General features: G+C 66.2%; 98 protein-coding genes, 1 pseudogene and 1 riboswitch (1 of these 100 cut by a window edge). Of the genes and pseudogenes, 65 read left to right on the top strand and 34 right to left on the bottom strand.

Features of this window, described 5'->3' with window-relative positions:
• Both cmoB and cmoA read right to left on the bottom strand, forming a co-directional pair.
• On the bottom strand, positions 1-185 hold the beginning of the coding sequence (cmoB, locus tag ABE960_RS00495) for a tRNA 5-methoxyuridine(34)/uridine 5-oxyacetic acid(34) synthase CmoB (protein WP_349760259.1). The gene continues 808 nt to the left of window position 1, outside the view; only the first 185 of its 993 coding nucleotides appear in the window; its start codon is at positions 183-185; the stop codon falls past the left edge of the window.
• Position 186: 1 nt separating this feature from the next.
• Entirely contained in the window at positions 187-954 is a 768-nt protein-coding gene (cmoA, locus tag ABE960_RS00490; RefSeq protein WP_349760258.1) for a carboxy-S-adenosyl-L-methionine synthase CmoA, read from the bottom strand.
• A gap of 86 nt (positions 955-1,040) precedes the next feature.
• Here cmoA and pgi point away from each other — a divergent pair, with 86 nt between their 5' ends.
• From pgi to leuA, 7 genes are all read left to right on the top strand, one after another.
• Complete coding sequence (gene pgi / locus ABE960_RS00485; protein ID WP_349760257.1) at positions 1,041-2,720, top strand: glucose-6-phosphate isomerase; 1,680 nt, start codon at positions 1,041-1,043, stop codon at positions 2,718-2,720.
• Between the two features lie 31 nt (positions 2,721-2,751).
• The gene (locus tag ABE960_RS00480) at positions 2,752-3,408 is read left to right on the top strand and encodes a YqiA/YcfP family alpha/beta fold hydrolase (protein ID WP_349760256.1); all 657 of its coding nucleotides are present in this window, start codon (positions 2,752-2,754) and stop codon (positions 3,406-3,408) included.
• Positions 3,409-3,411: 3 nt separating this feature from the next.
• On the top strand, positions 3,412-5,292 hold the full coding sequence (parE, locus tag ABE960_RS00475; protein WP_349760255.1) for a DNA topoisomerase IV subunit B: 1,881 nt from the start codon (positions 3,412-3,414) through the stop codon (positions 5,290-5,292).
• Between the two features lie 122 nt (positions 5,293-5,414).
• Positions 5,415-7,667, top strand: a complete 2,253-nt coding sequence (parC, locus tag ABE960_RS00470; RefSeq protein WP_349760254.1) for a DNA topoisomerase IV subunit A — start codon at positions 5,415-5,417, stop codon at positions 7,665-7,667.
• Position 7,668: 1 nt separating this feature from the next.
• Positions 7,669-8,898, top strand: a complete 1,230-nt coding sequence (gene serB / locus ABE960_RS00465; RefSeq protein ID WP_349760253.1) for a phosphoserine phosphatase SerB — start codon at positions 7,669-7,671, stop codon at positions 8,896-8,898.
• The gene (locus ABE960_RS00460; protein ID WP_349760252.1) at positions 8,895-9,752 is read left to right on the top strand and encodes an ion transporter; all 858 of its coding nucleotides are present in this window, start codon (positions 8,895-8,897) and stop codon (positions 9,750-9,752) included. The genes serB and ABE960_RS00460 overlap by 4 nt, the downstream gene beginning before the upstream one ends.
• 362 nt (positions 9,753-10,114) lie before the next feature.
• On the top strand, positions 10,115-11,830 hold the full coding sequence (leuA, locus tag ABE960_RS00455) for a 2-isopropylmalate synthase (RefSeq protein ID WP_349760251.1): 1,716 nt from the start codon (positions 10,115-10,117) through the stop codon (positions 11,828-11,830).
• Positions 11,831-11,929: 99 nt separating this feature from the next.
• Here leuA and atzF read toward each other — a convergent pair whose 3' ends face one another.
• The 8 genes from atzF to epmB form a co-directional block, all read right to left on the bottom strand.
• Positions 11,930-13,759 (bottom strand): allophanate hydrolase, encoded by a 1,830-nt coding sequence (atzF, locus tag ABE960_RS00450; RefSeq protein ID WP_349760250.1) that lies wholly within the window; start codon positions 13,757-13,759, stop codon positions 11,930-11,932.
• Positions 13,756-17,394, bottom strand: coding sequence for an urea carboxylase (gene uca, locus ABE960_RS00445; protein WP_349760249.1), 3,639 nt, complete (start codon positions 17,392-17,394; stop codon positions 13,756-13,758). Before uca ends, atzF begins: the two co-directional genes overlap by 4 nt.
• A 138-nt stretch (positions 17,395-17,532) precedes the next feature.
• Entirely contained in the window at positions 17,533-18,171 is a 639-nt protein-coding gene (locus ABE960_RS00440) for an urea amidolyase associated protein UAAP2 (protein ID WP_349760248.1), read from the bottom strand.
• A 17-nt stretch (positions 18,172-18,188) separates the two neighbouring features.
• Positions 18,189-18,917 (bottom strand): urea amidolyase associated protein UAAP1, encoded by a 729-nt coding sequence (locus ABE960_RS00435; protein WP_349760247.1) that lies wholly within the window; start codon positions 18,915-18,917, stop codon positions 18,189-18,191.
• A complete protein-coding gene (locus tag ABE960_RS00430) occupies positions 18,914-19,708 on the bottom strand; it encodes an ABC transporter ATP-binding protein (protein ID WP_349760246.1) in 795 nt (264 codons plus the stop codon). Before ABE960_RS00430 ends, ABE960_RS00435 begins: the two co-directional genes overlap by 4 nt.
• Positions 19,705-20,532, bottom strand: a complete 828-nt coding sequence (locus ABE960_RS00425; RefSeq protein ID WP_349760245.1) for an ABC transporter permease — start codon at positions 20,530-20,532, stop codon at positions 19,705-19,707. Before ABE960_RS00425 ends, ABE960_RS00430 begins: the two co-directional genes overlap by 4 nt.
• 72 nt (positions 20,533-20,604) lie before the next feature.
• On the bottom strand, positions 20,605-21,705 hold the full coding sequence (locus ABE960_RS00420) for a putative urea ABC transporter substrate-binding protein (protein ID WP_349760244.1): 1,101 nt from the start codon (positions 21,703-21,705) through the stop codon (positions 20,605-20,607).
• 57 nt (positions 21,706-21,762) lie between these two features.
• Positions 21,763-21,915, bottom strand: a riboswitch (guanidine-I (ykkC/yxkD leader).
• Positions 21,916-22,130: 215 nt separating this feature from the next.
• Positions 22,131-23,168, bottom strand: coding sequence for an EF-P beta-lysylation protein EpmB (gene epmB / locus ABE960_RS00415; RefSeq protein ID WP_349760243.1), 1,038 nt, complete (start codon positions 23,166-23,168; stop codon positions 22,131-22,133).
• 108 nt (positions 23,169-23,276) lie between these two features.
• On the opposite strand from epmB, the gene efp reads away from it, so the two are divergent.
• Positions 23,277-23,843 carry an elongation factor P gene (efp, locus tag ABE960_RS00410; RefSeq protein WP_071942041.1) on the top strand — a complete coding sequence of 189 codons (567 nt, stop codon included), beginning with the start codon at positions 23,277-23,279 and terminating at the stop codon, positions 23,841-23,843.
• A gap of 103 nt (positions 23,844-23,946) precedes the next feature.
• Positions 23,947-24,921, top strand: coding sequence for an EF-P lysine aminoacylase EpmA (gene epmA / locus ABE960_RS00405; RefSeq protein WP_349760242.1), 975 nt, complete (start codon positions 23,947-23,949; stop codon positions 24,919-24,921).
• Between the two features lie 70 nt (positions 24,922-24,991).
• On the opposite strand, the gene asd is transcribed toward epmA, so the two are convergent.
• From asd to rsgA, 3 genes are all read right to left on the bottom strand, one after another.
• The gene (gene asd, locus ABE960_RS00400) at positions 24,992-25,843 is read right to left on the bottom strand and encodes an archaetidylserine decarboxylase (protein WP_349760241.1); all 852 of its coding nucleotides are present in this window, start codon (positions 25,841-25,843) and stop codon (positions 24,992-24,994) included.
• 70 nt (positions 25,844-25,913) lie between these two features.
• Positions 25,914-26,744 carry a sulfurtransferase gene (locus ABE960_RS00395; protein ID WP_349760240.1) on the bottom strand — a complete coding sequence of 277 codons (831 nt, stop codon included), beginning with the start codon at positions 26,742-26,744 and terminating at the stop codon, positions 25,914-25,916.
• A 43-nt stretch (positions 26,745-26,787) separates the two neighbouring features.
• Positions 26,788-27,834, bottom strand: coding sequence for a small ribosomal subunit biogenesis GTPase RsgA (rsgA, locus tag ABE960_RS00390; RefSeq protein WP_349760239.1), 1,047 nt, complete (start codon positions 27,832-27,834; stop codon positions 26,788-26,790).
• An 87-nt stretch (positions 27,835-27,921) separates the two neighbouring features.
• Here rsgA and orn point away from each other — a divergent pair, with 87 nt between their 5' ends.
• The gene (orn, locus tag ABE960_RS00385; protein ID WP_349760238.1) at positions 27,922-28,527 is read left to right on the top strand and encodes an oligoribonuclease; all 606 of its coding nucleotides are present in this window, start codon (positions 27,922-27,924) and stop codon (positions 28,525-28,527) included.
• 104 nt (positions 28,528-28,631) lie between these two features.
• Here the strand turns inward: orn and queG are convergent, their stop codons facing one another.
• A complete protein-coding gene (queG, locus tag ABE960_RS00380; protein ID WP_349760237.1) occupies positions 28,632-29,735 on the bottom strand; it encodes a tRNA epoxyqueuosine(34) reductase QueG in 1,104 nt (367 codons plus the stop codon).
• Between the two features lie 108 nt (positions 29,736-29,843).
• Here queG and ABE960_RS00375 point away from each other — a divergent pair, with 108 nt between their 5' ends.
• The 11 genes from ABE960_RS00375 to ABE960_RS00325 all read left to right on the top strand — a co-directional run bounded on the left by ABE960_RS00375 (position 29,844) and on the right by ABE960_RS00325 (position 42,993).
• Positions 29,844-31,370 carry an NAD(P)H-hydrate dehydratase gene (locus ABE960_RS00375; protein WP_432765320.1) on the top strand — a complete coding sequence of 509 codons (1,527 nt, stop codon included), beginning with the start codon at positions 29,844-29,846 and terminating at the stop codon, positions 31,368-31,370.
• A complete protein-coding gene (tsaE, locus tag ABE960_RS00370) occupies positions 31,351-31,854 on the top strand; it encodes a tRNA (adenosine(37)-N6)-threonylcarbamoyltransferase complex ATPase subunit type 1 TsaE (protein ID WP_349760235.1) in 504 nt (167 codons plus the stop codon). The genes ABE960_RS00375 and tsaE overlap by 20 nt, the downstream gene beginning before the upstream one ends.
• Positions 31,851-33,311, top strand: a complete 1,461-nt coding sequence (locus tag ABE960_RS00365) for an N-acetylmuramoyl-L-alanine amidase (protein ID WP_432765319.1) — start codon at positions 31,851-31,853, stop codon at positions 33,309-33,311. The genes tsaE and ABE960_RS00365 overlap by 4 nt, the downstream gene beginning before the upstream one ends.
• A 41-nt stretch (positions 33,312-33,352) precedes the next feature.
• A complete protein-coding gene (mutL, locus tag ABE960_RS00360; RefSeq protein WP_349760234.1) occupies positions 33,353-35,329 on the top strand; it encodes a DNA mismatch repair endonuclease MutL in 1,977 nt (658 codons plus the stop codon).
• 16 nt (positions 35,330-35,345) lie between these two features.
• Entirely contained in the window at positions 35,346-36,284 is a 939-nt protein-coding gene (miaA, locus tag ABE960_RS00355) for a tRNA (adenosine(37)-N6)-dimethylallyltransferase MiaA (RefSeq protein WP_349760233.1), read from the top strand.
• Between the two features lie 122 nt (positions 36,285-36,406).
• The gene (gene hfq / locus ABE960_RS00350; RefSeq protein WP_349760232.1) at positions 36,407-36,658 is read left to right on the top strand and encodes an RNA chaperone Hfq; all 252 of its coding nucleotides are present in this window, start codon (positions 36,407-36,409) and stop codon (positions 36,656-36,658) included.
• An 8-nt stretch (positions 36,659-36,666) separates the two neighbouring features.
• Positions 36,667-37,983 (top strand): ribosome rescue GTPase HflX, encoded by a 1,317-nt coding sequence (gene hflX, locus ABE960_RS00345; protein ID WP_349760231.1) that lies wholly within the window; start codon positions 36,667-36,669, stop codon positions 37,981-37,983.
• Between the two features lie 159 nt (positions 37,984-38,142).
• The gene (hflK, locus tag ABE960_RS00340; protein ID WP_349760230.1) at positions 38,143-39,357 is read left to right on the top strand and encodes an FtsH protease activity modulator HflK; all 1,215 of its coding nucleotides are present in this window, start codon (positions 38,143-38,145) and stop codon (positions 39,355-39,357) included.
• 2 nt (positions 39,358-39,359) lie between these two features.
• Positions 39,360-40,241 (top strand): protease modulator HflC, encoded by an 882-nt coding sequence (gene hflC, locus ABE960_RS00335; protein WP_349760229.1) that lies wholly within the window; start codon positions 39,360-39,362, stop codon positions 40,239-40,241.
• Positions 40,242-40,428: 187 nt separating this feature from the next.
• Positions 40,429-41,625 carry an ATP phosphoribosyltransferase regulatory subunit gene (locus ABE960_RS00330; RefSeq protein ID WP_349760228.1) on the top strand — a complete coding sequence of 399 codons (1,197 nt, stop codon included), beginning with the start codon at positions 40,429-40,431 and terminating at the stop codon, positions 41,623-41,625.
• A 72-nt stretch (positions 41,626-41,697) separates the two neighbouring features.
• The gene (locus tag ABE960_RS00325; protein WP_349760227.1) at positions 41,698-42,993 is read left to right on the top strand and encodes an adenylosuccinate synthase; all 1,296 of its coding nucleotides are present in this window, start codon (positions 41,698-41,700) and stop codon (positions 42,991-42,993) included.
• 70 nt (positions 42,994-43,063) lie between these two features.
• Here the strand turns inward: ABE960_RS00325 and cobO are convergent, their stop codons facing one another.
• Both cobO and ABE960_RS00315 read right to left on the bottom strand, forming a co-directional pair.
• Positions 43,064-43,663 carry a cob(I)yrinic acid a,c-diamide adenosyltransferase gene (gene cobO / locus ABE960_RS00320; RefSeq protein WP_349760226.1) on the bottom strand — a complete coding sequence of 200 codons (600 nt, stop codon included), beginning with the start codon at positions 43,661-43,663 and terminating at the stop codon, positions 43,064-43,066.
• A gap of 81 nt (positions 43,664-43,744) precedes the next feature.
• Complete coding sequence (locus tag ABE960_RS00315) at positions 43,745-45,241, bottom strand: RimK family ATP-grasp domain-containing protein (RefSeq protein WP_349760225.1); 1,497 nt, start codon at positions 45,239-45,241, stop codon at positions 43,745-43,747.
• A gap of 101 nt (positions 45,242-45,342) precedes the next feature.
• On the opposite strand from ABE960_RS00315, the gene ABE960_RS00310 reads away from it, so the two are divergent.
• The 4 genes from ABE960_RS00310 to pepN all read left to right on the top strand — a co-directional run bounded on the left by ABE960_RS00310 (position 45,343) and on the right by pepN (position 49,683).
• Entirely contained in the window at positions 45,343-45,912 is a 570-nt protein-coding gene (locus ABE960_RS00310; protein ID WP_349760224.1) for a GNAT family N-acetyltransferase, read from the top strand.
• A 50-nt stretch (positions 45,913-45,962) separates the two neighbouring features.
• A complete protein-coding gene (locus tag ABE960_RS00305; RefSeq protein ID WP_349760223.1) occupies positions 45,963-46,448 on the top strand; it encodes a YajQ family cyclic di-GMP-binding protein in 486 nt (161 codons plus the stop codon).
• 138 nt (positions 46,449-46,586) lie between these two features.
• The gene (locus tag ABE960_RS00300) at positions 46,587-46,964 is read left to right on the top strand and encodes a YbaN family protein (protein ID WP_349760222.1); all 378 of its coding nucleotides are present in this window, start codon (positions 46,587-46,589) and stop codon (positions 46,962-46,964) included.
• Positions 46,965-47,049: 85 nt separating this feature from the next.
• A complete protein-coding gene (gene pepN / locus ABE960_RS00295; RefSeq protein ID WP_349760221.1) occupies positions 47,050-49,683 on the top strand; it encodes an aminopeptidase N in 2,634 nt (877 codons plus the stop codon).
• Positions 49,684-49,767: 84 nt separating this feature from the next.
• Here pepN and ABE960_RS00290 read toward each other — a convergent pair whose 3' ends face one another.
• On the bottom strand, positions 49,768-50,055 hold the full coding sequence (locus ABE960_RS00290; protein ID WP_349760220.1) for a hypothetical protein: 288 nt from the start codon (positions 50,053-50,055) through the stop codon (positions 49,768-49,770).
• A gap of 150 nt (positions 50,056-50,205) precedes the next feature.
• Positions 50,206-51,804 (bottom strand): cation:proton antiporter domain-containing protein, encoded by a 1,599-nt coding sequence (locus ABE960_RS00285; protein WP_349760219.1) that lies wholly within the window; start codon positions 51,802-51,804, stop codon positions 50,206-50,208.
• Between the two features lie 224 nt (positions 51,805-52,028).
• Here ABE960_RS00285 and ABE960_RS00280 point away from each other — a divergent pair, with 224 nt between their 5' ends.
• The 4 genes from ABE960_RS00280 to ABE960_RS00265 all read left to right on the top strand — a co-directional run bounded on the left by ABE960_RS00280 (position 52,029) and on the right by ABE960_RS00265 (position 55,826).
• Entirely contained in the window at positions 52,029-52,625 is a 597-nt protein-coding gene (locus tag ABE960_RS00280) for a LemA family protein (protein WP_349760218.1), read from the top strand.
• Positions 52,626-52,635: 10 nt separating this feature from the next.
• Positions 52,636-54,618, top strand: a complete 1,983-nt coding sequence (locus ABE960_RS00275) for a M48 family metallopeptidase (protein WP_349760217.1) — start codon at positions 52,636-52,638, stop codon at positions 54,616-54,618.
• A 46-nt stretch (positions 54,619-54,664) separates the two neighbouring features.
• Positions 54,665-55,093 (top strand): VOC family protein, encoded by a 429-nt coding sequence (locus ABE960_RS00270; protein ID WP_349760216.1) that lies wholly within the window; start codon positions 54,665-54,667, stop codon positions 55,091-55,093.
• 70 nt (positions 55,094-55,163) lie between these two features.
• Positions 55,164-55,826, top strand: coding sequence for a hypothetical protein (locus tag ABE960_RS00265; protein ID WP_349760215.1), 663 nt, complete (start codon positions 55,164-55,166; stop codon positions 55,824-55,826).
• A 161-nt stretch (positions 55,827-55,987) separates the two neighbouring features.
• Here ABE960_RS00265 and ABE960_RS00260 read toward each other — a convergent pair whose 3' ends face one another.
• Positions 55,988-56,194, bottom strand: a complete 207-nt coding sequence (locus ABE960_RS00260; RefSeq protein ID WP_023005630.1) for a cold-shock protein — start codon at positions 56,192-56,194, stop codon at positions 55,988-55,990.
• A gap of 306 nt (positions 56,195-56,500) precedes the next feature.
• Between ABE960_RS00260 and ABE960_RS00255 the strand changes: the two are divergent.
• Positions 56,501-56,924 (top strand): annotated as a pseudogene (locus tag ABE960_RS00255) (TM2 domain-containing protein).
• Positions 56,925-56,990: 66 nt separating this feature from the next.
• Positions 56,991-57,647 carry a LysE family translocator gene (locus tag ABE960_RS00250; RefSeq protein ID WP_349760214.1) on the top strand — a complete coding sequence of 219 codons (657 nt, stop codon included), beginning with the start codon at positions 56,991-56,993 and terminating at the stop codon, positions 57,645-57,647.
• 71 nt (positions 57,648-57,718) lie between these two features.
• Here the strand turns inward: ABE960_RS00250 and ABE960_RS00245 are convergent, their stop codons facing one another.
• A complete protein-coding gene (locus ABE960_RS00245; RefSeq protein WP_349760213.1) occupies positions 57,719-59,659 on the bottom strand; it encodes a transglycosylase SLT domain-containing protein in 1,941 nt (646 codons plus the stop codon).
• Between the two features lie 161 nt (positions 59,660-59,820).
• On the opposite strand from ABE960_RS00245, the gene ABE960_RS00240 reads away from it, so the two are divergent.
• The 7 genes from ABE960_RS00240 to ABE960_RS00210 all read left to right on the top strand — a co-directional run bounded on the left by ABE960_RS00240 (position 59,821) and on the right by ABE960_RS00210 (position 67,585).
• Entirely contained in the window at positions 59,821-60,189 is a 369-nt protein-coding gene (locus ABE960_RS00240; RefSeq protein WP_349760212.1) for a YkvA family protein, read from the top strand.
• Positions 60,190-60,381: 192 nt separating this feature from the next.
• The gene (htpG, locus tag ABE960_RS00235) at positions 60,382-62,286 is read left to right on the top strand and encodes a molecular chaperone HtpG (protein ID WP_349760211.1); all 1,905 of its coding nucleotides are present in this window, start codon (positions 60,382-60,384) and stop codon (positions 62,284-62,286) included.
• 266 nt (positions 62,287-62,552) lie between these two features.
• A complete protein-coding gene (locus tag ABE960_RS00230; RefSeq protein ID WP_349760210.1) occupies positions 62,553-64,124 on the top strand; it encodes a Re/Si-specific NAD(P)(+) transhydrogenase subunit alpha in 1,572 nt (523 codons plus the stop codon).
• A gap of 16 nt (positions 64,125-64,140) precedes the next feature.
• Positions 64,141-65,583: an NAD(P)(+) transhydrogenase (Re/Si-specific) subunit beta gene (locus tag ABE960_RS00225; protein ID WP_349760209.1), complete on the top strand. Its 1,443-nt coding sequence runs from the start codon at positions 64,141-64,143 to the stop codon at positions 65,581-65,583.
• Positions 65,584-65,697: 114 nt separating this feature from the next.
• Positions 65,698-66,762 (top strand): NAD(P)H-dependent glycerol-3-phosphate dehydrogenase, encoded by a 1,065-nt coding sequence (locus ABE960_RS00220; protein WP_349760208.1) that lies wholly within the window; start codon positions 65,698-65,700, stop codon positions 66,760-66,762.
• Positions 66,759-67,268, top strand: a complete 510-nt coding sequence (sixA, locus tag ABE960_RS00215) for a phosphohistidine phosphatase SixA (RefSeq protein WP_349760207.1) — start codon at positions 66,759-66,761, stop codon at positions 67,266-67,268. Before ABE960_RS00220 ends, sixA begins: the two co-directional genes overlap by 4 nt.
• The gene (locus tag ABE960_RS00210; RefSeq protein ID WP_349760206.1) at positions 67,265-67,585 is read left to right on the top strand and encodes an antibiotic biosynthesis monooxygenase family protein; all 321 of its coding nucleotides are present in this window, start codon (positions 67,265-67,267) and stop codon (positions 67,583-67,585) included. Before sixA ends, ABE960_RS00210 begins: the two co-directional genes overlap by 4 nt.
• 5 nt (positions 67,586-67,590) lie before the next feature.
• On the opposite strand, the gene ABE960_RS00205 is transcribed toward ABE960_RS00210, so the two are convergent.
• Entirely contained in the window at positions 67,591-68,538 is a 948-nt protein-coding gene (locus ABE960_RS00205; RefSeq protein ID WP_349760780.1) for an AEC family transporter, read from the bottom strand.
• A 234-nt stretch (positions 68,539-68,772) separates the two neighbouring features.
• Here ABE960_RS00205 and ABE960_RS00200 point away from each other — a divergent pair, with 234 nt between their 5' ends.
• The 3 genes from ABE960_RS00200 to ABE960_RS00190 are packed head-to-tail and all read left to right on the top strand — an operon-like array spanning position 68,773 to position 71,576.
• A complete protein-coding gene (locus tag ABE960_RS00200) occupies positions 68,773-69,588 on the top strand; it encodes an alpha/beta fold hydrolase (protein WP_349760205.1) in 816 nt (271 codons plus the stop codon).
• Complete coding sequence (locus ABE960_RS00195) at positions 69,585-70,466, top strand: alpha/beta fold hydrolase (RefSeq protein WP_349760204.1); 882 nt, start codon at positions 69,585-69,587, stop codon at positions 70,464-70,466. Before ABE960_RS00200 ends, ABE960_RS00195 begins: the two co-directional genes overlap by 4 nt.
• A gap of 21 nt (positions 70,467-70,487) precedes the next feature.
• On the top strand, positions 70,488-71,576 hold the full coding sequence (locus tag ABE960_RS00190) for a patatin-like phospholipase family protein (RefSeq protein ID WP_349760779.1): 1,089 nt from the start codon (positions 70,488-70,490) through the stop codon (positions 71,574-71,576).
• 24 nt (positions 71,577-71,600) lie between these two features.
• Here ABE960_RS00190 and ABE960_RS00185 read toward each other — a convergent pair whose 3' ends face one another.
• A complete protein-coding gene (locus tag ABE960_RS00185) occupies positions 71,601-72,179 on the bottom strand; it encodes a Smr/MutS family protein (protein WP_349760203.1) in 579 nt (192 codons plus the stop codon).
• Between the two features lie 119 nt (positions 72,180-72,298).
• On the opposite strand from ABE960_RS00185, the gene prmB reads away from it, so the two are divergent.
• From prmB to phaC, 5 genes are all read left to right on the top strand, one after another.
• On the top strand, positions 72,299-73,255 hold the full coding sequence (gene prmB / locus ABE960_RS00180) for a 50S ribosomal protein L3 N(5)-glutamine methyltransferase (RefSeq protein ID WP_349760202.1): 957 nt from the start codon (positions 72,299-72,301) through the stop codon (positions 73,253-73,255).
• A gap of 45 nt (positions 73,256-73,300) precedes the next feature.
• Positions 73,301-74,386 (top strand): chorismate synthase, encoded by a 1,086-nt coding sequence (gene aroC / locus ABE960_RS00175; protein WP_349760201.1) that lies wholly within the window; start codon positions 73,301-73,303, stop codon positions 74,384-74,386.
• Positions 74,387-74,443: 57 nt separating this feature from the next.
• On the top strand, positions 74,444-74,911 hold the full coding sequence (locus ABE960_RS00170; protein WP_349760200.1) for a hypothetical protein: 468 nt from the start codon (positions 74,444-74,446) through the stop codon (positions 74,909-74,911).
• 133 nt (positions 74,912-75,044) lie between these two features.
• Positions 75,045-75,485, top strand: coding sequence for a phasin family protein (locus tag ABE960_RS00165; RefSeq protein WP_349760199.1), 441 nt, complete (start codon positions 75,045-75,047; stop codon positions 75,483-75,485).
• 163 nt (positions 75,486-75,648) lie between these two features.
• Entirely contained in the window at positions 75,649-77,478 is a 1,830-nt protein-coding gene (gene phaC / locus ABE960_RS00160) for a class I poly(R)-hydroxyalkanoic acid synthase (RefSeq protein WP_349760198.1), read from the top strand.
• Positions 77,479-77,569: 91 nt separating this feature from the next.
• On the opposite strand, the gene lnt is transcribed toward phaC, so the two are convergent.
• The 5 genes from lnt to miaB all read right to left on the bottom strand — a co-directional run bounded on the left by lnt (position 77,570) and on the right by miaB (position 83,001).
• Complete coding sequence (gene lnt, locus ABE960_RS00155) at positions 77,570-79,030, bottom strand: apolipoprotein N-acyltransferase (RefSeq protein WP_349760197.1); 1,461 nt, start codon at positions 79,028-79,030, stop codon at positions 77,570-77,572.
• 63 nt (positions 79,031-79,093) lie between these two features.
• Positions 79,094-79,963, bottom strand: a complete 870-nt coding sequence (locus ABE960_RS00150; RefSeq protein ID WP_349760196.1) for a CorC family transporter — start codon at positions 79,961-79,963, stop codon at positions 79,094-79,096.
• Positions 79,960-80,481 carry an rRNA maturation RNase YbeY gene (gene ybeY, locus ABE960_RS00145; RefSeq protein WP_349760195.1) on the bottom strand — a complete coding sequence of 174 codons (522 nt, stop codon included), beginning with the start codon at positions 80,479-80,481 and terminating at the stop codon, positions 79,960-79,962. The genes ABE960_RS00150 and ybeY overlap by 4 nt, the downstream gene beginning before the upstream one ends.
• On the bottom strand, positions 80,481-81,584 hold the full coding sequence (locus ABE960_RS00140) for a PhoH family protein (RefSeq protein WP_349760194.1): 1,104 nt from the start codon (positions 81,582-81,584) through the stop codon (positions 80,481-80,483). Before ABE960_RS00140 ends, ybeY begins: the two co-directional genes overlap by 1 nt.
• 73 nt (positions 81,585-81,657) lie before the next feature.
• Positions 81,658-83,001 (bottom strand): tRNA (N6-isopentenyl adenosine(37)-C2)-methylthiotransferase MiaB, encoded by a 1,344-nt coding sequence (gene miaB, locus ABE960_RS00135; RefSeq protein WP_349760193.1) that lies wholly within the window; start codon positions 82,999-83,001, stop codon positions 81,658-81,660.
• A 484-nt stretch (positions 83,002-83,485) separates the two neighbouring features.
• Between miaB and ABE960_RS00130 the strand changes: the two genes are divergently transcribed.
• Positions 83,486-84,055 carry a TIGR04211 family SH3 domain-containing protein gene (locus tag ABE960_RS00130; RefSeq protein ID WP_349760777.1) on the top strand — a complete coding sequence of 190 codons (570 nt, stop codon included), beginning with the start codon at positions 83,486-83,488 and terminating at the stop codon, positions 84,053-84,055.
• A 2-nt stretch (positions 84,056-84,057) separates the two neighbouring features.
• Complete coding sequence (locus tag ABE960_RS00125; protein ID WP_349760192.1) at positions 84,058-84,690, top strand: class I SAM-dependent methyltransferase; 633 nt, start codon at positions 84,058-84,060, stop codon at positions 84,688-84,690.
• A gap of 12 nt (positions 84,691-84,702) precedes the next feature.
• Here ABE960_RS00125 and ABE960_RS00120 read toward each other — a convergent pair whose 3' ends face one another.
• The gene (locus tag ABE960_RS00120) at positions 84,703-85,293 is read right to left on the bottom strand and encodes a YajG family lipoprotein (protein ID WP_349760191.1); all 591 of its coding nucleotides are present in this window, start codon (positions 85,291-85,293) and stop codon (positions 84,703-84,705) included.
• A 224-nt stretch (positions 85,294-85,517) separates the two neighbouring features.
• On the opposite strand from ABE960_RS00120, the gene rpe reads away from it, so the two are divergent.
• Positions 85,518-86,216, top strand: coding sequence for a ribulose-phosphate 3-epimerase (rpe, locus tag ABE960_RS00115; RefSeq protein ID WP_349760190.1), 699 nt, complete (start codon positions 85,518-85,520; stop codon positions 86,214-86,216).
• A gap of 4 nt (positions 86,217-86,220) precedes the next feature.
• Positions 86,221-86,508 (top strand): GIY-YIG nuclease family protein, encoded by a 288-nt coding sequence (locus ABE960_RS00110; protein ID WP_349760189.1) that lies wholly within the window; start codon positions 86,221-86,223, stop codon positions 86,506-86,508.
• 95 nt (positions 86,509-86,603) lie between these two features.
• Here ABE960_RS00110 and ABE960_RS00105 read toward each other — a convergent pair whose 3' ends face one another.
• The gene (locus tag ABE960_RS00105) at positions 86,604-87,902 is read right to left on the bottom strand and encodes an NAD(P)/FAD-dependent oxidoreductase (protein ID WP_349760188.1); all 1,299 of its coding nucleotides are present in this window, start codon (positions 87,900-87,902) and stop codon (positions 86,604-86,606) included.
• 418 nt (positions 87,903-88,320) lie between these two features.
• On the opposite strand from ABE960_RS00105, the gene ABE960_RS00100 reads away from it, so the two are divergent.
• From ABE960_RS00100 to trpC, 6 genes are all read left to right on the top strand, one after another.
• Positions 88,321-89,604 carry a PQQ-dependent sugar dehydrogenase gene (locus ABE960_RS00100; protein WP_349760187.1) on the top strand — a complete coding sequence of 428 codons (1,284 nt, stop codon included), beginning with the start codon at positions 88,321-88,323 and terminating at the stop codon, positions 89,602-89,604.
• A gap of 150 nt (positions 89,605-89,754) precedes the next feature.
• Positions 89,755-90,420: a phosphoglycolate phosphatase gene (locus tag ABE960_RS00095; protein WP_349760186.1), complete on the top strand. Its 666-nt coding sequence runs from the start codon at positions 89,755-89,757 to the stop codon at positions 90,418-90,420.
• 249 nt (positions 90,421-90,669) lie between these two features.
• Positions 90,670-92,166, top strand: a complete 1,497-nt coding sequence (gene trpE, locus ABE960_RS00090; protein ID WP_349760776.1) for an anthranilate synthase component I — start codon at positions 90,670-90,672, stop codon at positions 92,164-92,166.
• A gap of 52 nt (positions 92,167-92,218) precedes the next feature.
• Complete coding sequence (locus ABE960_RS00085; protein ID WP_349760185.1) at positions 92,219-92,827, top strand: anthranilate synthase component II; 609 nt, start codon at positions 92,219-92,221, stop codon at positions 92,825-92,827.
• Positions 92,828-92,843: 16 nt separating this feature from the next.
• A complete protein-coding gene (trpD, locus tag ABE960_RS00080) occupies positions 92,844-93,863 on the top strand; it encodes an anthranilate phosphoribosyltransferase (protein ID WP_349760775.1) in 1,020 nt (339 codons plus the stop codon).
• 8 nt (positions 93,864-93,871) lie between these two features.
• The gene (trpC, locus tag ABE960_RS00075; protein WP_349760184.1) at positions 93,872-94,678 is read left to right on the top strand and encodes an indole-3-glycerol phosphate synthase TrpC; all 807 of its coding nucleotides are present in this window, start codon (positions 93,872-93,874) and stop codon (positions 94,676-94,678) included.
• 98 nt (positions 94,679-94,776) lie between these two features.
• Here trpC and ydiJ read toward each other — a convergent pair whose 3' ends face one another.
• Complete coding sequence (gene ydiJ / locus ABE960_RS00070; protein ID WP_349760183.1) at positions 94,777-97,977, bottom strand: D-2-hydroxyglutarate dehydrogenase YdiJ; 3,201 nt, start codon at positions 97,975-97,977, stop codon at positions 94,777-94,779.
• Between the two features lie 207 nt (positions 97,978-98,184).
• Here ydiJ and serS point away from each other — a divergent pair, with 207 nt between their 5' ends.
• On the top strand, positions 98,185-99,462 hold the full coding sequence (gene serS / locus ABE960_RS00065) for a serine--tRNA ligase (protein WP_349760182.1): 1,278 nt from the start codon (positions 98,185-98,187) through the stop codon (positions 99,460-99,462).
• 16 nt (positions 99,463-99,478) lie between these two features.
• Here serS and ABE960_RS00060 read toward each other — a convergent pair whose 3' ends face one another.
• Positions 99,479-100,258, bottom strand: coding sequence for an SIMPL domain-containing protein (locus ABE960_RS00060; RefSeq protein WP_349760181.1), 780 nt, complete (start codon positions 100,256-100,258; stop codon positions 99,479-99,481).
• Between the two features lie 126 nt (positions 100,259-100,384).
• On the opposite strand from ABE960_RS00060, the gene ABE960_RS00055 reads away from it, so the two are divergent.
• Positions 100,385-101,482 carry an AI-2E family transporter gene (locus ABE960_RS00055; RefSeq protein ID WP_349760180.1) on the top strand — a complete coding sequence of 366 codons (1,098 nt, stop codon included), beginning with the start codon at positions 100,385-100,387 and terminating at the stop codon, positions 101,480-101,482.
• Positions 101,483-101,543: 61 nt separating this feature from the next.
• Here ABE960_RS00055 and trxA read toward each other — a convergent pair whose 3' ends face one another.
• Positions 101,544-101,867, bottom strand: coding sequence for a thioredoxin (gene trxA / locus ABE960_RS00050; RefSeq protein WP_349760179.1), 324 nt, complete (start codon positions 101,865-101,867; stop codon positions 101,544-101,546).
• Positions 101,868-102,101: 234 nt separating this feature from the next.
• Between trxA and cysB the strand changes: the two genes are divergently transcribed.
• Positions 102,102-103,073 (top strand): HTH-type transcriptional regulator CysB, encoded by a 972-nt coding sequence (cysB, locus tag ABE960_RS00045; RefSeq protein ID WP_349760178.1) that lies wholly within the window; start codon positions 102,102-102,104, stop codon positions 103,071-103,073.
• A 123-nt stretch (positions 103,074-103,196) separates the two neighbouring features.
• Here the strand turns inward: cysB and ABE960_RS00040 are convergent, their stop codons facing one another.
• Together ABE960_RS00040 and pabB are read right to left on the bottom strand one after the other, a co-directional pair.
• Positions 103,197-103,943, bottom strand: coding sequence for a phosphoadenylyl-sulfate reductase (locus ABE960_RS00040; protein WP_349760177.1), 747 nt, complete (start codon positions 103,941-103,943; stop codon positions 103,197-103,199).
• A 66-nt stretch (positions 103,944-104,009) separates the two neighbouring features.
• A complete protein-coding gene (gene pabB, locus ABE960_RS00035) occupies positions 104,010-105,419 on the bottom strand; it encodes an aminodeoxychorismate synthase component I (protein WP_349760176.1) in 1,410 nt (469 codons plus the stop codon).
• A 225-nt stretch (positions 105,420-105,644) separates the two neighbouring features.
• Here pabB and ABE960_RS00030 point away from each other — a divergent pair, with 225 nt between their 5' ends.
• The 6 genes from ABE960_RS00030 to ABE960_RS00005 all read left to right on the top strand — a co-directional run bounded on the left by ABE960_RS00030 (position 105,645) and on the right by ABE960_RS00005 (position 113,909).
• The gene (locus ABE960_RS00030; protein WP_349760175.1) at positions 105,645-106,361 is read left to right on the top strand and encodes a GntR family transcriptional regulator; all 717 of its coding nucleotides are present in this window, start codon (positions 105,645-105,647) and stop codon (positions 106,359-106,361) included.
• A 29-nt stretch (positions 106,362-106,390) separates the two neighbouring features.
• On the top strand, positions 106,391-107,281 hold the full coding sequence (gene prpB / locus ABE960_RS00025) for a methylisocitrate lyase (RefSeq protein WP_349760174.1): 891 nt from the start codon (positions 106,391-106,393) through the stop codon (positions 107,279-107,281).
• A gap of 51 nt (positions 107,282-107,332) precedes the next feature.
• Complete coding sequence (gene prpC / locus ABE960_RS00020) at positions 107,333-108,460, top strand: bifunctional 2-methylcitrate synthase/citrate synthase (RefSeq protein WP_349760173.1); 1,128 nt, start codon at positions 107,333-107,335, stop codon at positions 108,458-108,460.
• 74 nt (positions 108,461-108,534) lie between these two features.
• Positions 108,535-111,138, top strand: coding sequence for a Fe/S-dependent 2-methylisocitrate dehydratase AcnD (acnD, locus tag ABE960_RS00015; RefSeq protein ID WP_349760172.1), 2,604 nt, complete (start codon positions 108,535-108,537; stop codon positions 111,136-111,138).
• Complete coding sequence (gene prpF / locus ABE960_RS00010) at positions 111,135-112,316, top strand: 2-methylaconitate cis-trans isomerase PrpF (RefSeq protein WP_349760171.1); 1,182 nt, start codon at positions 111,135-111,137, stop codon at positions 112,314-112,316. The genes acnD and prpF overlap by 4 nt, the downstream gene beginning before the upstream one ends.
• A gap of 108 nt (positions 112,317-112,424) precedes the next feature.
• Positions 112,425-113,909: a 2-methylcitrate dehydratase gene (locus ABE960_RS00005; protein ID WP_349760170.1), complete on the top strand. Its 1,485-nt coding sequence runs from the start codon at positions 112,425-112,427 to the stop codon at positions 113,907-113,909.
• Positions 113,910-114,337: the final 428 nt, after the last annotated feature.

The following is a 114,337-nucleotide window of genomic DNA, read 5'->3' as shown; positions in this document are numbered from 1 at the left end:
TGGACGCGGCGCGTCTCGGGCAGCTTGGGCAACTTGGCCACGGCCTTCTCCCAGGCGGGCAGGTCACCAAAACGCCGGCGGTCCAGCCCTCGGGCCAGCTGGTCGGGCAGCCGGGCCAGCCAGATATCCAGCCCCTGGTCGAGAAAGGCGCGGTAGAGGTCGCGGTGTTCGGGCGCGATCGGCACCTTACTCCCCCCTGGGCGCCGGGGCGACGGCGTCCTTGAAGGCGATCAGCGAGGCGAAGTTGAGGAACTGGAACCAGGTCTGCGATCGGGGGAAGCCGGCCCGGGCCAGTCGCTCGTGATGGCCCTCCAGGGTGTCTGGCATCAGCACGTTTTCCAGCGCCGTGCGCTTCTGGCTGATCTCCATCTCGCTATAGCCGTTGGCCCGTTTGAAGTCGTGGTAGCGTTCCACCAGCCAGGCGTTTTCCTGCTCGTCGGCGGCCCTGATCTTCTCCGAGAGCACCAACACTCCGCCGGGCTCCAGCGCCTCGAACAGGCGCGCGACCACCGCGTCGCGGTCCTGTGGGGCCAGGAACTGCAGGGTGAAGTTGAGCACGACCATGCCCGAAGGCCGGTAGTCGAGCCGGCGGATGTCCTCCTCGATCACCTCGATGGCATGCGCCGGACACTCGGCCGCCAGGGTCTCCCGGGCCCGCGCGACCATGGCCGGGGAGAGGTCCACGCCCGTATAGCGGAAGGCGTCCGGCGGGAGGGTGCCGGCCAGCGCCAGGCCGGCCGCCCCCAGCGAACAGCCCAGGTCATAGACGTGGGCGCCGTGGCGCAGGTGGCGGGAGGCAATCAGGCCCAGCATGCCCAGTATCTGGCCGTACCCCGGCACCGAGCGTCGGATCATGTCGGGAAAGCAGGCGACGACCTTCTCGTCGAACGAGAAGCGCGCCACCCGGTCGAGGGGTGTCGAAAAGATCGCGTCACGGTAAGATGCGTCACTCATGGAACAGGCCGGATAGCATGGAGTAAGGGGCGCCATTCTACGCCTCGACCACATCGGCTGCACGACAGGAGGTCCAGAACTAACCCATGACACAGCCCACCATCGACCAGCGTAGTGCCTGGCAGGCCCTGGCCGAACACGCCGATGGGATGCGTGCCGCCCACCTCGGCGAGCTCTTCGCCGGCGAGCCCGGTCGCCACGCGGCCTTTACCCGCCAGGCGGCGGGCCTGACCCTGGATCTCTCCAAGCAGCGCTGGAACGAGGTGACCCTGGGGCGCCTGCTCGACCTGGCCCGTGAGGCCGAGGTGCCCGAGGCCATCCGCGCCCTGCTCGCCGGCGAGCGGGTCAACCGAAGCGAGGATCGGCCGGCCCTGCACACCGCCCTGAGGCTGCCGCCGGAGGCCAGCCTGGTGGTGGAAGGTGAGGATCTGGTGCCCTCGGTGCACGCGACGCTGGATCGCATGGCGACCATGGTCGAGCGCTTCCACGAGGGACAATGGCGCGGCGCCACCGGCCGCGCGATTCGTGATGTGGTCAACCTGGGCGTCGGCGGTTCCGACCTGGGACCGCTGATGGTGACCCACGCCCTGGCCGACTATCGCCCGGAGGGGATACACGCCATCGATGTGCACTTCGCCTCCACCATGGACGGCTCCCAACTGGCCGACTACCTGTCCCGGCTCAACCCCGAGACCACCCTCTTCGTGCTCTCGTCGAAGTCCTTCACCACCATCGATACCCTCACCAACGCCCGCACAGCGCGTGACTGGCTGATGGCTCGCCTGATGGGCGAGAGCCGCGAGGAGGGCGTCGACGCCGAACTGGTGATGCGCCAGCACTTCATCGGGATATCGGCGAGCACCGACAAGATGAGCGAGTGGGGCATCGCCGAGGCCCACCAGCTGGAGTTCTGGGAGTGGGTCGGCGGGCGCTACTCCCTGTGGGGGGGCATCGGCCTGCCCATCGCCCTGGTGGTCGGCATGGCGAACTTCCGCGAGCTGCTGGCCGGCGCCCATGCCATGGATAGCCACTTCCGCGAGGCGCCCCTGGAGGACAACCTGCCGGTAATGCTGGCCCTGGCGGGGATCTGGAACGTCAACTTCCTCGACATCCGGGCACACTCGATCCTGCCCTACGACGGCCGTCTGGAGTACTTCGCCGCCTATCTCGAGCAGCTGGAAATGGAGTCCAACGGCAAGTCGGTGACCCATGATGGGCAGGCCGTGGGATACTCCACCTGTCCGGTGCTCTGGGGACAGCTGGGCCCCAATGCCCAGCATGCCTTCTACCAGCTGCTTCACCAGGGCACCCAGTCGGTGGAATGTGACTTCATCGCTTCCCTGGTGCGCTATGACGATGTGGAGGATCCGGCCACGCGTGATCACCTGATGGGCCAGCATCGCCTGTCGCTCGCCAACTGCTTCGCCCAGTCGCGTGTGCTGATGCTCGGCGACGAGGCCATAGACGATGAGGGTCCGCGACCGGTTCACAAGCGCTATCGCGGCAACCAGCCCTCCAGCACCCTGCTGCTCGACCGGCTCACGCCGGCGAGCCTGGGGGCGCTGATTGCCCTCTACGAGCACAAGGTGTTCGTCCAGGCGACCATCTGGGACATCAATCCCTTCGACCAGTGGGGCGTGGAGCTGGGCAAGAAGATCGCCGGCGAGACGCAGCGGATCCTCGAGCATCAGGGGGACATCGCCAGCATGGATGACTCCACCCGCGGCCTGATCGAGGCCGTCTGGGCGGCGGAGGACGGCCCGTGATGAAACTGGCTGTTTGTACAGGGGTTGCGGTATGCTGAGTGCTGCCCCGAGGATGCCGTCCGCCAGCGGCGTGCTCTACCTGCATGGTTTCAACAGCGGCAGCGGTTCGCCCAAGGCGGCCCTGATGCGTGGCGCCTGCGAGCGACTCGGTCTGCCCTGTGCGACCCCGCAGTTGCCGCACCGGCCACATGCCTCCCTGGTGCTTGCCGAGTCAAGGCTCCGGGAGCTTGGGCCGGCGCCTATGGTGGTGGGCAGTTCCATGGGCGGCTTCCTGGCGACCCTGCTCGCCGAGCGCCATGATCTGCCGGGGGTGCTGATCAACCCGGCGGTGGCCCCGGCGGAGCTGGTGTCGGACTGGGTCGGCGAGCGCTTCGACAACGACTACACCGGCGAGCGCTTCGCCATCGAGGAGGCGCATCTCGAGGAGCTCGAGGCGTTGACCCCCGAACGGGTCACGGCCGGGCGCTACCTGCTGCTGCTGGGCACGGCCGACGAGACCCTGGACCCCCGGCGGGCCTTCGCCCTCTACCGTGGCGCCAGGGCCATCCTGCAGCCGCAGGGGGATCATGGCTTCTCGGCCCTGGCGACATACCTGCCGGCGATCCTCGCCCACGGCGGCTATCACCTGCCGCCGGAGCGGCTAGCCGGTATCCCGGGCGAAACGAATGATCGCAACCACTTTGGGTGATGCATGACGCAATACAGTGCCAGCTCCATCGAGGTCCTCTCCGGCCTCGAGCCGGTCCGCAAGCGCCCCGGCATGTATACCGATACCTCGCGACCCAACCATCTGGTCCAGGAGGTCATCGACAACAGCGTCGATGAGGCGCTGGCCGGTCACGCCGGTGAGATCACCGTCCGGCTCTTCGAGGACGGCGGCGTCGAGGTGAGTGACGATGGCCGCGGCATGCCCATCGACATCCACCCGGAGCATGGCGTCTCCGGGGTCGAGCTGATCATGACCCGCTTGCATGCCGGCGGTAAGTTCTCCCAGTCGAGCTACCGGTTCTCCGGCGGCCTGCATGGCGTCGGGGTCTCGGTGGTCAACGCCCTGTCCAAGCGCCTGGAGATCGAGGTGCTGCACGACGGCAACCGCCATGGCATGGCCTTCGAGCACGGCGACAAGGCCTCTCCCCTGCAGGTGATCGGCAGTGCCCCCAAGCGTGCCCGCGGCACGGTGGTGCGTTTCTGGCCCGAGGAGAGCTACTTCGACAGCCCCAGGCTTTCGCTCTCCCGCCTCAAGCACCTGATGCGCGCCAAGGCGGTGCTCTGCTCGGGCCTCAAGGTCACCCTGATCGAGCCCGACGGCAACGAGAGCGTCTGGCAGTACGCGGATGGCCTTCGCGACTATCTGGCCCAGGCCACCGACGGCTACGAGGTTCTGCCGGCCTCACCCTTCATCGGCCACTTCGCCGATGACGAACACGGGGTGGACTGGGCGATCCAGTGGCTCCCCGAGGGTGGCGAGCCGCTGCTGGAAAGCTACGTCAACCTGATCCCCACGACCCAGGGCGGCACCCATGTCAATGGCCTGCGGGCCGGCCTGCTCGAGGCGCTGCGTGAGTTCTGCGAGTACCGCAGCCTGCTGCCGCGAGGCGTCAAGCTCACCGCCGAAGACCTCTGGGAGCGGGTCGCCTACGTGCTCTCGGTGAAGATGCTCGACCCCCAGTTCGCCGGCCAGACCAAGGAGCGGCTCTCCTCACGCACGGTGGCGGGCTTCGTCTCCGGGGTGGTGAAGGACGCCTTCTCGCTATGGCTCAACCATCACGTCGACCAGGCCGAGGCGCTGGCGGAGCTCGTCATCAGCGCTGCCCAGCGTCGCCAGAAGAGCTCGAAGAAGGTGGCGCGCAAGAAGGTCACCTCGGGGCCAGCATTGCCCGGTAAGCTGGCCGACTGCTCGGGTCAGGACCCGGCCACCAGCGAGCTCTTCCTGGTGGAGGGCGACAGCGCCGGTGGCAGTGCCAAGCAGGCGCGCAACCGCGAGAGCCAGGCGATCCTGCCTCTGCGCGGCAAGATCCTGAATACCTGGGAGGTGGAGTCCCATGACATCTACGGGTCCCAGGAAGTGCACGACATCGCCGTGGCCGTCGGCATGGACCCGGTCAGTGATGACCTCTCCAAGCTGCGCTACCACAAGATCTGCATCCTCGCCGATGCCGACTCCGATGGCCTGCATATCGCCACTCTGCTGTGTGCGCTCTTCGTGCGCCACTTCCCGGCGCTGGTGGACTCCGGCCACGTATACGTGGCCATGCCGCCGCTTTACCGCATTGACCTGGGCAAGGAGGTGCACTACGCCCTGGACGAGAGTGAGAAGGCGGCGATCCTGCGCAAGCTCGAGGGCAAGCGCGGGACCGTGAATGTGCAGCGTTTCAAGGGCCTGGGCGAGATGAGCCCGCTTCAGCTTCGCGAGACCACCATGGCGGTGGAGACCCGACGCCTGGTGCAGCTCACCCGTGAGGTCGGCGACGGCACCATGGAGATGATGGACATGCTGCTGGCCAAGAAGCGCGCCTCCGACCGCAAGAGCTGGCTCGAAGACTACGGCAACCTGGCGGACATCGAAGTATAGCGCCACGCCACAAGCGCCAAGGGCGAGCGGCCCCCGGAGCCGCGATTCGACGCCACTGGCAACTAGTTGCGGAGGGGTGATCCCCTAGACGATTCCACGATCGCGAATAAGGTCAACGTGCTATGACCATGGATATTCAGGTGGCGGAGGGCGACGTCGAACGTCTCTCTCTGCGCGAGTATACCGAGAAGGCGTACCTCGACTATTCGATGTACGTCATCCTCGACCGGGCACTGCCCCATATCGGCGACGGCATGAAGCCGGTGCAGCGGCGCATCGTCTACGCCATGCGCGAGCTGGCGCTCGGTGCCAACGCCAAGTACAAGAAATCGGCGCGCACCGTCGGTGACGTGCTGGGCAAGTTCCATCCCCATGGCGACAGCGCCTGCTACGAGGCCATGGTGCTGATGGCCCAGCCGTTCAGCTACCGCTACCCGCTGGTCGACGGCCAGGGCAACTGGGGCAGTCCCGACGATCCCAAGTCCTTCGCGGCCATGCGCTACACCGAGGCGCGGCTGTCGAAGTTCGCCGAGGTTCTGCTCGCCGAACTCGGCCAGGGCACCGTGGACTGGACGCCCAATTTCGACGGCACCATGAACGAGCCGGTGGTGCTGCCTGCACGGCTGCCTCACGTGCTGCTCAACGGCGGCACCGGCATCGCCGTGGGCATGGCCACCGACATCCCGCCCCACAACGTGGGCGAAGTAGTCGAGGCCACCTGCCACTTGTTGAGGCATCCCGAGGCGACGACCAGCGATCTGCTCGACTACCTCCCGGCGCCGGACTTCCCCACCGAGGCGGAGATCATCACCCCTCGGGCCGATCTGCGAAAGCTCTACGAGTGCGGGCGCGGCTCGGTGAAGCTGCGTGGGCGCTACATGCGCGAGGAGGGCAACGTGGTGGTCACCGCACTGCCCTACCAGGTCAGCGGGGCCAAGGTGCTCGAGCAGATCGCCGCCCAGATGCAGGCCAAGAAGCTGCCCATGGTGGCCGACCTGCGTGACGAGTCGACCCACGAGGAGCCGACCCGCCTGGTGATCGAGCCACGCTCCAACCGGGTCGATGTCGAGGCGCTGATGGCGCACCTCTTCGCCACCACCGATCTCGAGAAGAACATCCGCGTCAACATGAACGTGATCGGCCTGGACGGCCGGCCGCGGGTGATGCCGCTTCCCGACCTGCTCGGCGAGTGGCTGCGCTTTCGTCGCGCCACGGTACGTCGGCGCCTCGAACACCGCCTGGGCAAGGTCGAGGATCGCCTGCATATCCTCGAGGGCCTGCTGGCCGCCTACCTCAATCTTGACGAGGTGATCCGCATCATCCGCGAGGAGGACGAGCCCAAGGCCGCCTTGATGGAGGCCTTCGGTCTCAGCGACCGCCAGGCCGAGGCGATCCTCGAGCTGCGCCTGCGTCACCTCGCCAAGCTCGAGGAGATGAAGATCCGCGGGGAGCAGGATGACCTGGAGGCCGAGCGCAAGCGGCTTCAGGATCTGCTCGGCAACGAGGCCAGGCTCACCGATCTTATCGAGGAGGAACTGCGTGAGGCCGGCAAGGCGCATGGCGACGACCGTCGCTCGCCGCTGGTCGAGCGCGAGGAGGCCCGGGCGCTGTCCGAGGTGGAACTGGTGGGGGCGGATCCCGTCACCGTGGTGCTCTCCGAGAAGGGCTGGATCCGCAGTGCCAAGGGCCACGAGATCGACCCCGCGGGGCTCTCCTACAAGGCCGGTGACCGCTTTCATCTCGCCGCCCGGGGCAAGACGAACCAGCCCCTGGTGCTGCTGGATGATACCGGGCGAACCTACACCCTGTCGGCCCACAACCTGCCAAGTGCCCGCGGACAGGGCGAGCCGGTCACCGGTCGGGTCAACGTGGTGGCCGGGGCCCACATGGCGGGATTGATGCTGGCGCCGCCCGAGACCCGTTTCCTGCTTGCCTCGGATGGTGGCTATGGTTTCATCGCCAGGCTCGAGGAGCTCACCGGCAAGAACAAGTCTGGCAAGGCGATCCTCAGCGTGCCCAAGGGCTGCAACGTGCTGTCTCCGCTGGAGGTGCCGGCGCAGGAGGGCGCAAGCGTAGCGGCGATCTCCAACGAGGGCCGGCTCCTGGTCTTCCCCCTCGCGCAGCTGCCCGAGATGGCCAAGGGCAAGGGCAACAAGATGATCGACATTCCCGGTGCCCGGGCCGCCCGTCGCGAGGAGTTCCTCCGCGACCTGTTGGTGCTGCCGGCCGGAGCCGCCCTGGTGGTGCATGCCGGCAAGCGCAAGCTGACCCTCAAGGCGGCCGATCTGGATTACTACCGCGGCGAGCGTGGCCGGCGGGGCAGCAAGCTGCCCCGCGGGCTGCAGAAGGTCGACCGCCTGGACCTGGAAGAGTGACATGACGAGACGACTGCTGATCCGTGCCACCGGGGAGGCGCGCCCAGGCCAGCTCGCCGGCCTGGGCAAGGCGCTGGCGACCAGCGGCGCCCGCCTGCTGGACATCAACCAGAGCGTGACCTTCGGCATCCTGTCGCTGGAGGCGCTGGTGGGGCTCGCCCAGGAGAGCGATCTGGAGGGGGCGCTCGCCATGCTCGGCGATACCCTGGGGCTGGACATCCAGGCGATTCAGGTCAGTGCTGCGGACTACCAGCGCTGGAGTGCGGCGGCCAGCCAGCCTCGGCTGATCCTGACCCTGCTGGCGCCTCATCTGCCAGCGGGGATACTGGCCGAAGTGGGGGCGCTCACCGCCGAACACGACCTGACCGTCGAGCTTATCCATCGTCTCTCCGGCCGTGAGCCCCTGGACGGTGGCATGCCCGGTGAACATGATGCCATCCAGGGCGCCTGTGTGGAGTGCTGGCTGCGCGGAGAGGAGGTCGACCTCGACGCCCTGCGCGAGAAGGCGCTGGCGCTGGGCGCCATGCATGGGGTGGACATCGCGCTGCAGGAGGACTCCATCTGGCGCCGCCATCGCCGCCTGGTCTGTTTCGACATGGACTCCACCCTGATCCAGGCCGAGGTGATCGATGAGCTGGCCCGGCGGCATGGCGTGGGCGACGAGGTGGCGGCCATCACCGAGCGGGCCATGCGCGGTGAGCTGGACTTCCAGCAGAGTTTTCGCGAGCGCATGGCCAAGCTCAAGGGGCTCGACGAGTCGGTGCTCGCACAGATCGCCGAGGAGCTGCCGCTGATGGATGGCGTCGAGCGGCTGATGCGTCAGCTCAAGCGCCTGGGCTATCGCACCGCGATCCTTTCCGGCGGTTTCACCTACTTCGCCCGCCACCTGCAGGAGAGGCTCGGCTTCGACGAGGTGCATGCCAACGAGCTGATCATCGAGGCAGGCAAGGTCACCGGCGAGGTGCGCGAGCCGATACTCGACGCCGACCGCAAGGCCGAGCTGCTCCACGAGATCGCCGCCCGCGAGGGCCTTTCCATGGAACAGACCATCGCCGTGGGCGACGGCGCCAACGACCTCAAGATGCTCGCCGCCGCCGGGCTCGGCATCGCCTTTAGGGCCAAGCCGCTGGTGAGGACCCAGGCGCGCCAGTCCATCTCCACCCTGGGGCTCGATGCGGTGCTCTACCTGATCGGCTATCGCCAGGGTGACCTGGAGGAGACGCCGCGGTGAGCAAGACCTTCGAGGCCTGGCGGGAGCGCTTCGAGCGGCTGCGCGCCAACACGCTGTTCGAGACCGCGGTGATCGCCATCATCATCTTCTCGGCGCTGTTGATCGGCGCCAAGACCTACGAGGAGACCGGGCGATTCCAGCAGTGGCTGCTGGCCATGGACGTGGCGGTCACGGTGTTCTTCCTGGTGGAGATACTGATTCGCATGGCCGCTGAGAAGCGCCTGCGCGACTTCTTCCGGCAGGGCTGGAACGTCTTCGACTTCCTGATCGTGACCGCCAGCCTGATCCCTCTGGATGACTCCGAAATGGTGCTGCTGGCGCGGCTGCTGCGCATCTTCCGCGTGCTACGACTGGTGTCGATGATCCCTGAGCTGCGCGTGCTGATGGCGGCGCTGGTCAAGTCGATCCCGCGGATGGGCTACGTGGCGCTGCTGATGTTCATCATCTTCTACATCTATGCGGCGCTCGGCAGCTTCCTGTTCGCCGATATCGATGATTTCCTTTGGGGCAACATCTCGACGTCCATGCTGACTCTGTTCCGAGTCGCGACGTTCGAGGACTGGACCGACGTCATGTACGCCACCCAGGAGGTGTATGCCTGGAGCTGGATCTACTACCTGACCTTCATCTTCCTGACCGCCTTCATCTTTCTCAACATGATGATCGGCATCGTGCTCGACGTGATGCAAAAGGAGAGCGTGCAGATGGAGATCGAGAGCGGAAAGGGCGAGGCCGCGGAACTGCACGGGCTGCGCCGCGACGTGCGGGGGCTGCGCGACCAGCTCGATCGCATGGAGGCGGCACTGGGCTCTCGACAGGAGGGGCGGGAGGTTGACAGGCACGGCGAAGACTGATTCTCTAGTGGCATGAACATGACATTGCGCCACCTCGTTCTCGACTTACGACTACCCCTAGCCCGCCGCTGAGCGCGACGGGCGATGCCGCCTGCATCGCCGTCGCCTCGCCTGTCGCTAGAGTGCACGTCCCGGTCGAAACGAGGTTGCAGCATGTCCACCACCCGCAGTATCCGCGCCATGAACATTGCCGTTGTTGCCATCGCCCACGGGTGCCGTCAGGCATGCCGACCGGTTGCGTGCGATGATGCCTGTCTATTCGACGCCCCGTCCGCCCTTGGCCGACGGGGCGTTGCTGTTTGTGACTTAACGTCTTGACCGATCTTTTCTGAACGCCGCCGCTCACCCGGGAGAACGCCACCATGATGCTCGATAACCCCGCTACCAAGTACCGCCCCTTCGTGGGCGTCGACCTGCCCGACCGCCAGTGGCCCAGCCGGCGCATCGAGACGCCGCCCCAGTGGTGCGCCGTCGACCTGCGAGACGGCAACCAGGCGCTGATCGACCCCATGGATCAGGAGCGCAAGCAGCGCCTCTTCGATCTCTTGGTCAAGATCGGCTTCAAGCAGATCGAGGTGGGCTTCCCCTCGGCCTCCCAGACCGACTTCGACTTCGTGCGCTCGCTGATCGAGGAGGACAAGGTGCCGGACGACGTGCGGATCCAAGTGCTCACTCAGGCCCGCCCGCACCTGATCGATCGCACCTTCGAGGCGCTGAAGGGCGCGAAGAACGCCATCGTCCACGTCTACAACGCCACCGACCCGGTGTTCCGCCGCGTGGTGTTCAACGTCGACAAGGCCGAGTGCATCCAGATCGCCGTGGACGCCACTACCCAGATCCGCGAGAACATGGCGGCGGCGCCGGAGACCCACTGGACCTTCCAGTACTCCCCGGAACTCTTCTCCACCACCGAGATGGACTTCGCCGTGGAGATCGTCGACGCCGTGGAGGCGGCCTTCGGCGCCAGCGCCGAGGCGCCGATGATCGTCAACCTGCCGGCCACCGTGGAGTGTGCGACGCCCAACAACTACGCCGACCAGGTGGAGTGGTTCTGCCGGCATATCCGTCATCGCGACCACCTGATCGTCAGCGTGCACCCGCACAACGACCGCGGCACCGGTGTGGCCGCCGCCGAGCTCGCCGTGATGGGCGGTGCCGACCGGGTCGAGGGCTGCCTGTTCGGCAACGGCGAGCGCACCGGCAACGTCGACCTCGTCACCCTGGCCATGAACCTCTATACCCAGGGCGTGCACCCGGGGCTCGACTTCTCCAACATCACGCCGATCATGCGCGAGGTGGAGCACTGCAATCAGCTGCCGGTACACCCGCGCCACCCCTACGTGGGCGATCTGGTGTTCACCGCCTTCTCGGGCTCCCACCAGGACGCCATCAAGAAGGGCATGGCCGCGCGCCGCGAGGCCCAGAATGACTTCTGGGAGGTGCCTTACCTGCCCATCGATCCGCTGGACGTCGGTCGCAGCTACGAGGCGGTCATCCGCGTCAACAGCCAGTCAGGCAAGGGCGGCGTCTCCTACCTGCTCGAGCAGGAGCACGGCATCGAACTGCCGCGCCGGCTCTCCATGGAGTTCAGCCAGGTGGTGCAGGAGGTGGCCGATCGACTGGGTCGTGAGATTACCTCTCAGATGATCTACCAGGCCTTCGTCGACGAGTACCTGGCCAAGTCCACACCTTTCACCCTGATCGGCCATCGCCTCTCTTCCGAGCCCGACAGCCCGAGGGTGCATCTGGAGGCGGTGATCGAGGAAGGCGGTGAGCGCCAGACCATCCTCGGGCAGGGCAACGGTCCGCTGGCCGCCTTCATCAAGGCACTGGCCGCGGCAGGCCATGACGTGGAGATCATCGACTACCACGAGCACTCCCGCGGACAGGGCGCCGACGCCGAGGCGATTGCCTATGTCGAGGTGCGTCTGGCGAACGAGGCGGTATTCGGGGTGGGTACCGACGAGAGCATCACCAGCGCCTCCATGAAGGCGGTGATGAGTGCCCTCAACCGGCACCTCTCCACCAGGGCCCCGGCCCCCAACGTCACCGAGGAAACCCTGACGGTAGCGAAATGATCGCGTGACGGCGTCGCCGTCGCGATAGAGAGGAGGGGCCGGCAGGATGCCGGCCCCTCTTGCTGTCTGTGTCCTTGAGAACCTGGTGGGTTTACACAGCTAGCGGGTCGCCAGCCAGCCCCTCCAGCCGCCGTGGGCGGTGATGTCCTCGGCAGTACCGCCCTCGTGCAGCGCATCGGCGCTGCAGATGAAGCCGGTGTGCCACTCGCCGCTTGCCAGCTCCACCTGGCCCAGGCCCAGCGGGGCCGGAACGCCGGCGAGGAAGCTGCCCACGGCCGCCACGGGCAGGCGCCACACTTCCACCTCGATGGCGGCACCGTTGGATGCGTCGCGCACCATGGCCGGGCGCGCGGGTGGCCCCCCCGCCAGGGCGTAAAGGCGGTAGCGAGGCGCGCTCTGGGTCGTCGCGACCCGTACACCGCCTCGTGCGGTGAGCTGGTGGTTGAGCGGCAGTCCCTCGAGATGGGCGCCGCAGACCACCAGCTCCAGGGTGCCGTCCCGGGCCGGCGGCAGCGCCGGTCGTGGGGGATGCGGCAAGCCGGTGGCACCCAGCGGCAGGTCGAGTCGTGCCTCCAGGGTGCGACTTAGGCTCAGCAGCCGGAGGTCGTCGAAGGCCGGGCCGAACAGCGTGATGCCGAAGGGTAGGCCGCCAGCGGCGATGCCGGTAGGCACGGCCAGGGCGCTGTAGTCGAGCAGGTTCATGAAGTTGGTCCAGATGCCCAGGCGTGAATTCACGCCGATGGGGTCCGCCGCCACCTCCTGCTTGGTCGGATGCGTCACGGTGGTGGGGGCGAGCATCACGTCCACCTGGCCGATCAATGCATCGGCCTGGCGCTTGTACTCGGCCAACTTGTAGCGGGCGTCGAATGCCTCCACCGCCAGTGGCGTGGCGCCTCCCATGGTGATCTCGCGTGTCACCGGGTGGACGGCCGCCGGGTCGTGCTCCAGCAACTCACGGATGGCGTGGTAGCGCTCAGCGACCCAGGGGCCCTCGTAGAGCAGCCGGGCGGCGGCGAGGAGCGGGGCGCAGTCGAGCTCGACCTTCTCGCCGCCCGATGCCTCCAGGTCGGCAATGGCGGCTTGCATGCCGGCGGTATAGGCGCTGTCGGTCTGCCACTGATGCTCGAGTGGCACCCCGAAACGGAAGCGAGCCGGGGCCTGGCCGTAGTTCTGACCGTGCACCTCGAAGTCATGGCGTCGTGACCAGGCGCACTGCGGGTCGAAGGTGGCGGCAATCGACAGCACGGCATGGGCGTCATCGGCGGTCAGGGTGAACAGGCTGATGGTGTCCAGGGTGGCGCAGGCCGGCACCACGCCGCGGGTGCTGAGCAGGCCCAGGCTCGGCTTCACGCCGAACAGGTTGTGGAAGCAGGCCGGCACCCGGCCGGAGCCGGCGGTGTCGGTGCCCAGGGCGAAGCTGACCTGGCCCGCGGCTGTGACCACCGCCGAGCCGCTGCTGGAGCCGCCGGGAATGTAGGCGGGGTCGAAGGCGTTGGCAGGCACGCCATGCTCGTCCGGGGCACGCTCTCCCACCAGGCCGGTGGCGAACTGGTCGAGATTGGTCTTGCCCAGCGGGATGGCGCCGGCCTCGATGAGTCGCTGTACCACGAAGGCACTGTTCTCCGGCGTGTAGGCAAAGGCCGGACACCCGGCGGTGGTCGGTACGCCGGCCAGGTCGATATTGTCCTTGAGGGCGAAGGGGATGCCGAAGAGCGGCAGGGTGTCCGGTGACTGCCCGTCGAGCCGGGCGAGATAGGGGGCAAGCTGGTCGCGGGTAAGGCGCGTGATCCAGGCCGGGTCCTGGCCTCGCGCGTCGGCATCACCGAGCAGGGCATCGATCAGCTCGCCCGGGGTCAGGTTACCCCTGCGGTAGGCGGCGTGCAGGCCGGCGATGCTCAGTCCGCCTTCGAGAGTGTCAAGAGAGATCATTGCGGCTGCTCCTGTTGGGTGGCGAGGATCACCACGGGCTGTCCCGACGCCACGGCGGCGCCTTCCTGCAGCGGCAGGCGAACCACACGGCCGGCTTTCCCGGCGGTGATCTCGACTTCCATCTTCATCGACTCGACCAGGGCCACGGTCTGGCCCGGTTCGACGCTATCGCCTTCGGTGACCAACAGCTTCCACAGGCTGCCGGTGACCGGGCTGTCGATGCCATGCTCATCGGCGCCCAGTTCGTCGGCGTCGACGGCCTCGGGGGCCTGATCCTCGAAGGTGAACTGGCCGTTGGCGCGCCAGGCAGCCATCTCCTCCTGGAAGGCCGCCTCACGACGCTTTCGGAAGTCACCGATGGCGTCCCGATGGCGGGCGAGCTCTGTCTGATATTCGGCGAGGCGGAAGCGACGAGACTCGACCTCGAGGTCATAGCGGCCATGGGGGAAGTCGCGACGAATGCGGGTCAGCTCCTCATGGCTGACCTCGAAGAAGCGCAGCTGGTCGAAGAAGCGCAGCAGCCAGGGCTTGTCAAAATGCTCGGTGACCCGGTAGCGATTCCACATCTGCAGGGTCCTGCCGACGAACTGATAACCGCCGGGCCCTTCCATGCCATAGACGCAGAGGTAGGCGCCGCCGATGCCCACCGAGTTCTCGGCGGTCCAGGTGCGGGCCGGGTTGTACTTGGTAGTCACCAGGCGCTGGCGAGGGTCCAGCGGAGTGGACACCGGTGCCCCCAGGTAGACATCCCCCAGCCCCATCACCAGGTAGCTGGCATCGAACACGATGTCGCGCACCTGGGCTTCGCTGTCCAGTCCATTGATGCGACGGATGAAGTCCAGGTTGCTGGGGCACCAGGGGGCATCCGGGCGTACCGAGCGCTGATACTTGTCGATGGCTTCCTGACAGGCGGGGTCATCCCAGGAGAGCGGCAGGTGCACCACCCGAGATTCCACCTCCAGGGTCTCGACGTCGCGCAGCTCACGTTCTGCCGTCTCGAGATGGCCGAGCAGGTCGTCCAGAGGCAATTCTCGGGGCTCATAGTGCACCTGCAGCGAGCGAATCCCGGGTGTCAGCTCGCGCAGCCCCGGCAGTGGATGGTCGCGCAGCCACAGCATCCAGGCATGCGCGCGGAAGCGCAGCGCGATATCCAGTTCCATGGCGCCGAACTCGATGAGCAGGAAGTCGTCGCCGGCACGGCGATAGACGATGCGCTCACCGGCCTGGTCGGCACTCACTTCGTGCAGCAGCGGGGTGCCGCGTGTCTCCGCCGGTGCCAGGTCGCCGGAGGGCTCGAGGCTGGCCAGCTGTGTCAGCTGGCGGGCCTCGAGTTCACGGGCGCTGGCCAGGCTGACCGGCACGAAGCGGATCCGATCACCGGCAGCGAGCTGGCCGAGTTTCCAGCGCTCGGCCCGGACGACCGTGGCCGGGCACACGAAGCCGCCCAGCGATGGGCCGTCGGGCCCCAGGATCACCGGCATGTCGCCGGTGAAGTCGATGGTGCCGAAGGCATAGGCATTGTCGTGGATGTTCGAGGGATGCAGGCCGGCCTCGCCTCCGTCGGCCCGCGCCCATTCGGGACGAGGCCCGATCAGCCTTACGCCGGTGCGGCTGGAGTTGTAGTGCACCTCCCAGGCATGGGCGAAGAAGGTGTCGATGTCGGTCTCGGTGAAGAAGTCCGGGGCGCCATGGGGGCCATAGAGCACGCCGATCTCCCAGGTCTTGCCGGTTCCTTGCTTCTCGGTCCCTGCAACGCTTTCCTGGCCCAGTTCGGGAATCAGCCGCGCGTCCAGGACCCGCGGTGCGGTCGGCGCCAGATCGGGTAGGTCGAGCATGTCGCCGCTGCGCAGGGCGCGACCGCCATGGCCGCCGAACTGGCCCAGGGTGAAGGTGCTGCGTGATCCCAGGTAGCGCGGGCAGTCGATGCCGCCGCGTACCAGCAGGTAGGCGCGGGCACCGATGGCGACCTTGCCGAGCGCGAGGGTCGCACCGGCGGGCACGTCGAGGACCCGCCAGAAGTCCACCGGCGCATCGTCGAGGGTGGCGGGCAACGCCGCGCCGGTCAGCACCACCTGGGTGGCGCGGTGGAAGCGCAGGGTCGGGCCGTTGAGGGTGACCTCCAGCCCGGCGGCGTCCTGCGGATTGTCGAGCAGACGATTGCCGAGGCGGAACGACCAGTCGTCGAAGGGCCCGGAGGGCGGCACGCCCACGTCCCAGTGGCCCTGTCGGCCCGGCACGTCCTGGAGGGTCGTCAGCGTCCCCGGAGACAGCACCTCGATCACCGGCGGTGCCCAGTCGAGTCCTTCCAGCCAGCGGGTATGGAGCTCGGCGGCCCGGAAGCGGGGGTCGCGGAGCACCCGGGCGAGCCAGGTGCGGTTGGTGGCGATCCCATAGACGCTGGAGACCTGCAGCACCTCGGCCAGTTCCTCGCAGGCACTGTCACGGTCCTCGGCATGCACGATCAGCTTGGCCAGCATGGGGTCGAACAGTGCCGAGACCTCCAGGCCCGCCTCGATGGCATGATCGATACGCAGACAATGCCTGGTGGGAAAGGCGACGTCGGTGAGCAGGCCGGCACTGGGCCTGAAGTCATGCAGCGGGTCCTCGGCATAGAGTCGCGCCTGGATGGCATGGCCGCGGGGGGCCAGGTCGCGCGTCAGTTCCTCGAGGAGAGGCAGCGTTTGCGCGCCGAGACGGACCATCCATTCGACGATGTCCACCCCCCAGACCTCCTCGGTGATCCCGTGCTCCACCTGCAGGCGGGTATTGACCTCGAGGAAGTAGAAGGTCTGGCGCTTGGCATCGTAGATGAACTCCACGGTGCCGGCGCTGCGGTAGGACACGGCCTCGCCGAGACGCACGGCGGTTTCATGCAGTTCGCGGCGAACCCTCTCTGGCAGGTCGGGAGCCGGGCATTCCTCGATCACCTTCTGGTGGCGGCGCTGGGTGGAGCAGTCCCGCTCGCCGAGTGCGACGACCCGGCCCTGGCCGTCGCCGAACAGCTGTACCTCGATATGGCGAGCGCGAGCGATATAGGCCTCGACGAAGACGCCGGCATCGCCGAAGTTGCGCTCACCGAGGCCGCGTACCGACTCGAAGGCGCGTTCGAGCTGACCGGCATCCTGGCAGACCTGCATGCCGATGCCGCCGCCTCCGGCGGTGGACTTGAGCATGACCGGGTAGCCGATGTGCTCGGCCTCGTGGAGGGCCTGGTCGAGGCCGTCGAGGAGGCCTGAGCCGGGCACCAGCGGCACCCCGGCCTGCTCGGCGAGTGCCCGGGCCTGGTGCTTGAGACCGAAGTCGCGGATCTGCTCGGCGGTGGGGCCGAGGAATACCAGGCCGGCGGCATCGCAGGCCTCGATGAAGCGAGTGTTTTCGGAGAGGAAGCCATAGCCGGGGTGAACCGCCTGGGCCCCACTGCACTTTGCAACGTCGATCAGCTTGTCGATGTCGAGATAGGTGTCGGCTGCCGGCCCCTCGCCCAGCGAGCAGGCCTCGTCGGCCTGGTAGACGTAGGGTGCATCGCGGTCGGCCTCGGCATAGACGACGACCGAGCCTACCCCCAACGACTTGAGGGTCCGCAGGATGCGCATGGCGATGGCGCCGCGGTTGGCAATCAGGACCTTGGTGAACATCTGGCCTTGTCCGTGAACGGTGCGGGTCGTCCCGCGTTCGAGAATACGGCCGCCGGGGTCGTCCCCGGGGAGCCCGACCGATGAGCCCGCCCGATGAGCCACGGGCAGGGTCGGCGATTCACTTGCTCGACGCGCGATTCACTCCCATACGAGCAGCTCGATGGGCGTCGGGTCATAGCCGTTGCAGGGGTTGTTGAGCTGCGGGCAGTTGGATACCAGCACGATGACATCCATCTCGGCGACCATCTCCACGTACTTGCCCGGGGCCGAGATGCCATCCTCGAAGGTCAGGCCGCCGTCGGCGGTCACCGGGACGTTCATGAAGAAGTTGATGTTGTGGGTGATATCGCGCTTGGTCAGCCCGAACTCGGGATGGTTGGCGACCGCCTGCATCCAGTTGTCGCGACAGGAGTGCATATGGCGCTTCTCCAGGTCGTAGCGCACCGTGTTGCTCTCGCTGGCACAGGCGCCGCCCAGGGTGTCGTGGCGACCGCAGGTGTCGGCGGTAATGGTCAGCAGCAGGTTGCCCTCGCTGGAGATCAGCTGTGACCCGGCGGTCAGGTAGACCGCGCCCTGTTCGCGCACCGTATCCATGGCGCTGTAGCGCTCGGCGGTGTCATGGGCATTGAAGAACAGGGTGTCGGCCGCCTGGTTTCCCTCCAGGTCGAGGATCCGCAGCGTCTGGCCGGCCCTGACGGTGCCGATATAATGGTCGCCGGCGTCCACGGTGGTGCGATGCACGGCGTTCTCGGGGCGCAGGGTACTTTCGATGATCATGATGGCGTCCTCCCGGCTCAAAGCCCCAGGTGATAGAGGCGATTGTTCTCGAAACCGCGGGCGTTCTCCGGCCGCGAGCGGTAGCAGACGTCGTCCTCGGCCGGGGGGGGGGCCGTGCCGAGCGAGATGTCCACGCCGCGCCGGGGATACTCGGGGCTTGGGTCCAGCGGGTGCGGGCAGGTATGCAGCAGTACCAGGGTGTCCATCTCGAAACGCAGGGTCACGTTGGCGCCGGGCTTGCAGTGCCCGGGCACGTAGCGCAGCCGCCCCTCGTCGTCGCTCTCCACCCGAGCGAAAAGGTTGAGGTTGGCGGCCAGGTCGCGCCGCCCCAGGCCGTACTTGGCGAGCTCGACCAGGAAGGCGTCATGGCCGGTGCGGGTCCAGTCGTTGTGGGCCTGCTGATAGCTCACCGGCTGCCAGCCCTTGGCGATCAGGTGGCGGGGCATCAGGTTGCCACCGGTGCTGTCGTGCCAGCCCAGGTCGTCGTGGGTGATCGACGCGAAGATCCGACCCATGTCCGAGTAGAGACAGTGGCCCCGGGTCAGCTTGAAGGTGTGCTGGCACTTCAGGGTATCGGGCAGGTTCAGACGCTCGAGCAGGTTCTCGGGGTTGTAGCAGAGCAGCCCGACATTGGTGTCGGCCGCGCCGGCGCTCAGGGTCAGGGTGGTGCCGCGGCGCAGGCGCAGCGACCAGTGGTGGCCGCCGGGCAGGTGGGTGGTATAGAGCGCTTCTGTTGGCGTGCTCATATCAGCGTCTCCTGTGTCAGGGTCTCGATGCCGCGGGCCGCTAAGTGGGCCGGGAGGTCTTCCGGAGGCGCGTGCCGCCCGATCGGCAGGTCATAGGTGATGGTGGCGCCGAAGGCCTCGGGAGCCTGGGGATCGTGGCGCAGCTTGTCGAAGACCCACAGCCGGGTGCCCAGGGCGAAGGCCTCCTTGAGATCGTGGGTGATCATGAAGATGGTCAGCTGCTGTTCCTGCCACAGTCGTGTGATCAGCTCATGCATGTCCTGGCGGATACCCGGATCGAGAGCGCCGAAGGGCTCATCGAGCAGCAGGATACGCGGCCGCATCATCAGGGCCTGGGCGATGGCCAGACGCTGCTGCATGCCGCCGGAGAGCTCATGGGGATACTTGGCGAGGGCCTGGTCGAGGCCAACCTGTGCGATGCGCTCGCGCGCCTTGTCGGCGGCACGGCGGCGGGCGGCACCGAAACACTTGCCCAATAGCCGTGACTGTTCCAGTTCCTCGGCGATCATCACGTTGCCGAGCACCGTCAGGTGGGGAAACACCGAGTATTTCTGGAACACCACGCCGCGATCCGGCCCTGGCTCGTCGGGAATCGGCCGCCCGTCGAGGATGAACTCGCCGCTAGAGATCCGCTCGGTACCCAGCAGCATCTTGAGGAAGGTGGTCTTGCCACAGCCCGAGGCGCCGACCAGGGTGACGAATTCGCCGGCGTCGACCGTGAAATCGAGGCCCTCGAGCACCACGTGGCCGCCGTAGTGCTTTTCCAGACGCTTGGCTTCGAGAAGGCTCATGACGCGTCTCCTTCACCGGCGTGGTACCAGGGGAAGGCCCGACGCGAGATCCATGCCAGCAGCTGGTCGAGCAGGAAGGCGAGCAGGGTGATCCAGGCCACGTAGGGCAGGATCACGTCCATCGACAGGTAACGGCGCACCAGGAAGATGCGATAGCCGAGCCCATCCTGGGCGGCGATGGCCTCTGCGGCGATCAGGAACAGCCAGGCGGTGCCCAGCGCGAGACGTGTGGCATTCAGCAGTCGCGGGGTGAGCTGGGGCAGCAACACTCGGGTCAGCACCTGCCAGGAGCTGGCGCCGAGGGTCTGGGCCTTGATCAGCTGCTCGTCGGGCAGGTGCAGGGCATGGCCCTGCAGGTCGCGGATCAGGAAGGGCGTCACGCCGATGGCGATCAAGGCGATCTTGGCCGCCTCGCCGGTACCGAAGGCGATGAACAGGATCGGCAGGATCGCCATCGGCGGGATCAGCGAGACCACCGTGATCAGCGGCGAGAGCTTGGCGCGCACCAGCGGCAGGCCACCATTGGCGATGCCCATCGTGAGGCCTATCACGGCGCTGATCGCCACGCCGATCAGCAGCCGCTCGAGACTGGCGAAGGTGTCCGCCCAGAGGGTGATCTGGCCGGTGCGCATGTTCTCCTCGGTCGCCAGGGTCAGGAACGTCTCGGCCATCGTCGCGGGGGCCGGCAGCAGGCGATCGTCGGGGTTCTCGGCGAGCCGTGCGTTGGACATGCCCAGGTAGACCATGGCGATCAGCGCGAAGGGCACGAGTCCCAGCAGCCAGCGTGCACCTGGGGACGGCATGATGTTGATCAGTCGCTTCATGGGCGTTTCACGTCAGGGGAGAGGGCGAGGGTCGATGGCCGGTGGCTCGCCACCGGCCGTACCGCGGACGGGTCAATCCAGGCTGTCGAGATAGGCCTGGGTGAAGCTCGGCTCGAAGCGCAGCTTCACGTTGCCCTCGTCGCCGAACACGCCCTGGGGCGTTTCGATGCCGACCACGCCGGCGTCGGGCGCCATGTCGCCGAGAAGACCTTTTTCGAAACTGAACTCGGCGACGCGTTGCATGGTATCGAGCAGTTCTTGGCTCTCCAGCAGGGCGATGGCCTCGGCCGGGTCGGTATAGAGGCGGGTGGCGTCGAGCTGTTCCTGGTAACCGGCGAGATCGGTACCGGCGGCCTCGGCCATCTGAGTGAGTGCGGCTTCGTCACCGTCGGCCATCAATCCCATGACCTCGTACCAGGCGCCTACCAGGGCGTGGCCCAGCTCGGGATTGGCGGCCAGAGTGTCCGTATTGACGACCATCAGGTCGAGGATCTCACCGGGGATCTGGCTCGAGTCGAAGACCAGGTTGCTGTCTTCCACCTGGGTGACGGTGGACAGCTGCGGGTTCCAGGTCACCACGGCATCGATGTTGTCGCGGCTCGCGTACAGGCTGGCGATGTCCGCATCGCCGGTGTTGATGGTCGTGACATCACGCTCGCTGAGGCCGATGCTTTCCAGCGCCCGGGCCAGCAGGTAGTGGGAGACGCTGAACTGCACCAGGTTGACCTCGCGCCCGGCGATCTCCTCGAGGCTGTCGGCATTCTTGAGCACCACCCCGTCATTGCCATCGGAATAGTCGCCGACGATCAGGGCGGTGGAGTCGACGCCGCTGGCGGCGGGAAGGGTCAGGGCATCCATGTTGGTCATGGCGCAGCCGTCGACGTTGCCTGAGGTGAACTGGTTGATCGACTCGACGTAGTCGTTGACCTGGATGACCTCGATGTCGATGTCATACCTGTCCGCCCAGCGGTCGACGATGCCTGACGTACCGGCATAGCCCCAGGGCATCCAGCCGGCATAGATCGACCAGCAGACGCTGAACTGGTCGCGCTCCTGAGCCTGGAGAGGGGTGCTGGCCAGTGTCGATACCAGCAGGGCGGTCGAGACGGTGGCGGCGAGGGTGAGTCGCTTGGACGCGACGAATTGGGATACAGGATGGGATGGGCGTGTCATGACGGCCTCCATGGGCTCGGGGATTCGGGGGGGCATCGGCGCAGCCTGCTGCACCTCTCCTCCCGGGCTTTTCCCCCGCCGTGTAACCTTGCCTCTGCGAGCGTTGTCCCTGACGAGAAGACGCCTTGCAGATGCCGGGTCGACGGCTCTCGGACCTGGCGTTGCATCAGGGGCGTACGCGATGCAACCGGAACCCTAGCCGTCCATTGGAAACCAGATTGTGTGGCAGCCTGGGCTGCCGATACCCCGTGTCACCCTACACATAGCAAACACCCGGCCAGTTGGAAAAAAAGCCAATGGGGTCATGGCCTTTCCTGGGCCATGTCTCGGCAAGGCCTTGTCCTCGCCAGGCCGGGAAGCACTGTTCTGGTGAGTCATGAACGCCATGGCGTCAAAAGGGTGCGTGACTCAGGGGCGGCAGGCCATCACAGCGGCGTCTTGCTCGTCTCGCCGGGGATCTCACGCACCAGCCGCGGCATCAGGAAGCCCGGCAGCACCTCCCTCAGGCCCGCGACCAGCTCGCGGGCCTTTGCATCGGACACGTCGAAGTGCGCGGCGCCGGCCACCGGGTCGAGCACGTGGAGGTAGTAGGGCAGGATGCCCGCCTCGAACAGGCGTTCGGAGAGCGCGGCCAGGGTCTCGATGTCATCGTTGACGCCTTGCAGCAGCACGCTCTGGTTGAGCAGCGCCACGCCCGCCGCCTTGAGCCTCTCGCAGGCGGCCACCACGGCTTCGTCGATCTCGTGGGCATGGTTGATGTGCAGCACCATCACCTTCTGCAGCCGCGTGGAACCGAGCCAGCCGAGCAGGGTGTCGTCGATGCGGTCGGGAATCACCACCGGCAGGCGCGTGTGCAGGCGCAGGCGCCTGATGTGCGGGATCGCCTCGAGCCGCTCGACGAGCCAGGCCAGTTGACGGTCGTTGGCCGCCAGGGGGTCGCCGCCGGAGAGGATGGCCTCCCGGATCGTGGTGTCACGGCGGATGTGCTCGAGGCTCTCGTCCCACTGAGCCCTCGAGGGGGCATTCTCCTCGTAGGGGAAGTGCCGGCGAAAGCAGTAGCGGCAGTTCACGGCGCAGGCGGGGCTCGCGATCAGCAGCACTCGCCCGGCGTACTTGTGGATCAGCCCCGGGGCCGGGGTGTGCTCGACCTCGGCCAGTGGGTCGGCCACGTAGCCGGGCGTGGGCAGGGCCTCTTCGCCCAGCGGCAGGACCTGGCGCAGCAGCGGGTCCGCCCGGTCACCGGGGCGGATACGGGCCAGGTAGGCCTCGGGGACCCGCACCTCGAAGAGGGCGTGGCCGGCTTCGGCCCCGCCATGCAAGGCCTCATCCAGGCCCAGGCGGCGGCAAAGTTCGAGGGGATCGCGGATCGCCCTGGCCAGCTGGGTCTGCCAGCGAGCCTGCATGGGCAGGGGCTTCGTCTCCCTGTCGGGGCGCTGCAAAAGGGCGCTGCTTCGGGTTATCATGCGGCACACCAGTCAATGCGAACGGGGGGCAAGCCCCCGTGACACTTCATCTGCTTGCGCGCGCCGCCGGCCAGTGCCGGGGGCGCGCTCGAATATGGGTAAGCGATCATGGCGAACTATTCTACCAATGAATTCAAGGGCGGTCTGAAGGTGATGCTGGACGGTGACCCGTGCAGCATCGTCGAGAACGAACTCGTCAAGCCGGGCAAGGGGCAGGCCTTCAACCGCGTCAAGCTGCGCAACCTGATGACCGGCCGGGTCCTGGAGCACACCTTCAAGTCCGGTGACTCCCTGGAAGCCGCCGACGTGCTCGAGCTCGAGATGGAGTACCTCTATACCGACGGCGACATGTGGTACTTCATGAAGACCGATGGCTCCTTCGAGCAGTACGCCGTGGAGAAGAAGGCACTGGGCGACACCGGGAAGTGGCTAAAGGAGCAGGTTCCCTACACCGTGACCCTCTGGAACGACAACGTCATCAACGTCACCCCACCGAACTTCATCGAGCTCGAGGTGACCGAGACCGACCCGGGCCTCAAGGGTGATACCGCCCAGGGCGGTTCCAAGCCGGCGACCCTTTCCTCCGGCGCCGTGGTTCGCGTGCCGCTGTTCATCAACGAGGGCGAGGTGCTGAAGGTGGATACACGCAGCGGCGAGTACGTCTCCCGCGCGTGAGGTGTGGCCCTTCCTGCGCTCGCTCGGAGAGGGCCATAGCTTGGTTGATACTGTTACAGGGCCACGCCAGCGGCGTGGCCTTGTCGGTTCTGGAGGTTGGTACATGACAGACGACTGGCGTCCCACCGCCGAGATCGCGACCCTGCGGGAACGGGCGCGGCTGATCGCCGAGGTGCGGGCCTTCTTCGCCGAGCGCGAGGTGCTGGAGGTGGAGACCCCGGTGCTCGGCCACGGGGGCAGCACCGAGGTGCACCTCGCCTCCCTCTCGACCGAGGCGACCACCCCGGCGGGGCGTGAACGGCTCTGGCTGCAGACCTCCCCGGAGTTAGCCATGAAGCGCCTGCTGGCCGCCGGCAGCGGGCCGATCTTCCAGCTGGCCAGAAGCTTCCGCGACGACGAGGTGGGCCGGCGCCACAACCTCGAGTTCACCATGCTGGAGTGGTATCGCCCCGGCCTCGGCCTCGACGAGCTGATCGACGAGACCGCCGCGCTGGTGGGGCGGGTGCTCGGCCATGACCCACGGCCGCTTCGGCGGCGCCGCTATCGCGAGCTCTTCCGAGAGGTGCTGGGCATCGACCCCTTCACGACGTCGCTTGCGACCCTGCGTCGACTGGCCGGCGAGACCGGCGGGCTTGAGATGGTTGACAGCGACCGAGACGGCTGCCTGGACCTGCTGATGAGCCTCGCCATCGAACCCGGCCTGGGACGCGACGGGCTCGACGTGGTGGTCGACTATCCGGCCAGCCAGGCCGCCCTGGCGCGGCGCCATCGCGACCCGGAGGACGGCGAGTGGGTGGCCTCACGCTTCGAGCTCTACCGGGAGGGGCTCGAGCTCGCCAACGGCTACGACGAGCTCACCGATGCCGCGGAGCAGCGCGCGCGGTTCTCGGCGGACAATACCGCCCGGCGCGCCTTGGGGCTCGCCGAGGTGGCGGTGGATGAGCGCCTGCTGGCGGCGCTGGAGGCTGGCCTGCCCGAAGGCAGCGGCGTGGCGCTGGGGCTCGACCGGCTGATCCAGCTGGCGCTGGGCAGGGAGAGCGTGGCGGAGGTGATGGCCTTCGCCACGCCGCGCTGTTAATTATCCCCGGCAACATCGTTCGGGGCTGATCCTGGCCCCGTCGCCTCTCTCTATACGGGCGATCTATGCGCTATGCGGGCGATGCGGGAGTGTCAGCCCCGAGCGTCTGCCCCATCTGCACCTTGGCGCCCAGGGTTAGGTCGTCACTGAAGGTGACCGGTTCGGCGAAGGCCATCACCACGGTGGAGCCGAGCTTGAAGCGCCCCATCTCCTCGCCCTTCTCCAGGCGCACCGGGGTGTCGAAGCGGACGCGCTGCACCTCGCCGGAGAGCGGCGTGACCTGCCCGGCCCACACGGTCTCGATGGCGGCGACGATCATCGCCCCCACCAGTACCATCGCCATGGGTCCCTGTTCGGTGTCGAAGTGACACACCAGCCGCTCGTTGCGGGCGAAGAGGTTGGGCACATGATGGGTCGTGGCGGCATTCACCGAGAAGAGGCGACCGGGCACATAGACCATCTCGGTCAGGGTGCCTGCCATCGGCATGTGCACTCGGTGGTAGTCACTCGGCGAAAGGTAGACGGTGGCGAAGGCGCCCCCCAGATAGCGGTGTGCCGCCTCGCCGTCGCCGCCAAGCAGTTCCATGGTGGAGAAGTAATGGCCCTTGGCCTGGAGCAGCTGGCCGGCTTCGATGGGGCCGAACTGCGAGAGGGTGCCGTCGGCAGGGGAGACCACGCCCTCGCCGATGGGGCGGGCGTCGTCTTCCAGGGCGCGGGTGAAGAAGTCGTTGAAGCTCGCGTAGGCCGTCGGGTCGGATTCGGCGGCCTCGTCCATGTCGACGCGGAACTGCCGGATGAAGGCCTGCACGAGGGCATTCTTCAGCCAGGGTAACCGGCAGTCGGCGAGCCACCCCACCAGCCGCGAGAGCAGGTGATGGGGCAGGGGGTACTGGATGAGGGCAAAGAGTCGGGCGAGTGACAAGGGCAGTATTCCGTCTGTGTGTCGTGAAGGGCGGCCAGGCGAGATGGCACGACCGGCCGGGGTTACACCACTAGGTCTCGATGGGCGTGTCATCGCGGTTGCCCCACTCCTTCCAGGAGCCGGCGTAGCCGCGGATTTTCTCGAAGCCCAGCGCCTTGCCCACCAGCCAGGTGAAGCCGCTGCGATGGTGGCTCTGGCAGTGGGTGACCACTTCCATGTCCGGGGTCAGGCCTAGGGCCTCGAGCTCGGTGATGAGCTCGGCATAGTCGCGGATGCGCAGGCCATTCTCACGGTCCATGGCATCGGTCCACTCCATGTTGACCGCCCCGGGCATGTGGCCCAGGCGCCGGTTGTTGCCCTTCTCGCCATCGTACTCGCCACGGGAGCGGGCATCCCAGACCGCGAATCCCTTCTCGTCCAGGCGCTCCTGGAGCTCCAGGCGATCGATGGCGACCTCGGGATGGAGGATCTCGGCCACGTAGTCGCTGGGGCTCGGGGCCTGGGTATCGGTGGAGACGGGAAGGCCGTCTTCGCGCCAGGCGTGGATGCCCCCGTTGAGGTAGGAGTAGCGAGTATGGCCGATCAGCTCCAGGGTCCACAGCAGGCGGCCGGCCCAGCCGCCGCCCTCATCATCGTAAGCCACCACATGGGTGTCGCGGGTCAGACCGAGGGACGAGAACAGTTGGGAGAGCGCCTCGACCGAGGGCACCTCGTTGGGCACCTCACCCTCGCCGCACATCAGCAGGCGATGATCAAGGAAGAGGGCACCGGGCACGTGTCCCTCGTGATGGCTCTCGGCCTTGAGTGGCACGTCGACGACCAGCAGCGACGGGTCGTCGAGCCAGGCGGCAAGCTGATCGGGCTCGATGATCAGCGGGAGCAGGTTGTCTTCGGAACTCATGGCAGGCTCTCCTTGATGTTGGCCTTGATATTGGCTCCTGGATTCAGGTGTCCTCGAGAGTCTCGAGTATGCGTCGGTAGCTGGCAAAGCGTTCGGGATGGATCTCGCCCCGCTCCACGGCCGCCAGCAGGGCACAGCCCGGCTCCTGGCGATGGCGGCAGTCCCGGAAGCGGCAGCGGCCCAGCAAGTCGCGGAACTCGATGAAGCCCTCGGTGACCTGCTGTTCATCCAGATGGGTCAGGCCGAACTCACGGATCCCTGGCGAATCGATCAGCTCACCACCGTCGGCCTCTGGATGATCTCCGGCTTCGGGATCCGGCAGGGCGTAGAGGCGAGCGGTAGTGGTGGTATGGGTTCCCTTGCGCGAGTCCTTTGACAGAGCCCCGATGCGAAGTTCTTCGTCGGGCAGCAGGCGGTCGATCAGTGACGACTTGCCCACGCCGCTCTGGCCGACGAACACCGAGGTGCGACCCGCCAGCCGGGCGTGCAAGGCCGAGAGGCCGTCTTCCCGCTCGGTGGTGGTGGTCACCACCGGATAACCCAGTGCCTCGTAGCGCTCCAGCAGTGCTCTCAGCTCGCCTCCGCGCTCCGGCAGCAGATCGGTCTTGTTGAGCACCAGTACCGGCGCGATACCGGTGGCCTCGGCGGCCACCAGGTAGCGGTCGATCAGGTTGGCGTGGGGCGCCGGCTCCACCGCGAAGACGATCAGGATCTGGTCGATGTTGGCGGCCACCGGCTTCAACTGGCCGCGCGCGTCGGGACGCTCCAGGACGCTGTCACGCTCGCCCCGGGCCACCACCACGCCGTCACGGGCGTCGTGAGCGGCGCGCCAGATCACCCGGTCGCCGGTGACCAGTCCCTCGAGGTTGGCGCGCAGGTGGCAGCGCACGGCATCACCCCCACCCTCGGGTCGCACATCCAGGGTGCGACCGAAGTGGGCGGTCACGCGGCCGTTCTGTTCCGGCCCATACTCTCCGGCGGCCAGCTTCTCGCTGTCCCGGGAGCCGCGCCGGTCGGCGCGACGGGCGCGTTCGGCCTGGACCTTCTCGATGCGCCAGCGCTGCTGGCGGCTCAACTTGCGTTTGCTCATGGGGGCCCCAAGCTCGCTACAATGGGGAGGCATTGTACTCACCCAGGCCGTCCGCTGTCGCCGGCCGACGCCCCGCAAGGAACCTCCATGACCGAGCATGCCACGCCAGACACCCCGGACCGGCAGGAGCCGCGCCGCCATCGCCTCATCTGGATCGACCTGGAGATGACCGGGCTCGATCCCCATCGGGAGCGCATCATCGAGATCGCCACCCTCGTCACCGACGGGGATCTCAATACCATCGCGGAGGGGCCGGTGATCGCGGTGCACCAGCCCGATGAACTGCTCGCGGCCATGGACGACTGGAACACCCGGACCCACGGGGACTCGGGGCTGGTGCAGCGGGTCAAGGAGAGCCGGGTCGATACCGCCGTGGCCGAGCAGCGCACCCTCGAGTTCCTGGCGGCCCATGTCGAGGCAGGTGCCTCCCCGATGTGTGGCAACAGCATCCATCAGGATCGCCGATTCCTAGAGCGGGAGATGCCCGAACTGCTGGCCTTCTTCCACTACCGCAACCTGGATGTCTCCACCCTGAAGGAACTGGCGAAGCGCTGGAACCCGAGCGCCCTGGCGGGCTTCCAGAAGCGCAACGTGCACCTCGCCATGGACGATATCCGCGAGTCCATCGCCGAACTCGCCCATTATCGCACTACCTTCCTCAAGACGGCCTACCCGCGAGACGACGCGGAGTAATAGCCCTTCGGGCCAGAGCCGGATGCTGAGAGGCAGCGTCCGCGCAGGCAAGCTGAGGTCAGGAATGAGCGGCGCCGGTCAAGCCGCGTTCACCCTCGCCAGGCTCAGGCGTTGGCGATCCGTTGGCGGCCCTTTTCTCGTTGGCGGTCCAGCGCCCAGCGGACGTGCTCGCGGACCAGGTCGGAAGGGTAGGGCAGGCGGGCCATAAGGGCGGCCTCCACGGCACGGCTCCAGGGGGCGTTGCCGAGCCCCACGGCCAGGTTGCGCAGCCAGCGCTCGTAGCCGATGCGGCGGATCGGGTTGCCGGCGGTCTTCTCCAGGAACTCCTCCTCCCCCCAGGCGAACAGCGAGACGAGGCTGGCTCGGTCCAGGTCGTGACGGGGGGCGAAGTCCGCCTCCCGGCTGACCCGGGTGAAGCGGGTGAAGGGACAGACCAGCTGGCAGTCGTCGCAGCCGAACACCCGATTGCCCATGGCCTCGCGGTAGCGCTCCGGGATGGCACCGAAGAGCTCGATGGTGAGATACGAGATGCAGGCCCGGGCATCGACCACCCGGTCCTCGACGATGGCGCCGGTGGGGCAGGCCGTGCGGCAGGCGCTGCAGCTGCCGCAGTGATCCTCCTCGAAGGGCTCATCCACCGGCAGCGGCAGGTCGGTGTAGAGCTCGCCGAGGAAGAACAGCGAACCGGCCCGCGGGTTCAGCAGCATGGCATTCTTGCCGAACCAGCCGAGGCCGGCCTTGCGGGCCAGGGCGCGCTCCATCACCGGTGCGGAGTCCACGAAGGCGCGATAGCCGAAGGGGCCGACCTCGGCCTCGATCCACCTGGCCAGTGTCGCCAAACGCTTGCGCATCAGCTTGTGATAATCGCGCCCGGTCGCGTAGCGGGAGACATAGGCCAGCGAGGGTCGGCCGAGCACCTTCGTCGTCTCCACCTCGGCGGGCAGATAGTCCAGGCGCACGCTGATTACCCGACGGGTGCCGGACACCAGCTCCGCCGGGCGGGTGCGCTTGGTGCCATGCTTGGCCATGAACCCCATCTCGCCGTGGTGGCCGGCCTCCAGCCAGGCATCGAGATGCGCCTCGTCCTCGGCGAGGTCGACGTCGGTGATGCCCAGCTGCTGGAAGCCGAGCTCCCGCCCCCAGGTCTTGATCCTCGCGGCGAGGCCGGTCATGTCGGGTCCGTCACCCGTGGGGGGCACTGCGGTCATGATCGAGAAAACACCATGCAGATCGGCCCCGTGACTTGGCGTGGGGCGCAGAGAATTTACACTCGATATGGTAAAGCATCCCGAACGAGGAGACACCGGATGACTCGGTTGGCTGAACACAAAGCGCCCTGGCTGCGACCGCTCTACCGGGCCGAGCAGGTTCGCGAGCTCGACCGTCGCACCATTGCCGCCGGGTTCGAGGGCTTCGCCCTGATGCAGTGCGCGGCCGCGGCCGCCTGGCAGGACCTCAGGGCGCGCTGGCCGGCCGTGCAGTCGCTGACTGTGCTCTGTGGCGGCGGCAACAACGGTGGCGACGGCCATGTGCTGGCGGCGCTGGCCGCCGCCGAGGGAGTCGCCGTGCAGCGCATCCTGCTCAAGCCGGTGGAGGAGCTCTCCGGTGACGCCCGTCTCGCCGCGGACATGGCAGCGGCCGCCGGAGTAGGCAGCACCGCCTGGCGGCCGGGGCTCTCCCTGAAGGGCGAGCTCATCGTCGATGCCCTGCTGGGGACCGGGCTCGGCGGCGAGGTGCGCGGCGACATCCGTGAGGCGATCGAAGCCGTCAATGCCAGTGGCCTGCCGGTGCTGGCCATCGACATCCCCTCGGGACTGCATGCCGATACCGGGGCGGTGCTCGGAGTGGCGATCCGGGCGACGCGCACCGTGACCTTCATCGGCGACAAGCTGGGGCTCTATACCGGCGCGGCTTCGGCCCATGTCGGCGAACTGGCGTTCCGGGCCCTCGAGGTGAACGCCGAGGCCGAGGGAGACCTTGTCCCCGCGGCACGCCTGCTGGATGCCGGGCTGATCGCGGCGTGGTTGCCGCCCCGGCCACGCGATGTCCACAAGGGCGACTGTGGCCATGCCCTGGTGCTCGGCGGGGCTCCAGGCTTCGGCGGAGCGGCCCTGCTCGCCGCCGAGGCCTGCGCGAGGCTCGGGGCCGGCAAGGTGAGCCTGGCCACCGCGCCCGAGCACGTCACCGCGAGCCTGGTTCGCCGTCCCGAGGTGATGGTCCACGGCGTTCGCGGCGCGGGAGATCTCGGCATGCTGCCGGGTCATGCCGATGTGCTGGTGGTCGGTCCAGGCCTGGGGCAGGGCAGCTGGGGGCAGGGCATGCTGCAGGCGGCCCTGAGCGCCTCCAGGCCCCTGATCATGGATGCCGACGCGCTCAACCTGCTGGCCTCGCACTTCAGTGGTGGGCGTCGTGACGACTGGATACTCACCCCACACCCCGGCGAGGCGGCCCGTCTGCTCGGGTGCTCTGCTCGCGAGGTGGAGGCTGATCGGCCCGCCGCGGCCCTTGCCCTGCAGCGTCGCTTCGGCGGCGTGGTGGTGCTCAAGGGCGCCGGCTCCCTGGTCGCAGGCCCCGAGGGGCTCGCCGTCTGTCCCTACGGCAACCCGGGCATGGCCAGCGGGGGCATGGGGGATGCGCTGTCCGGCATCCTGGGTGCCCTGCTGGCCCAGGGCATCTCCCTCGAACCGGCGGCTCGGCTGGGGGTGCTTGTGCATGCCCTGGCCGCCGACATGGCGGCCAGCAGGGGCGGCGAGCGTGGCCTGCTGGCCGGCGATCTGGCATCCTGTGCTCGTATTCTGGTCAACCCTACGATGGGCGAGGACGATGCAACTGCGACTCGATGACGAAGATCGCCAGGTCGCCTTCGGCGAATGCCTGGGGCGGGCCCTCGAGGGCCACGGTCGCGTGCACCTCACCGGCGGGCTCGGCGCCGGCAAGACGACCCTCACGCGCGGCATCTTGCGCGCCTGCGGGCACCGCGGCGCGGTCAAGAGCCCGACCTACACCCTGGTGGAGCCCTATGAGCTGGAGGGGGTTCGGGTGCATCATTTCGACCTGTATCGCCTCGGCGATCCGGAGGAGCTGGAGTTCATCGGCGGTCGCGACCTGCTCGCCGAGGAGGCGCTCTGCGTGATCGAGTGGCCGGAGCGGGGCGAGGGCTGGCTGCCCGCTCCGGATCTGGAAGTGGTGCTGCGTATGGCCGACAGCGGCCGCGACGCCACCCTCGAGGCGCACAGCGCCCATGGTCGGGCGGTACTCGACCGGCTGGCGGCGATGCCCGAGATGGCGGGTTGTCTCGTGGACAGGGAAGGTGAAACGGCGCAATGAGACACATGAAATCGGCAAGGCGGCTGCTGGCCGGGCTCTGCGTGCTGGGGCTTTTTCTGGCCGCCAGCCTGGCTCAGGCCGCCAGCGTCGACAATCTTCGCCTATGGGCGGCGCCCGACCATGCGCGCCTGGTCTTCGACCTATCCTCGCCGGCCCGGGCCAATGTCTTCAGCCTCGACAATCCTCGCCGCCTGGTGATCGATCTCGACGACAGCCGGCTCAATACCCGCGTCGACGCACTCGACCTGGAGGGCAGTGCCATCAGCACGCTGCGCACCGGCGTGCGCAACGGCACCGGCCTGAGGGTGGTGCTGGAACTCGAGCGGGAGATCGCCCCCCGTCATTTTACCCTGGCGCCCAACGAGCAGTACGGCCACCGCCTGGTGGTGGACCTGGAATATCCCGGCGAGAGTGCCGTGGAGGATCCCATCGACCCCATCGAGTCGATGATTCGCGAGCAGGAGATCGCTGCCGAGCGCGCGCGCAGCGAGGCGGTGGCCGAGGGCCGCAACCCGGCCGATGTCGCCGCGCCCGACGTGCTCGAGCCCGCCTCGCCGCACCCCCGCCGCGATATCATCATCGCCATCGACGCCGGCCACGGCGGTGAGGACCCCGGCGCGATCGGCCCTTCGGGTACCCGCGAGAAGGATATCGTGCTGGAGATGTCCAAGCGCCTCGCCCGGGTGGTCAATGCAGCGGAAGGGTTCCGCGCGGTGATGATCCGTGACGGCGACTACTATGTCGGGCTGCGCCAGCGCACGCGTATCGCCCGGGAGCAGAAGGCCGACTTCTTCGTGTCGATCCATGCCGACGCCTTCAATAGCCCGCGGCCCAATGGCAGTTCCGTCTATGCGTTGTCCCAGCGCGGGGCCACCTCCGAGACCGCCCAGTGGCTGGCCGCCAGCGAGAACCAGGCCGACCTGATCGGTGGCGTCGACGGCAGCCTGTCGCTGGACGACAAGGACGAGGTGCTGCGCGGTGTGCTGCTCGACCTGACCATGACTGCGACCCTCAACGATTCCTTGACCATCGGTGGCCAGGTGCTGGACCAACTGGGGCGGGTCAATCGGCTGCACAAGTCGCGGGTGGAGCAGGCCGGCTTCATGGTGCTCAAGTCGCCGGACATCCCCTCGCTGCTGGTCGAGACAGGCTTCATCTCCAATCCCGGTGAGGAGAGCCGGCTGCGCGACGGGAGCTATCAGCAGAAGATGGTCGACGCCATCTTCGGCGGCATACGCGGCCATTTTCAGCGCAATCCGCCGCTGGCGAGCCTGCTGGCCTGGCAGCGTGACCGCAACCGCAGCACCGCGGGCAATGAGTATCGCATCCAGCCCGGCGACACCCTCTCGGAGATCGCTGCCCGTCACGGCGTTCCGGTGGCCCAGATCAAGCGGGCCAACGAGCTCAACGGCGACGTGATCCGGGTCGGGCAGGTACTGCGCATCCCCCGTTCGTGATACCGGATTCCCCCATCGCGTTTCCCAGCCCCCGGAGCGACATGTCAGAGAACCGACACATCCAGATCCTGGACCCGCGCCTGGCCAACCAGATCGCCGCCGGTGAGGTGGTAGAGCGCCCCTCGTCGGTGGTCAAGGAACTGGTGGAGAACGCCATCGATGCCGGCAGCACCCGTGTCGAGGTAGAACTCGAGAACGGCGGCACCCGACTGATTCGCGTGCGTGACGACGGCAGCGGCATCGGTGAAAACGACCTGCCATTGGCGCTGTCGCGGCATGCCACCAGCAAGATCATCTCCCTGGAAGAGCTCGAGGGGGTGGCGAGCCTGGGCTTCCGCGGAGAGGCCCTGGCCTCCATCAGTTCTGTCTCGCGCCTGGAACTGGTCTCGAACCTCGACGAGGACCCACGCAGCGGCTGGCGAGTGGTCGCCGAGGGACGCCGGATGGAGCCCCGCGTCACCCCGGCGCCGCATCCTCGCGGCACCTCGGTGACGGTCCGCGACCTCTTCTTCAATACCCCTGCGCGGCGCAAGTTCCTGCGTACCGAGAAGACCGAGTTCGGCCACGTCGAGGAGGCCTTCCGTCGCCAGGCGCTGTCGCGGTTCGATATCGGCTGGGTGCTGCGCCACAACCACAAGACCCTCCACCAGCTGCCCCCGGGCGTTGATCCGATCAGTCGGGAGCGGCGGCTCCGGGCCCTGCTCGGCAAGGGCTTCCTGGAGAATGCCCTGCACCTGGACCTCGAGGTCGGCGGCCTGCGGCTGTGGGGCTGGGTCGGCCTGCCCACCCACTCCCGTGCCCAGGCCGACCAGCAGTACTTCTTCGTCAATGGCCGCGTGGTGCGTGACCGCCTGGTGGCCCATGCCATTCGCCAGGCCTATCGCGACGTGCTCTTCCATGGCCGCCACCCGGTATTCGTGCTCTACCTGGAGGTCGACCCCCGGGTGGTGGATGTCAATGTGCATCCGACCAAGCACGAGGTCCGCTTCCGCGACGGGCGCATGGTCCACGACTTCCTGTTCTCGAGCCTGCACCGTGCCCTGGCAGAGGCGAGGCCCGGCGAGCGTGACGGGGCCCGGGAACCTCAAGAGCAAGGGCAGGAGCAAGCGGTGGAGGGTATCGGTGTGCGCGAGGCGGCACCGGCCTGGCAGCAGCAGCCCATGGCGCTGCCCGGACACGAAGTCGCGGGCGGATGGGCCGGTGATGGGGCCAGTGAAAGAGTGACCCCCGACCGCGTCAGGGCCTTCATGGAGGGCTACCGGGCGTTGCACCCCGAGCACGAGGAGAGCCTGCTGACGCCGCAGCCCGCCGCCCCGGCCCCCGGCGGCAGTGCCGCGGACGTGGCACTCGACGAGCGCCGCTCCGCCGCACAGAACCGGGTCCCGCGCCCCGCGATGCCCAAGGAGGACGCGACCCGGGCGCCGCCCCTGGGCTATGCCGTGGCCCAGCTGCACGGCGTCTATATCCTCTCCCAGACGGAGCGCGGCCTGGTCGTGGTGGACATGCACGCCGCCCACGAGCGGATCGTCTACGAGCGGATGAAGGGGCAGGTCCATGGCGGGACCGAGGAGCAAGGGGGATTGCAGGCCCAGCCGCTGCTGGTGCCGGTCTCTCTGGCCGCTAGTGCCGCCGAGGTGGAAACGGCGGAGAGTGAGCGAGAGGCCTTTTCTCGTCTCGGGGTGGAGCTCGACGCGGCCGGCCCCGAGACCCTGCTGGTGCGTCAGGTGCCTGCATTGCTGGCCGATGCCGACGTGGAGCCGCTGGTACGTGACATGCTCGCCGACCTGGAGCGCTACGGGCGCTCCGACCGGGTCGAGGCACGCATCAACGAGCTGCTGGCCACCATGGCCTGCCACGGCAGCGTGCGGGCCAACCGCCAACTGGGCCTCGAGGAGATGAACGCCCTGCTGCGCGACATGGAGCGCACCGAGCGCAGCGGGCAGTGCAACCATGGTCGTCCCACCTGGACCGAGATGAGCATGAAGGAGCTGGATCGCCTCTTCCTGCGTGGCCAGTGATGGGCATCAACCGACCATGAACGATTCGCGTGCTCCCGCCATCCTGCTGATGGGGCCCACCGCCGCCGGCAAGACCGATCTCGCCATCGAGCTTCACGAGCGACTCGGCTGCGAGCTGATCAGCGTGGATTCGGCGATGGTCTATCGCGGCCTGGACATCGGCAGCGCCAAGCCCGAGCCCGAGGAGCTTGCGCGCGCGCCGCATCGACTGATCGACATCCGCGACCCGGCCGAGCCCTATTCGGCGGCCGACTTCCGCGAGGACGCGCTGCGCGAGATGCGTGCCATCGTGGCGGCCGGCCGGGTACCCCTGCTGGTCGGCGGCACCATGATGTATTTCAAGCGCCTGCTCGAAGGGGTGGCCAACCTGCCGGCCGCGGATCCGGCCGTGCGTTCCGAGCTCGAGCGTCGGGTGGCCGACCACGGCCTGGCGGCCCTGCATGAGGAGCTCGCCCGGGTCGATCCCGCGTCAGCGCGGCGCATCCATCCCAACGATCCCCAGCGCCTGATGCGGGCACTGGAGGTTCACCAAATCGCGGGTCGTTCCCTCAGCGAGCTGTGGGAAGAGCAACGCCATGAAACCTTTCCCTTTCGCACGCTGTCCATAGGCCTCGCGCCGGGCGATCGCGGCGTGCTGCATGGCCGTATAGCGCAGCGATTCAGGGCCATGCTCGACGCCGGCCTGATCCAGGAGGTGGCCGCCCTGAAGGCGCGTGGCGATCTTGCGGCGTCGCTGCCATCCATGAAGAGCGTGGGCTATCGCCAGGTGTGGGCCTATCTCGACGGCGAGATCGACCGTGCCGAGCTCGAACGGCTCGGCATCATCGCGACCCGCCAGCTGGCCAAGCGGCAGTTGACCTGGATGCGCAGCTGGCAGGGGCTGCGCTGGGTCGACAGCCTGGGCGCCGACCCGCTGGGGGATGTGCTGAAAGTCGTGCGAGAATTCGGCACTTAGCGTAAGATGGCGGCTTTGGTGGCCGGCGCAACAGGCCCCTGCGGGTATCCAGCGTTGCCCCTTGGCGGGAGCGACCACGTTCGACATAACATCAACCCCCAGAGACACTCAGGGAGAGCAACATGTCCAAAGGGCAGTCCCTTCAAGACCCGTACCTGAATATCCTGCGCAAGGAGCGCATTCCGGTATCGATTTTCCTGGTCAACGGCATCAAGCTCCAGGGCCAGATCGAGTCCTTCGATCAGTTCGTCATCCTGCTGCGCAACACGGTCAGCCAGATGGTCTACAAGCATGCCATTTCCACCGTGGTGCCGTCGCGCAATGTGCGCCTGCCGGCCCCGGATGCCGGTGCGCCGGCGGACACTGATGTGTGAGGTATTGATTGTTTTTTGAGCGTCCCGAGGCCGGTGAGACGGCGGTCCTCGTCCATGTGGATTTCCAGGACGAGAAGGAGCGCGAGGATGCGGGAGAGTTCCTCGAGCTGGTGCGTTCGGCCGGCGCGGAGCCGGCCACCCTGATTACCGGCAGTCGCAAGCGACCCGACTCGCGCACCTTCGTGGGCTCGGGCAAGCTCGAGGAGCTGCGCGAGGCGAAGACCGTTCATCAGGCCGAGCTGGTGATCTTCAACCACTCGCTCAGCCCCTCCCAGGAACGCAACCTCGAACGCGAGCTGAAGTGTCGGGTGATCGACCGCACCGGCCTGATCCTCGACATCTTCGCCCAGCGTGCCCGGACCCACGAGGGCAAGCTGCAGGTAGAGTTGGCGCAACTGGAGTACATGTCGACCCGACTGGTGCGCGGCTGGACCCACCTTGAGCGCCAGAAAGGCGGGATCGGTCTACGGGGTCCCGGCGAGACCCAGCTCGAGACCGACCGCCGCCTGCTGCGGGGTCGTATCAAGGCGATCCACAAGCGGCTCGACAAGGTGCGCAGCCAGCGCAGCCAGAACCGTAGGGCCCGCTCCCGGGCAGAGATCCCCAGCGTGTCGCTGGTGGGCTATACCAACGCCGGCAAGTCCACGCTCTTCAACGTCCTGACTTCTGCCGAGGTCTATGCGGCCGACCAGCTCTTCGCTACCCTCGACCCGACGCTGCGTCGTCTGGAGATCGAGGACGTGGGACCGGTGGTGCTCGCCGACACGGTGGGCTTCATTCGCCACCTGCCCCACAAGCTGGTCGAGGCCTTTCGTGCGACACTGCAGGAGGCCGCCGAGGCGAGCTTGCTGGTCCACGTCATCGACGCCGCCGACCCCGACCGCGAGCTCAACGTCGGACAGGTCGAGGCGGTTCTCGAGGAGATCGGTGCCGGTGATCTGCCCACGCTCAAGGTGATGAACAAGATCGATCTGCTCGACAGCGCCCCGCGCATCGAGCGCGACGGCGAGGGTCGCCCCGAGGTGGTCTGGCTCTCGGCCCGCGACGGCAAGGGGCTGGCGCTGCTGGAGCAGGCCCTCTCGGAGTGTCTGGCCGAGGACATCATCGATTTAGAGCTGTGCCTGGCCCCCGAGCAGGGCAAGCTTCGAGCCGGGCTGCATGACCTCGCTGCGGTGCGCGAAGAGCGCTTCGACGACCAGGGCCGCACCCTGTTGACGGTACGCATTCCACGGCGCGATTTTCTGCAGTTGATGTCGCGCCTGGGCGAGCGGGCCGACGACTATCTGCCGATGACCCTGCAGGAGAAGCCGGTCTGGGAAGCATGATGCGAGGAACCTGTCCGATGAGACAGGCAATCACGAAGCAACCACAACATCATCACAAGAGGGACGCCGGGCGTTGCCGGGCGGTTCCCGCAGGATCGCAACTGACGCCCATCGACAGCAGTCTTGTCGGCGGGGCGCAAAGCAGAGTGGAGACGACGAATGGCCTGGAATGAGCCTGGTGGTGGCAACCAGCACGACCCCTGGAGTGGTGGTGGTCGTGGTGGCAACGGCGGCGGCAAGGGTGGCGGAAACCAGGGGCCACCCGACCTCGACGAAGCCCTGAAGAAGTTTCAGGACAAGCTGAACAACATGCTTGGCGGCCGCGGTGGCAAGCGTGGTGGGTCCGGTGGTACGGGCGGCGGTGGCAAGCCGCGCAATGCCTTCACCCTGCCGGGCCTGCTGATCGTGGTGGCGCTGGCCATCTGGGCGGCCTCGGGGTTCTACCTCGTCGACCAGTCGGAGCGCGGTGTGGTGCTGCGCTTCGGCAAGTTCCAGGAAGTGGTCACTCCGGGTCTGCAGTGGAACCCGCCGCTGATCGATGACGTGCGCATGGTCAACGTGACCCGGGTGCGCTCGCTGACCCAGACCCAGTCCATGCTGACCCAGGACGAGAACATCGTCTCGGTCGAGATGTCGGCCCAGTATCAGGTCGCCGACCCCCGCTCCTACGTGCTCAATGTGCGCAACCCCGAGCTCAGCCTCGAGAACGCCCTGGACAGTTCGCTGCGCCACGTGGTCGGCGGTACCGACATGATCGATATCCTGACCTCCGGACGCGAGATCCTCGGCAGCTCGGTGTCCAGTCGTCTGCAGTCCTATCTGGACAGCTATGGCACCGGGATCCTCGTGCAGACCCTCAACGTGGAGTCCACCGCGCCGCCCGATCCGGTGCAGGATGCCTTCGACGACGTCATCCGGGCCCGCGAGGATCGCCAGCGCACCATCAACCAGGCGATGGCCTATGCCAACGCCGTGATCCCGGCCGCCCAGGGTCAGGCCCAGCGCCTGGTCGAGCAGGGCCAGGGTTATCGCGAGTCCGTGGTGGCCGAGGCCGAGGGTCAGGCCAGCCGCTTCAGCGCGTTGCTGAACGAGTATCAGGGAGCCCCCACGATCATGCGCGAACGCCTCTACCTCGACACCATGTCCGAGATCTACGGAGGGACCGCCAAGGTGATGGTGGATGTGTCCGAGAACAGCCCGCTGATGGTCCTGCCGCTCGACCGTCTCGGCAGCGCCGGTACCTCGGGCGCCACTGCCCAGGGCAACAACGACGCTGAACTGGATCCGCGGGTGCTCGAGCGTCTCGGCGCCAGCCAGTCGTCGAGCAGCAACAGCAGCAACAGCAGCAACGGCATCCGCAGGGAGGGCCGCTAATGATGATCAATAATCGATCCCTGCTCGTCGTGGGTGGCCTGGCCGCCGTCGCCTGGCTTGCCAGCAACAGCCTCTACGTGGTCGACGAGACCGAGCGTGCGGTCAAGCTGCGCTTCGGTGAGATCATCGAGGAGGACATCCAGCCCGGGCTGCACGTCAAGGTGCCGATCACCCAGACGATTCGTACCTTCGATACCCGGGTGCTGACGCTGGACACCGATCCGAGTCGTTACCTGACGCTCGAGCAGAAGGCGGTGATCGTCGACTCCTATGTCCAGTGGCAGGTGATCAACCCCACCCGCTACTACGAGGCCACCTCGGGTGACGAACTGCAGGCGGTCAGGCTGATCGGGCCCCGGGTCGATGAGAGCCTGCGTAACGAGTTCGGTCGCCTGAACCTGCAGCAGATCATCTCGGAGAAGCGCGATGACCTGATGACCGGCCCCACCAATGACCTGAATGAGCTGATGCGCGACGAGTTGGGCGTGGCGATTCTCGATATCCGCGTCAAGCGAATCGACCTTCCCCAGGATGTCTCGTCGGCGGTCTACGATCGCATGCGCTCGGAGCGTGAGCGCCAGGCCCGCGAATGGCGTGCCCAGGGGCAGGAAGAGTCCGAGCGCATCCGTGCCAACGCCGATCGTCGTCGTCAGGTGCTGCTCGCCCAGGCTCGTGCACGCTCGGAGACCCTTCGCGGTGAGGGCGATGCCAATGCCGCCGCGATCTTCTCCGAGGCCTATGGACAGGACGAGGAGTTCTTCAGCTTCTGGCGCAGCCTCAATGCCTACCGCCAGAGCTTCGAGGGTGACGGCAACATGCTGGTGCTGGATCCCTCCAGTGACTTCTTCCAGTACCTCAAGAGCCCTTCGCCGACCAGCGATTGACCCCCTCTGCGGGCGGTGCGCCGCCCGCCGGTCGGGGTTCAACCGGCACGCAAACGTGGTAGAATCCTTCAACCGGGCGTGGCCCGGTTTTTTTGTGGCCTCTCCATTCTCGGCGCCCCTGCGCCAGCACGCCCGGTGCGACTCGGGAATCGCCGAAGGCCAACCATCGTCTTGCAGGATGAACTACATGACCATCGCTGACCGCTGGCTGCTCCCCGACGGCATGGACGAGGTACTGCCGCCCCAGGCCAGCCGCATGGAGGAGCTGCGCCGAGGGCTGCTCGACCTCTACCACCGCTGGGGCTACGATCAGGTGATGCCACCCCCGGTGGAGTTTCTGGACTCCCTGCTGACCGGCACCGGTACCGACCTCGATCTTCAGACCTTCAAGCTGACCGACCAGATGACCGGACGCATGATGGGTGTCAGTGCCGATGTCACCCCCCAGGTGGCGCGCATGGATGCCCATTCCCTGCGACGTCAGGGGCCGGTGCGGCTCTGCTACTGCACCAACGTGCTGCGCGCCAAGGCTGACCAGTTCCAGGGTGGCCGCAGCCCGGTTCAGGTCGGAGTGGAGCTGTTCGGCCATGCCGGCCTGGAGGCCGACCTGGAGATCCTGCGTCTGGCCCTGGCCAGCCTCGAGACGGCCGGTGCCGTGGAGATCCACCTGGCGCTGGGCCACATCGGCATCTATCGCAGCCTGGTGGAGGCCGCCGGCCTCGACGACGATCAGGAGCGCGCTCTGTTCGATGCCCTGGCCCTCAAGTCGCCAGGGGAGCTGATGGCGCGGGTCGAGGAGAGCGTGAGCGACCCGGGGCTGGCGGGGATGTTCCACGCCCTGGGCGATCTTCATGGTGGAATCGAGGTGCTCGAGGCGGCGCGCGAGGCCTTCGAGGAGGCTCCTCAGCCCGTGGGTGCGGCCCTGGATCAGCTGCGGGCGCTGGTCGACGGGGTGGTCGCCGAGTATCCCGGCGTCGAACCCTACTTTGACCTGGCAGAGCTGCGCGGCTATCAGTACCACACCGGCATGATGTTCGCCGCCTATGTGCCTCACTACGGCCAGGCCCTGGCCAAGGGTGGGCGCTACGATGACACCGGTCGGGCCTTCGGGCGTGCCCGGCCGGCCACCGGCTTCTCCATGGACCTGAAGCTGCTGGCTACCCTGGCACCCGGCGAAACCGGGCCTGACGGCATCTGGGCGCCGGCCGAGGGGGAGGGGTTGGCGGAAACCCTTCAGCTGCTGCGCCAGCAGGGCGAGCGGGTCGTCCAGGCGCTGCCCGGGCAGCGCACCGGACCGGCGGAACATCACTGCGATCGCCGGCTGGAACATATCGACGGTCGCTGGGAGCCACGCTTCCTCGAGACCTCACAGGACCGGGCCTGACGGCCCGCGGTCAATGACATCGGCCCTGGGCCTTTAGACGGGCGCGGTGCCGCAACGAGAGACGAGAGCACAATGGGCAAGAATGTAGTCGTACTGGGCACCCAGTGGGGTGATGAAGGCAAGGGTAAGGTGGTCGACCTGCTCACCGAATCCGCCGATGCGGTGGTGCGCTTCCAGGGCGGGCACAACGCCGGGCACACCCTGGTGATTGATGGCGAGAAGACCGTGCTGCACCTGATCCCCTCCGGGATCCTGCGCCAGGATAAGCTCTGCGTGATCGGCAACGGCGTGGTGCTGTCGCCGGAGGCGCTGATGGAGGAGATTCGCGAACTGGAGGACAAGGGCGTGCCGGTGCGCGAGCGCTTGCGCCTGTCGCCGGCCTGTCCGCTGATCCTTCCCTACCACGTGCGCCTGGACCAGGCCCGCGAGAAGGCCCGTGGCATCGCCAAGATCGGCACCACGGGCCGCGGCATCGGTCCGGCCTACGAGGACAAGGTGGCGCGTCGTGGCCTGCGCCTGGGTGACATTCTCCATCGCGAGCGGTTCGCCTCCAAGCTCGGCGAGGTGCTCGACTACCACAACTTCGTGTTGACCCAATACCACGGCGAGAAGCCGGTGGACTTCCAGCAGGTGCTCGACCAGGCGATGGCCATGGCCGAAGAACTGCGCCCCATGGTCTGCGACACCGTGAGCCTGGTCCATGAGCGCCGCCGCGCCGGCGAAAACATCCTCTTCGAGGGGGCTCAGGGCTCGCTGCTCGACATCGACCACGGCACCTACCCCTTCGTCACCAGCTCAAACACTACCGCCGGCGGCACCGCCACTGGTTCTGGCGTGGGGCCCCTCTACCTGGACTACGTGCTGGGTATCACCAAGGCCTACACCACGCGAGTCGGCTCCGGTCCCTTCCCGACCGAACTGTTCGACGACCATGGCCGTCACCTGGCCGAGAAGGGCCACGAGTTCGGGGCCACCACCGGTCGGGCGCGCCGCTGCGGCTGGTTCGATGCCGTGGCCCTGCGTCATGCGGTGCAGATCAACTCCGTCTCCGGGATCTGTCTGACCAAGCTCGACGTGCTCGACGGCCTTGAGAACATCCGCGTCTGCGTGGGTTATCGCAGCAAGGACGGCGAAGTGCTCGATACCCCCGTGGATTCCGAAGGTTATGAGGCCATCGAGCCACTCTACGAGGACCTGCCCGGCTGGAGCGAGTCGACCCTGGGCGTCAAGCGCGTCCAGGACCTGCCGGCCAATGCCCGCGCCTACATCAGCTACCTCGAGGAGAAGGTCGGTACCTCCATCGACATCATCTCCACCGGCCCGGATCGCAACGAGACCATCGTGCTGCGCAATCCGTTCGAGGGCTGACTGCAGCGCCGATGGCAGAACGAGAGAGAGGCCCCGGATGGGGCCTCTCGCGTTTTAGGCCGCGGCAGACTCAGTAGTCGATGCCCCGACGGGCCTGTAAGCCGCTGTTGAAGGCGTGTCGTACCTCGTTCATCTCGGTGACGGTATCCGCCATGGCCGTAAGCTCCCGATGGGCGTTGCGCCCCGTGATGATCACCGTCTGTTCGGCGGGGCGGTTGTCCAGCGCCCGCTTGACGGTGGCGATGTCCAGGTAGCCGAACTTGAGCATGTAGGTGATCTCGTCCAGCACGACCAGGTAGACCTCTGGATCGGCCAGCATTCGCTCGGCCTGGGCCCATACCTCCTCGCAGGCGCGGGTATCGGCCTCCCGGTCCTGGGTGTCCCAGGTGAAGCCAGTGGCCATGATGGCGACTTCGAGGTGGGGATCCTCGGCAAGGCGCTCGCGCTCGCCGCATTCCCAGAGCCCCTTGATGAACTGCACTACGCCGACCCTGTAGCCGTAGCCCAGGGCCCGGGTCACGGTGCCCCAGGCGGCGGTGGTCTTGCCCTTGCCGTTGCCGGTGAAGATCAGCAGCAGCCCGCGTTGCTCGGTGGCCTCGGCGACCTTCTCGTCGACGCGGGTCTTGAGTTTCTGCATGGCCTGCTGGTGGCGGGTATCGCGATCGTTCATCGGGGCTCCATGGTGTGTACAAGGCTTGTCGAGGAAAGAGCCAGCATACGCCAGAACCCGCCGCGCGTCAGCCACCGGGGATCACACCCGCTCACGCACCCGTGCCTCCATGCGCGCCAGGAAGACGGCCATGATGCGCTCGTAGAGGCTGTGGCCTAGCACGGCATCCTCGATGCCGGCGTCCACGTTGGGGTTGTCGTTGACTTCGATCACCACCACTCGCTCGCCGGCCTGCTTGATATCCACCCCGTAGAAGCCATCGCCGATCAGCCGGGTGGCCCTGAGTGCCGCCTTGATCACCGCCGGCGGCACCTCGGCGGGGTCGTGGGTGGTGAAGCCGCCGCTCTTCACCCGGGCGCCGGAATGATCGTAGATCTGCCAGTGACCCCGGGCCATGTAGTAGCGGCTGGCGAACAGTACCTGGCCGTCGAGCACGCCGATCCGCCAGTCGTACTCGGTGGGCAGCCACTCCTGGAGCAGCAGCAGGGCCGAGGTGGCGAAGAGCCGGTCGGCCTCGCGCTCCAGCTGCGCCAGGGACTCCACCTTGACGATGCCCCGGGAGAAGGCCCCATCCGGGATCTTGAGCACCATCGGGAAGTCGAGGCCCGAGACCCTGTCGGCAAGCGGACGGCGATCGCCGCGCTTCAACAGCACGCCCACGGGGGCGGGGACTCCCCTGGCCCGCAGCAGGGCGTGCAGGAAGACCTTGTTGGTGCAGCGCAGGATGTCCCGGGGTGCGTCGATCACCACCAGCCCTTCATGTTCCGCCCGCCGGGCCATGCGATAGGTATGGTGATCCAGCGAGGTGGTCTCGCGGATGAACAGGCCGTCGAACTCGGCAAGTCGCCCGGCGTCGCGGCGGGTGATCAGCGAGACGTCGATGCCCAGGCGGCGGCCGGCGCGGATGAATGCCTTGAGGGCACTGCGGTTGCTGGGGGGCATGGCCTCCCGGGGATCAACCAGGATCGCCAGGTCGAAGCGATAGCGGCGGCGAGCCTTTGGCGTGCGCCATACCTTGCGCGAGTGACGATTGAGTGCCTTGGCGAACAGGTCCTGTTCCTCGGGGGTCAGCTCACCCAGGCGCAGGGGCTTCAGGCGGGACAGCCGCCAGGATTCCTGGCGACGCACCAGGCGCGCCTCCAGCAGCGGGCAGGGCAGTCGCTCGAAGAGCTTGCGGGCCAGCTTCGCCATGGCCGGCACCGCGCATTCGCCGAACAGTACCCGCAGGGTCAGGTGGTCACCGGACAGTGACCCCTGGCGCGCCAGGTCGCCGAGCAGCGAGTCAAGGCCATCGAGTTGCAGGTCGACCAGGGCCTTGCGGCCAAGCGCATTGAGGGTCTCCACCGCGGGCAGCACCCTCTGGCCCCGCGCCTGGGCCAGTAGCGAGACATAATAGCCGGTCCCCAGATAGTCGAGCTCGCCGCAGAGGTTGATCACATGGGTGGTGCGGTCCTGGTCATCGGCGATCCGGTGTTGCCGGTCCTGGGCGAGGAAGTCGTCGGCGGTGATCAGGTCTTCCGAGGGATAGTATGGCCGCCAGTCTTCCAGGCGGTCGACGACGATGCGCAACGGACACATGTCAGCCTTCCAGGCAGGGCGGCGAGGGGTGCCGCCGGAATTCGGCCAGCATGCTCCCGGACCTGCCTCTCGACAAGGTGCAGAGTGGGTGAAAAGATTTCATGATCAGCGCCGATGACAGCAACATGGGCCATGATCAGAATCGTGCTCAAGACGTCTGGAGACTCGAGATGACCGTCAACCTGCGCCCGGCCAGCGGCCATGATCTGGATGCCCTCTATCGTCTGGAGCAGGTAGCCTTTTCCGGCGACCGCTTCAGTCGTCGCCAACTCTGGCACCTGCTCAACCGTGCCAATTCCCTCACTCTGGTGGCGGCGAGCGAGGAACTCGACGAGGGGGCCGAGCGCGTGCTCGGTTATGGCACCCTGCTGTTTCGTCGCGGCAGTCGGCGTGCTCGGCTCTATTCCTTCTGCGTGCATCCCGATGCCCGTGGCACCGGCCTCGGCAGGCGTCTGATGGAGGCCATCGAGGCCGAGGCACTTGCCCGGGAAGCCGAGGCGCTGCGCCTGGAGGTGCGGGTCGACAACCGCGTGGCGCTGGGGCTCTACCGGCGCATGGGCTTTCTCCCGGAACGCTGGCTGGGGGACTACTACGAGGACGGCTGTGCCGGTTGGCAGATGACCAAGACTCTGGCGGCGCGCGAGGGGGCCGCGCTCGCGGGCGAGGGCTGATAGAATCCTGTCATCTTTTCGCTTTCCTCCAAGACCATCAGGACATTGCCATGCCCTCCTTCGATATCGTCTCCGAGTTCGACAAGCATGAAGCAAGCAACGCCGTCGATCAGGCCAACCGTGAGGTCCAGACCCGTTTCGATTTCAAGGGCGTCGCCGCCAGCTTCGAGCTCAATGGCGAGACGGTGTCGCTCGAGGCCGAGGTCGACTTCCAGCTCAAGCAGATGCTCGACGTGTTGCGCAACCGGCTGATCAGCCGCGGGATCGACGCCCGCTGCATGGATATCCAGGAGCCGGTGCTCTCCGGGGTCCGTGCGCGTCAGGACGTGACCCTCAAGCAAGGGCTCGACCAGAAGGAAGCCAAGGACGTCGTAAAGCGGATCAAGGAGAGCAAGCTCAAGGTCCAGGCCCAGATCCAGGGCGAGAAGGTTCGCGTCACCGGCAAGAAGCGTGACGACCTCCAGGCCGTCATGGCGCTGCTGCGGGGGGAGGGTGGCCCGGACCTGCCGCTGCAGTTCGATAACTTTCGCGACTGAACCCCTGCCCCTTGGCCGATCCAGTATCGCGGGGTCGTGATCTAGGCCAGCCCGATGGCCACCATAGACGATCGCGATTGGCACAGCGTGGCGGAATGCCCTTCAATGAGGTCGATACCGATGAATGGAGTGCCCCGGATGCCGACCATCCACCGTCTCGCCTTTGTCGGCCTGGCCTGGGTCAGCTTCGTGCTCGGGGTGGTCGGTGCCTTCCTGCCCCTGCTGCCGACTACCTGCTTCATGTTGCTGGCGGTCTGGGCGGCCTCCAGGGGCTCTCCACGCTTCGCCGCCTGGATCCGCGAGCATCCCCGCTTCGGTCCCGCCATTTCGGCCTGGGAGGGCGAACGGGCGATTCCCCGCCATGCCAAGCGGCTCGCCGCCGTGATGCTGGCCCTCTCGATGCTCATGCTGGCGCTCACCGTCAGCCAGCTGTGGCTGAAGCTCTCGCTCATCGGGGGGCTCCTGCTGGTGGCCGGTTGGGTCCTGTCGCGCCCCGAGCCGGTCGCCGTTCGCTGATCTCGCCTTGATCGTCACATGGCTTTGAGCTTCGGGCATGGCGCGCCGTACAATGGACGGCAATTACCGACTGGAGCCATCCTTGATGTCAGAACCGCAGCCGATCTACCTGAGTGACTACCGTCCACCTGCCTACCGCGTCACCCATGCCGAGCTGACATTTGACCTCGACCCCGCGGCCACGCGGGTCAAGGCGCGCCTGCATGTCGAGCGCCATCCGCAGCGCGAGGCAGGAGCTTCTCTCGAACTGGAAGGCGAGCAGCTCACTCTCAGGTCCATCGCCATCGACGGCCAGCCGCTGGGCGAGGAGGAGTACAAGATCGGTGGAACCGGCCTGACCGTGCACCGGGTGCCGGAGACCTTCCTCCTCGACACCGAGGTGGAGATCGCGCCCGACGATAACACCGCCCTGTCCGGGCTCTACCGTTCGAGCGGCATGTACTGCACCCAGTGCGAGGCCGAGGGTTTCCGTCGCATCACCTTCTACCCGGATCGCCCGGATGTCATGGCGACATTCTCTACCACGGTGATAGGCGATGCCGCGAGCCTGCCGGTACTGCTCTCCAACGGTAACCCGGTCGAACGCGGCGAGCTGCCAGGCGGGCGCCACTTCGTCACCTGGGATGACCCACATCCCAAGCCCAGCTACCTGTTCGCGCTGGTGGCCGGCGACCTGAAGAAGATCGAGGACCGCTTCACCACCATGAGTGGTCGCGACGTGACCCTGCAGCTGTGGGTCGAGGAGGAGAACCTCGACAAGACCGAGCACGCCATGGCCTCGTTGAAGCGCGCCATGACCTGGGACGAGGAGACCTACGGGCGCGAGTACGACCTCGACCTCTTCATGATCGTGGCGGTCAACGACTTCAACATGGGCGCCATGGAGAACAAGGGGCTCAACATCTTCAACTCGGCGGCGGTGCTGACTCACCCGCATACCGCCACCGATGCCGCCTTCCAGCGCGTCGAGAGCATCGTCGCCCACGAGTACTTCCACAACTGGTCGGGTAACCGCGTGACCTGCCGCGACTGGTTCCAGCTCTCCCTCAAGGAAGGCTTCACGGTCTTTCGCGACCAGTGTTTCTCGGCAGACATCAATTCGGCACCGGTCAAGCGCATCGAGGACGTCTCCTTCTTCCGTACCGCGCAGTTCGCCGAGGATGCTGGCCCCACCGCCCATCCGGTTCGACCCGATCATTACATCGAGATCGGCAACTTCTACACCCTGACCATCTATGAGAAGGGCGCACAGATCGTGCGAATGCTCTCCAACCTGGTGGGCGAGGCAGCCTTCCGCCGGGGCAGCGACCTCTACTTCTCGCGCTTCGACGGCCAGGCGGTAACCATCGAGGACTTCGTCGACTGCATGGCCGAGGCCTCGGGCGAGGATCTTGGCCAGTTCCTGCTCTGGTACTCCCAGGCAGGTACTCCCGAGATCGATGCGCATGGCGAATACGACTACGCCAACGCCGAATATCGCCTGATCCTGCGCCAGCGCACTCCGGCCACACCGGGCCAGTCCGAGAAGCAGGCCCTGCACATCCCCGTGCGCCTGGGGCTGGTGGGCACCAAGTCCGGCCGCGACCTGCCGCTGACCCTCGATGGCGAGGCGCTGGGTACCGACGCGGTGATCCACCTGCGCGAGGACGAGCAGGAGTTTCTCTTCACCGATGTCAGCGAGGCCCCGGTACCCTCGCTGCTGCGTGACTTCTCGGCGCCGGTCAAGCTGCATTTCCCCTATGGCCGCGAGGACCTGGCGTTCCTGCAGGCTCACGACTCCGACGGCTTCAATCGCTGGGATGCCGGCCAGCGCCTGGCTCTGCTGGCCCTGGACGACCTGATCGCCGCCCATCGTAACGGTGTCGAGAAGGTGATGGATTCCCGGGTGGTAGACGCCTTCCGAGGCCTGCTGGAGGCACAGATCGACGACAAGGCGGTGCTGGCACAGATGCTGACACTGCCCTCGGAGGCCTACATCGCCGAGCAGCAGCCGCTGGTGGATGTGGATGCCATCCATGCCGCCCGCACCTTCGTCCGGCAGTCCCTGGCCCTGGCGCTGCGTGACGACTTCCTTCGCATCATCGAGGAGAACCGCTCCGACGCGCCCTATGCTCCGGAGCCCGAGCAGATCGCCGCGCGCAGCCTCAAGAATGTGGCGCTCTCGTATCTCATGGCCATCGAGGACGAGGCGGGGCTGGAGATCGCCCAGCAGCAGTTTGCGGCGGACCGCAACATGACCGACGTGCGCCACGCCCTGACCCTGATGGTGCACAGCTCGCGCAGCGACATCGCCGATCCGGCGCTCAAGACCTTTGGCGAGAGGTGGGCCCACGACCGTCTGGTGATGGACCAGTGGTTCAGCCTTCAGGTGACCCGTCCCCAGGCGGATGTGCTGGATCGGGTGAAGTTCCTGATGGAGCATCCGGCCTTCTCGCTGAAGAACCCCAATCGGGTCCGCGCGCTGATCGGGACCTTCGCCAACCAGAACCCGGTCAACTTCCACCGTGACGACGGCGCAGGCTACCGGCTGCTGGCCGACACGGTGATTGAGCTCAACCGGCTCAATCCTGAGATCGCCGCGCGACTGATCACCCCCTTGACCCGCTGGGCCCGCTTCGATGAGGCGCGACAGGAGTTGATGAGGGCCGAACTAGAGCGCATTCGTGCCGAGGAACTCTCGCCCAATGTGTACGAGGTGGTGGAGAAGGCGCTCGCCTGAAGGCATCGCTCCATGCCCGGAAACGCCAGCGCCGCCCGAGAGGGCGGCGCTGGCGCATGTGTGCGCAGTCGACCGGGGGTAGGGTCAGTTGATCAGCCAGCTCAGCACCGTCACCCCCAGCAGCCACCAGACGAGCATGGCGAAGAAAGCATTGCGCATCAGCGCGGCCACCCCCTTCCATAGCAACCAAAGCCCCAGCGCCAGCACCAGCAGGGTGATCACAGTGATCGGGATGCCCAAGGAGTTGGATAGCCCCTGCATGAAGCTGCCGGCCGCCTCGTGGATACCGCTGAAGAAGCCGGTCAGGCCATTCACGATGAAGCGTATGAATTCGCCGAAGGCGTTACCGATGAAGGTGAAGGCGTCGTCCATGGAGGTGGCTTCCGGTGTGGGGTAGCGTCGGAGACCATCGAGGCCCGACAGGACTGACCTGTGGGGCATCGGCGTCAGTTGATGGGGTGAGTATCGCGACAAGCGGCCTGGGCTGGCAAGCCGGACTGACAACCCGGGTGGCCAAGTCGCTCACCCCAACTGGCTGGCGCGGGACACCACGCCGGCTTCCTCGGCGGCGCTGTCGGCCAGCGCCCGGCCGGCCTCGTCATAGACGTGGAAGACCGCATTGGCTCCCAGCTCGCGTATCGGCTCGATCTCTTCGGGGTACTCGACCACGGCGGTGATCCGGCCCGGGAACGCACGAGAGCGCAGCTGCTTCAGGGCGAAGAGGTTGCCGGCATGGTGCGGCATGGCTAGCACCACCATCTGGACGTCCCGGGACATCAGCAGCTTGTCCCAGAAGTCCGAATCAACGGCATCGCCCTCGAGAATATTGAAGCCCCGCCCACTGAGTGTCTTGACGCTCTGGGGGTTGCTGTCGATGCCCAGCACGCGCAGGCCATACTCCTTCTGCAGCCGACGATAGACGCTGCGGCCGATGCGGCCCATGCCCAGCACCACCGCCTCGGCGTCACCGACTTCGATGGGGCGATCGCTGGTAGAGAGCTCGCCGACGTTCACCGCCGGCAGCCGCGGCTCCAGCCAGCGATAGAGGCGTTCGCTGAAGCCGTTGAGAATCGCCGACAGACCGAAGCTGAGCGCCACGGCAAGGGAGATCACTACCAGCCAGTCGGCCGGGAGCCAGCCGCTGGAGACCGCGATGGCTCCGACGATGAGGCCGAATTCCGAGTAGTTGGTCAGGCTGAGCGTGGCCAGCACCGAGGTGCGGTGACGCATCCGGAAGCGCATGAAGACCGCCTGGTAGATCAAGCTCTTCAGCGGCAGGATGAGGACCAGCAGCAGGGTGACGCCCAGCATCTCGGCACTGGGCATTGCCGTCAGCCCGATGCTCAGGAAGAAGCCCACCAGCAGCAGCTCCTTGAGGCTGAACATCGAGCGGGCCAGGTTCTGCGCGGCGGGGTGGGGCGCCAGCAGTAGCCCGATGATCAGTGCACCGAGATCCCCCTTCACACCGACGGACTCGAACAGGGCGTAGCCCATGACCAGAGCCAGCAGTATGCCGAACAGCATCTGCATCTCGCCATGGCCGAGGCGGTCCAACAGGGCGCGCAGGATGGGGGCGAGGGGGATCAGCAGCACCAGGCCCAGGGCCCAGAGGCTCGGTAGTTCGCCGCTGGAGGCAGTGATGAAGAGCACCGCGAAGATGTCCTGCATGATCAGTACGCCGATGGCCAGGCGTCCGTAGGCGGTCTGGGTCTCGCTGCGCTTCTCCAGTACCTTGATCACGAAGACCGTGCTGGAGAAGGAGAGGGCGAAGCCCAGCAGCACCAGGGTCTGCCAGCCGGCATCGGCCAGCAGTCCCAGACCCAGCCACTTGAACAAGACCAGCAGCATCAACATCAGCAGGGTCGTGGCAAGCATGTGCAGCGAGGCGCCGCCCCAGACATCCGGGCGTAGCAGGGTGCGTACGTTCAGCTTCAGGCCGATGCTGAACAGCAGCAGGGTGACGCCGATGTCGGCCAGGGTCCCGAGCATCGGGGTCTTGTCGAAGCCCAGCGCGTTGAGGGCGAAGCCTCCGGCAAGGAAGCCGACCATAGGCGGCAGCCGCAGTATCAGGGCGACCATGCCGCCGATGAAGGCCGCGAGAAGAAAGGCCGGTTCGATCATGCACACTCCCTGTTCTGCAATCTTCGGCAAGACAGACAGTGTAGGGAAGTCGTAAGGTGAATGGCATTCATGATTTGGTGTATGCCTTCGAGGCTGAGGAGTCGCTGCCGCTTACCCTGGATGGCAAGCCCGCCCAGCATGAGGCAAATGTCGCCGGTCGGGCCTAAGGTAAATGGCAACCGCCCCGGGCGGACTCACTCCGGTCGAAAAGGAAAGACGACATCATGAGCCTCTCGCTGATCATCCCCGTTGCATTGCTTGGCGCCCTGCTGGTCTACGGGGTGGCGATCTACAACCGACTGGTCACGCTGAAGAACCGCTACCAGAATGCCTTTGCCCAGATCGAGGTGCAGCTCAAGCGCCGTCACGACCTGATTCCCAACCTGGTCGAGACGGCAAAGGCCTACATGAGCCATGAACGTGAGACCCTGCAGGCGGTGACCGAGGCGCGTAATGCTGCCGAGGTGGGTCTCAGGCACGCCGCTGCCAGGCCAGGCGAGGCTGGCCCGATGGCCGAGCTGGCCGGCGCCGAGGGCGTGCTGGGCGCTGCTCTCGGGCGTCTCAACGTGGTGATGGAAGCCTATCCAGACCTCAAGGCTTCCGAGAACATGCGCCAGCTCAGCGAGACCCTCACCAGTACCGAGAACCGGGTGGCCTTCGCTCGGCAGGCCTTCAACGATGCGGTCATGCAGTACAACACCTACCGGCAGAGCTTTCCCCCGGTGATGCTGGCTGGCTCCTTCGGCCACAAGCAGGAAGCGGCCCTGCTGGAATTCGAGGACAGTGCCGAGATACAGGCGGCCCCTAAGGTGAGCTTCTGAGCCGGCACTCATGGACTTCTTCACGGCCCAGGATCGCGCGCGTCGTCTGACTGGCAGGCTGGTCCTTCTGCTGTTGCTGGCAGTGGCCGCCCTCATCGCAGTGGCCTCCCTGGCGGTGGCCCTGGCGGTGGTGCTTCTCGATGGCGGTGCCTTCGCCGCCCAGCCCCTGGCCCGGGCCCTCGAGCCGCGCCTGCTGGCCGGAGTGGCGGCGGCGGTGATCCTGGTGGTGGGGCTGGGCAGCCTGGTGCGCCACCTTCAGTTGCGGGCCGGCGGCAGTGTGGTGGCCGAGTCCCTGGGCGGGCGGCCGCTCAACTTCGAGACTCGCAACGAGCGCGAACGCCAGTTGCTCAACGTAGTGGAGGAGATGGCCATTGCATCCGGCATGCCGGTGCCGGAGGTCTATCTGCTGGAGGATCAGGCGATCAATGCCTTCGCCGCGGGTCATGACCTGGATGACGTGGCCATCGGCATCACCCGGGGCGCCATCGAGGCGCTGGATCGGGACCAGCTGCAGGGGGTGATCGCCCACGAGTTCAGCCATATCCTGCACGGCGACATGCGCCTTAACCTACGGCTGGTGGCGCTGCTCCATGGCATCCTGGTGATCGGCCTGATCGGTCGCATGCTGCTGCATGCCTCGAGCAGCGGTCGCCGCATGAGATCCCGAAAGGGTGGAGGGCATGTCGCGGTGCTGGGCCTCGGTGCGTCGCTGATGGTGGTCGGCTATGCCGGGACCCTCTGCGGCAACCTGATCAAGGCGGCGGTGAGCCGACAGCGCGAGTTCCTGGCCGATGCCAGTGCCGTCCAGTACACCCGTAACCCCGAGGGGATCGGGGGAGCCCTGAAGGTGCTGGCCGCCCATCGCCTCGGCTCGCGGCTGCTCGCCTCCCATGCTGCGGAATTCAGCCATCTCTTCTTCGGCAGCGGCGTGCGCACCCTGCCTGGGCTGACGGCCACCCATCCACCGCTTCAAGCACGGATACGCCGGGTACTGCCCCGCTGGGACGGCAGCTTGCCACCAGCCCCGGTCATCCAGCCGACGCCTCCACGTCATGCCGCCGCTCCCATGGAGGGGGCCGCCGGCCTGGCCTCGAAGGCGTCTATCGGCGAGTCGATGCCTGGTGCGGTGGTGGCCGATGCCCTGGTGGCCGATGCCCTGATGGCCGAGGGGGGAGTCGCCGATGAGATCGTGGCCAGTGTCGGCCGGCCGAGCGCCGAGGACATCAGCCGGGCCCGTAGGCGGCTCGGCGAGATCGACGATGGCCTGATCGAGGCGGCCCACGAGCCCTCTGCGGCCCGGGCGCTGGTCTACGGCATCCTGATGGGTGCCGATGCCGGCAGTCGCGATGCACAGCGCCAGGCCCTGGTCGGACAGGCCCTGCCCGAGGTGCTTCGCGAGCTCGAGGCGCTAGAGGTGCCCCTGTCGCGGCTGGCGCCCGGCCAGCGCCTGCCACTGATAGAACTGGCGCTGCCGGTGCTGCGTCGGCTCTCCGTGGCGCAGTTGGGCCGATTCCAGGCCTGTCTGCGCCGGCTGATGGCACTGGAATCGCGACCAGGCGCGCTCCAGTGGGCGCTGCATCGGCTGGTGCTCCGGGGCATCCAGGGCGAGCGCCGCGCCCGACGGGATCGCCACCTGGCCGACCTGTCCGGGCCGCTTTCCCTGCTGCTCTCGACACTGGCCCTGGCCGGCCAACAGGACGAGACCCAGGCACATGCGTCCGTCGAGCGGCTCTCCGCTGTGCTGGGCGTGACCCTTGATTTCGTGCGTGAGCCGGCCCTGGCCACGGACCTGGACTGGGCCATGTCACGACTGGTGCGTCTGGTCCAGGCCGAGCGGGCTCCGCTGTTGGCAGCCATGAGCTGCTGCGTGCTACATGATGGCCGGATCGAGCCCGAGGAGGCCGAACTGCTGAGTGCCGTGGCCTGGACCCTGGGGTGCCCGCTGCCCAGTCCAGAACGCTTGGCTGGTCAGTCGGTCGGGGGAACGGCATGATGGGGAAACGGTTTTCTTACATCCACCATCTCTGGAGGACTTCGCGATGCTCACTCCCTTCCACCTGGCCGTGCAGGTCCGCGACATTGCCGAGGCCCGCGATTTCTACGGCCAACTGCTGGGTTGCCCGGAGGGTCGCTCCAGCGACAGTTGGGTCGATTTCAACCTCTATGGCCACCAGTTTGTCTGCCACCTGAACCCCGGGCTGGCAGAGAAGGGTATCGATGACCACCGCAACCCGGTCGACGGACACGGTGTGCCGGTACCGCACTTCGGGGTGGTGCTTGAGATGGCCGACTGGGAGGCTCTGGTCGACCGGCTCACCTCGGCGGGCGTTCGTTTCGACATCGAGCCCTACATCCGTTTCCAGGGCGAGCCCGGTGAGCAGGCCACCATGTTCTTCCGCGACCCGAGCGGCAATGCTATCGAATTCAAGGCCTTTCGCGACATCGCCGGCCAGCTGTTCGCTACATGAGGCAAGATGTCGCCTTGCGGGCGCGAGGGGGCTCTGGTGCAATGACGTTTCTTTCGTCAGGAGCAAAAGCATGGCCATGAAAGCCTGGATGCCGCTGATTTCGGCCCTGGCGCTGGGTGTGGGGCTCACCGGGTGCGGTAACGGTGAAGAGTCGCCCGCGTCGGCAGAGGACCAGCAGACTCAGGAATCGGTGTCTCAGCCGGCCACCGAGGAGGCGGCCTCGACGCCGGAGGCAGGCACCGACCAGAACCCCGTGGCGCCTGATGAAGCGGTGTCGACTGCCGAGACGGGCACCGACGAGGGATCCGCCGCGCCTGACGAGGCATTCATCTCTGATGAGGCGGCTGTCGATGTCGAGGGCGAGGCCATCCGCTCCGATGTCGATGCCATGATCGAGGAGACCGGGAAGCGTTTCGAGGAGGCGAGCCGCCAGATCGAGGAGCAGTTCCAGGAGGCCGAGCGGCAGGTGCCCGAGGTCGCCGGGTCGGCCGACTCGGAGACGTCGATGAATCTGGATTCGGTTCTCGAGGAGCCCTCGTCTCTGCCGGATGACATCTCCACCGTACCGGATGAGCTCGGCGAGGAAGAGGTCAACGCCATGATCGAGGAGACCGGTAAGCGTTTCGAGGAGGCGAGCCGTCAGATCGAGGAGCAGTTCCAGGAGGCGGAACGCCAGGCGCCGGGGGAGGCCTCGGCGTTCGACGCCGCTGATCCGGATGTGGCCGGCGATTGATGTCTATCCACCTGCCCCTGGCCTCCTGGCAGGAGAAGCCCCGACAGGATAGAAGCTCCGAAATAGAAGCCCCAATATGAAAAAGGCCCACCGAGAGGTGGGCCTTTCTCTATGGCGATCAGACGGTGATGCCGCCCTATCGCGTCCGGCTCAACCGAGGATCAGTCGGCGGGCCGGATGTTGGAGGCCTGAAGGCCTTTCTTGCCCTGGGTCACTTCGAAGGTGACTTTCTGGCCGTCCTGCAGGGACTTGAAGCCTTCAGCCTGAATCTCGGAGAAGTGAGCGAACAGGTCATCACCGCCGTCGTCCGGAGAGATGAAGCCGTAGCCCTTGGTGTCGTTGAACCACTTGACAGTGCCAGTTGCCATTGTCGATTTCCTTAACTAGCTAAATAATGATGCTTGGTCTGGGAGGAGTGACCTCGCCGCGGACCGGTAATACGTGGGCAAGACAAGAAGCAAGTGCGCACCGGGTATATCGAAGGAATCGAAGTACAACTGACGACTTTCAAGCTTGCTGACCAACGCAGCGGATAGTGCAACAGTGCCAAGGTTGCGTCAACAAGGTGTCGCAGTGAAACTGGCGCTGCCGCCCGCAAAAATTACTGTAGATGGAAAGCCTGCGGGCGTCCAGCATCCATCCCGCCCGCTTCCCCCAAGGTAAAGAGAGCCCCCATGCCCCATCAGCGCATCGCTTCCCGTGACACTCACAGCAAGCTGGTCGGCTACCTGCTGTGGCTGTTCGGTTTCCTCGGCGCCCACCGTTTCTATTCCGGCAAGCCGGTGACCGGTACCATCTGGTTCTTCACCCTGGGGCTGCTGGGCATCGGCTGGCTGATCGATCTCTTCCTGATCCCTTCCATGGACCGTCAGGCGGATCTGCGCTTCGAGGCAGGGCCCACTAATTACTCCCTGGCCTGGCTGCTGCTCACCTTCCTGGGGGTGTTCGGCATCCATCGCTTCTACCTCGGCAAGTGGCTGACCGGCATCCTCTACCTGCTGACCTTGACTATTCGGGCTCGGGGTACTCTATGACTTCTGGACCCTCAATGACCAGATATCCCTGCGTCACGCCCGGCGCGGCATCTTCAACGACTGAGTGCCATCTCGGTACATCAATCGCTGAGGGCGGTTCATGCTTGTTGACAACAGCAGGGGGCTCTCCATGTTCATCGATGCACAGTTCTGGCCGTTCCTGGTAGCCATCGTGCTGCTCAGCATGAGCCCTGGGGTGGATACCCTGCTGGTGATCCGCAACACTGCGCGAGGCGGATGGCGCGACGGCGTGGTGACCAGCCTGGCCATCTGCAGTGGCCTCTTCGTGCATGCGACGGTCTCGGCACTCGGCATCTCGCTGATCCTGCTCCAGTCGGCGTGGGCCTTTGGCCTGCTCAAGCTGGCCGGAGCCGCCTATCTGGTGTGGCTAGGCGTGCCGAGCCTGCTGGCCGCCCGGCGGGGACAGGGGCTTCCCGTAGGGGCTGTCCAGGCAGGGCGACATCCAGAGCGACATGAGGTGCCGCTGTGGCGGCCGGTGCGCGAGGGGCTGCTCTCCAATGTGCTCAACCCCAAGACGGTGGTCTTCTACATGGCTTTCCTGCCCCAGTTCATCGCCCCGGGGGACCCGGCGCTGGCCAAGTCGCTGTGGCTGGCCGGGGTGCATTTCGTGGTCGCCAACCTGTGGCAGATCGGCATCGTGGCGATGGTGGGCAGTGCCGGTCACTGGCTTGCAAGCAAGGCATTCACCCGCTGGCTCAACGGTATGACCGGCGCCGTGCTGGTCGGCTTCGGCATCAAGCTGGCATTGACCCGCCAGCCTGGCTGAGACAGGGACACCCCGAGGTGAGCGGCCCTGGCATCGGCCGGGGCCGCTGAGACGAAAGCCGGCTTTGCCCCTCAGTTACTGGCCAATAGCGAACGGTCATAGCGCACGGATGTCTCCGCTGCGCTCAGCATCGAGACCCCCGTGCTGTCCCCTCCGTTGGACAGGCTCTCGAAGATGACCCGATAGGCGAGCACGGCCTGCACGTAGTCGCGGGTCTCGCGAAAGGGGATGCTCTCCACGAAGAGATCGAATTCCTGCGGGGCCTCGCTCAACCAGCGGTCGACGCGATTCGGGCCGGCATTATAGGCGGCCGTGGCGGCCAGGCGGTTGCCCTGATAGCGGTCGAGCATATCGCGGATATAAGTGCTGCCCAGGCGAATGTTGACGGCCGGGTCGAGCACGCCATAGGGCCCCGGGTCGCTCATGCCGAGCCGACGGCTGACCAGGGTGGCGGTGCCAGGCATTAGTTGCATCAGGCCGCGGGCACCGGCCGGCGACAGCGCTTCGGGGTTGTAGGCGCTTTCGCGCCTGGCGATGCCCATCAGCAGGTAGGGGTCGACGCGGGTCTCCCGGCCCCAGTGCAGGAAGTCATCGCGATAGGCCTCGGGGAAACGCCACTCCAGTGCGTCCCAGAGCTTGCCGGCAATGGTGGTCTGCACCAAACGGGCCTGCCAGCCGCGCCGCTGGGCATAGTCCGCCAGCAGGCGGGCCTCCTGTGGTGTGCCCCTGGCCGCTGCGGCATACCATTCACTGGCGGCGAGGCCCGGCTCGCCGATGCGCAGCAGGGCCTCGGTGCGTCTTACGGCTGGCCAGTCGGTCACCGCCTCACGGCTGCTCGCGTCGATCCGGCTGCGCTCAGGGTTCAGGGCGTAGGGCTGGTCGATGCGATCGGCGGCGGCAAAGCCAAAGAAGTTGCGCTCTGCAGCGGCCCGGGCATAGGCCTCGCGTGCCAGAGCGTCGTTACCTTGCTGCTGCTGCGCCCGGGCAGTCCAGTACTGCCAGCGACTCTCGCCACGCTGTACCTCGTTCATCCGGCCGATCCAGTCGAGCACTCCGGTCCAGTCGCGATCGGCCAGCGCGGTCCTGACCCGCAGCTCGAGCAGGTCGTCGTCATGGCGGCCAGTCAGCAGGTTGTCGACCCAGCCGAGATTCTGGTCAATATCGCGAACCAGAGAATAGAAGGCCAGGCCATGCTCGATCTCGCGGCGATGGAGGGTCCTGATCGACAGGTGCGGGGAGAGCTTGCGCCAGGCCTCCAGGGCAGCCTCGGTATCCGCCCGGGTGAAGCCGTGCATGGCGGCGGCAAAGAGCGCGCTGCTGCCCCGGCATTCCGGCCCGAGGCAGGCGGGAATGCGGGTGATGGCGGAGAAGTCCTTCTGCAGCAGGGCCATGGCCGCGCGGCCATTCTGCCAGGAGTTGCCGAGCATACGGCCGAGATAGTCGGCGAGGCCGTTCTCGCCGGCCTGCCAGGCCAGTGTAATGCGCTCCCAGACTTCCTCCTCGCCGATGTCGCCGCCGGCTCGCAGGCTGTCGAAGAGGCTATTGCAGGCCTCCGGCTGCGAATGTCCGGTGAGCCACAATTCTCTTCCTCCCCGGGCAGCCGCCTGCGGGTCGGTGCCGAGCTGTGCGGTATAATAGTGGCACTGGCGCTCGGTGCCCGAGGGCACGCCGTTGGCCACCGCCAGCAGGCTGGCATAGCGTCCAGCCTCGCCGTACTGCTCAATGGCCTGGCCGCGCATCCATTCACCCAGCGGGGAGTCGTCATGGCGCTCGATGAAGGCCAGTACCGTCGCTGGCTCGGCCCCGGGCAGGCGGTCGCGCAGCCGGTGGTAGTCCACGTAGCCGGCCAGGACATGGTCCTCGATGGCGCCCTGGTCGACCTTCTCCCACTGCTGGCTACGCGCAGCCTGGAGGGCATCCTGCATGGCGCGGTCACTGCCCTGGGCGAGCAGCGGCAGACAGCACAGGGTGGCGGCGATCAGAGTCTTGCAGTGACCGAATGACAGGGGCATGGGGTGACCTCTTGGGGTTCACGGTCGGCGGTTATGCCATGGTGGCCGATAGCGGGGGGCTTGAGTAGTGTCGCCGTTGCCCGACAGGCATCCGGATGTTCGTCGCGGTGGCGGTACTCTATCGTGTAGCGGTATTCCCGTGAGTCGGCAAGGAGGTCGATATGGCCAGATGGGATAGTGGGTTCCTGGTGGAGCGGTTGCGCCGGCGCTCCCGTGTGCTGGGTGAGATGGTTCGCGCCCTCCGGCTGTTCCTGCCCATGACCCGCGACGTGCTGCTGCGCCGCTTCCGGCCGATGCCCTGGGGAGCCTTCCTGTGGATGCTGGCGGCCCTGGCATACCTGATATCGCCCCTCGACCTGATTCCCGATGTGCTCCTGCTGGTGGGGCTGGTGGACGACGTTGTGATCGTCGGCTGGCTGTTGACCCGCGTCGACCGTCGCCTGGCAGGGTATCGCGCCTGGCGGGCAGGCCGGGAGGCAGGGCCGACGCCCCCCTGTGAAGGTTCACGCGGCGGTGAACGCCCGCCCTGACACGATCTTTGAATCTTCTGCTGACAGCCGTGCACCGAGGTCCGGATGCCCCTCGGCTGGTCCCCCGCGCCGCCGACTGGCGACCCGACCGAAGATGGCGCTTGAAAAGCCGTCAGCGGTCCCCATATCGACGACAGTTCCACTTCGGTGGCTTCGCCACCATCGTCATGTCGAAAGAGGGGTCCGAGACACATGACCACTGCTACCCATGAAGAGACACTCGGCTTCCAGACCGAGGTCAAGCAGCTGCTGCACCTGATGATCCACTCCCTGTATTCCAACCGGGAGATATTCCTTCGCGAGCTGATTTCCAACTCCGCCGACGCCTGCGACAAGCTGCGCTACCAGGCGCTGGACAACGATGCGCTCTATGAGGGGGACAGCGAGCTGCGCATCGAGATCGATCACGATGCCGAGGCAGGCACCGTGACGGTGCGCGACAACGGCATCGGCATGAGCCGCGACGAGGTGATCGAGAACCTCGGCACCATCGCGCGTTCGGGAACAGCCGAGTTCCTCAAGCAGCTCTCCGGCGAGCAGCAGAAGGATGCCAGGCTGATCGGCCAGTTCGGCGTCGGTTTCTATTCCGGCTTCATCGTCGCCGACGACATCACCGTTCGCACCCGCAAGGCCGGAACCGCGGCCGATGCCGGCGTCGAGTGGCACTCCAAGGGCGAGGGTGAGTTCACCGTCGCCGACATCGAGCGCGAGGTACACGGCACCGAGATCACCCTGCACCTCAAGGAGGATGCCGGGGAATTCGCCGACGAGTTCCGCCTCAAGAGCCTGGTGCGCAAGTACTCCGACCACATCGAGGTGCCGGTACGCATGCCGAAGGTCGAGGCCGCCAAGGACGAGGACGGCAACGATATCCAGGGTAGCGAGACCACGACCTGGGAGACCGTCAACGAGGCCACGGCGATGTGGGTGCGGCCCAAGTCCGAGCTCACCGACGACGAGTACAAGGCCTTCTACAAGCACGTGGCCCACGACTTCTCTGACCCGCTGGCCTGGAGTCATAACAAGGTCGAGGGCAAGCTTGAGTACACCAGCCTGCTCTATGTGCCGGGGCGTGCTCCCTTCGACCTCTATGAGCGCGATGGTGCCCGGGGCGTGAAGCTCTATGTGCAACGCGTCTTCATCATGGACGATGCCGAGCAGTTCCTGCCGCTCTACCTGCGCTTCATCAAGGGCGTACTGGACACCCGTGACCTGTCGCTGAACGTCTCACGCGAGTTGCTGCAGCAGGACCCGCAGGTCGACAAGATCAAGTCGGCACTGACCAAGCGCTCCCTCGACATGCTCAAGAAACTGGCCAAGGACGGTGAGGCCTACCAGACCTTCTGGAACACCTTCGGCAGCGTGCTCAAGGAGGGCCCTGCAGAAGACCATGCCAACCGCGAGAAGATCGCCGGCCTGCTGCGTTTCTCCAGCACTCATACCGACAGCGCCACCCAGGACCAGTCCCTGGCCGACTACGTCTCGCGCATGCAGGACGGCCAGGAGAAGGTCTACTACATCGTCGCCGACGGCTTCAATGCGGCCAAGAACAGCCCCCACCTGGAGGTCTTCCGCAAGAAGGGCATCGAGGTGCTGCTGCTCCACGACCGCATCGACGAGTGGATGACGAGTCACCTCACCGAGTTCGAAGGCAAGAGCTTCGTCGACGTGGCCAAGGGTGAGCTGGACCTCGGCGAGATCGAGAACGAGGACGAGAAGAAGGCCCAGGAGGAGACCGCCAAGGCCAAGGAAGACCTGGTCAAGCGGGTCAAGGAGGCCCTGGGAGACGACGTTCAGGAGGTCAAGGTGACCCATCGCCTCACCGACTCCCCGGCCTGCGTGGTGCTGCCCGAACACGAGATGGGCTTCCAGATGCGTCGCATCATGGAGGCCGCCGGCCAGCCGATGCCCGAGGTCAAGCCGATCCTCGAGCTCAATCCCGAGCATGCCCTCGTGGCTCGCCTCGAGGGCGTCGAGGGCGAGGGCTTCGAGAACCTGGCGCATATCCTGCTCGACCAGGCGATCATCGCCGAAGGCGGACATCTCGATGATCCCGCCTCCTACGTCAAGCGCCTCAATACACTGTTGAGCGCCTGATACCGCCTGTAGTGACGGCATCTGCTGCGATGTCGCACCCCCTCCAGGCCGCCCTCGGGCGGCCTTTTTGCGGGTGTCCTGCCCTTCTGGTTTCTGTTTACATCAATGTTTGCAGTGCCTGAACTGCGGGTTTTCATTGAGGAGATAGTGCTACAGTGCACGGAGCCTTAACGTTCGCCTGGCTGTTGTGCAATGCGGCATGCTCCGGTATGAATATCTGGGCTGACCTATGAAGAAAGATTTCAATAACTAGCGGGAGATCCAACGTGAAGATTGGTGCACCCAGTGAGCTCGCCGAGGGAGAGGCACGCGTCGCGCTGACCCCCGACAGCGCTAAGTTCATCCAGAAGCTTGGACACGACTGCCTCATCGAATCCGGTGCCGGCGCGGCGGCGGGCTTCGATGACGCGGCATATCGCAATGCCGGCGTCACCGTGGTCGACAGCGCCGAGGCGCTCTGGACCGAGGCCGAGGTAGTGATCAAGGTACGTGAACCCCTCGAGGAAGAGGCCGAGCGTCTGCGCGAAGGCCAGACCCTGATCAGCTTCTTCTGGCCGGCCCAGAACGAGGACATGCTGGAGAAGTGTCGGGCCAAGGGCGCCACCGTGGTGGCGATGGATATGGTGCCACGCATCTCGAGGGCCCAGAAGATGGACGCGTTGTCGTCCATGGCCAACATCGCCGGCTACCGGGCGGTGATCGAGGCGGGCAACAACTTCGGCCGCTTCTTCACCGGCCAGGTGACCGCCGCCGGCAAGGTGCCCCCTGCCAAGGTGCTGGTGATCGGTGCCGGCGTGGCGGGGCTTTCCGCCATCGGCACGGCCACGAGCCTCGGGGCCGTGGTGCGTGCCTTCGATGTGCGCCCCGAGGTCTCCGAACAGATCGAGTCCATGGGTGCCGAGTTCCTGTTCCTCGACTTCGAGGACAGCCAGGACGGCTCGGAGAGCGGTGGCTATGCGGCACCGTCCAGCCCAGAGTTTCGCGAGAAGCAGCTCGAGTGTTTCCGCGCCCAGGCGCCGGATGTCGATATTGTCATCACCACAGCGCTGATCCCTGGAAGGCCGGCGCCCAAGCTGTGGCTGGAGGACATGGTCGCGGCCATGAAGCCCGGCTCGGTGATCATCGACCTGGCGGCCGAGAAGGGCGGCAACTGCGACCTGACCCGGGCGGACGAGAAGGTGGTCTCCGACAACGGGGTGACGGTCGTCGGCTACACCGACTTCCCCTCTCGCATGGCGACCCAGTCCTCACTGCTCTATGCGACCAATGTCCGCCACATGCTGACCGATCTCACCCCCGAGAAGGAGGGCGTGATCGACCACAACATGGAGGATGACGTCATCCGCGGCGCCACGGTGACCCACCAGGGCGAGGTCACCTTCCCGCCGCCGCCCCCCAAGGTGAAGGCCATCGGGGCGGCCAAGTCCAAGCCCAGGGAGAAGGAGCCGACGCCGGAGGAGAAGAAGGCGGCCGAACATGCCGCTTTCAAGGCGCAGACCAAGCGTCAGCTGGGCCTCCTGGCGATCGGCGGCGTGCTGATGCTGCTGCTCGGCCAGGTGGCTCCGACCTCCTTCATGCAGCACTTCATCGTGTTCGTGCTGGCCTGCTTCGTCGGTTTCCAGGTCATCTGGGGCGTCAGCCACTCGCTGCATACCCCGCTCATGGCGGTGACCAATGCGATCTCCGGCATCATCATCCTCGGGGCGGTCCTGCAGATTGGCTCGGGCAGCGTCGTGGTCGGCGTCCTGGCGGCGATCTCGGTGCTGATCGCGTCCATCAATATCGTGGGTGGCTTCCTGGTGACACGCCGGATGCTGGCCATGTTCCAGAAGTCCTGAGCGGCGGAGACACGACATGTTGGGTCAAGGATTCGTATCTGCCGCGGCAATCGCGGCAAGTGTATTGTTCATCCTCTCGCTGGGGGGGCTGAGTAACCAGGAGAAGGCCAAGCGTGCCGTCTGGTACGGCATCGTGGGCATGGCCGTAGCGGTGTTCTTCACCGCCTTAGGGCCGGGTGTCGGCGGCTATGTGTGGATGATCCCGATGATGGTCATCGGGGCGGCCGCGGGGGTCTACGTGGCCAAGAAGGTCGACATGACCGAGATGCCGCAGCTGGTGGCGGCGCTGCACAGCTTCGTCGGTCTGGCCGCGGTGTTCGTGGCCTGGAGCGCGGACCTGGAGCGTCGTCGGGTGCTGGCCGCCCAGGCCGCCGAGCAGAGCATGGAGAACTTTTCCGCCTTCGCGGCCCTGCTGACCCACAAGACGCCTGCGGAACTGACCTTCCTGCAGGTCGAGGTGGTGCTGGGTATCTTCATCGGTGCGGTGACCTTCACCGGTTCGGTGATCGCCTTCGGCAAGCTGGCCGGCAAGGTCGACGGCAAGCCGAAGCAGCTGCCCGGCGGGCACCTGCTCAACGCCGGCGCGGCGGCGCTATCGCTGCTGCTGGCCATCCTCTACCTCAACGGGGCGGGCTTCTGGGCGCTGCTGGTGCTGGCGGGACTGGCATTCTTCATCGGTTACCACCTGATCATGGGCATCGGCGGCGCCGACATGCCGGTGGTGGTGTCGATGCTCAACAGTTACTCCGGCTGGGCCGCGGCGGCCATCGGCTTCACGCTCTCCAACGACCTGCTGATCGTCACCGGTGCCCTGGTGGGCTCCTCCGGTGCGATCCTGTCGTACATCATGTGCAAGGCGATGAACCGCAACTTCATCAACGTCATCCTGGGCGGCTTCGGCGGCAGCAAGGGGCCCGCGGCGGAGATCGAGGGCGAGCAGGTGTCCATCGATGCCGGCGGCGTGTCCAGTGCGCTGAACGATGCCGACAGCGTGATCATCGTGCCGGGCTATGGCATGGCGGTGGCCCAGGCCCAGAACGCGGTCAGCGAGCTGACACGCAAGCTGCGCAGCGCCGGCAAGAACGTGCGCTTCGGCATCCACCCGGTCGCCGGTCGCCTGCCGGGCCACATGAACGTGCTGCTGGCCGAGGCCCGGGTGCCCTACGACATCGTGCTGGAGATGGACGAGATCAACGATGACTTCGCCACCACCGATGTGGTGATCGTCATCGGCTCCAACGACATCGTCAATCCCGCCGCCCAGGAAGATCCCAACAGCCCCATCGCCGGCATGCCGGTGCTCAAGGTCTGGGATGCCAAGCAGGTGTTCGTCTGCAAGCGCGGTCAGGGAACCGGTTATTCCGGCATCGAGAACCCGTTGTTCTTCAAGGAGAACACCCGGATGTTCTTCGGCGATGCCCGCCAGAGCATCGACTCGCTGCTGCCTCTGGTCGACTGACCCAGACACGCCCGGGCCGGATGGCAGGTCCGGGCGGTTCTCCTCTCTTGACGCCCCTCGACGGGGCGTTTTTTCGTTACAATCCTCCCATCCATTCAGCTTCCCGGGGCGATCATGTCAGACCAACCCATGCGCGTGGCGGTGCTCGGCGGCGGCAGCTTCGGCACGGCGCTTGCCAGCATCGCCGCCGACAACGGGGCCGAGGTTCGCCAGTGGCTGCGCGACCCCGTCCTGGCGGCGCAGATCACTCGCGAACACCGCAATGGCCGCTACCTGCCCGACTTCGCCATCAACCCCGCGGTGGTGGCCTCCAATGCCATGGACGAGGTGCTTGAGGGCGCCGGTCTGGTGCTCGTGTCCATCCCCTCCAAGGCCTTCCGCGAGGTGGTGCGTCAGGCGCGCCCCTGGCTGAACGAGGGCCAGATACTCGTCAGCACCACCAAGGGCATCCAGGAGGAGGGCTTCAAGCTGATGAGCCAGATCCTCGAGGAGGAGACCGGATTTCCCCATATCGGCGTGATCTCGGGGCCGAACCTGGCCTCGGAGATCGCCCAGAAGCAGCTCACCGCCACGGTGATCGCCAGCGACGACGCCGAGACCCGAACCCGGGTCCAGGCCACCCTGGGCTGCGACTACTTCCGGGTCTATGCCAGCAATGATCGCTTCGGCGTGGAGCTGGGCGGTGCGCTGAAGAACATCTATGCCATCGCCGCGGGCATGGCGGCGGCGCTGGGCATGGGCGAGAACACCCGCAGCATGCTGATGACCCGTGCCCTGGCCGAGATGAGCCGCTTCGCCGTGGATCAGGGCGCCAACCCCATGACCTTCCTGGGGCTGGCCGGTGTCGGCGACCTGATCGTCACCTGCTCCTCGGCACTCTCCCGCAACTACCGGGTGGGCCAGGCCCTGGGGGAGGGCAGTACCCTGGACGAGGCCGTCGAGGCGTTGGGCCAGGTGGCGGAGGGGGTCAACACCGTGCGCCTGGTATGTGACAAGGCCCATGAAGACGGGGTCTACATGCCGCTGGCCGAGGGGCTCTACCAGGTGCTCTTCGAGGGCGTGCCGGCCCGGGAGATGGCACGGCTTCTGATGCAAGGTGAGCAAAGCAGCGACGTGGAGTTCGTGCTGCCCCGCTCGGATGTCCGGCAGGATCGCCGCGACGACGGGGGAGCGGCATGACCGAACGAGGAGCCGAGCGCCTGCTGATCATGCGCCACGGTGAGGCCGGCCATGGCCGGCCGGATGCCGAGCGCACCCTGACCGAGCGGGGAGAGCTCGAGGCGCAGCGCATGGGGCGCTGGCTCGCCTCCCGCGGCGATCTCGACGCGACGCGCCTGCGCCTGGTGGCGAGCCCCTTTGTGAGGGCTCGCCAGACCGCGCAGCACATCGCCGAGCCGTTGGGTCTCGAGGTGGAGTTCCTGTCGATCCTCACCCCCGATGACCCGCCCGAAGCGGTTGTGGAGTGGTTGGTCGGCGAGGCCGATGACCGCCCGCTGCTGCTCGTCAGCCATATGCCGCTGGTGGCCGCGCTCACCGGGCTGCTGGTGGAGGGGCGGGCCGACCGTGGCCCCGGCTTTGCGACCGCCGCCATGGCAGAGCTCACGGCGGAGGTCCGGGCCGCCGGCTGTGCGCGCCTGCTGCGCTTTGTCTCGCCGGCGGACATCAACGACCAGGAGGTCCCGTGAGCTATATCGTCAATAACCGCATCCACGTGAACCCCGGCTTCGAGGACGAGTTTGAGGCGCGCTTCCGCGCCCGGGCGGGGCAGATCGACCAGCAGCCCGGCTTCGTGGCAATGCGCGTGCTGCGCCCCCAGGGCAACCAGGCGCCCTACGTGGTGGAGACGGAATGGGAGAGCCAGCAGGCCTTCCGCGACTGGGTCGGCAGTGACGACTTCAGGCGTGCCCACGCCGACCCGCTGCCGCCGGAGGCCACCGCCGAGGGCGGCGGCATCGAACAGTTCGAGGTGGTCGAGGGAACCGTCGCGGGGGCGATTCGCTAGTTCTGCTAGATCAGCCCCGAGGCCCGAAGCACAAAGACACCCAGCGTCACCGTGATGCTGGCCATCAGCGTGGTCATGGCGATGATGTTCGCCGTGAGGGTCGCGTTGCCGCCCATCGCCTTGGCCATCACGAAGGCGGCGGCGGCGGTGGGGCTGGCGAAGAACAGGAACATCACTCCGAGGGCGGGGCCCTCGAAGCCGGCCAGCCAGGCGGCGCCTGTTGCCAGTATCGGCAGGGTGACCATCTTCAGCAGGCTGGCGCTGACCGCCAGCCGACCCGAACGGCGAATCTCGCCGAACGAGAGCGTGGCGCCGATGCAGATCAGCGCGAGTGGCAGGGTCAGGGAGGCGAAGTAGTCACCGGAGGTCATCAGCCAGCCGGGCAGGGGCCATCCCGTCGCGGCCACCGGGACGGCGACGACGACCGCCAGGATCAACGGGTTCGTGGCGATATGGCGCAGGATGCTGCGCCAGTCGGCCCGCTGTCCTTCCTGGTAGGTGACCAGGGCGATCACCGAGAAGGCGTTGTAGGTGAGGATCACCACGCCCAGCAGCAGGCTGCCGGTGGAGAGGCCGAAGTCGCCATACATCCCCGCGGCGAGCGCCAGGCCGACGATGCCGCAGTTGCCGCGGAAGGCGCCCTGAATATAGACGCCGCGTTCCCGGTAGGGCACCCGCAGGGTCGCCCATCCCCAGCAGAACAGGACACTGCCGAGGGTGGCCAGGGCGAAGAAGCCGAGCAGGGCCGGATCCAGGGTGGCGCCCAGGTCGGCGCGGATGATACTGAGGAAGATCAGCGTCGGAAGGGTCGCCTTGAACACCAGCTGTGACGCGGTGGAGACGAAGGCGGCGTCTATCCAGCGTGCGCGCTTGAGCCCCAGGCCGATGAACACCATGGCGAAGACCGGCAGGGTGATCTCGAGGGTCTGCAGGAAGAGGGTCGAGAGCTCCATCGGCGCCATGGCCTAGCGCGCAAGCCACAGGCCGATGAATACGGCGGTGACCACGGTGATGAAGAACACCCGGTTGCGGGCGCGGGTATCTCGGGCGGGCTTGTGGGGGTCTACCACGGAGAACTCCTCTCGGTTCGCATGTCGCCACAGGACGACTTGGCGAAACATGGTAATCCCGTTAGCCTGCTATCGCCAGAAGGGCGCCGGCCGGGTGCCCGAAAGCAGGAAGAATCCATGAGCCGATCCGACCAGACCTCGCGTTGCCTTCTCGTCTTCGCCCATGCCAACGGCTTCCCGGGGCAGAGCTACCGCAGCTTCCTGTCCCCGCTGGCCGAGCGTTTCGAGGTGCATCCGCTGGATCGTCTCGGCCATCACCCCGACTTTCCGGTGGGCCACAACTGGCTGGCCCTGCGCGACGAGCTCCTCGAGCACCTCGCCCGGCTCCCGGGCCCGGTGGTCGGCGTGGGGCACTCCATGGGCGGTGTGCTCATGGCCATGGCCGCCGAGCAGTCCCCCGAGCTTTTCCGCGCCGTGGTGATGCTCGACCCGCCGCTGATGCTCGGCCTGGATGCCTGGGTCATGAAGGCTGCCAAGCGGCTCGGCCTGGCCGACCACGTCACTCCGGCCGGACGAACCCAGGGACGTCGTGACACCTGGCCCAGCCGGGAGGCCATGGCCCACTATCTGCGGCGGCGCGGGCTCTTCCGGCGCTTCACCGACCAGGCCCTTCACGACTATGTGGATGGTGGTACGCGCCGGCTCGACGATGGCCGCGTGGTGCTGGTCTACGACCCGGACATCGAGGTGCAGATATTCCGTCACCTGCCTGACCATCTCGACGACCTGCCGGAGAGGGCCCAGGTTCCGCTCGGCGTGTTGGCGGGCAGTGATTCCCGGGTGCTCACTGCCCACCGTCGGCGCCGGCTGCGTCGTCGCGGGGTGCGTGTCGCCGAGGTCCAGGGGGGCCACATGTTCCCCATGGAATGCCCCGACGACACCCGCACGGCCCTGTTGGCGATGATCGGCGACCTGATCGGGCGGTCATCATGAGCGAGTCTGAGTTGCCGCCCCAGGATCTGAGGCTCGCCGGCGGGCGCCTGGCAGCCCTGGCATGGGGCGACCCGGCGGCCCCCACCTGGCTGGCCCTGCATGGCTGGCTGGACAATGCCGCGAGCTTCTCGCGGCTGGCTCCGCGCCTGGTCGAGCGTCTCGGCATCCGTGTGGTGGCCATCGACTTCGCCGGTCACGGCCTCTCGGCGCATCGCCACGGCGACTACGCGCTGTGGGACTACGCCCACGACCTGCTCGATGCCTGCGACGACCTCGGCCTCACCCGAGCGAGCCTGCTGGCTCATTCCATGGGCGCCGGCGTGGCCTGCCTGACGGCGGCTGCCCTGCCGGAGCGCGTCGAGGCCCTGGTCCTGATCGATGGCCTGGGCGCCTTGACCACCGACGCCGGCGAGGCCCCTGCCCAACTGCGCAAGGGGCTGCTCGCCCATCGCCGCACGCTCTCCTCGGCGCCGCGCTATCCTGATAGTGAGGCCGCCGTGGCATCTCGGGTCGCCGGCGGGGCGACGCCCCTCGATGCCGAGACGGCGCGGCCGCTGGTCTCACGCAACCTGGAGGCGCTGCCCGATGGCCACGTGCAGTTGCGCACCGATGCTCGCCTGCTGCGCCCCTCCCTGGTGAGGTTCTGCCCCGAACAGGTGACTGCCATGCTGGAGGCGATTCGCTGCCCGGTGCTGCTGTTGGAGGGGTCGACCGGTATCCTGGGCGACCGGACGCGGGCGCGCCGGGCTCGGGCCGCGGTGGCCGACCTGGCACGATGCGTCCTTCGGGGCGGGCATCACCTGCACCTGGAGCCGGGGGCCGTGGCAGCGGTGGCGCAGGCCATCGTCGCCTGGCACTCGCCTGGGCGGATCAACTGAGAGGGAGGGCGGATCATGAACATGCAGAACAAGGCCGGCAACCCTCGAGACAAGACGGTGGCGCTGGTGCTCGGCAGCGGCGGGGCCCGAGGCTACGCCCATATCGGGGTGATCGAGGAGCTCGAGGCCCGGGGCTACCGGGTGGTGGCGATCTCCGGGTGTTCCATGGGGGCCCTGGTGGGCGGCGTCTATGCTGCCGGGCAGCTCGATGCCTACCGGGACTGGGTCTGCCAGCTCGACTACTTCGACGTGGTCAGGCTGGTCGATGTCACCTGGAGCCCCATGGGAGCGATGAAGGCCAGCAAGGTGATGGGCAAGCTCGAAAGCCTGATCGGTGATACCCGTATCGAAGACCTGGAGATTGCCGTGACCACCGTGGCCACCGACCTGAACCGCCAGCGTGAGGTGTGGTTCCAGAGCGGCTCGCTGCTCGAGGCGATCCGCGCCTCCATCGCCGTGCCCGGGGTGATCACGCCGGTGCATCTCGATGACCAGGTGCTGGTGGACGGAGGGCTGCTCAATCCCCTGCCGATCATCCCCACGGTGTCGGCCCAGGCGGACTTGGTGCTGGCGGTCAATGCCACCGCCCACAGCCCTCGGTTGGTGACCTTGGAAGAATTGCTGCCTCCGGACGAGGCCGCCGAAGAGCAGGCACGGGAGGAGTCTCGGGATGCAGGTGGCATCGACTTCGCCAGCTGGATCGACGGGGTCCGCGGGGCCGCCCGACGGCTGTTCGAGGGCTTCGGCAACGGCGACTCAAACGCCAATGGCGACAAGAGCGTGGAGGAGGAGACTCTGGAGCGAGGCCGCCGGGAGTGGGGGCGCCTGGACATGGTGCTGGCCTCCTTCGATATCACCCAGGCGGCCCTGGCCAAGTACAAGGTGGCGGGCTATCCGCCGGACGTGCTGATCGAAGTCCCCAAGACGGTGTGTGGTGCCTATGAGTTCCACCGGGCCGAGGCCCTGATCAGCCTCGGTCGGCACCTGGCCGTGGACGCGCTGGATCGCTTCGAGGGGCTCACCCATCCGGGGTGGGGAAGCCAGGCGACCGTCGTGGAGACGGCAGTAGAGGAAGAGGAGAAGGAGCAAGAAGAGAAGGACCCGCCCTGAGGCGTGAAGCCGGCGGCTCGCCGTTCAGGCCTGGGCGCCGCGTCGGCGCAGCAGCACGTAGACCGCCCCGGTGCCGCCGTCGATCGTGGGCGCCGAACAGAAGGCCAGCACACTCGGCCATTCCCGCAACCAGGCGTTCACGTGGCTCTTGATCACGGGGTAGTCGCTGGTGCTGCCCCAGGCCTTGCCGTGAACGACCAGCACGCAGCGTCGCCGGCGGTCGGAAGCATCGCGCAGGAAGGCTTCCAGTTCTTCTCTGGCCTCCTCCAGGGTGTGTCCATGCAGGTCGAGACCCGCCTCCCAGGCGATGCGTCCCCGCTTGAGCTGCTGTCGCGTGCGCCAGGGCAGGTCGGGGAGGGCGAAGTCGAGAAACTCGGAGGGCCTCACCGGCTCGACACGGCCATCCGAGGTGCGGCCGACTCCGGCGATGTCATCGCTGACGGTGGTGGCGGCCGCCCGCCGCTCGGCTGCGGCGGGATCGCGCCGATGCCGGCGACCGGGGTCGGCCCGGTTGCTGGTGATGGGGCGCACGCCGGCCTCACGCAGGGCCTGGCGAAAGGCACTGATCTCGTCGTCGTCCGGTAAGTGGCGGTCTCGACTCATGGGGCCATCGGGTGTTGGAACCAGGCGTCAGTATACCGCCCCAGTCGTGGCTGTGAACCGCGGGCCCGGTTACAATCTTCCCTCGTATCCACTCGAACCCCCTGACTCCAGGATGCCCCGTGGCTGAATCTTTCCCTGATGCGTCTTCTTCCACCCTCGTTCTGAACGACGAGGCCCTCACCGAGGGTCTGGTCACCCTGCGCGACTGCCTGCGCTGGGCGGCCAGCGAATTCCACCTGGCCGGTCTTCACTATGGCCACGGCACCGTGTCCGCCTGGGATGAGGCCGTGGCGCTGACCCTGGGCGCGCTGCACCTGCCCTGGAACGTCGACCCTGCCGTCCTGGAGGCGCGGCTGTTGCCCATGGAGCGTGCGCGTATCGTGTCGTTGGTCCGTGCACGCATCGAGACACGCCGTCCATTGCCCTACCTGTTGGGCGAGGCCTTCTTCGCCGGCCTTCCGTTCAGTGTCGACGAGCGGGTGCTGATCCCGCGCTCGCCCATCGCCGAGTTGATCGAGCATGGCTTCGCCGCCTGGTTTCCCGGTGAGCCGCCTGCTCGGGTGCTGGATCTCTGTGCCGGTTCGGGCTGCATCGGCATCGCCACGGCGTTGTACCTGCCGACCTGCGAGGTCGACCTGGCGGACATCAGTCCCGAGGCCCTGGAAGTGGCACGCATCAACATCACCCGACATGACGTGGGGGAGCGGGTGCGTGCCGTCGAGTCGGACATCTTCGAGGGACTCGGCGGGCGGCGCTACGACCTGATCGCCTCCAACCCGCCCTACGTGGATATCCGGGACCTGACGACCATGCCCGAGGAGTTCCGCCATGAACCGGTGCTGGCGCTGGGCGCGGGAAGTGACGGGCTGGATATCGTCCGGCGCATACTGCGCGAGGCCCGCGACCACCTGACCGATGATGGTGTGCTGATCGTCGAGGTGGGTAACTCCGATCATCACCTGGAGGCCGCCTTCCCCGAGGTGCCCTTCCTGTGGCTGGAATTCGAGCGCGGCGGTCAGGGGGTCTTCTCCCTGACCGCCGCTGAACTCGACGCCCATGCGGCGTCCTTCGCCTGATTCATCTCTCTCGCCCCATCTCTCCCGACCCCAGGAGGAGCGCCCATGTCCGGTAACACCTTCGGCAAGCTGTTCACCGTCACCACCTTCGGCGAGAGCCATGGCCCGGCACTGGGGGCCATCGTCGATGGCTGTCCACCGGGACTCCCGCTCAGCGAGGAAGACCTGCAGCATGACCTGGACCGTCGCCGTCCCGGCAGCTCTCGCCACACCACCCAGCGTCGCGAGGCCGACCGGGTGAGGATCCTCTCCGGGGTCTTCGAGGGCGTGACCACTGGCACCTCTATTGGCCTGATGATCGAGAATACCGACCAGCGTTCCACTGACTACTCGAAGATCAAGGACCAGTTTCGACCGGCCCATGCCGACTACAGCTACCAGCACAAGTACGGTATCCGTGACTACCGCGGGGGAGGGCGTTCCAGCGCCCGGGAGACCGCCATGCGAGTGGCGGCCGGGGCCATCGCCAAGAAGTACCTGGCGGCCCGAGGTATCCGGGTGCGCGGCTATATGAGCCAGCTCGGTCCCATCGCCATCGACTTCAAGCAGTGGGACGCGGTGGACCAGAACCCCTTCTTCTGTCCCGACCCCGCGCGAGTGCCCGAGCTCGAGGCCTACATGGACCAGCTGCGCCGCGATCAGGATTCAGTGGGTGCGAAGATCAGCGTGGTGGCCGAGGGCGTGCCTCCGGGCCTGGGTGAGCCGGTCTTCGACCGACTTGACGCGGAGTTGGCCCACGGCCTGATGAGCATCAATGCGGTGAAGGGCGTCGAGATCGGTGACGGCTTTGCTGCCGTGGCCCAGCGCGGCAGCGAGCATCGTGACGAGATGACCCCCGAGGGCTTTCTCTCCAATCATGCCGGCGGGGTCCTGGGCGGCATATCCAGCGGCCAGACGATCATCGCGCACCTGGCCCTGAAGCCTACTTCCAGCATCACCACGCCCGGGCGCTCCATTGACGTCCATGGCCAGCCGGTGGAAGTCGTCACCCGCGGCCGTCACGATCCCTGCGTGGGTATTCGCGCCACACCCATCGCCGAGGCGATGATGGCGTTGACCCTGATGGATCACCTGTTGCGTCAGCGTGGCCAGAACGGCGAGGTCCGCGTTTCGACTCCACGACTGAGTTGACCCTCGTCAGCCGGCATGGCTGCTACACTTCAGTAGTTAACCCACAAGAGTCACGCCATGAAGATCAACGTCGAATTCGACCTGACCCCCGAGGAATTCCGTCAGGCGCTGGGCCTGCCCGATGTGGAGGCCTTTCAGAAGGATCTGCTGAACCGGATCCAGAAGCAGATGGAGTCGGGTGTGGAGGGATACGACCCGATGAGCCTGATGCAGCCCTTCCTCCAGCATTCTGGACAGCAGCCCGGATTGTCGCAGAACCTGACACAGGGACTCTCTCAGGGCCTGTCCAGTTTCAGCAATTATCAGCAGATGATGATCGACATGCTGTCCAAGGCTGCGGCCAGCTCCGCCAGCAGCGGCGGGGCTGCATCGAGTGACTCTTCGAACGAGACGTCATCAGGTGGCACCAAGTCATCCAACGATTCATCCAACAAGTCATCCACCAAGCCCTCCTCGAAATCCTCCGGAGGCACCTCCCGCAAGTCCACTGCCAGTGCCAGCTCGCGGACCAAGCGCGAAAGCTGATGGCTGATGGGAGCGGACTCGTGCGACCCTCGCGGGGGGCAGCATCAATCCGGTTGCAACCACCGGAATGGCAGACTAGTCTTTGTGCAATGCAACAAAGCGTTCGTTACCGATTCTCTAGGAGGGATTCGATATGCAGGACAAGATGACCGAAACATTCAACGAGCAGACCCGTCAGTTCTTCGAGCCGATGCGCAAGCTGAACTCCTTGATGCTTAACAACATGGAGAAGATGACTCAGTATCAGATGGAGTCGATGAAGCGCTACAGCCAGATGGGGACCGAGGGCATGCGGGGTGCCAGCGAGCTCACCGATGCCGAGAGCGTGCGAGACTTCGGCGCTCGCCAGGCCGAGATGATGAACGAGCTCTCCAAGCAGATGCTCGAGGATGCCAAGGCGATGAGTGAGATGAGCCTGGAGTTCAAGGCCGAGCTCGAGAAGCTCTATGCCGAGTCCGGCAAGCAGCTTGCCGAACAGGCCGAAAAGGCCGGCCAGACGGTCAAGGACCAGGGTGCCAAGACATCGGATCAGCCTGCCAAGGCGACCAGCCAGTCCACATCGCGCAAGCGCTGAACGGCAGGCTGTCACTACGTCTCGTCTGTCCGGTGTCCGCTATGCGGGTTCCGGGCAGTGTCTTGTTTGGCCATACCTTGCGCGACGCAAGGCGACGCGGCAGCCGCCGCGTCCAACCCTAGGCCGGCGCACGTCCGGCCGTAATGAATAACAGGAGGGGTCAATGCAGTCAGGGGTGCAAGCACCGACACAGGCTGAGCTCGAGGCGTGGAACGCCCAGCTCGCGGTGATCGGAGAGGAATACAAGGCCTTGATGCAGGATCTGCTGGCACGCATGGTGCCCAGCGATGCGGCGGAATCGGTCCACGAAGACATGCGACGCAGCTTCCAGGCCGGCGCCGAATCACTGATGCAGAATCAGCCCCTGCTGTGGCAGACCCATTCGCGGTTGCTGCAGGACCAGTTCCAGCTGTGGCAGCAGTCGCTGCGCCGTATGGGAGGCGAAGACGTCGAGCCGCTGGTCACTCCGTCCAGCGGGGACCGGCGCTTCAAGGACGATGCCTGGCGCGACGACCCCTATTACCTGTCGATCATGCAGCAGTACCTGCTGTTCTCGCGCGTGGTTGAGGACCTGATCGAGGGTCTGGATAGCCTCTCGGAAGACCAGAAGCGCAACCTCAGCTTCTATGCGCGCCAGCTGGTAAATGCCATGGCGCCGACCAACTTCGTGACCACCAACCCCGAAGTGATGCGCAAGACCATGGAGACCCGAGGCCAGAACCTGGTCGAGGGACTGGCTCGCCTGCGCGAGGACCTGGCCAACTCTGCCGAGGGCCTCAATGTCACCATGACCGACCGCAGCGCCTTTGCCATCGGCGAGAACCTCGCCGTCACGCCGGGCTCCGTCGTCTACGAGAACGAGCTGATTCAACTGATCCAGTACGCGCCGACTACCGAGGAGGCCTTCAAGACGCCGCTGCTGGTGGTGCCGCCCTGGATCAACAAGTACTACGTCCTCGACCTTCACGAGTACAACTCCCTGGTACGCTGGCTGGTGGAGCAGGGCCACACGGTGTTCCTGATTTCCTGGCGCAACCCCGGTCCCGAGCAGCGTGATCTCACCTGGGCCGATTACATGCAGATGGGCCCCATCGATTCCATGGCGGCCATCGAGCAGGCTACCGGCGAGAAGTCGGTCAACCTTCTGAGCTACTGCATCGGCGGGACCCTGACCGCCTCCACCGTGGCCTACCTGACCAGCAGCCGCCGCGGCCGCAAGGTCAAGTCAGTGACCTACATGGCCACGCTTCAAGACTTCCGCGACCCGGGCGAGATCGGCGTATTCCTCTCCGAGCCGGTGCTCGAGGGCATCGAAGCCAAGCTCGAGCGCGACGGTTACCTCGACGGCCGAGTCATGGCCTACTCCTTCAACCTGTTGCGCGAGAACGACCTCTTCTGGTCCTTCTACATCAACAACTACCTGAAGGGCGATGCCCCCGCTTCCTTCGACCTGCTCTACTGGAACACCGACGGCACCAACCTGCCTGCCGGCACCCATGCCTGGTACCTGCGCAACATGTACATGGAGAACCGGCTGGTACAGCCAGGCGGGATCGAACTCGACGGGGTCAAGATCGACCTGCGCAAGATATCCACGCCAAGCTACTTCATCTCCACTCGCGAGGACCATATCGCCAAGTGGAACAGCACCTACTACGGGGCGCTGCTGCCGAAGGGTCCGGTGACCTTCGTGCTGGGTGGCTCCGGCCACATCGCCGGGATCGTCAATCCACCGAAGAAGAACAAGTACGGTTACTGGACCAACGACGAACTGCCGGAGACTGCTCAAGAGTGGCTCGACGGGGCCCAGCAGCATGAGGGCTCCTGGTGGCCGCACTGGCAGCAGTGGATGACCGACAATGGCTATGCCGATACCGGGAAGATGGTGCCGGCGCGCCAGCCCGGTGACGGCGAGCTCGATATCCTCGAGCCGGCTCCTGGGCGCTATGTGCGCATGACGATCCCCGAGGTGTTGGGCGACATCGAGTCGTGAGAGGCGAATCGATGAGTCATGATTCAGAAGACCCCGCCATGGCGGGGTTTTTTGATGCCTGACCGGGGCGCTCGTCTTCAGGGCTGCCCGGTCAGCCTCGCCGGCGCAGGCCTGGCAGCACCATCAGGGCCGCGAGCAGCCAGGTCGGCCAACTGCCGGTACGGGTAAAGAGGGTGAGGCCTTGGGTGGCCGTGACATCGCCCTCCAGGACGGCGGTCTCGAACTGTGGTGCCCGGGCAGTGACCCTGCCCTGAGGGTCGATGAGGGCGGTGACGCCATTGCTGGTGGCACGGATCACCGGGCGGCCGTTCTCCAGGGCTCTCAACCTTGCCATCTGCAGGTGCTGAAGTGGCCCGATCGAGGCGCCGAACCAGGTATCGTTGGAGACGGTCAGGAGCACGCCGGCCTCGCGGGCCCGTGAGGCCACGAGGTCGGCATAGATGATCTCGTAGCAGATGGCATTGCCGATGACCAGGTCACCGGCGCGGATCGGCGCCTGGTCGGCCGGCCCCGGGGTCATGGCCGGGGCGGGCAGGTCGAAGAAGTCGATGGCGCCGCGCAGCAAGGCATCCAGGGGCAGGTACTCGCCGAAGGGCACCAGGTGGGCCTTCCGGTACTCACCCTCCACGTCGCCCCGGCCGACGACGCTGTTGTAGTAGAGACCGCTACCGTCGCGCTGCAGGATGCCGGTGAGCAGCTCGGCTCCTTCCGAGAGGCCGGTTCTGGCGCGGTCGAGGATCGGCTCGGCCTGGTCCTCGAACATCGGCAGCGCGGCCTCTGGCCAGACCACCAGATCGACATCCTCGCCCAGCCCGCGTGTAAGGGCGAGGTAGGTGTCAACGGCCCGGCGCTGCCCCTCGGGACTCCACTTGATTAACTGGGGCAGGTTGCCCTGGAGCAGGGCGACACGCACGGGCGCCCCGACCGGTGTCGTCCACTGGGTCGGCAGGGCCAACGGCACCAGCCAGAGGGCGGCGAGCGAGGCGGCGGCCCACCGCCGGCGCCACAGGCATTCGACACCCAGGCTGCCCGTCAGGGCCGTGATCAACGACAACAGGTAGACACCGCCCACCGGGGCCCAGGGCGCGAGGGGCGAGTCGACCTGGGCACTGCCCAGCAGCAGCCAGGGAAAACCGGTGAACAGCCAGGTACGCAGCCACTCGCCGAGCACCCAGGCGCCGGCGAAGGTGAACGGGGCCAGCCGCGGCCCGCACAGTCGCCGGTAGCCCCAGAAGGTGGCGGCGAAGAACAGCGACAAGCCGACGACGAAGAGCGTCGTGAGGAAGAGTGCCAGGGGCACCCCCGTGTACCCATAGTCGTGGATCGATACATAGACCCAGGACGCCCCGGTGCCGAACAGGCCAATGCCGTAGCAAAGGCCCCTCAGCGCGGCCTGTCGGGGCGACAGGGCGTGGATGCCGAAGTAGACGAGGCCGGCGGCGACAGGGGCCAGCCACCATAGTTTGAAGGGGGATGCGCTGAGGGTGCTGAGGCCCCCGGCCGCCAGGGCTGCCAGATAGCCCAGGGCCGGGGGCAGGCGAAATTCAGCCATGGCGTCCATCCATGCATCTATCCATGCAACTATCCGTGCATCTATCCATCCCTGGGGTGAGCATCACTCTTCGCTGCTCTCCTCGCAGGGCTCGGCCTCGAGCAGGCGGATGCGCCGGTTGTCGGCGTTGAGGACGGTGAAGCGCCAGCCGCCGATCTCGGTGTGCTCGCCGCGACCCGGAAGGTGGCCGAAACGCTGCATCACCAGGCCCCCGAGGGTATCGAACTCGTCATCGGAGAAGCGGGTGCTGAAGCGATCGTTGAAGTCCTCGATGGTGGTCAGGGCGCGGATCGCATAGCGCTCGTCGCCCAGCTCGCGGATATCGATCTCCTCGTCGATGTCGTGCTCGTCCTCGATCTCGCCGACGATCTCCTCGAGGATGTCCTCGATGGTGACGATGCCCGCCGTGCCGCCATACTCGTCCACCACCACGGCCATGTGGTTGTGGGTGTCCTGGAACTCCTTGAGCAGGCTGTTCAGCCGCTTGGACTCCGGGACGAACATCGCCGGGCGAAGCACCTCGTCGAGCTGGAAGGGTCGGCCGTTCTCCTGGCCGCTGCGCAGCAGCGGCAGCAGGTCCTTTGCCAGCAGGATGCCCTTGATCTCGTCGAGATTCTCGCCGATCACCGGGTAACGTGAGTGCCCGGTCTCAAGTATCACCGGCAGGTATTCCTCGAGGGGTTGGTCGAGTGCGATGGCGGTGATCTGCGAGCGGGGAATCAGCACCTCGCGCACCTGCTGGTCACTGATGTTCAGGGCGCCCTCGATGATCATCATGGCGTCATTGTCGAGCTTCAGGCGGGAGCCCGCCTGGCGCAGGAACTCCAGCAGTTCGTCGCGGGAGCTGGGCTCATCGCTGTCGTTTGACAGGGCACTGAACAACTTATCGAGCCAGGACTTGTTGCCCTGGCTGCTCGATCGGTCTTCGCTCATGCGTCGGCTCTCTCGTCCTCGGTATCGGAATCGCGGTGCGGAGGGCTGGGGGTGAGGTACGGATCTGCGATCCCCAGTGATGCCAGAATCTCACGCTCGAGGGACTCCATGGCCTCGGCCTCGGTGTCCTCCAGGTGGTCATGGCCCAGAAGGTGCAAGGTGCCGTGGACCACCATGTGAGCGTAGTGAGCGTGCCGCGACTTGTCCTGCTCGCAGGCCTCCCGGACCACTACCGGATGGCAGATCACCAGGTCGCCAAGCAGCGGGAGGTCGACCTCCGGAGGGCTCTCGAAGGGAAAGGAAAGCACGTTGGTGGGGCGGTCGCGGCCACGATAGTCGCGGTTGAGGACCTGGCTCTCCTCGGCGTCGACGAAGCGGATGGTCAACTCCTGGCGATGTTCATCGGCCTGTCTCGAGAGTATGGCATCCACCCAGGCCTCGAGATCGGCCTGGGTTGGCAGGTCCTCGGCCTCGAGGCCAACCTGTCGATCGACGATGACGGGCGGAGGTTCACTCATCATGAGGACTCCCCGAAGTCGGCTGGGGGCTGATTCTGGCGCTGGCGCGCCTGGCGTTCCTCGGCCTGCGACTCGCGACGGGCCTCGCGCTGTTCGCGACGATCACGTTCGGCAGCTTCCTGCCCGGCTTCGAAATGATCGTAGGCCTCGATGATCCGCTGGACCAGCGGGTGACGCACCACGTCCTTGGCGGCGAAATGGGTGACGCCGATGCCCTGGGTGTCCCTGAGGACATCGAGCACCTGGATCAGCCCCGAACTCTGCCCCTTGGGCAGGTCCACCTGGGTCACGTCACCGGTGATCACCGCCGTGGAGCCGAAGCCGATACGGGTCAGGAACATCTTCATCTGCTCGCGGGTGGTGTTCTGGCTCTCGTCGAGGATGATGAAGGCGTTGTTGAGGGTGCGCCCGCGCATGTAGGCCAGCGGCGCGATCTCGATCACCTGGCGCTCGATCAGTTTGGCTACCTGCTCGAAGCCGATCATCTCGTAGAGGGCATCGTAGAGCGGGCGCAGGTAGGGATCGATCTTCTGGGCCAGGTCGCCGGGCAGGAAGCCGAGTTTCTCGCCGGCCTCCACGGCTGGACGCACCAGAAGGATGCGGCGCACCTCCTGCTGGTTGAGGGCCTCGACGGCCGCGGCCACCGCCAGGTAGGTCTTGCCGGTGCCTGCCGGGCCGATACCGAAGTTGATGTCATGGGCACGGATGCTCTGGACATAGCCCTGCTGGTTGAGGCCGCGAGGCTTGATGAGCGTGCGCGGGGTGCGCAGCAGCACTTCGTCGTCCGGCTCTTGGCCGTCCTCCTCGTCCAGCGCCTCTAGGCCGGACTCCTGCAGGAAGAGATGCACCGTATCGGGTTCGAGGTCGCTGGCCTCGGTCTCCCGGTAGAGATGCTCCAGCAGGTTGGCGGCGGCCTTGACCCGGTTTGCCGGCCCGGCGAGCTGGAAGATGTTGCCACGGTTTCGCAAGGTGATACCAAGTCGTGACTCGACCAGTTTGAGGTGCTCGTCGCGCTGGCCGCAGAGGTTGGCCAGGCGCCTCGGGTCATTGGGCTCGAGGTTCAGGGTGACGATGCGGTTGGCCTGAGAAGATGGCTGGCTCAAGGAGGGGGGGTCCCGTGCGTTGTGGATGTGGGTTCAGCTTACTGCCCCGGCGCTGGCCGGGGCAATCGTGGACTCAGAACCGCTCGGGGGAGATCAGTTCGCCGCGCAGGGAATTGGGCAGCGCCTCGTTGATCTCGACGTCGACGAAGTAGCCGATCAGGTCGAAGGGATTGGCGGCCCGGAAGTTGACGACCCGGTTGTTCTCGGTGCGCCCGGAGAGCTGGCCCGGGTCCCGGGGCGAGAAGCCGGTGACCAGGATACGCTGGGTGGTGCCCACCATGCGTCGGCTGATCTGCATCGCCTGCTGGTTGATGCGCTCCTGCAGGATCGCCAGACGCTGCTTCTTGACGCTCTCCGGCGTGTCATCCTCGAGGACCGCCGCCGGAGTGCCGGGACGCGCCGAATAGACGAAGCTGAAGGAGTGATCGAAGCCGATGCGATGGATCAGGTCCATGGTGGCCTCGAAGTCCTCCGCGGTCTCGCCTGGGAAGCCGATGATGAAGTCCGAGGAGAAGCTGATGTCGGGACGCAGCGCACGGATGCGCTCCATTTTCTCGACATATTCCTCCACCCTGTGGCCGCGCTTCATGGCGGCGAGCACGCGGTCCGAACCGGCCTGTACCGGCAGATGTAGGTGGCTGACCAGCTCCGGGATCTCGCCGAAGGCCTCGATCAGGCTGTCGGAGAACTCCACCGGATGGGAGGTGGTGAAGCGGATGCGGTCGATGCCCTCGACGGCCGCCACGCAGGCGATCAACTCGGCCAGGTCGATCTCGTCGCCGAGTTGGTTCTCGCCGCGGTAGGCGTTGACGTTCTGGCCCAGCAGGTTGATCTCTCGCACCCCCTGGCCGGCCAGGTGAATGACCTCGTCCATTACCGCCTCGAAGGGGCGCGAGACTTCCTCGCCACGTGTGTAGGGGACCACGCAGAAGGTGCAGTACTTGGAGCAGCCCTCCATGACCGAGACGAAGGAGGTGGCCCCGTCGGCACTCGGCTTGGGCAGGTGATCGAACTTCTCGATCTCGGGAAAGGTGACGTCGACCATCGATATCTGGTCGTCGTGGCGTGCATCGAGCATGCTCGGCACCCGATGCAGGGTCTGGGGCCCGAACACCATGTCGACATGGGGCGCTCGCTTGCGCAGGGCCTCGCCCTCCTGACTGGCCACGCATCCGCCAACGCCGATCACCAGCTCCGGGTTGGCCTCCTTGAGCTTCTTCCAGCGGCCGAGCTGATGGAAGACCTTCTCCTGGGCCTTCTCGCGAATGGAGCAGGTGTTGAGCAGGATGACGTCGGCATCGCGCTCGTCGTCGGTGAGCTCGAGCTGATGGGATTCGCCGAGCAGATCCGCCATGCGTGCGGAGTCGTACTCGTTCATCTGGCAGCCGTGCGTCTTGATGAAGAGTTTCTTCGCCATAAGAATAGGTCGCGGTATCTGGCGCGACGGTGCACCGGTGGATGGACGTGGGCGGATGACCGAATGGCCATCCGGGACAAGGAGAATCATTATACGCAGCGCCCGGCATCGGGGCCAGCGTGGCCCCGCGGTCGGGCGCTGCGACTGTGGTACCCTGAAGCCTTTCGCGGGCGGGTGTCACGTGGCGAGGCCTGGTCACATAATGACCGGAACCTTGCCGAGACGATGATCATGCCGGCTGGCGGCGGGTTTCCAGCGGTTTTCCCGATGGTTGTCCACAGCAGCTGTGGGTAAGCCGACCGGGGTACTATCCGCATCGCCGCCGCGGCCGGCAGGGTTCGTCGGAACGTGGTGCCGTCCGAACGTGGTGAAACCTTCGCGACAGAGCAATGACACGCGAGCCTTGGACAGCCAGGACGATGGCATGACGACACACAGACTCAAGATTCTGACACTCGGCGTCGCGCTCGCGACGCTTTCCCCGATGCTTCACGCCCAGGAGCAGGCCGATGGTGCCGCCTGGGTATCGGACGAACTCACCACCTTTGTGCGCAGCGGTCCGACCGATGGCTACCGGATCATCGGCACCCTCACCGCCGGTGAGCCGGTGACCGTCCTCGAGACCAGCGGCGACTACAGCCGGGTGGAGGACGCCGAGGGCGATATCGTCTGGGTGCTCAGCAGTGAGCTCCAGGACGACCCCAGCGCTCAGAGGCGGTTGCCGGACCTGAAGGCTCGGCTGGAGGCTTTGACCGAGCAACTTGACGGCATCAACGACACCTGGGAGACCCGTACCGCGACGATGACCGATACTCTTCAGATTCGCGAGGCGCGAATCGACGAGCTGGAGGCGCGTAGCCAGGCGCTTGAACAGGAGACCGAGCAGTCACGGGCCACCATCCGGGAACTCCAGGCCCGCCTGGATACCCAGGAGGAGGACTTGCTGATGCGCTACTTCATGTACGGCGGTGGCGTGGCCGGTGCCGGCCTGCTGGTCGGGCTGATCGTGCCCCACCTGCCGAGTCGTCGTCGCAAGCGTGATCGCTGGTTCTGATGATGGCCAGCGATTGGCTGGAGCGCTGGCGTGATGGACGCATCGGGTTCCACCGCGACCGTCCCCATCCTGCGCTGGTCCAGCACTGGCCCGATCTGAAGGTGCCGGCCGGCACCAAAGTGCTGGTGCCGCTTTGCGGCAAGAGCCTGGACATGCGCTGGCTGGCGCACCATGGCCACCCCGTGCTGGGAATCGAACTGGCCGCGCAGGCCATCGAGGAGTTCGTCGCCGAGGGGGCGGAGGGAGTCGCCCGCTATCGCCAGGATGGCTTCGACATCTGTCGCCAGGGCAGCGTGGAGCTCTGGTGCGGCGACTTCTTCCACTTTCATATCGAGCAGGCGGCCGAGATTGGCGCCTTCTATGATCGAGCCGCCCTGATCGCCTTGCCCGAAGCCACTCGCCAGCGCTATGCCTTTCACCTGGCGCAGTTGACTCCCCCCGGTGCCCAGGGGCTGCTGGTGAGCCTGACACGAGACCCGGGCGGCCCGCCGTTCAGCGTATCTGCCGACGAGGTGCGCCAGCTGTTCGAGCCCAACTTCCGGGTCACCCACCTGGGGGATGGCGAGCCGGAACCCAGCGGCTTTCGCGAGAGCGTCTGGGCGCTTCAGCGCCGTGGCCCGCTGACCTCCAGCTGAGCTGAACAGGCTTCAGCGGGCCAGCAGGCGTCCAAGCTCTGGATCGCGGAAGGCGCGGTCCAGCCCGTCGGACAGCAGGTCATTGACCATGCGGGTATTGGCCTCCTTGTCCGGACGGATGGCGTAGCTCTGGGTGCGGCGTGAGGTGTAGGTGCCGGTATAGGTATCGCCGCCGTTGATCGCCTCGGCGATGAGTACCGCCTCGAGCCGCGCCTGGTCGATGAGCGGGCGACTCGCGCCGCGCTCGTAGCCCAGGTGATCAAGTGTCAGCGTCAGGCTGGGCCGCCCCTCGGCGCGAGCGGTGGTCGGGGTGAAGCCCATTTCCCGCACGGCGCGCTCGGCCTCTGACTGGAGCCGTGGGACCAGCTCCCGGGCATTGACGGTGATCACCGCAGTGGACATGGCGCTGCCGGTGCGCGTGCCGATCACCTCGCTGTCGCGGCCATCCACGGCCATCACGCTGACGCCCTGGCCGCTGCCGATCTGGGGGACCGCGGCCGTCCGCCGAGGATCGAGCTGCAGGTAGTGGGGGCTGGAACAGCCGGCCAGCCAGCCGGTGGCGATAAGCAGGGCGCAGGCACCCAGAAAACGTCGACGCTGCATGGTTAGGCTCCCGGTGAGTGGCAGGGTCCCGAGTATAGCGCCCTGGCGTCGGTGCCTGCAGCCGCGACAGGACGGGAAGGTTACCCGCCAGTGTCTGACGGATGGAGAGGCCCGGTCACTATCGGCCGGTTCAGCGGGCTCGCAGGCCATTCGGTGGGAGGTGAGATCCTGCTAGAATGCCGCCTATCCTGCCCATCGACTCCCCACAGGAACCGATCGTTGCCATGACCGACTCCCGACGCGACTTCCAGATAGCGCCATCGATTCTCTCCGCCGATTTCGCCCGCCTGGGCGAGGAGGTGGATGATGTTCTGGCATCCGGTGCGGACATCGTCCATTTCGACGTGATGGACAACCACTTCGTGCCCAACCTCACCATCGGCCCCATGGTCTGCGAGGCATTGCGCAAGCACGGGGTGACCGCGCCCATCGATGCCCACCTGATGGTCAAGCCGGTGGATCGGCTGATCGGTGATTTCATCGATGCCGGGGCCAGCTACATCACCTTCCACCCGGAGGCCTCCGACCATATCGACCGCTCCCTTCAGCTGATCCGTGACGGTGGTTGTCGGGCCGGCCTGGTATTCAACCCGGCCACTCCGCTTTCCTATCTCGACTACGTGATGGACAAGGTCGACATGATCCTGCTGATGAGCGTCAACCCGGGGTTCGGCGGCCAGTCCTTCATTCCCGGCACCCTGGACAAGCTGCGCGAGACGCGTCGTCGCATCGATGCCTCGGGTCACCCGATTCGCCTGGAGGTCGATGGCGGGGTCAAGGTCGACAACATCGCCGAGATCGCGCGAGCCGGTGCTGACACCTTCGTGGCCGGTTCGGCGGTGTTCAAGGCGCGCAACGAGGCCGACCCGCACCGCTACGACGGGGTGATCGGGGACTTCCGTCGGGCCCTGTCCGGCGCCTGAGCCGATGGCGGATACCGACACGCCCGGCTCGGAGGGCGAACGTTCCTGGTACCTCTACCTGATAGAGACCGCCTCGGGCGCCCTCTATACCGGTATCACCACCGACGTCGACCGACGCCTGGCCGAGCATCGTGCCGGCCGCGGCGCCAAGGCGCTGCGTGGCAAGGGGCCGCTGGTACTGGTCCACCGTGAGTGCGTGGGCAGCCAGGGCGAGGCGCTGCGGCTCGAGGCAGCCATCAAGCGCCTTCCCGCCCGGGAAAAGCGCCGTTGGCTAGCGCGGTCGCGGAATTGAGGCGATAGAGGGCGAGCCGCTGCTCGTCAAGTTCCTGGGCAACATCGTCTATGCCCCGTTGCTGGACGTCGTGGCGCCGGCAGCCCTTGCCCGCGTCAGTGCAGCTTCAGTCGCGGCTTGAGGAAGCGGTTGAGCCTATCCACCACGATCATCAGACCGGTCTTGAGGGTGCCGTGGATGGCGCGCTGGTGCATGCGATAGAGCGAGGCGTAGAAGAACTTCGCCAGATGCCCCTCGATGAACAGGCTGCGCGCCGAGGCGCCGCGCATCAAGCTGCCGATCGCATCGAAATGCGCCAGCGAGATGAGCGACCCTCGGTCCCGGTAGACGAAGGGCTTGAGCGGCTTGTCGGCGGTCTGGGCGAGCAGGTTGTGATAGAGCGTGGCGACCTGCTGATGGGCGGCCTGGGCGCGCGGGGGCACCATGCTGCCATCCTTCTGCGGGCAGCTGGCGCAGTCGCCCATGGCAAATACCCGGGGGTCCTCCGTGCTCTGTAGTGTCTCGTGGACCTTGAGGCGGTGATTTTGCTCCGTCGGCAGCCCCAGTTCCGAGAGCAGCGCCGGTGCCTTGATGCCCGCCGCCCAGACGCCGAGATCGATTTCGATGCGTGAATCATCGGCGGTATGGATCGCTGAGGCGTCGACGCTTGTCACGCGGGTCTCGGTATGGATCTTCACCCCCAGGCCCTCCAGTTCTCCTTTCACCGCGAGGCTGATGCGCTCCGGCAGGGCCGGCAGGATCCGCGGGGCGGCTTCGATCAGATGAACATCGAGCCGGTCGCTGTCCAGAGACGCGACTCCGTAGCTTTGCAGCATCCGCGAGGCCTCATGGAGTTCAGCCGCGAGCTCCACGCCCGTGGCCCCGGCACCGACGATGCCCACCGTGATGCGCGCCGGCTGGTCCCGCCCAGGTTCGCTGTGGCGCAGGAAGGTGTTGAGCATGTCCTGGCGGAAGGCCTCGGCCTGGTGGGGGCTGTCGAGGAAGTGGCAATGTTCGCCGACACCAGGCGTATTGAAGTCATTGCTGACGCTGCCCAGCGCCAGCACCAGCTGATCATAGGCCAGCACGCGGGAGGGCAGCACTTCGCTGCCTGCGTCATCGAGCACCGGAGCCAGGGTGAGGGTACGTGCCTCACGGTCGATGCCGCTCAGGGTGCCGCGCTGGAACTGGTAGCTGTGGAGGCTGGAGTGTCCCTGGTAGGAGATCTCGTCCAGTCCCAAATCCATCGCTCCGGTGGCGACCTCATGAAGCAGTGGCTTCCAGATGTGCGTGGAATTTCGGTCGACCAGCACGATCTCGGCTTTCTGGCGCCTGCCGAGCTTGTGGCCCAGCCGCGTGACCAGCTCGAGGCCTCCGGCCCCACCCCCGACGACGACGATTCTTGGCACATTCATGGAACTGCTCCAGTCAGGTAAGGACTCCTAGCATAAGCCTGTGGCAATGTTCTGCCCATCTTCTGTTCGGAATATATGGCCGCCTGACGGTCACGGCGAGTAGCGTCATGCCGCTGTAAACGACATCCGTGCGGTTGCCTTCGACATGGACGGCGCCGCTGGTGCCTCGCCATCAGACGCCTTGCCTTTCTGCAGTCGCAGTTAGGCGCTGTGCCTGGAGGCGCATCTGAAGGGCCTGGAATCGACGGCCAAACGTTCCTGGCTGGCCGAGCGGGGGGCGGCCTAGAATAGTTGATCTGACAACTTGGCGAGCATCAAGCGAGCATCAAGAGAGTGACTTGAATCTGATATTGCCGGTGAATGTGCAGTCGGCACTAACAGGAGTAGACGATCAGGAGAAGATGATCAGGAGATGATAATGAATCATAAGATCCTCGTGGCCGGCCTGGTCGCCGGCACCTTTGCCCTTCCGGCAGTGCACCCCCAGCAGTCCGGTGCCGGCGAAGCCGATGTGCTGGAAAAGCTCGGAAGCTTCCAGAGTACCGGCACCACCGAGTTCACCACCATCGATCAGAACAGCAGCAGCGCCGATGCGATCCGCAAGACCCTGGAGCGAATCTCGCTACCGGACGGGTTCGAGATCGACCTCTACGCGCTGGTACCGGATGCGCGTCATATGGCCGTGGGGGCCCAGGGGGTCACCATCTTCGTGGGCACTCGCAAGATGGAAGTGTGGGTCGTGACCGACCGTGACAAGGACCGCGTCGCCGACGAGGTCAAGAACTTCGCGCCCTCGCTGGCCAAGGCCATCCCCAATGGGCCCTGTTTCTCGCCGGACGGCGTGCTCTATATCGCCGAGCAGAACCGCGTGCTGGCGTATCCGGCGGCGGAGCTCTTCCATGCGAGCCCCGATGTCGTGGCAGAGCCGGTGATCCCCGGCGGGGAGCTGATCCCCGAGGAGTTCGTCAGCTACAATCACGCCGCGCGTGTCTGCGATATCGGCCCCGATAACAAGCTCTATATCTCGCTGGGCCAGCCGTATAACGTGCCGCCCAAGAAGCATCGGGATGTCTTCGCCGAATACGGCATCGGCGGCATCATTCGTCTCAACCGGGATGGTTCGGGGCGTGAGGTCTATACGCGCGGTATCCGCAATTCGGTCGGTCAGGATTTCCACCCGAAGACCGGCAACCTCTGGTTCACCGACAACCAGGTCGATGGCATGGGCGATGACATCCCGCCCGGCGAGATCAATCGCCAGACCGAGAAGGGCCAGAATTTCGGCTTTCCCTGGTTCGGCGGTGGTAGCGTGCGCACCAACGATTACCAGGACGAGGAAGTGCCCGCTGACGTGGTCTTCCCGGTCGTCGAGACCGTCGCCCATGCAGCCGACCTCGGCATGATGTTCTATACCGGCAGCATGTTTCCCGAGCATTATCAGGGGGGAGTCTTCTCGGCCCAGCATGGCTCCTGGAATCGCACGGAACCCATCGGGGCCCGGGTGATGTTCACTCCCGTGGACGCCGAGGGCAACGTGACCGGCGAGACCATTCCCTTTGCCGAGGGCTGGCTCGACGAGAACGGTGAATACCTGGGCCGCCCAGTCGATGTCGCCCAGCTGCATGATGGATCCCTGCTTGTCTCCGACGACCGGGCGGGTGCCATCTACCGGATCGCCTATCAGGCGCCGGCGTCCCAATAGGACGTTACGCGCCGGGGGGCTGCACACCGACGCGGACGCTTTGCAGGAGAGAGCCGGATCTTCATCGAGAGCCAGCAACAGCCCTTGCCGATTTCCTGCCCACCGTGTCTACGGCATAATGGCTGGCCGACTTTCCCGGCGAGAGGCGTCATGCACCCCATCCTGAACGACATCCGACTGGTCGCCTTCGACCTCGACGGTACCCTGGTCGACTCCGTGCCGGACCTCGCCGCGGCGGTGGACGCCGCCCTGGCCGATCTCGGCCTGGCGGCCCGCGGCGAGGCCCGGGTCCGGGACTGGGTGGGCAACGGCTCGCTCCGCCTGATGGCGCGCTCCCTGCAGAGCGCGCTGGACCGAGAGCCCGACGAGGCGCTCCTGGCCCGTGCCCATCAGGGTTTCCTCGCGCATTACGGGCGGGCGCCTAGCGCTCGCACCCGGCTCTACCCCGGTGTGCGCGAGGCCCTGGAAGGGCTGAAGGCACGCGGCATCAGCCTGGCCCTGGTGACCAACAAGCCGAGTGCCTTCATCGCGCCCATCCTCGAGGCCTTCGGCCTGCATGGGCGATTCGCACTCTGCCTGGGGGGCGACAGCCTGGCGAGCAAGAAGCCCGATCCGGCGCCTCTGCTGCATGTGGCGGCCCAGTGCGATGTCCCGCCCTCGGCCTGCCTGATGGTCGGCGATTCCCGTCACGACATCGAGGCCGGGCGCGCCGCAGGCTTCCGGACCCTGGCGGTACCCTATGGCTACAACCACGGCGAGCCGGTAGCGCTGAGCCGCCCGGATGGCACGGTTGAATCGCTGGCGGAACTCGTTTAGGGTGATTTGGTCTGCGCTATAATGAAGCGTAATATCAATAGTTTTTTGTTATAACGGATCTCGCGATCTCCTCCGATGGACACCCGCATGACGCTGGATGCCTTTTCCCGCCGCCACACGGCCCGCCCCTTCCCGCACCCTGGCATGGCCGGCGATTGGCGATGGTGACGCTCGCCTGACCGGGCACCCGCTGCGGGTCGCCCCTCGATTCACCAGTGTCTTTCTCTCCACCGCGAGGACCCGGGCATGATGACCCCCGACCGCTTTCATGAGCTGGCCGAGGCTGGCTACAACCGCATTCCGGTCACCCGCGAGGTGCTGGCCGACCTAGATACGCCGCTTTCCACCTACCTCAAGCTGGCCGACGAGCCCTGGACCTTCCTGCTCGAGTCCGTTCAGGGCGGCGAGAAGTGGGGTCGCTACTCGATCATCGGCCTGCCGTGCCGAGAACGCATCGAGGTGCGCGGCTTCACCGTCAGCCATATCGTCGACGGCGAGCAGCAGGGAGCCGGGGAGGTGAAGGATCCTCTCGAGTGGATCGAGCGCTTCCAGGCCCGCTTCCGGGTCCCTCGCCTCGACGACCAGCCGCGCTTCGATGGTGGCCTGGTGGGTTATTTCGGCTACGACACCATCCGCTACATCGAGCCCCGCCTGCGCGGCCCCCATGTCGAGGCCAAACCCGATCCGATTGGCGTGCCAGACATCCTGTTGATGGTCTGCAACGACCTGGTGGTGTTCGACAACCTCTCTGGCAGGCTGACCCTCTGGACCCATGCCGACCCGGCCGAGGAGGCGGCCTACGATCGGGCCGTGGACCTCCTTGAGCGCCTCGAGATACGCCTGCGCAGCGCTACCCTCAATACCATCAGCCCGGGAACGGGACGGGATGCGGTGCAGGAGGGAGACTTCACCTCGGGCTTCACCGAGGAGGGCTTCAAGGCGGCGGTGGGGAAGATCAAGGAGTATGTGCTGGCCGGCGACGTCATGCAGTGCGTGCCCTCCCAGCGGATGTCGATTCCCTATCGGGCAGCGCCGCTGGACCTCTATCGCGCGCTGCGCAGCCTCAATCCCTCGCCCTACATGTTCTTCCTGAATCTGGGTGATCACCAGGTGGCCGGCTCCTCGCCGGAGATCCTCACCCGCCTTGAGGATGGCGAGGTCACCGTGCGACCCATCGCCGGGACCCGAGTCCGCGGCAAGACGGAGGCGGAGGATCGCGAGCTGGAGGCCGACCTGTTGAATGACCCCAAGGAGGTCGCCGAGCACTTGATGCTGATCGATCTGGGCCGCAACGACGTGGGACGCATCAGCGAGACCGGCTCGGTCAAGGTGACCGACCAGATGGCGGTGGAGCGCTACTCCCATGTAATGCACATCGTCTCCAACGTCACCGGGCGTCTAAAGCCGGGCCTGTCCGCCATGGACGTGCTGCGCGCCACCTTTCCGGCCGGCACGCTCTCCGGGGCGCCGAAGATCCGCGCCATGGAGATCATCGACGAGCTGGAGCCGGTCAAGCGTGGCGTCTACTCCGGTGCCGTGGGCTACCTCTCCTGGCACGGCAACATGGACACCGCCATCGCCATCCGCACCGCGGTGATCAAGGATGGCCAGCTGCACATCCAGGCCGGCGCCGGCATCGTCGCCGACTCGGTGCCGGAGATGGAGTGGCAGGAGACCCTCAACAAGGGCCGTGCCCTGTTCCGTGCCGTGGCCATGGCCGAGCGTGGCCTGGACAACCTCGAGTGATCCCTGATTCCTGTCGTCCGGCCATGGCTGGACGAATGCCGGAGAGCCAGCCATGTCCGTGCTGATGATCGATAACTACGACAGCTTCACCTTCAACGTGGTCCAGTATCTCGGAGAGCTGGGCGCCGAGGTGGACACCTACCGCAACGATGCCATCACCCTGGAGGAGATCGAGGCCCTTGCGCCGAGCCACCTGGTGATCTCCCCGGGCCCCTGTACCCCCGATGAGGCCGGTATCTCCATGGCGGCCATCCGCCGCTTCGCTGGCCGTATCCCGGTGCTCGGTATCTGCCTGGGCCACCAGGCCATCGGCCAGGTCTATGGTGGCCGGGTCGTGCGGGCCCCCCAGGTGATGCACGGCAAGACCTCCTGGGTCCGCCATCTGGACAAGGGCGTCTTCGAGGGCCTCGAGGACCCGCTGGAGGTGACGCGCTATCATTCGCTGGTGGTGGATCGCGACGGCCTGCCGGACTGCCTGGAGATCACCGCCTGGTGCGACGATGACGACGTCACCCCTGGGCTGATCATGGGGCTGCGCCACCGCGAAGTGGATGTCGAGGGCGTGCAGTTCCACCCCGAGTCGATCCTCACCCGCCAGGGCCATGAGCTCTTGGCCAACTTTCTAGAGCGTCGTCCTTCAGCGCCGCTGGGCCGTGCCTGATTCGAGGAGAACCATGATGCAGATGCGAGAGGCCATCGGGGCGGTGATGCGCCGCGAGAACCTGAGCTTCGACGAGACCCATGCCGTGATGCGCCAGATCATGACCGGTGAAGCCAGCGAGCCGCAGATCGCCGCCTTCCTGATGGGCATGGCGATGAAGGGCGAGACCGCCGAGGAGATCAGCGCCGCCGCCCAGGTGATGCGAGAGCTGATGACACCCGTGCGGGTTCAGGCCGATAACGTGGTGGACATCGTCGGCACCGGCGGCGACGGCGCGAACCTGTTCAACGTCTCCACGGCGGCGAGCTTCGTGGTAGCCGCCGGGGGCGCGCACGTCGCCAAGCACGGCAACCGGGGCGTCTCGTCGTCCTCCGGCAGTGCCGATCTCTTCGCCGTGGCGGGCATCAACCTGGACCTGGACGCCGCCCAGGTGGGCCGCTGCATCGAGCAGGTGGGCGTGGGCTTCATGTTCGCGCCCAACCACCATCCGGCGATGCGCTACGCCGTGGCGCCGCGTCGTGAGATGGGGGTCCGCACCCTGTTCAACATCCTGGGGCCGCTGACCAACCCAGCGGGGGCGCCCAACCAGGTGCTGGGGGTCTATGCCCCCGAGCTGGTCCCGCTGATGGCCGACGTGCTGAGGCGCCTGGGCAGCGACCACGTGCTGGTGGTGCATGCCGAGGACGGCCTGGACGAGATCTCGCTGGCGCAACCGACCCTGGTCGCCGAGCTCAAGGACGGCGACGTTCGCGAGTACACCATCAGCCCCGAGCAGTTCGGCATCGAGCGTCAGTCGCTGGACCCGCTGCGCGTCAAGACCGCCGAAGACAGCCTGCGGCTGGTCGAACAGTCGCTGGTGGGCGAGGGACCCGCCGCCGACATCGTCGCGCTCAATGCCGGGGCGGCGCTCTACGCCGCCGGTGTAGCCGATACCCTCGAGGAGGGTGTGGCCATGGCTCAGGATGCCCAGGCCTCGAAGCTGCCGCTGGAGAAGCTCCGCGAGCTGGCCAACTTCACCCGCGTGTTCACCCAGTGAGGCCCGACATGACCGATGCCCGTGCCCTGCCCACCATCCTGGAGCGTATCCTGGCCCGCAAGGAGGAAGAGGTGACCGAGCGGTCGCGTGCCGTCTCCGAGCAGGCGCTGCTGCGCCTGGCTGCTGAGCAGGACCCGCCGCGGGGCTTCGTCGCCGCCCTTGACCGCTGCATTCGGGCCGGTGACCCCGGGGTGATCGCCGAGATCAAGAAGGCCTCGCCCTCCAAGGGCGTGATGCGCGAGGACTTCCGGCCGGGCGAGATTGCCGCGAGCTATGCCGAGGGCGGCGCCGCCTGCCTCTCGGTACTGACCGATGCCGACTTCTTCCAGGGGCATGAGGACTTCCTGATCGAGGCCCGCGAGGCCTGCAGCCTGCCTGTGATCCGCAAGGACTTCATCACCCATGGCTACCAGGTGAGCGAGGCGCGCGCTATCGGTGCCGACTGCATCCTGCTGATCGTCGCCGCCCTGGACGATGCCCGGATGGCGGATTTGCATCGCCAGGCCGTCGAGCTCGGCATGGACGTGCTGGTGGAGGTCCATGACGCCCACGAGCTGGAGCGGGCGCTCAAGCTCGACCTCGCCCTCGTGGGCATCAACAATCGCGACCTGCATACCTTTGATACCCGACTCGAGACGACCCTGGAGCTGCTGCCGCGGATTCCTGCGGGCGTCATGGTGGTCACCGAATCCGGTATCCACACTAGGGACGACGTGCTGCGCATGCGCGAGCACGACGTCAACGCCTTCCTGGTGGGCGAGGTCTTCATGCGCGAGTCCGAGCCCGGCGAGGCGCTGCGGCGGCTGTTCTTCTGATCGCTCGTCCTTTGCAAGAAACAGCGGGCAGCCCCAGGGCTGCCCGCTGTCGTTTCCGGCCATCGTCCAGCACCCGGGAGACGGCTGCACCGCGTTCTTCAACCGGCGCGGCGCAGGGTCTCGAGCAGGGCCTGCAGCGGATGTGGCAGGCTCTGTTCAGAGAAGCGCTTTACCTGGCTGCGGCAGGAGTAGCCGGTGGCGAGTAGCTTGCGGGCGTTGGCACCGTCCTCGACCAGCGGCTGCCACGACTGGGCGTAGATGGTTCTGGAGGTCTCGAGGTTGCGTGCTTCGTGGCCATAGGTACCGGACATGCCGCAGCAGCCGGTATTGACCAGCTCGAGCTCAAGGCCGAAGGCGGAGAACAGCTGCTGCCAGGCCTTGGGGCTGCCCGCAGCGTTGGTCTTCTCGGTGCAGTGGGAGAGCAACCGGAAGCCGGGATCCTCGGCCTTGAGCCCCTGGGGAGCGGGGCGGCGCGCCAGGGTGGATGACTGGGTCACCAGCCATTCCTGCAGCATCAGCACCTCGGGCACGGCATTCGGGCCCAGCGCCTTCACGTACTCCTGACGGTAGGTGAGGGTCATGGCGGGGTCGATGCCCACCAGCGGCACGCCGAAGTCGGCCAGTGTGCTCAGGCGACGAGCCTGCTTGCCCGCGGTCCGCGCGAACGCCCCCTGGAAGCCCTGGACGTCCAGCGGTTTGCCGTTGGGCGCGAAGGGCGCCACGAAGACCCGCACGTCCAGCCGCGAGAGTAGCTCGACGATGTCCATGACGAGCCGCGCCTCGAAGTGGCTGGTGAAGGCGTCCTGGACGAGTACCACGCTGCTCGCCTTCTGGGCCTCGGTGAGCAGGCCGAGCGAGGTCGGCGTGGCCTGGGCCACGCCCCAGGCGGCGAGCTGCTTCTTGAGGCTCGCCCGTGAGAGCCTGGGGCTGTCCACCAGGCCGATCGGGCCGGCCAGCAGCCGGTCGACCAGGCGGTTGCCAAGGGCGGCGTTGTAGAGCGGTGCGACGCGGGAAAGCGCGGGCAGCAGGAACTCCATGCCGCCGACCAGATAGTCTCGCGCGGGGCGCAGGTAGCGGCCGTGGTAGGCCTCGAGGAAGCGCGAGCGGGAGTCCGGCACGTTGACCTTCACCGGGCACTGGCCGGCGCAGGACTTGCAGGCGAGGCACCCGGCCATGGCGTCGTAGACCTGATGGGAGAAGTCGGCCTCCCGGTCCCGGCGCCAGGTGTTGAGGGCGCGGCGGGGGAAGCGCTTGGCGAATCCCCAGGCGCCCTCGGCCCGTTGCCGGCGGGACTCCTCGACCAGATCGATGCCGGCCTCGCCCTGCAGGCGCAGCCACTCGCGGATCAGGCCAGCGCGACCCTTGGGCGAGTGGACGCGGTCGCGGGTGGCCTTCCAGGAGGGGCACATGGCGTCGTTGGGGTCGTAGTTGTAGCAGGCGCCGTTGCCGTTGCAGTAGACGGTGGCGGCGTGGGACTGCCATACCCGCTCGTCGATGGTGCGGTCGAGCTGGCCGCGGGTGGGTACCCCGTCGATGGCCAGCAGGCCGGGATCGACCCACTTCACCGTCTGCTCTTCGTCGGCGTCTGCCGGAGGAACGTCCGCCTTTTCCGCGGTGTCGGGGGGGGTAGACAGAGGCGTGGCGATCTTGCCGGGATTGAGCTGGTTGTGGGGGTCGAAGGCCGCCTTGACCCGCTGCAGGCTGGGGTAGAGCTCGCCGAAGAAGGCCGGCGAGTACTCCGAGCGCACGCCCTTGCCGTGCTCGCCCCAGAGCAGGCCACCATAGCGCCGGGTGAGCTCGACGACCTCGTCGGAGACCTCGCGGATCAGCCGTTCCTGCTCTGGGTCCTTCATGTCGATGGCCGGCCGCACGTGGAGCACACCGGCATCCACATGGCCGAACATGCCGTACGAGAGGCCTCGGGCGTCGAGGGCGGCGCGGAACTCAGCGATGAAGTCCGCCAGGTGCTCGGGGGGCACCGCGGTGTCCTCGACGAAGGGGATCGGGCGCTTCTCGCCTTTTTCATCGACCCTGGCGTTGCCTAGGAGTCCCACGGCGCGCTTACGCATCCCATAGACCCGCTGGATCGGCTCGCGGCCCTCGGCCAGTGTGTAGCCGAGCCGCTCGACGGTGGCATCCTGCTTCAGGTGGCGGCAGAAGGCCTCGACCCGCTCGGCCAGGCGCTCGGGGTCGTCGTCATTGAACTCGATGAGGTTGATGCCGCGCACCGGGGTGTCGCCGGCAGGGAAGAACTCGGCGACGCTGTCCCAGACGAAGTCCTCCATGGCGAGCAAAAGCACGGTGTCGTCCACCGTCTCGATGGAGGTGGGGTGCACCTGCGGCTGAGCGTGCGAAGCGTCGCCGCTTCCCATCAGGGCCTTGGCGTCGCGCAGGGCCTCCATGAAGCCCGCATAGCGCACGTTGACCAGGGTCGAATGCGCCGGGATCGGCAGCACGTTGAGCACCGCCTCGTCGAGCAGGCCGAGCGAGCCCTCCGAGCCGCACAGCAGGCTGTTAAGGTCGAGTCGACCCTGATCGTCTCGCAGGTGCGCCAGGTCGTAGCCGGTCAGGCAGCGGTTGAGCGGCGGGAAGGTGGCGTCGATCAGCGCGCGCTGGGTATCGATGATTTCCCGTGCGGTGCGATAGGCCGTGCCGGTGACGTCGTCGCTCTCGCAGAGCGGAGTGAGCTCGTCGTCTGCCAGGGGGCGGCTGATCAGGCGTTCGCCGCCGAGCAGCACGGTCTCGAGCTCGAACACGTGGTCGCGGGTCTTGCCGTACTCGCAGCTGCCCTGGCCGCTGGCGTCGGTCGAGATCATGCCGCCGATGGTGGCGCGGTTGGAGGTGGAAAGATCCGGCGCGAAGAAGAGCCCGTGCGGCTTCAGTGCGGCGTTGAGCTGATCCTTGACCACCCCGGCCTGGACGCGCACCCGGCGCTTCTCGACGTCGATGTCGAGGATGGCGTTCATGTGCCGCGAGACGTCCACCACCAGTCCGTCGGTGAGCGACTGGCCGTTGGTGCCCGTACCGCCGCCGCGCGGCGTCAGTACTACCCGACGGTGCTCCTCGCGACCGGCCAGACGGGCGATGCGCTCGAGATCGGCGCCATGCCTCGGGCTGAGCACGGCCTGGGGCAGGCGCTGGTAGATGGAGTTGTCGGTGGCGAGCACCGTGCGGGTGGCGTGTTCCGGGGTGATCTCGCCCTCGAAACCGTCGGTCTGGAGGTCCTCCAGGAAGCGCAGGTAGTGGGCGTCGAGGCCCGGCATGGTGCTGGCGTCAGCGGTGTCCAAGCGTGCGATCATGGTGTCTTTTTCAATGGTCGTGCCGGCGCGACATGGCCGGGCGGAGAAGAGGGGATGCGCCTACTCTACCGCGAGAGGGCGGTACCGCGCACCCTGCGGGCCCCGCTGCGTGGCGCCCTTGCCGCCTTTTGCCTACAATGGGCGGCCTGATTTTCACCGACGGCCTTTCACAGACGGCCTTTCACCGACTGCAACGGACTGGATGCCATGCTCGATCCCAAACTGCTTCGCAGCGACCTCGAAGCGGTCGCCCAACGACTGGCCACCCGGGGCTACGACCTCGATACCGAGCGCCTCGAGGCGCTGGAGTCGCAGCGCCGCGAACTGCAGGCCGAGACCGAGTCCCTGCAGAACGAGCGCAACACCCGCTCCAAGGCGATCGGCAAGGCCAAGGCCCAGGGTGAAGACATCCAGCCCCTGCTGGACGAGGTGAGCGACCTTGGCGACCGGCTCGATGCCGCCAAGGCTCGCCTCGCCGAGGTGCAAGCCGAGTGGGACACCCTGCTCAGCGGCATCCCCAACCTCCCCCACGAGAGCGTGCCGGAAGGACAGAGCGAGGACGAGAACGTCGAACTCCATCGCTGGGGCACGCCCAGGGCCTTCGATTTTGAGGTGCGCGACCATGTCGACCTGGGGGCGCTCAAGGGCGACCTGGACTTCGAGCTGGCGGCGAAGCTAACCGGTTCCCGCTTCGCCGTGATGCGCGGGCCCATCGCGCGGCTGCACCGAGCGCTCACCCAGTTCATGCTCGACAAGCAGACGCTCGAGCACGGCTACGAGGAGTGCTATGTCCCCTACATGGTCAACGAGGCTTCGCTATATGGCACCGGCCAGTTGCCCAAGTTCGGCGAGGATCTCTTCCGCCTGAACGACGAGCGTGGCTACCACCTGATTCCCACCGCCGAGGTGCCGCTGACCAACTTCGCCCGCGACGAGATCCTCGAATACAAGGCGCTACCGGTGCGGCTCACCGCCCACACGCCGTGCTTTCGCAGCGAGGCGGGCTCCCATGGTCGCGACACTCGCGGCATGATCCGCCAGCACCAGTTCGATAAGGTGGAGATGGTGCAGATGGTCGAGCCGGAGAAGAGCTACGAGGCTCTGGAGCAGATGCGTGGCCACGCCGAGGCGATTCTTCAGGCACTCGGCCTGGCCTATCGTGTGGTCACCCTGTGCACCGGTGACATGGGCTTCGGGGCCGCCAAGACCTACGATCTTGAGGTCTGGATGCCCAGTCAGCAGACCTACCGCGAGATCTCATCGATCTCCAACTGCGAGGAGTTCCAGGCGCGGCGCATGCAGGCGCGCTTCCGCCACCCGGAGCAGAAGAAGCCGCAACTGCTGCATACCCTCAATGGCTCCGGCCTGGCGGTGGGGCGCTGTCTTATCGCGGTGATGGAGAACCACCAGAACGCTGACGGCTCGATCACCGTGCCCGAGGTGCTGCGCCCCTATATGGGCGGGGTCGACACCATCAACGCGTAAGCGCGAAGCACTCGGGCTACTCGATTGTCCAACTGACGCTGACCCCGGCGTCGATGGTGATGATGCCCGGGCGATACTCCGCCTGGGGCGCGCGCTCCAGGGTATCGGCACTCATGGTCATCATCCGCGGCTGAAACACCGGCGAACGGGTCTCGCTCACGGCGAATATCTCGCCCAGTGTGATGCCCAGTGTCTCGGCCATCAGATCGGCCTTGTGTCGGGCCTTCTCCAGCGCCTTGACCAGCGCCTCGTCCGTGGCGGACTCGCGATCGGCCAGGTCGTAGCTCACGCCGTCCAGGGCATTCACGCCGGCCTCGGTCAAGGCGTCGAGAAGGCCCGGCAAATGCTCGAGATCATTGACCTCGATGCGAATGGGACGCTCGAGACGGGTTCGCACCAGATTCTCCCGCTTGCCATCGACACCTTGCATCGCCGGCAGGTGTTGCGGCTGGACCTGCAGGGAGCCGGCGGTGATCGACTCGCGGAGCAGGCCTTGCGCTTCCAGGCGCTGTATCAGCAAGGCAGCGCGCTCCTCCAGGCGCTCGCGCGCCTTGCCAAGAGCATCGGAGGCCCGGTCGACGTCGTCCGTCATGGCAATGGCCGGGGTCTGTTCCCAGAGGCGAGCACTGAGGGTGGCGCGATCCGGTACCACCTGCAGTTCGGCCTCGGCCTGGACATTCAGGCGATTGGGCATTTCAGCGGCCAGGGCGCTGGTCATCATCGACGGCGCGACGATCGACGCCAGCGTGGCCAGGACCGGAACGAGCAACGGGCGAAAGGGGCGAGCGAATGGCATGGCGCTTTCCTTGTGGCATGGCGGACACTTGGCTTCGAGCCCGACCTTGGAGGATGGTTCCTGCATCTTGCAATTGACTCGCGCCCGGGCATCATGAACAGACCATCGACGGCTGTGAGACCGGGCATGCCCCAACCCCCAGACAGTGAGCAGCAGAACATCCCCCTCAACCTGACTCTGGCCCTGGCGGCCCTGGTGGTGATCGTTGCGGGCATGCGTGCAGGCGCCAGCCTGCTGGTGCCCCTGCTGCTGTCGCTCTTCATCGCCGTGGTCTGCACGGCTCCCGTGCAATGGCTCAATCGCCTCGGCCTGAGTCTGCGTCTTTCCGTATGGCTGACCCTGGTGGTGATCGGCGGCTTCTTCTCCCTGCTCGGCGTGCTGCTGGTCAACAGCATCGGTACCTTCATCGACGCTCTGCCTGGAATCGAGCAGAAGCTCTACCAGTACTACCTGGGACTGCTCGACGGCCTGGCCGGACTGGGACTGGCCATCGACACCGATTGGCTGGCGGAGCTGCTGGATGCCGAACAGTTCGGCAACTGGATCCCGGCGCTGCTCGGTGAGGTAGGTAACCTGATGATGCAGAGCGTCGTCGTGGGGCTGCTGGTGATCTTCCTGCTCTTCGAGACACTCAACTTCCGGGACAAGATCTCACGCGCCCTGGTCAACCCGGCCCCGAGCCTCAATCGTTTCAGCGAGTTCAGCCGGACCCTCAAGCGCTACCTGGCTGTGAAGACACTGGTCAGTCTGGTGACAGGTGCCCTGATCTGGCTGTCCTGCAAGCTGCTGGGTGTGGAGTTTCCCCTGCTGTGGGCGGTGCTGGCCTTTGCGCTGAACTACATTCCCAATATTGGTTCGGCCATCGCCGCGGTGCCGCCCGTCCTTCTGCTTCTGGTGTCCCCGGAGGGCGGGTTGTTCGACGCCCTGATCCTCTCGGCGGCCTACCTGGGGGTGAACTTCGTGATGGGAAATATCCTCGAGCCGAGGGTGATGGGGCGTGCCCTGGGGCTTTCCACGTCGGTGGCCTTTCTGTCGCTGGTCGTCTGGGGATGGGTCTTCGGCGCCGCGGGCATGCTGCTCTCGGTGGTCCTGACCATGACCCTGAAGATTGCCCTCGATAGTCATCCACAGACTCGCTGGATCGCCCACTTGCTGGGGCCGGCGGCCGGGGCGCCGATCGATCAGGCCCATCGGCCGATCTCTGAACGCGACGACGAGGAGTAGGTCCCGAAACGACATCGCCCCGGCCGTGGCCGGGGCGATGGGTGCTCAGGGGAGCGCGTCATCAGGCGTTCTGGTCGATGAACTGGCTCAGCTGTGACTTGGACTGAGCGCCTACCAGGGAGGCGACCTTGGTGCCGGACTTGAACAGCATCACGGTGGGCACACCGCGCACGCCCTGCTCGGCAGCGATCTCGGGGGCGTCGTCCACGTTGATACTGACGACCTTGAGGTTGCCATCGCGCTCCTCGGCGACCTCGTCGACCACCGGCGCCATCACCTTGCAGGGACCACACCACGGGGCCCAGAACTTCAGCAGGACCGGTGAATCGGCCTTGAGGACTTCCTGCTCAAAGTTGGCATTGGTGATATCGACGTTGTTGGCCATGTGATTCTCCAGTTTCGTTGCGCTGCATCGAGCGAATTGAGGGGTCATGCACTGCATGCCCGATCGGACGATGTTAGCGTCCGACTGGAGCGCTGGCAAATTCCCGGTGCCCGGTCGGGTGCTGGATCGCGGTTGTAACCGTCCTGCAATGTTATGCTATAAAGTGCTTGTGAGTAATTTACTTATGCCCTGCCGGTATTTTAAGGGCATCATGACATTCGAGGGAAGGCGGCCATGAAGCTCCAGCAGTTGCGTTACATCTGGGAGGTATCGCGCCACAACCTCAACGTCTCGGCCACCGCCCAGAGCCTCTTCACCTCTCAGCCGGGCATCTCCAAGCAGATCCGCCTGCTCGAGGATGAACTCGGTGTCGAGATATTTGCTCGCAGCGGCAAGCATCTGACCCGCATAACGCCGGCGGGGCAGGCGATCATCGAACTCGCCGGGCAGGTGCTCAGACTTGCCGAGAACATCAAGGAGGTCGCCCAGGAACACAGTGATGAGCGTCGCGGTAGCCTGTCGATCGCTACCACCCACACCCAGGCGCGCTATGCACTTCCACCGGTGATCCGCGACTTCACCCAGAAGTACCCCGATGTGGCCCTGCACATGCAGCAGGGCACCCCCAAGCAGATCGCCCAGATGGTCAGTGAGGGCCAGGCCGACTTCGCCATCGCCACGGAATCCCTCGAGCTCTTCAATGACCTGGTGCTGCTGCCCTGCTACCGCTGGAACCGCTGTGTGCTGGTGCCCCAGGGTCATCCACTGGCCGAGCTCGAGCCCCTGACGCTGGAGGCCCTGGCGGAGTATCCGCTGGTCACATACGTATTCGGCTTCACCGGGCGCTCACAACTCGACGATGCCTTCCGGGCCCGGGGGCTGACGCCCAACGTGGTGCTCACCGCCGCCGATGCTGATGTCATCAAGACCTACGTACGCCTCGGCATGGGGGTGGGCATCGTGGCGCACATGGCTGTGGATGCCGAGAACGACACTGACCTGGTGGCCCTGGACGCCGGCCATCTCTTCGCGAGTTCCACCACCAAGATCGGGATCCGCCGCGGTACCTTCATGCGCGGCTACATGTACGACTTCCTGGAGGGCTTCGCCGGCCACCTCGATCGAGACCTGGTGGACGCGGCACTGACGGCCGGGCCTCGCCATGAGCAGGGGCTATTCGAGGATATCGAACTGCCGGTTCGCTGAGGCCTGCCCTCACTTCCCTCTCGAGGCCGCTGCCTCGATGCCCCTCGACCGCATTGGTGGCGTAGTCGCCGGCTTTGCGGCCAAGGCGACATTGCACGACGTTTCACGGGGAACCCGGCCTGATCAGGACGTCGTGGTGGCCTGCGGCGCCAGGTTCGCGGCATGCAGCCCGCACTCCTTGTCGCCCTGGTCCTCCCACCACCAGCGGCCTTCACGCTCGTGCTGGCCGGGCAGGGTGGGGCGGGTGCAGGGCTCACAGCCGATGCTGACGTAGCCGCGCTCATGCAGGGCGTTGTAGGGCACGTCGAACATGCGGATGTAGGTCCAGACGTCGTCGCGGGTCCAGTGGGTGAGCGGGTTGATCTTGAAGAGCGGGGCCGCCTCGCTGCCGAAGGCGCTATCGCTTTCAGCCACCTGCAGGCTGGAGCGGGTGCCGGGGCTCTGGTCGCGACGCTGGCCGGAGACCCACACCGGCAGGCCTGCCAGCCGGCGGCGCAGGGGGGCCACCTTGCGGATGCCGCAACATTCTTGGTGGCCGTCCCGATAGAAGCTGAAGAGTCCCTTCTCGCGCACCAGGGCCTGTACGGCCTCGGTGTCGGGCACACGCACGTCTATGGCGATACCGTAGTGGTCACGCACCCGCTCGATGAAGGCGTAGGTCTCGGCATGCAGTCGGCCGGTGTCCAGCGAGAAGACCTGCACGTCTTCCTTCGGCGCGACCTTAAGGGCCAGATCGATCAGTACCACGTCCTCGGCACCGGAGAAGGAGATCGTCAACTCGCCGAAGGCCTGGTAGGCGGCGCGCAGGAGCTCCTTGGGGGTGTCCTGATCATGTTCGAGGACGAAGCGGTTGTGGTCGAAGGGCGTCATGGCGATCTCTGGTGTTGATATTGTCGCTACCCTAGCAGAGCCGCTGATACCTTCCCCAATACTGATTCATTGGATATCTATGCCTGAATTGACTAAATGGAGTTCTTTCTTATTCCATTTATCTCCGTCCGCAGGGCTCGCCAGGGCGCGCATCAGGTGGCGGATCTTGTCCAGAGTCTCCCGATATTCGTCGTCGCCTCGTGAGTCGGCCACCAGGCCGCCGCCGCCCCAAAGGTGCAGCTGTCCTCCCACGGCCACCACGCTTCTGATGGCGATGGACGTGTCCATCTGCCCGCGCACGTCGATATAGCCCAGGCTGCCGCAGTAGGCGCTACGCCGGCTGGGCTCCAGTTCGTCGATGATCTGCATGGCGCGAACCTTGGGCGCACCGGTGATGGAGCCGCCGGGAAAGGCGGCTGCCAGCAGGTCCATGGGGCGCTGGCCGGCCTTCAGCTCACCGGTGATCACGCTGACCAGGTGATGGACGTTGGCATAGCTCTCCAGACCACAGAGTTGCGGTACCCGCACGCTGCCGGGCCGGCAGACCCGGCCCAGGTCGTTGCGCAGCAGGTCGGTGATCATCACGTTCTCGGCACGATCCTTGAGGCTTTCCTCGAGCTCACCGGCCAGTCGCTGGTCCTCGTCGGGGGTCGCGCCGCGCGGCCGTGTGCCCTTGATCGGCCGGGCCTCGACCCGGCCGTCCCGGCAGAGCAGGAAGCGTTCCGGCGAGAGGGAGAGGATCGCCTTGTCCCCCCATGCCTGGTAGCCTGCGTAGGGGGTGGGGGTGGCCTCGCGCAGGCGACGATAGGCGGACCAGAGGTCGCCTTCGAAGGGGGCGCTGAAGCGCTGGGCCAGGTTGATCTGGTAGCAGTCACCGGCGCGAATGTAGGCCTGGACGGTGTCGAAGCGTGTCAGGTAGTCGTCGCGACTGAGTTCGGCCGTGAAGGGGGCGGTGAGGCGGAAGGTGCCCGCGGGGCGAGCCGCAGACTCCAGCCAGTCGAGCACCTGGCGGCGACGCAGGGCATTGCCCACCAGCCAGCTACGACGCTGGTCGTGGTCCTGGATCAGCGCCCAGTCGTAGAGGCCGACCCGGCTGGCCGGCAGCGCGACGGCCTGCTGCGCCTGTCCCGCCACCGGCTCGAGTCGCTGTCCCAGGTCGTAGCTCCAGTATCCGATCAGCCCGCCCAGAAACGGCAAGTCGCTGTCCGGCACCTCATCGGGCAGCCGGTCGAGCAGGGCCTGCTGGGCTGCGAAGGGCGGCAGTCCCGCCAGTGTCGGGTCACCCGTCATGCGTCCGGTGACATCGATCTCGAGCAGGGCCAGGGGGTCGCAGCTGAGGATGTCGTAGCGCCCACCCGGGGCCGTCGGTCGGCCGCTGTCGAGCAGCACGGCCCCCGGCCTGTCGCGCAGCAATGCGAAATAGCCGAGCGGATCCTCGTGATAGGGCAGGGGGGCGATCTCGAGCGGTAGTGTCATCACGGCATCTTCCCGAAACAGGCCATCCATTCTAGGGATATGGAGCCAACTTGTCCCTCCCGCCGATGCACCAGCATCGACCCCGGTGCCTTCCATCGATCAGTCATTGTCGACAGCCCTCAGGTTGTCTACAACCAAAGGTTAAGCCTCTGCGCCTTATGACTAGTTGACCACGGGAAAGGCAGTGTCTAAAGTCCCTTCATCATTTAATTGTCGACAATCATTATGACCTCAGTCACATCGGAACAGACCACCATCCCCGAAGTCCGCACCCTGGCGGAGCGCGTCTTCCAGGAGTTGCAGCAGGCCATCGTCAGGGGTGAGCTAGCTCCCGGCAGCAAGATCACCGAGCCGGGTCTCTCGCGTACCTATGGTATCTCGCGGGGGCCACTGCGCGAGGCCATGCGCCGGCTGGAATCCCATCGTCTGATCGAGCGAGTTCCCCACGTGGGCGCTCGGGTGGTCAAGCTCTCCATGAAGGAGCTGCTCGAGTTGTTCGATGTGCGCGAGGCCCTGGAAAGCATGGCCGCGCGCCTCGCCGCCGAGCACATGACCGCCGAGGAGATCGGGGGGCTGCGAGAGGTGCTCGCCGTTCACGAGCGCCAGGCCGATCTGCGGCGTGGCGAGTCCTACTATCAGCGCGAGGGGGATCTGGACTTTCATTACCGTATCGTCCAGGGCAGCCACAACACGATGTTGATGGGCATGCTCTGCGACGACCTCTACTACCTGGTGCGGCTCTACCGAACTCAGTTCAGTGCCAGTGGCACGCGTCCGCAGCGTGCCTTCGTCGAACACCATCGCATCGTCGACGCGATCGAGGCTGGTGACGCCGAGCTGGCGGAGCTGCTGATGCGCCGTCACGTCAGCGCCTCCCGGGCCAATGTCGTCGAGCGCTATGCGGCATCACTCCATCAGCAGGAAAGCGTGGCGTCCTCCTGAGACGCTCGGACAACATACGGAGACCATCCATGACTCAACCGACTCCCGGCGCTCGCTTCCGCGCCGCCCTCGAGGCCAATCGTCCGCTGCCCATCGTCGGCACCATCAATGCCTATACCGCCATGATGGCCCAGCGTGTCGGCCACCAGGCGATCTATCTCTCCGGTGGCGGGGTGGCCAATGCCTCCTACGGCCTGCCGGATCTGGGCATGACCTCCATGAATGACGTTGTCGCGGATGCTCACCGCATCTGTGGCGCCACCGACCTGCCGCTGCTGGTGGACATCGATACCGGCTGGGGTGGCGCCTTCAACATCGCCCGTACCGTCAAGGAGATGCAGCGTGCCGGCGTGGCCGCCGTGCATCTCGAGGACCAGGTAGCCCAGAAGCGTTGTGGTCACCGCCCCAACAAGGAGATCGTCTCCAAGCAGGAGATGGTCGACCGCATCAAGGCCGCCGCCGATGCCAAGCTTGATCCGGATTTCTACCTGATCGCTCGAACCGACGCCTTCCAGAAGGATGGCCTGGATGCCGCCATCGAGCGGGCCAATGCCTGCGTCGAGGCAGGCGCCGATGCCATCTTCGCCGAAGCGGTGCACACACTCGATGACTACAAGGCCTTCTGCCAGCGCGTCGATGCCCCGATCCTGGCCAACATCACCGAGTTCGGCGCCACGCCGCTGTTCTCCCAGCATGAACTCGGTGAGGTGGGATGCCGCATGGTGCTCTATCCGCTGTCGGCCTTCCGCGCCATGAACGCCGCGGCCCTCAGGGTCTACCAGAGCATCCATGACACCGGGCATCAGCGTGATGTGGTCGAGCTGATGCAGACACGCGACGAGCTCTACGATTTCCTCAATTACCACGATTTCGAGAACAAGCTCGACGCGCTGTTTGCGGAGAAGGGCGGCGAGGCGTAACGCGGCCCGGCACCCAATACCGATAATTATCGACTCACAAGGAGACACGACATGGCAGACAAACCCATCAGCGGCGCCGGCCTGCGTGGCCAGAGTGCGGGCACCACGGCCCTGTGCACCGTCGGCCAGACCGGCTCCGGCCTGACCTATCGCGGCTTCGACATCAAGGAGCTGGCAGAGAAGGCCAAGTTCGAGGAAGTGGCCTACCTGCTGCTCAAGGGCAAACTGCCCAACCAGGCCGAACTCGATGCCTACATCACCAAGCTCAAGGGCCTGCGCGGCCTGCCCCAGGCGCTGAAGACCGTGCTGGAGCAGATTCCCAGGGACGCGCATCCCATGGACGTGATGCGCACCGGCGCCTCGATGCTGGGCAACCTGGAGACCGAGGAGAGCTTCGATCAGCAACAGGACGTCTCCGACCGCCTGCTCGCCGTGCTGCCGTCGATCATCTGCTACTGGTATCGCTTCAGCCACGATGGCGTGCGTATCGAGACCGAGACCGACGATGAGTCTGTCGGCGGGCACTTCCTGCATCTCCTGCGTGACGAGCCGGCCTCCGAGCTGCACGCCCGGGTGATGAACGTCTCGCTGATCCTCTATGCCGAGCACGAGTTCAACGCCTCGACCTTCACCGCCCGCGTCTGTGCGTCCACCCTCTCGGACATGCACTCATGCGTGACCGGGGCCATCGGCTCGCTGCGTGGCCCCCTGCACGGCGGGGCCAACGAGGCGGCCATGGCGATGATCGAGGACTGGAAGTCGCCGGAGGAGGCCGAGCGCGAGATCATGGGCATGCTGGCGCGCAAGGACAAGATCATGGGGTTCGGCCATGCCATCTACCGCGACTCCGACCCGCGCAACGCCATCATCAAGCATTGGTCCCAGAAACTGTCCATGGATGTGGGCGACAGCGTCCTCTACCCGGTATCCGAGCGCGTCGAGGCAGTCATGTGGCGCGAGAAGAAGCTGTTCTGCAACGCCGACTTCTTCCATGCCAGCGCCTACCACTTCATGGACATCCCCACCAAGCTGTTCACGCCGATCTTCGTCTGCTCGCGCGTCACCGGCTGGTGTGCTCATGTCTTCGAGCAACGCGCCAACAACCGCATCATTCGCCCGAGTGCCGATTATGACGGCCCCACGAAGAGCGAATGGGTGCCTATCGAGGAGCGCGACTGACCCAGCCCTTGCGGCGACTGCCTGGTGGTCGCCGTGATCACCCTTCATCAATCGACGACTTCCCGACGGACGCCATGAATACTGACTACCGTAAGCCTCTACCCGGTACCGAGCTGGATTATTTCGACACCCGTGCGGCCGTCGACGCCATCCAGCCCGGTGCCTATGACACCCTTCCCTACACCTCGCGCGTACTGGCCGAACAGCTGGTGCGTCGCTGTGACCCGGCCATGCTGACCGATTCGCTCAAGCAGCTGATCGAGCGCCGGCGCGACCTGGACTTCCCTTGGTACCCGGCCCGCGTGGTCTGTCACGACATCCTGGGCCAGACTGCCCTGGTGGATCTCGCCGGCCTTCGTGATGCCATCGCCGAGAAGGGCGGCGACCCCGCCAAGGTCAATCCGGTGGTGCCGACGCAGTTGATCGTCGACCACTCCCTGGCCGTCGAGCATGCCGGCTTCGAGAAGGATGCCTTCGAGCAGAACCGTGCCATCGAGGACCGTCGCAACGACGACCGCTTCCACTTCATCAATTGGACCAAGACCGCCTTCGAGAACGTCGATGTCATCCCCCCGGGCAACGGCATCATGCACCAGATCAATCTGGAGAAGATGTCTCCGGTGGTGCAGAAGCGCGATGGCGTGGCGTTCCCGGATACCTGCGTGGGAACCGACAGCCACACGCCGATGGTCGACGCCCTGGGGGTGATCTCCGTCGGCGTGGGCGGCCTCGAGGCCGAGAGCGTGATGCTGGGCCGTGCCTCAATGATGCGCCTGCCGGACATCGTCGGCGTGAAGCTCACCGGCCGGATGCAGCCGGGCATCACCAGCACAGACATGGTCCTGGCGCTGACCGAGTTCCTGCGCAAGGAGCGCGTGGTCGGGGCCTACCTGGAGTTCTTCGGCGAGGGAGCCGAGGCGCTGACCGTGGGCGACCGCGCCACCATCTCCAACATGACGCCTGAATACGGGGCGACGGCGGCGATGTTCTACATCGACGGCCAGACCATCGACTACCTGAAGCTCACCGGTCGTGACGACGACCAGGTGGCGCTGGTCGAGCAGTACGCCAAGGAAACCGGCCTGTGGGCCGACAGCCTGGTGGATGCCCAGTACGAGCGCATGCTCACCTTCGACCTCTCCTCGGTCACCCGGACCCTGGCGGGCCCCTCCAACCCCCATGCTCATCTGCCCACATCCGAGCTCGCCGAGCGCGGCATCGCCGCACCCTGGGTGAAGGAAGAGGGCCTGATGCCCGATGGAGCGGTGATCATCGCTGCCATCACCAGTTGCACCAATACCAGCAACCCGCGAAACATGGTGGCGGCCGGCCTGATCGCCCGCAATGCCAACAAGCTGGGCCTGACCCGCAAGCCCTGGGTGAAGAGCTCCCTGGCGCCGGGTTCCAAGACGGTGAAGATGTATCTGGAGGAGGCCGAGCTGCTGACCGAGCTCGAGGATCTCGGCTTCGGCGTGGTGGCCTTTGCCTGCACCACCTGCAACGGCATGAGTGGCGCCCTGGACCCGACGATCCAGAAGGAGATCATCGATCGCGATCTCTATGCCACGGCGGTGCTCTCCGGCAACCGTAACTTCGATGGCCGCATCCATCCCTATGCCAAGCAGGCCTTCCTGGCCTCGCCGCCTCTGGTGGTGGCCTACGCCATCGCGGGCACCATCCGCTTCGACATCGAGAAAGATGCGCTGGGCTATGATCAGGACGGCAATCCGGTCACTCTGAAGGACATCTGGCCCGCTGACGAGGAGATCGATGCCATCGTCAAGAAGAGCGTCAAGCCGGAGCAGTTTCGGGCGACCTATATCCCGATGTTCGATGTGGACAAGGGGGCTCGTGCCCAGGTCAATCCACTCTACGAATGGCGCCCCCAGAGCACCTATATCCGTCGCCCGCCCTACTGGGAAGGCGGCATGGTGGGCGAGAAAACCCTCAAGGGCATGCGGCCGCTGGCCGTGTTGCCGGACAACATCACTACCGACCACCTGTCGCCGTCCAACGCCATCATGCTGGACAGCGCGGCGGGAGAGTACCTGCACAAGATGGGCCTGCCGGAAGAGGACTTCAACTCCTACGCGACCCACCGCGGCGATCACCTGACCGCGCAGCGGGCCACCTTTGCCAATCCCAAGCTGTTCAACGAGATGGTGCGTGACGAGGCCGGCAAGGTGAAGCAGGGTTCGCTGGCGCGCATCGAGCCGGAGGGCAAGGTGACGCGCATGTGGGAGGCCATCGAGACCTACATGGAACGCAAGCAGCCGTTGATCATTGTTGCCGGCGCCGACTATGGCCAGGGCTCGTCGCGTGACTGGGCGGCCAAGGGCGTGGCGCTCGCCGGGGTGGAGGCGATCGTCGCCGAGAGCTTCGAGCGCATCCACCGCACCAACCTGATCGGCATGGGCGTGATGCCCCTGCAGTTCGAGGAGGGCACCACCCGCCATACGCTGCAACTCGACGGCACCGAGACATACGATGTGGAAGGCACGTCGTCACCGCGCGCCACCTTCGAACTGGTGATTCATCGCCAGACCGGTGAGGTCGACCGGGTGCCGGTCACCTGCCGCCTGGATACCGCCGAGGAGGTCTCCATCTACTCTGCTGGAGGCGTGCTGCAACGCTTTGCCCAGGACTTCCTCGAGACCGCGGAGGTGGAGGGCACATGAACCAGATCCGGATTCCCGCCACCTACATGCGTGGCGGCACGAGCAAGGGCGTCTTCTTCAATCTAGCCGATCTGCCCGAGGCCGCCCAGGTCCCCGGGAAGGCTCGTGACCGGCTGTTGATGCGGGTCATCGGCAGCCCCGACCCTTACCAGAAGCAGATCGACGGCATGGGCGGGGCGACCTCCAGCACCAGCAAGACTGTCATCCTGTCGAAGAGCGAAAGCCCGGACCACGACGTCGACTACCTCTTCGGCCAGGTCGCGATCGACAAGGCCTTCGTCGACTGGAGTGGCAACTGCGGTAACCTCTCCGCGGCGGTAGGGCCCTTTGCCATCAGCAACGGTCTGGTGGATCCCGGTCGCATCCCCGATAACGGCGAGGTCGAGGTGCGCATCTGGCAGGCCAACATCGGCAAGACCATTGTCTCGCGGGTGTCGATCACCGACGGCCAGGTGCAGGAGACCGGCGACTTCGAGCTCGACGGCGTGACCTTCCCGGCCGCCGAGGTCCCGGTGGCGTTCAAGGATCCCGCGGACGGCGAGGGCGCCATCTTCCCCACTGGCCAGCTGGTCGACGACCTGGAGGTGCCGGCCGGCGTGGTGGAGGGGGGCAGCCTCAAGGCGACGATGATCAATGCCGGCATACCCACCGTGTTCGTCAACGCCGCCGACCTGGGCTATTCCGGCAGCGAGCTGCAGGAGGCGATCAATGGCGATCCTCGGGCACTCGAGAGGCTCGAGACTATCCGGGCCCATGGCGCCCTGCGCATGGGACTGATCAACGACCTCAGCGAGGCCGCCAATCGGCAGCACACCCCCAAGGTGGCCTTCGTGGCTCCGCCGGCGGGCTATACGGCCTCCAGCGGCAAGGCGGTCGAGGCCGAGGAGATCGACCTGAGGGTGCGGGCGGTCTCCATGGGCAAGCTTCACCACGCCATGATGGGCACCGCCGCCGTGGCCATCGCCTCAGCGGCGGCCATCGAGGGGACGCTGGTCAACCTGGCGGCCGGCGGCGGCAAGCGCAATGCCGTGACCTTCGGCCACCCCTCCGGCACCCTGCGGGTCGGTGCGGAAGCGAGCCTGGTGAATGGTCGCTGGGTGATCGACCAGGCGGTGATGAGCCGCAGTGCCCGGGTGCTGATGGAAGGCTGGGTGCGTATTCCCGACGACAGCTTCTGATATCCGGCGGGCACCAGACGCCCCGGGTCGCCGCTCTTTACTCAAGGGCCAGGGGGCGTTTTCTATAGTGGAGGGTGACACCGACAGCTTTGCGACAGGAGAAGGCTCATGACGACGACAGTGGAAACCAACGTGAGGCCGGATTACGACGTCGAACTGCAGAAGATCGCCGATTACGTTCTCGGGTTCACGATCGATAGCGACGAGGCGCTGGAGACGGCCCGCCACTGCCTGATGGATACCCTGGGCTGCGGTCTGCTGGCGCTGCGCTTTCCAGAGTGCACCAAGCACCTTGGCCCCCTGGTAGAGGGCACCGTGGTTCCTCACGGGGCTCGCGTGCCAGGCACCTCCTTCCGCCTGGATCCGGTCAAGGCGGCCTGGGACATCGGGGCGATCATCCGCTGGCTGGACTACAACGACACCTGGCTGGCCGCCGAGTGGGGCCATCCCTCCGACAACCTGGGGGGCATCCTCGCCGTGGCCGACCATCTCTCGCAGAAACGTGTCGCCGATGGATGCTCGCCGCTTGCCATGCGCGTGGTGCTCGAGGCCATGATCATGGCCCACGAGATCCAGGGCGTGCTGGCGCTCGACAACTCCTTCAATCGGGTCGGTCTCGATCACGTGGTGCTGGTGAAGGTGGCCTCCACCGCCGTGGTGGCCAAGCTGATGGGTGCCAACCGCGAGCAGCTGCTCTCGGCCCTCTCCCATGCCTGGGTCGATGGCCAGAGCCTGCGCACCTACCGACATGCGCCCAATGCCGGTTCGCGCAAGAGCTGGGCCGCGGGGGATGCCACGTCCCGCGCCGTGCGCCTGGCCGATATCGCCATGCGCGGGGAGATGGGTATTCCCGGCGCGCTCACCGCGCCGCAGTGGGGCTTCTACGACATCCTCTTCAGTCACACCAACCGGGACCTGGCCACCAAGCCGGAGGAGGAGCGCCAATTATCCTTCCAGCGCGATTTCGGCACCTACGTGATGGAGAACATCCTGTTCAAGATCTCTTTCCCGGCCGAGTTCCACGCCCAGACCGCCTGCGAGGCGGCCGTGACCCTGCACCCTCAGGTGAAGGATAGACTCGACGAGATCGATCGTGTCGTGCTGACCACCCACGACTCGGCGATCCGCATCATATCCAAGTCGGGCACGCTGGCGAATCCCGCCGACCGGGATCATTGCCTCCAGTACATGACTGCCGTGCCGCTGATCTTCGGCAACCTCACGGCCGAGCATTACGAGGATGCCTTCCATGACGCCCATCCGCGGATCGACGAGCTGCGCGGGAAGATGGAAGTGGTCGAGGACCAGGGCTATTCCCGGGACTACTATGATCCGTCCAAGCGCTCCATCGGCAATGCCATTCAGGTCTTCTTCAAGGACGGCAGTGCCACGGAGAAGGTCGCAGTCGAATATCCCATCGGCCACCGCCGGCGTCGCTCGGAGGGGATCCCGCTACTGGTGGAGAAGTTCACACACAACCTGGCGACCCGTTTCCCGCCGGGACGCTGTGCGCAGATCCTCGAGCTTTGCCGTGATCAGGCACGCCTGGAAGAGACCGCGGTCCACCGATTCGTCGACCTCTTCGTGATCTGACCAGGCGCGAGTGCCGTCAGGTTGCTCTATATTTTTCTCATGTACGGGGTTGCATGCGCCGGCCCGAGATCGTAGAGTACGCATCCGCTGCCGGCGACGGGCACACGTTGCGGGCGGTGGATGGTGGTAGAAGTGCTTGTTTCTGTTTGGGTTTTTCGAGCCTTGTTGGGACATTCCCGGTTGACGGAAGCGCTGCATTCGGTAGAATGCCCGCCACACGTGACGGAGGCTTTTCGAAGGCTCCATCGGCCGTCACCTCGCTTTGGCGAGACGACGCTTGGCACACCCCCTGAGACGCTTCTTGGGCGCATCGCAGGGTTGACACGACACGCCGATCACGTAGAATACGCCTTCCTCGCAGGGCGCCGGCGAGACCGCCACTTCACTGAAGTGAGCCGGGCACGACGGCACAGCGAGACGCTCCGCTC

Origin of the sequence: Halomonas aquatica, assembly GCF_040196335.1 — a bacterium.
In the GTDB taxonomy this organism is placed as follows: Bacteria; Pseudomonadota; Gammaproteobacteria; order Pseudomonadales; family Halomonadaceae; genus Halomonas; species Halomonas aquatica.
This window is presented reverse-complemented; position numbering and strand designations above follow the sequence as displayed.

Excerpts from the sequence above, each read along its gene's own strand:
- ABE960_RS00185 (WP_349760203.1), bottom strand. The coding sequence starts at position 72,179 with ATGAGTCGAGACCGCCACTTACCGGACGACGACGAGATCAGTGCCTTT.
- ABE960_RS00120 (WP_349760191.1), bottom strand. The coding sequence starts at position 85,293 with ATGCAGCGTCGACGTTTTCTGGGTGCCTGCGCCCTGCTTATCGCCACC.
- aroC (WP_349760201.1), top strand. The coding sequence starts at position 73,301 with ATGTCCGGTAACACCTTCGGCAAGCTGTTCACCGTCACCACCTTCGGC.
- trxA (WP_349760179.1), bottom strand. The coding sequence starts at position 101,867 with ATGGCCAACAACGTCGATATCACCAATGCCAACTTTGAGCAGGAAGTC.
- phaC (WP_349760198.1), top strand. The coding sequence starts at position 75,649 with ATGCAGTCAGGGGTGCAAGCACCGACACAGGCTGAGCTCGAGGCGTGG.
- ydiJ (WP_349760183.1), bottom strand. The coding sequence starts at position 97,977 with ATGATCGCACGCTTGGACACCGCTGACGCCAGCACCATGCCGGGCCTC.
- hflK (WP_349760230.1), top strand. The coding sequence starts at position 38,143 with ATGGCCTGGAATGAGCCTGGTGGTGGCAACCAGCACGACCCCTGGAGT.
- parE (WP_349760255.1), top strand. The coding sequence starts at position 3,412 with ATGACGCAATACAGTGCCAGCTCCATCGAGGTCCTCTCCGGCCTCGAG.
- queG (WP_349760237.1), bottom strand. The coding sequence starts at position 29,735 with ATGACCGCAGTGCCCCCCACGGGTGACGGACCCGACATGACCGGCCTC.
- ABE960_RS00205 (WP_349760780.1), bottom strand. The coding sequence starts at position 68,538 with ATGGAGCTCTCGACCCTCTTCCTGCAGACCCTCGAGATCACCCTGCCG.
- efp (WP_071942041.1), top strand. The coding sequence starts at position 23,277 with ATGGCGAACTATTCTACCAATGAATTCAAGGGCGGTCTGAAGGTGATG.
- ABE960_RS00425 (WP_349760245.1), bottom strand. The coding sequence starts at position 20,532 with ATGAAGCGACTGATCAACATCATGCCGTCCCCAGGTGCACGCTGGCTG.
- trpC (WP_349760184.1), top strand. The coding sequence starts at position 93,872 with ATGACCGATGCCCGTGCCCTGCCCACCATCCTGGAGCGTATCCTGGCC.
- ABE960_RS00325 (WP_349760227.1), top strand. The coding sequence starts at position 41,698 with ATGGGCAAGAATGTAGTCGTACTGGGCACCCAGTGGGGTGATGAAGGC.
- ABE960_RS00395 (WP_349760240.1), bottom strand. The coding sequence starts at position 26,744 with ATGAGTTCCGAAGACAACCTGCTCCCGCTGATCATCGAGCCCGATCAG.
- ABE960_RS00420 (WP_349760244.1), bottom strand. The coding sequence starts at position 21,705 with ATGACACGCCCATCCCATCCTGTATCCCAATTCGTCGCGTCCAAGCGA.
- ABE960_RS00055 (WP_349760180.1), top strand. The coding sequence starts at position 100,385 with ATGCCCCAACCCCCAGACAGTGAGCAGCAGAACATCCCCCTCAACCTG.
- cobO (WP_349760226.1), bottom strand. The coding sequence starts at position 43,663 with ATGAACGATCGCGATACCCGCCACCAGCAGGCCATGCAGAAACTCAAG.
- prpB (WP_349760174.1), top strand. The coding sequence starts at position 106,391 with ATGACTCAACCGACTCCCGGCGCTCGCTTCCGCGCCGCCCTCGAGGCC.
- acnD (WP_349760172.1), top strand. The coding sequence starts at position 108,535 with ATGAATACTGACTACCGTAAGCCTCTACCCGGTACCGAGCTGGATTAT.
- ABE960_RS00310 (WP_349760224.1), top strand. The coding sequence starts at position 45,343 with ATGATCAGCGCCGATGACAGCAACATGGGCCATGATCAGAATCGTGCT.
- serB (WP_349760253.1), top strand. The coding sequence starts at position 7,669 with ATGACGAGACGACTGCTGATCCGTGCCACCGGGGAGGCGCGCCCAGGC.
- epmA (WP_349760242.1), top strand. The coding sequence starts at position 23,947 with ATGACAGACGACTGGCGTCCCACCGCCGAGATCGCGACCCTGCGGGAA.
- serS (WP_349760182.1), top strand. The coding sequence starts at position 98,185 with ATGCTCGATCCCAAACTGCTTCGCAGCGACCTCGAAGCGGTCGCCCAA.
- ABE960_RS00130 (WP_349760777.1), top strand. The coding sequence starts at position 83,486 with ATGCTTCACGCCCAGGAGCAGGCCGATGGTGCCGCCTGGGTATCGGAC.
- parC (WP_349760254.1), top strand. The coding sequence starts at position 5,415 with ATGACCATGGATATTCAGGTGGCGGAGGGCGACGTCGAACGTCTCTCT.
- miaA (WP_349760233.1), top strand. The coding sequence starts at position 35,346 with ATGAACGATTCGCGTGCTCCCGCCATCCTGCTGATGGGGCCCACCGCC.
- ABE960_RS00150 (WP_349760196.1), bottom strand. The coding sequence starts at position 79,963 with ATGAGCGAAGACCGATCGAGCAGCCAGGGCAACAAGTCCTGGCTCGAT.
- mutL (WP_349760234.1), top strand. The coding sequence starts at position 33,353 with ATGTCAGAGAACCGACACATCCAGATCCTGGACCCGCGCCTGGCCAAC.
- ABE960_RS00250 (WP_349760214.1), top strand. The coding sequence starts at position 56,991 with ATGTTCATCGATGCACAGTTCTGGCCGTTCCTGGTAGCCATCGTGCTG.
- tsaE (WP_349760235.1), top strand. The coding sequence starts at position 31,351 with ATGCAACTGCGACTCGATGACGAAGATCGCCAGGTCGCCTTCGGCGAA.
- prpF (WP_349760171.1), top strand. The coding sequence starts at position 111,135 with ATGAACCAGATCCGGATTCCCGCCACCTACATGCGTGGCGGCACGAGC.
- ABE960_RS00365 (WP_432765319.1), top strand. The coding sequence starts at position 31,851 with ATGAGACACATGAAATCGGCAAGGCGGCTGCTGGCCGGGCTCTGCGTG.
- ABE960_RS00275 (WP_349760217.1), top strand. The coding sequence starts at position 52,636 with ATGGACTTCTTCACGGCCCAGGATCGCGCGCGTCGTCTGACTGGCAGG.
- ABE960_RS00110 (WP_349760189.1), top strand. The coding sequence starts at position 86,221 with ATGGCGGATACCGACACGCCCGGCTCGGAGGGCGAACGTTCCTGGTAC.
- trpE (WP_349760776.1), top strand. The coding sequence starts at position 90,670 with ATGACCCCCGACCGCTTTCATGAGCTGGCCGAGGCTGGCTACAACCGC.
- sixA (WP_349760207.1), top strand. The coding sequence starts at position 66,759 with ATGACCGAACGAGGAGCCGAGCGCCTGCTGATCATGCGCCACGGTGAG.
- ABE960_RS00190 (WP_349760779.1), top strand. The coding sequence starts at position 70,488 with ATGCAGAACAAGGCCGGCAACCCTCGAGACAAGACGGTGGCGCTGGTG.
- ABE960_RS00315 (WP_349760225.1), bottom strand. The coding sequence starts at position 45,241 with ATGTGTCCGTTGCGCATCGTCGTCGACCGCCTGGAAGACTGGCGGCCA.
- trpD (WP_349760775.1), top strand. The coding sequence starts at position 92,844 with ATGCAGATGCGAGAGGCCATCGGGGCGGTGATGCGCCGCGAGAACCTG.
- prpC (WP_349760173.1), top strand. The coding sequence starts at position 107,333 with ATGGCAGACAAACCCATCAGCGGCGCCGGCCTGCGTGGCCAGAGTGCG.
- pabB (WP_349760176.1), bottom strand. The coding sequence starts at position 105,419 with ATGACACTACCGCTCGAGATCGCCCCCCTGCCCTATCACGAGGATCCG.
- ABE960_RS00240 (WP_349760212.1), top strand. The coding sequence starts at position 59,821 with ATGGCCAGATGGGATAGTGGGTTCCTGGTGGAGCGGTTGCGCCGGCGC.
- uca (WP_349760249.1), bottom strand. The coding sequence starts at position 17,394 with ATGTTCACCAAGGTCCTGATTGCCAACCGCGGCGCCATCGCCATGCGC.
- ABE960_RS00245 (WP_349760213.1), bottom strand. The coding sequence starts at position 59,659 with ATGCCCCTGTCATTCGGTCACTGCAAGACTCTGATCGCCGCCACCCTG.
- hfq (WP_349760232.1), top strand. The coding sequence starts at position 36,407 with ATGTCCAAAGGGCAGTCCCTTCAAGACCCGTACCTGAATATCCTGCGC.
- orn (WP_349760238.1), top strand. The coding sequence starts at position 27,922 with ATGACCGAGCATGCCACGCCAGACACCCCGGACCGGCAGGAGCCGCGC.
- ABE960_RS00270 (WP_349760216.1), top strand. The coding sequence starts at position 54,665 with ATGCTCACTCCCTTCCACCTGGCCGTGCAGGTCCGCGACATTGCCGAG.
- ABE960_RS00435 (WP_349760247.1), bottom strand. The coding sequence starts at position 18,917 with ATGAGCACGCCAACAGAAGCGCTCTATACCACCCACCTGCCCGGCGGC.
- ABE960_RS00165 (WP_349760199.1), top strand. The coding sequence starts at position 75,045 with ATGCAGGACAAGATGACCGAAACATTCAACGAGCAGACCCGTCAGTTC.
- ABE960_RS00305 (WP_349760223.1), top strand. The coding sequence starts at position 45,963 with ATGCCCTCCTTCGATATCGTCTCCGAGTTCGACAAGCATGAAGCAAGC.
- ABE960_RS00200 (WP_349760205.1), top strand. The coding sequence starts at position 68,773 with ATGAGCCGATCCGACCAGACCTCGCGTTGCCTTCTCGTCTTCGCCCAT.
- atzF (WP_349760250.1), bottom strand. The coding sequence starts at position 13,759 with ATGATCTCTCTTGACACTCTCGAAGGCGGACTGAGCATCGCCGGCCTG.
- ABE960_RS00060 (WP_349760181.1), bottom strand. The coding sequence starts at position 100,258 with ATGCCATTCGCTCGCCCCTTTCGCCCGTTGCTCGTTCCGGTCCTGGCC.
- ABE960_RS00480 (WP_349760256.1), top strand. The coding sequence starts at position 2,752 with ATGCTGAGTGCTGCCCCGAGGATGCCGTCCGCCAGCGGCGTGCTCTAC.
- ABE960_RS00040 (WP_349760177.1), bottom strand. The coding sequence starts at position 103,943 with ATGACGCCCTTCGACCACAACCGCTTCGTCCTCGAACATGATCAGGAC.
- ABE960_RS00265 (WP_349760215.1), top strand. The coding sequence starts at position 55,164 with ATGGCCATGAAAGCCTGGATGCCGCTGATTTCGGCCCTGGCGCTGGGT.
- pgi (WP_349760257.1), top strand. The coding sequence starts at position 1,041 with ATGACACAGCCCACCATCGACCAGCGTAGTGCCTGGCAGGCCCTGGCC.
- ABE960_RS00330 (WP_349760228.1), top strand. The coding sequence starts at position 40,429 with ATGACCATCGCTGACCGCTGGCTGCTCCCCGACGGCATGGACGAGGTA.
- ABE960_RS00030 (WP_349760175.1), top strand. The coding sequence starts at position 105,645 with ATGACCTCAGTCACATCGGAACAGACCACCATCCCCGAAGTCCGCACC.
- hflC (WP_349760229.1), top strand. The coding sequence starts at position 39,360 with ATGATCAATAATCGATCCCTGCTCGTCGTGGGTGGCCTGGCCGCCGTC.
- epmB (WP_349760243.1), bottom strand. The coding sequence starts at position 23,168 with ATGATAACCCGAAGCAGCGCCCTTTTGCAGCGCCCCGACAGGGAGACG.
- ABE960_RS00290 (WP_349760220.1), bottom strand. The coding sequence starts at position 50,055 with ATGGACGACGCCTTCACCTTCATCGGTAACGCCTTCGGCGAATTCATA.
- ABE960_RS00125 (WP_349760192.1), top strand. The coding sequence starts at position 84,058 with ATGGCCAGCGATTGGCTGGAGCGCTGGCGTGATGGACGCATCGGGTTC.
- ABE960_RS00170 (WP_349760200.1), top strand. The coding sequence starts at position 74,444 with ATGAAGATCAACGTCGAATTCGACCTGACCCCCGAGGAATTCCGTCAG.
- ABE960_RS00005 (WP_349760170.1), top strand. The coding sequence starts at position 112,425 with ATGACGACGACAGTGGAAACCAACGTGAGGCCGGATTACGACGTCGAA.
- ABE960_RS00260 (WP_023005630.1), bottom strand. The coding sequence starts at position 56,194 with ATGGCAACTGGCACTGTCAAGTGGTTCAACGACACCAAGGGCTACGGC.
- ABE960_RS00430 (WP_349760246.1), bottom strand. The coding sequence starts at position 19,708 with ATGAGCCTTCTCGAAGCCAAGCGTCTGGAAAAGCACTACGGCGGCCAC.
- ABE960_RS00100 (WP_349760187.1), top strand. The coding sequence starts at position 88,321 with ATGAATCATAAGATCCTCGTGGCCGGCCTGGTCGCCGGCACCTTTGCC.
- ybeY (WP_349760195.1), bottom strand. The coding sequence starts at position 80,481 with ATGAGTGAACCTCCGCCCGTCATCGTCGATCGACAGGTTGGCCTCGAG.
- lnt (WP_349760197.1), bottom strand. The coding sequence starts at position 79,030 with ATGGCTGAATTTCGCCTGCCCCCGGCCCTGGGCTATCTGGCAGCCCTG.
- cmoA (WP_349760258.1), bottom strand. The coding sequence starts at position 954 with ATGAGTGACGCATCTTACCGTGACGCGATCTTTTCGACACCCCTCGAC.
- ABE960_RS00220 (WP_349760208.1), top strand. The coding sequence starts at position 65,698 with ATGTCAGACCAACCCATGCGCGTGGCGGTGCTCGGCGGCGGCAGCTTC.
- ABE960_RS00440 (WP_349760248.1), bottom strand. The coding sequence starts at position 18,171 with ATGATCATCGAAAGTACCCTGCGCCCCGAGAACGCCGTGCATCGCACC.
- ABE960_RS00225 (WP_349760209.1), top strand. The coding sequence starts at position 64,141 with ATGTTGGGTCAAGGATTCGTATCTGCCGCGGCAATCGCGGCAAGTGTA.
- cysB (WP_349760178.1), top strand. The coding sequence starts at position 102,102 with ATGAAGCTCCAGCAGTTGCGTTACATCTGGGAGGTATCGCGCCACAAC.
- htpG (WP_349760211.1), top strand. The coding sequence starts at position 60,382 with ATGACCACTGCTACCCATGAAGAGACACTCGGCTTCCAGACCGAGGTC.
- ABE960_RS00300 (WP_349760222.1), top strand. The coding sequence starts at position 46,587 with ATGCCGACCATCCACCGTCTCGCCTTTGTCGGCCTGGCCTGGGTCAGC.
- pepN (WP_349760221.1), top strand. The coding sequence starts at position 47,050 with ATGTCAGAACCGCAGCCGATCTACCTGAGTGACTACCGTCCACCTGCC.
- rsgA (WP_349760239.1), bottom strand. The coding sequence starts at position 27,834 with ATGAGCAAACGCAAGTTGAGCCGCCAGCAGCGCTGGCGCATCGAGAAG.
- ABE960_RS00095 (WP_349760186.1), top strand. The coding sequence starts at position 89,755 with ATGCACCCCATCCTGAACGACATCCGACTGGTCGCCTTCGACCTCGAC.
- miaB (WP_349760193.1), bottom strand. The coding sequence starts at position 83,001 with ATGGCGAAGAAACTCTTCATCAAGACGCACGGCTGCCAGATGAACGAG.
- ABE960_RS00085 (WP_349760185.1), top strand. The coding sequence starts at position 92,219 with ATGTCCGTGCTGATGATCGATAACTACGACAGCTTCACCTTCAACGTG.
- ABE960_RS00195 (WP_349760204.1), top strand. The coding sequence starts at position 69,585 with ATGAGCGAGTCTGAGTTGCCGCCCCAGGATCTGAGGCTCGCCGGCGGG.
- ABE960_RS00105 (WP_349760188.1), bottom strand. The coding sequence starts at position 87,902 with ATGAATGTGCCAAGAATCGTCGTCGTCGGGGGTGGGGCCGGAGGCCTC.
- ABE960_RS00285 (WP_349760219.1), bottom strand. The coding sequence starts at position 51,804 with ATGATCGAACCGGCCTTTCTTCTCGCGGCCTTCATCGGCGGCATGGTC.
- ABE960_RS00280 (WP_349760218.1), top strand. The coding sequence starts at position 52,029 with ATGAGCCTCTCGCTGATCATCCCCGTTGCATTGCTTGGCGCCCTGCTG.
- rpe (WP_349760190.1), top strand. The coding sequence starts at position 85,518 with ATGACCGACTCCCGACGCGACTTCCAGATAGCGCCATCGATTCTCTCC.
- leuA (WP_349760251.1), top strand. The coding sequence starts at position 10,115 with ATGATGCTCGATAACCCCGCTACCAAGTACCGCCCCTTCGTGGGCGTC.